Raw genomic sequence first — 88,839 nt, 5'->3', positions numbered from 1 at the left:
GATGCAAAATGCCTGGAACGCATCCTCTTGATAACACTTGTAACATATGGGTAAGCCGTATGCCTTAATAGGGCACGTACGGTTTGATAAGGGGGAAGCCATGATAGTGGTTTCCCTACTTTATTATCAAATAAAAAGGTAAATGAAATTATACTTATTCTTGCATTTAGGCTCGCCAATCGGCGAGTTTTTTTGTTGCAGAGTAAAGGGTACTTAACAGTGTATCTGAAAAAAACAGGTAATAAATCAAATATTTACAAATTAAGACTTGTTTTTTCAGAAAGTTCAAAATAGAATATAGTTATACATACCAACTGGTTGGTATGAAAATAGATGAACATGCATATGAATGAGTAACAAAATGTAGCAATTAATTAAGAATGGGGATGAAAGCAATGGAATTACGTCTTACAGATGAACAAAAAATGGTCCAACAAACGATTCGTAAGTTTGTAGAGAAAGAATTAATGCCATTAGAAAATGAGGTTTTAAGAAGGGAAAGAGAAAACCTACCAAGTCTACCAGCTGGAAAATTAGAAGAGCTGCGTCAGAAAGCTAAAGAAGCGGGTTTCTGGGGGATTAACACACCTGAAGAATATGGTGGTGCGAACCTAGGGCAAATGATGTTAGCACTTGTTTATATGGAAGTATCGAAAACATTCGTACCGTTTAGTTTCGGTGGTTCTGCTGATAATATCCTCTATTATGCAAATGAAGAGCAAAAGAAAAAGTATTTGATCCCAACCATTAATGGAGAGAAGAAGTCCTGCTTTGCTATGACAGAGCCTGGTGCTGGATCTGATACACAAAATATAAAAATGACCGCTGTAAAGGATGGAAATGAGTACGTATTAAACGGAGAAAAAACGTTTATTACAGGGGGAAATGAAGCCGATTTCGTAATGGCTATCGCGATTACAGATAAAGAAATGCATAAGGCAACAAAAGGTCGCGAAGGGGTAACTTGCTTTATCGTTGACCGTGATATGGGCTGGAAATCCGAATATATACATACAATGGGAGAATGGGGTCCAGCTGGATTGGTATTCGATAATGTCCGTGTGCCGGAAGAAAATATTCTAGGAGAATTGAATAAAGGTTACAATCTTGGTCTTGAGTGGATTGGTTTTGCTCGCTGGGTTGTTGGAGCTCGTGCAGTAGGAATGGCAGAGCGTGTTATGCAAATGTCAATTGATTATGCAAAAGAACGTGAAACATTTGGCAAGCCGATTGCCGATCGTCAAGCAATTCAATGGATGGTTGCTGATTCAGCTGTTGAAATTGAAGCGGCGCGCTGGCTTGTTTTAAATGCTGCGTATACATTGGATAGAGGAGAAGATAACCGCCACCTTGCATCGATGGCCAAGCTTTATGGAGCTAATATGGGAAATCGTGTGATTGACCGTGCAGTTCAAATTCATGGTGGAATGGGTTATACAAGAGAATTGCCTCTTGAGCGTTGGTATCGTGAAGCGAGACTATGGAGAATTTACGATGGCACCGATGAAATTCAAAAGCTAGTTATTTCACGTAACTTACTTAAAGGTCATGTAAAGTTGGGACAATTCATATAATATGCTTTGTAAGCGCTATCTAATAGTTGTGAGTTTACTAGATAGAAGGAGGAGTAAAAATGGCAGGAAGATTTGAAGGCAAAGTGGCGTTCGTAACCGGAGGTAGTAGGGGGATTGGGAAAGGAATCGTAGAATTATTTGCTTCGGAAGGGGCAAAGGTTGCTTTCATCGACTTGGATGAATCGGCTCTAGCACAGACAACAGCAGAACTTAAAGAAAAAGGGGTCGAAGTATATTCAAAGGTTGCGAGTGTAACCGATGCTGACCAAGTAGAAACCGCTGTAAAGGAAATAGTTGATGCCTTCGGTAAAGTAGATATTCTTGTTAATAATGCAGGGGTTATTCGGGACAACATGTTATTCAAAATGACAGAAAATGACTGGGATACAGTTATGAACGTGCATCTAAAAGGATCTTTCCTTGCAACAAAAGCCGTTCAACAATATATGGTTGAGAATAAATATGGCCGGATTATTAATATTTCCTCAACTTCTGCACTAGGGAACCGAGGGCAGGCAAACTATTCAACGGCAAAAGCTGGACTACAAGGGTTTACAAAAACGTTGGCTATTGAACTCGGAAAGTTTGGAATTACCGCGAACTCAATTGCACCCGGCTTTATTGAAACCGATATGACAAAAGCAACTGCAGATAGAATTGGTATTCCATTTGAAGAATTAATAAAAGCAAGTGTTGCAAATATTCCTGTGGCTCGTAGCGGTAAGCCAGAAGATATTGCGAACGCAGTAGCGTTCTTCGCAGATGAAAAATCAGGTTTTGTTAGTGGTCAGGTAATTTATGTTGCAGGTGGCCCTAAAAACTAAAATAAAGTTGTGAGGTGGTAGAAACATGAAAGAGATGATTGGCAAAGCCTCAAAAAAAGTGAAAAACACGGTTGAACGTGGTGCTGTAAAAAAGTTTGCTGAAGCGATTGGTGATGTGAATCCAATCTATTTGGATGAAGAGGTTGGAAAGAATTCTCGTTATGGTCAAAACATTGCTCCACCTACTTTCGCACGTGTGTTTGATTATGGAATAATTGAAGGTCTGAATTTGCCGAATAAGGGACTAATCCATGGCGAGCAAATATACCATTATGAAAGACCTCTTTTGGTTGGGGAAGATGTTTACTGTTATGCACAGGTATCCGACTATTATGAAAAGTCTGGAGCGATGGGGAATATGGGGTTCATCGTGTTAGAAAATAATGGCGAAGATAAGGATGGCAATACGATTTTTACTTCTAAATCTATTGTTATTCTTACTGAGGCTTATAGGAAGGTGCAGCAAGTATGACGAAGATTGCAGAGTTATATGTTGGTGATGCGTTGAATGATATTCAACTGAATCCAGTGTCTCGAATTGATTTGATCAAATATGCTGGTGCTTCCGGTGATTTTAATCCGATTCATACGATTGATGAGGAAGCTAAAAAAGCAGGATTACCAGGAATTATCGCCCATGGAATGTGGACGATGGGCAATTTGGCAAAGCTTTTTACCAATTATTATGAAGAAGGATTTATCCAAGATTATTCAATCCGCTTCCGGGGCATGGTTTTCTTAAATGACGTCATTACGTTAAAGGCCGAGCTAAAAGAACGAGATGAAAGTCTCTTAAAGTTTGATGTACTCGCCGTAAATCAAGAAAATAAACCAGTCTTGAAAGGAAATGTGGTTTATCGACTCTATTAATCTATATTGTCCTTTCCTGAGTGGGATACAAGGAATTGGGGGATTTTATGACTACAGATACGAAAGTGAGTTTTAAACCACCTGTATTTCAATCAATTGAAGAGGAACGACAGCATTTAAAGGAAAAATTGGCTGCTGCGTTCCGACTGTTTTCAAAGTTTGGCTTCGATGAAGGGGTAGCGGGACATATTACAGCGAGAGACCCGGAACACAAGGATCATTTTTGGGTGAATCCATTTGGTGTCCATTTTAGCTTAATAAAAGCATCTGACCTCATTCTATGTAACCATGATGGCGAAGTAGTAGAAGGGAGTCTTCCGGTCAATCGAGCAGCATTTGCGATTCATTCGCAGGTACATGCTGCTCGTCCAGATGTGATTGCGGCCGCTCACGCTCATTCTGTTTATGGGAAAACCTGGTCCTCTCTAGGTCGTTTGCTTGATCCAATCACACAAGACGCCTGTGCGTTTTATCAAGACCATTCCGTCTTCGACGATTATACAGGTGTAGTCCATGACCTTGAAGAAGGCCGTCGCATTGGGATCGCTTTAGGGGACAAGAAGGCATGTATTCTTCGTAATCATGGTCTGCTCACAGTAGGGAAGTCCGTTGACGAAGCTGCATGGTGGTTCATTACGATGGAAAGATCCTGCCAGGCGCAATTGATGGCTGAATCTGCAGGCACACCTATTATCATTGACCCAGCTACAGCACAAACCACTTATAATCAGGTGGGAACCACAAACGCAGGCTGGTTTCAATTTCAACCTTTATGGAACAGAATCGTCAAAGAACAGCCAGATTTACTAGGTTAACTAACGAACAAGGCGGAGGGCGCAAGGCGCAACTTCGCCTTTTCCGTAAAAATGATATTGCTAAAATAAAGGAAGGTTCTTAAATGAAAATTGGTGTAGTTGGTACTGGTGCAGTCGGAGGATATTTCGGGGCATGCTTAGGAAATACAGGTCATGAAGTTGTCTTTATTGCTAGAGGAGATAAACTAGTAAAGATGAAGGAAAAGGGTCTTACAGTTCAAGGCACAGAAGGTGAGTTTACAGTTTCAGGTGCTTTTACTGAAAGTTATGAGAGTTTATCAGATGTGGACCTCATTCTTTTCTGTGTAAAATCCACAGCCACTAAGATAGTAGCGGAAGCATTAGTTCCAATTATAAAAAAAGATACTCTGATTCTAACTTTGCAAAATGGTGTAGATAATGAGGAAACATTAGCTAGTCTTTTTGGCTCTGTTCGAGTCTTTTCAGCTGCATCTTATATACAAGCACAAATGACTGAGCCAGGACTCGTTAAACAGATTGGGAACTCTCCAAGACTTGTAATCGGTGCTCTTGATGAATCACAGAAAGAGGTTGCTCAACAATTAACCATAATGTTACAAAATGCAGGGATAGAGACCTATCTATCGAGTAATATCTTGAAAGTGAAATGGAGAAAGCTTTTATGGAATGTGACTTTTAATCCCCTATCTGCACTGATTGAGTCAAAAGTTGGAGTCATTCTTGATAACGATGACTTGAAAACAATAGCCATCAGGATCTGCCAGGAAGCGACTAAGGTTGCAAGAAAAGCAGGAATACCCGTTGAGGAAGACATTTGGGTAGATATCATGGAGAAGAGCCACGTGAGCCGAAATCATGAAACCTCAATGCTACAGGATAAACGCAATGGAAAACAAATGGAGCTTGAGAGCATTTGTGGTTATGTTGTCAAAAAAGGCAAAGAGGTCGACGTAGATACCCCGGTTTTAGAAACAATTTATGGCTTGTTGAAACTTGAAGATAATAATTTAACACTAGTCCACGTAAAGTAGGAAGGGAGGGTATAAATGGAAACGAATCATACGATATCCTCTTTTTATGATTATCTAGGTTTTATGGGGGAGGAAAGAGAAGATTCAACATACGAGCTGGAGCTGCCTATCAACCCGTTTTTACTTCAAGACGATGGAACAGTCCATCCTGGTGTGTTTGCGACCATGCTAGACATTATGATGGGGGCTACAATCTCCAGGCAAACCAACTCATTTGCAACAACCATTCATTTAAACTTAAGCTATTTTGATCTCGAGCCGCAAACAAAGTACACCGCGGATACAACAATTTTACATCGCGATGGGAAATATGTAACCGCAGATGGAGTGGTCTATGATCAGGATAAGAATTTAATTGCGAAAGCAACTGGTTCTTTCAAGTTAAACCCAGTAAAATCTTAGTCCAAACTGATGGTATCTACGAAAGGAGGTGATTTATGGTGACCGCTGTCGAAAAACCTCAAATATCCTGGTTAGAAAAGAACCCGTTTATCAAGCATCTAGGATTTGAGCCAGTTGTCGAGGAAAGAGAAAATGTTATAGCTGTAAAACTCTTTATCGATTCAAATCACTTAAACATCCAACAAAATCTTCATGGCGGAGTACATGCATCGATGCTAGATACGATACATACGGTTGTGTTACGGAATGTTTATCAAACGAGTGTTTCCGTTCAAAACTTAAATGTACATTATCTAGCGGGAACGAGCACTGGTGAGATTATCGCTCGCGCTAAAATTATACAACAAGGATATAAAATTGCAGCGGTGGACTCCGAAATTGTTGATGAACATGGAACGTTAATTGCAAAAGGCTCAGGGGTTTACAAGATTAAAAGGTAGTAAGTAATGATTAGAACGAATCTATTATTATAGAAGAATAAATTTCGTTCCAAATCGGGAAATAACAGAAGACTGGTGAGTGAAAAACTCGAAAAATAATGTTGTAGACGACAAATTTCGCTGTTGAATATTGCAAATTTTTTGTTTAATATTGTTGGTAGCTACATACCGACTAGTTAGTATATGAGAAAAAAGGAGTGGTTTGAGTGAACTTTACTTATACTGAAAAGGTCCAAGAGCTCCAAAAGAAACTAACTCAGTTTATGGAAGAGTATGTTTATCCTAATGAAAAAGTTTATTATGAGCAAATCGATCCTCAAGACCGTTTTGGAAAAGTTCCTCCAATTATGGAAGAACTTAAACAAAAAGCAAAAGATGCAGGACTATGGAATTTGTTCTTGCCTGAAAGCGATCACGGTGCTGGTCTGACCAATCTAGAGTATGCTCCATTGTGTGAAATCATGGGTCGTTCAAGCATTGCTCCTGAAGTCTTTAACTGCGCAGCACCAGACACAGGGAATATGGAAGTGCTTGTCCGTTATGGGAAAGAGGAACATAAAGAACAATGGCTAAAGCCATTGTTAGCTGGTGAAATTCGTTCATGTTTTTCAATGACAGAACCAGATGTTGCCTCCTCTGACGCAACAAATATTGAAGCTAGTATCATTCGTGATGGTGACGAATATGTCATCAATGGTACAAAATGGTGGTCCTCAGGTGCGGGAGACCCTCGATGCAAGATTGCGATTGTGATGGGGAAAAATGATCCAAATGCTCCGAGACATGAACAGCAATCTATGATTCTAGTGCCATTAGACACTCCTGGAGTAACGATTAAACGAGTTTTACCTGTTTTTGGTTATGATCATGCTCCACATGGCCATGCAGAGATTGAATATAAAAACGTGCGGGTTCCAGCTTCCAATATGCTATGGGCAGAAGGAAAAGGATTTGCAATCGCGCAAGGAAGATTAGGACCAGGAAGAATTCACCATTGTATGAGAACCATTGGTGCAGCTGAGCGGGCACTTGAATTGCTGTGTAAGCGCGTGCAAGAACGTGAAGCATTCGGGAAAAAGCTTGCCGACCAAGGTGTGATTCAAGAGTGGATTGCGGATTCCAGAATTGAAATCGAGCAAGCAAGACTTTTAACACTAAAAGCGGCCGATATGATGGATAAGGTTGGTAATAAAGAAGCGAAATCTGAAATTGCGATGATTAAAGTCGTTGCACCAAACATGGCTTTGAAAGTTATCGATCGCGCAATTCAAGCGTTCGGAGCAGCGGGAGTAAGCGAAGATACACCACTAGCAGCTAGTTGGGCAAATATCCGGACATTGCGCCTTGCAGATGGACCTGACGAAGTTCACCGCCGTGCAATTGCGAGACACGAGCTGAAAAAATACCGTTAAGTTAAGGAGAGGAACCCAAAACGTGCGAATACAGGAACTTTTTGATTTATCAGGGAAGACAGCTATCATCACAGGTGGAGGTAGAGGTCTTGGGGAGCAAATTGCTGAAGTTTATGCTGAGGCAGGAGCGAACCTTGTGCTTTGTTCCCGCAAAGAAGAAGCGTGTATAGAAGTAGCTAACAGATTAAAGAATGAATATGGTGTTGAGGCATTGGCTATCAAATGCGATGTTGCTAATCCAGATGATGTGAATAAAATCGTTAAGGCTGCACTTGAGCAATTTGGTCGCATCGACATTCTAGTAAATAATAGTGGTGCATCATGGGGCGCACCAGTTGAAGATATGCCGTTAGATGCATGGAATAAGGTCATGAATGTGAATGTTACTGGAACCTTCTTAATGTCTCAAGCGGTTGGAAAAGTCATGATTGAACAGCAATATGGTAAGATCATTAACATCGCTTCTGTGGCCGGTTTAAAAGGATCGGATCCAGAGTTAATGAATGCTATCGGCTATAACGCTAGTAAAGGAGCCGTTATTACTTTTACAAAAGATTTGGCAGTAAAATGGGGCCCTAAAGGTATTTATGTAAATGCGATTGCGCCCGGATGGTTCCCTACGAAAATGTCAAAAGGTCTATTGGAAAAAGCTAATGATGTCTTCTTGACAGGGACTCCGCTAAGAAAATTCGGTACGGAAAACGATTTAAAAGGTGTGGCATTATTATTAGCTTCTAAAGCTTCTGATTTTATTACTGGAGAAACGATTGTGGTTGATGGAGGTACCAACGCGAAGTAGCTTTGGACCCAAAACTAAGGGGGAATGTGGTAAATGAAAAGGGATGCGGTGATTGTCTCCGCGGTACGTACTGCCATTGGAAGACAAGGTAGCGCTCTTGCTTCTGTTCCTGCACATGTCTATGGAGCTGAGGTCATCAAGGAAGCGATTAAGCGAGCAAATGTTGACCCAGAACAGATTGATGATGTCATTTTTGGAAATGTCCTAAGTGCTGGTGGCAATATTGCCAGATTAACAGCCTTACAGACAGGGTTGTCGATCAATATACCTGGATTAACCATAGACCGCCAATGTGGTTCTGGAATCAATGCAATCAACCTTGCCGCACAGGCAATTAAAGCGGGCGATGGGGATATTTATGTCGCTGGTGGTACGGAAAGTATGAGTCGCGCGCCATACTTAATGGACCGTCCGGAAAAGCCATATCACGCAGAACCACCAAGGTTTAGGAAATCGCAGTTGTCTCCTGAAGAAATTGGGGATCCACCTATGGGGATTACAGCTGAAAACCTTGCAGAAAAGTACAATGTGACAAGGGAAGAACAAGATGAATTTGCTTTGATGAGCCAACAGCGAATGGCTCGGGCAATGGCCGAAGGACGATTTGATGAACAAATTGTACCGATTACAATCCCTGTACGAAAAGGTGAGCCGATTACCTTTAAAGTAGATGAACATCCAAGACCACAGACGACCATCGAAGCTCTGGCCAAATTACCTGCTGTTTTTAAAGAAAATGGTACGGTTACTGCTGGAAGCTCATCAGGTTTAAATGATGCAGCCTCTGCTGTAGTGGTAATGTCCCGCGAAAAAGCCGAAGAATTGGGAATTAAACCTCTAGCTACAGTCAGGGAGTACGCAGTATCTGGTGTCGATCCAAACATAATGGGAATAGGTCCTGTTCCAGCTACGAAGAAAGTGCTTGAGAAATCAGGATTATCTATAGATGATATGGACCTAATTGAAATTAACGAAGCGTTTGCTGCACAGGTACTAGCTTGTAACCGTGAGTTAAACATGAATATGGAAAAGGTTAATGTGAATGGTGGTGCGATTGCTCATGGTCACCCACTTGGTGCAACAGGAGCGATCTTAACTACCAAAGCCATTTATGAACTAAAACGCTCAGGTGGTCGTTACGCTCTCATTACGGCCTGCATTGGCGGAGGTCAAGGGATTGCAACTATCATCGAGAATGAAGAGTAGTGTGATTGTCAGAGGATGGAAGCCGTATGTTGGCTCCATTCTCTGAATCCAGTAAGCTATTTTTCATAGATGAACGGAGTGCGCTACCATGAAGGAGAGAATTGTAAATACAAGTATTCAATTATTTGATAAAAAGGGATTTACGGATACTTCGATTAAGGACATCGTCGAGGAACTCAATGTAACGAAGGGAACTTTTTATTATTATTTTAAAAGTAAAGAGGAGTTACTGAAGGATATTCATTTGTCATATATTGATGATTTAATCGAACAGCAAGAGATTATATTAATGAATTCAGAGTCTGATTGTACGGAAAAGTTATTTGCACTTATTTATATGGTTATTAATAATATTCGTACAAACCGTGAGAGTGCGAGGATTTTCACGCGAGAAACGAGACACTTAAGTGGGCAAAACGTGGAGGAAATTAAAGCAAAGCGGAATTTATTTAGGAAAAAATACCAGGCTTTAATTGAAAAAGGAATTGAAACAGGGGAATTTAAAAATTCCATCCCCCCAGATATGCTAACATTCGGTATTCTTGGGATAACGAATTGGACATATTATTGGTACAATCCAGAAGGTGAAGTGAGTGAAGAACAGCTAGCCCAACTATTTGCCTCACTTATTTTAGACGGAATCAAAAAATAATCCTAAACGATCCTTATCTCTCTATATACTATGATTATTCTACTCTATTATGTCTGAAAATTCTTAATAGGGTTGATTTAATAAAAATTATGATAAAAGGAGGGGGGACAATTGGGTTTGCATCCACAAGTTCAATCCTTACTTAAAATGTTGGAGTCGAGAGCTCTTCCACCAATGGAACAATTAGGAGTGGAGGAAGCAAGAAAAGCTTTTGAAACTTCCGCTAGGGTAATGAGCAAGACCGAGCACAAGGTAAAAACAGAGGATAAGAAGATTCAAGGGTATGAAAAGGAAATAGCGATTCGCATCTATACACCTGAAGGAGTCAAAGAGTCTGGGGTACTTGTCTATTATCACGGAGGTGGTTGGGTTATTGGGAACATTGAAACCCATGATGCGCTTTGTCATACAGTGGCTTATGAATCTGGTTGTATCGTCATTTCCGTTGATTATGGACTTGCCCCAGAAAGTAAATTTCCTGTTCCAGTTGAAGATGCGTACATAGCGGCAAAGTGGGTTTCCGATCACAGTGAAGAATTAGGAATTGACAAAAAACGCATCGCTGTGGGAGGAGATAGTGCAGGTGGGAATCTTGCTGCAGCGGTCTGTTACTTAGCACAGGAACGGAAAGAATTTGAAATAGCTTTTCAAATGTTGTTATATCCGTCCACTGGGTTTGAGTTCACAGAGTCTTATGAGAAATATGGAGAAGGATATTACTTAACAAAGGGAACAATGGCATGGTTTCGGGATCAATATTTAACTAATCCAGAGGATACCGAAAGTCCACTTGCGGCGCCATTGCTCATTCCGGAAAAAGCGACCAAACATTTACCACCAGCTTACATAATGACGGCTGAATTTGATCCTTTATGCGATGGTGGTGAACAATTTGCTAACAAATTAAAAGATGCAGGAGTAGAAGTTCATTATGTGTGCTACCCAGGAATGATCCACGGATTCCTAGGTATGACAGAGTTTGTTGCAGTTGGGAAAAAAGCCGTTAGTGAAATTGCTAGTGAATTAAAAGCAAAGTTTAACGCGGATGTTCGTCAATTAAATGAACGAGAAAATTCCTAGTCATATCCGCTATGGAAAGTAAAAAGGAGTGAAGTGAAATATGTTGACCTTACACCATGAGCATTGGCCAAACCTTACTACGTCTTTAAGTGTGCCACAAACTTCCCTTTATGAAAACTTACAAGTGAGTGCTAGACGATATCCAGATAATTTGGCCATTCAATACTATGGAAGTACCCTTACTTACAAGGAATTAGATGAGCAAGTAACAGCTCTTGCTGGATATCTACAACATAAGTTGGGTGTGAAAACAGGAGAGAAAGTACTTTTGTTTATGCAAAATTCTCCACAGTTTGTAATCGGCTTTTATGCCATTTTACGAGCGAATGCAGCTGTAGTTCCGATTAACCCGATGTTAACAGCAAATGAATTAACTTTCTATGTTAAAGACGCGGAGATTAAAACAGCTCTTGCTGGACAGGAACTTACTGAAAAAGTTCAACCGTTAATTGGGACCACAACCCTTGAAAATATCGTATTTGCTGCTTATTCCGATTATAAGGGTGAGTTTGAAGGAACCTTGCCGCCAGAGGTTGAGGCTAAACGAGAAGTATTTACAGAGCCTGGCCAACATCTGTGGTTAAACGCCATTGAAGCAAATCTTCAACCAAGTGAGCATACAGCTGGAGTAGACGATTTAGCTGTTCTTCCTTATACTTCTGGAACGACTGGTCTTCCTAAAGGTTGTATGCATACCAACCGTTCAGTACAAGCGAATACAGTTGGTGCCTTTCATTGGGCAAGTGTTACACCAAACTCTGTCCATCTTATGACATTGCCGTTGTTCCATGTAACGGGCATGATTCATAGCATGCATATGCCAATCTACAGTGGTGGATCAATGGTCATTATGACTAGATGGAATCGTGAAACAGCTGTCCAACTCATTAAAAAAGAGCTATGTACACATTGGTGTGCAATTGCAACCATGATTGTGGACTTTGTTTCCAACTCGAAACTTCAAAAAGAAGATATAGCATCATTATCCTACCTTTCAGGCGGCGGTGCAGCTCTTCCAGAAGCAGTTGGTCAAAAGTTATATGATTTGACGGGATTACGTTTTATCGAAGGGTATGGATTATCGGAAACGATTGCCCAAACACACTTTAATCCACCAAACCGTCCAAAGATGCAGTGCTTAGGCATTCCTTCTTTCGATGTGGATTCAAGAATTATTGATCCTGCCTCATGTAAGGAATTAGGTGTTGGTGAAGTTGGCGAGATTATTGTAAACGGTCCACAAGTAATGACTGGTTACTATAATCGCGATGATGAGAACCGGGATTCGTTTATGGAGTTAGATGGAAAAGTCTTTTTCCGGACAGGTGATATTGGTCGATATGATGAAGAAGGGTACTTCTTTATTGTTGACCGGGTGAAACGGATGATTAACGCATCTGGTTTCAAAGTTTGGCCGACTGAGGTTGAATCTTATCTCTATAAACACCCAGCTATCCAACAAGCTTGTGTTGTTGGTGTACCTGATCCTCGACGAGGTGAATCTGTAAAAGCTTTTGTTATTTTGAATGAGGGGTATGAAGGTAAGGTTACTGAAGAAGAAATCATTGAGTGGGCAAAAGAACATATGGCTGCTTATAAATATCCGCGTGAGGTTGAATTTAGGGATGAATTTCCAATGACAAGTAGCGGAAAAATCTTATGGCGTCAGCTTCAAGATGAAGAGAAAGAAAAAACTAAAACTGTGCAATAAGTAATTCATCACATAGAAGAATTTCTTGAAGGAAATTCTTGCGAACAGGGGGACAAAAATGGATGTTTTAATTCAACAGCTGTTTAATGGTTTGACACTAGGGAGTGTATACAGTCTTGTTGCACTAGGCTTAACACTTGTTTATGGAATCTTGCATATCCCAAACTTTGCCCATGGAGCTTTATACATGGTTGGGGGATATATTACGCTAACAATGATGACACAAGCCGGATTAAATTACTGGATAGCGATCGTAGTATCTTGTTTAGTGGTCGGGGGCTTAGCAGTTTTAATGGAGAGGTTAGTATTCCATCCACTCCGCCATGCTCCAGCGATTCACGATAAAATTGCTGCAATTGGAATCATGCTTTTCTTAGAGGCACTTGTTCAATTTATTTGGGGTGCTGAATATCAAACAATGGTTTCTCCATATGGACAAGTTGTCAATGTTGCAGGAGTTACCTTAACGATGCAACGTTTATTGATTATCGTTGCTACCGTTGTGGTTATGATTATTTTGTATATTTTCTTAAAGAAGACTTTTACTGGAGCAACTATCATTGCGATGTCTCAAAATCGTGACGGAGCAAATCTTGTGGGGATCAATACAAATCGTGTTGCGATGTTAACGTTTTTGGTTTCAGGTGCTCTGGCAGCCATTGCCGTTTCCTTGTCTGCACCTATTAATCTAGTATTCCCTGGGATGGGACACCTAGTTCTAACAAAGGCTTTTGTTATCATCATTCTGGGTGGTATGGGGAGTATACCAGGGGCAATTGTTGGGGGTTATATTCTAGGGTTCACGGAAGCTCTAGGTGCAACTTATATATCAAATGATTACAAAGACGTAATTGCTTTTGTGATTCTCGTACTTATCTTAACAATTAAACCGAATGGGCTATTCGCTGCTAAGGGGGGACATTAATGGCTGGTCTACTTAAACAAAGGAATATCATTGCTGTACTCATCGTTTTTGCAATCGTGTTCCCGTTCATTACCAATAATAATTATTTTATTCATATCATGACACTTGCATTTATCTGGATCATTGGGGTTTACGGCTTGAACCTGCTAGCTGGATACACAGGGTATTTGTCCCTTGCACATGCTGGATTCTTTGCTATAGGCGCCTATTCACTTGCATTGTTAACCACTAAGGCTCAAATGAACTATTGGTTAGCATTTGTATTAGCGCTAATCATTACGAGTGTTCTTGGCATGATAATTGGTTTGATTTCATTAAGAACAAAAGAGCATTTCTTCGCAATTTATACACTATGTGTTGGTTATATCATCTATCTTGTCATCGATAAATGGGATAGCTTAACTGGAGGGGTCAGAGGTCTAATCGGGATTCCAGCTCCAGGGAATATTGGGCCAATTGAATTTAATACACCGATTTCAAATTATTATTTAGTTTTATTTTTCTTACTCATTACTGTTCTAGTCGTTTATCGAATTGTGCATTCCTTAACGGGTAGAACGTATATCGCGATTCGTAACAGTGAGGATCTTGCGCAAACAATCGGGATTAATACGATGAAAAACAAACTTATGGTGTTTGTGATCTCTACATTCTTTGCAGGTTTAGCAGGCGCTTTATATGCATCGTTCATTCGCTTTATCGGTCCGGATATCGGGTACATTACGATTACGTTTGACTTATTAACCTATTTAATTGTTGGGGGCATTGGAACATTATCTGGTCCGGTGATTGGAACCATTCTTATTGTATGGGTTTCACAGCAACTACAATTTTTACAAGATTATCGAATGATGATTTTCGGTCCTATTTTAACATTATTGGTCATCTTCTACCCACGAGGTATCTCAGGTGGATTTATCGACTGGAGAGCAAAGCGTAAAGAAAAGAAACAGAATCAACTAAACCTAGAAAATCAACAGATGCTCTCAGCTCAGGAAACGTCTGCCGCTTCTAATAAAAATGGGTAAAGGAGGAAGATGAAATGGTATTCTTAGAAACAAAAAATTTAACAAAGAAATTCGGCGGGAATACAGCCGTTAATAATGTAGATTTCACGATTGAAAAAGGGAAAATCAATGCAATAATCGGTCCAAACGGGGCGGGTAAATCCACTTTCTTTAACCTAGTTAGTGGTTTCCATCCTCCGACATCAGGACAGGTGATTTTTAAAGGAAAAGATATTACTAAGCTACCATCTAATAAAATTGCTGAGTTAGGGGTAGCTAGAACCTTCCAGACAACGAATCTCTTTGATCAAGCGACAGTACTTGATAACGTCATTGTTGGACATCGTTTACGGACAAAATCGAACTTATTTGATGCGATTTTCAGAACAAAGCGGTTAAAACAAGAAGAAAAACAGTGTCGTGATAAGGCGATTGAAGTGTTAGACTTTGTTGGCTTGACAGATGTAGCTTATAAGCTTGCAGGAAGCTTATCGCAAGAAGAAAAAAAGCGGGTTGCCTTTGCACTAGGATTGGCAACCGATCCGGAGATTATATTCCTTGACGAGCCTGCTGCAGGTGTCAATCCAGATGAAACAGATGGTCTAGCAGAGCTAATGGAGAAAATGGTAGAAAGAGGAATTACCGTTTGTCTGATTGAACACAAAATGTCCATGATCATGAAGTTAGCCGATAAGATTATGGTGTTAAGTTACGGGGAAAAGATTGCAGAAGGAACACCAGAAGAAATACAAAATAATGAAGCCGTTATTAAGGCTTATTTAGGGGGTAGCGCGATTGCTTAAGGTCGATAATATTTCCGTAAAATATGGTAGCTTTGTGGCAATCCGCGATATCAATATCGAGGTGAACCAAGGAGAGATTGTTGTATTACTTGGGGCAAATGGTGCCGGAAAAAGTACAACGTTTAATACGATTAGCGGATTGAACAAGCCTTTTCAGGGAGAAGTGATTTTTGAAGGAAAGAAAATCGATAAGCTCTCTGCTGACAAAGTTGTAAAAGAAGGAATTGTTCAATGTGCCGAAGGTAGAAAGTTATTTCCTGCCATGAGTGTTTATGAAAATTTGAAAATGGGTGCTTATGTACATCGTAAAAACAAAGCGCAAATCAAAGAAACAATGGATCATGTCTTTGAGCTGTTTCCAATTCTTCAACAGAAAAAAGACGACCCAGCAGGTTCGCTTAGTGGAGGGCAACAGCAGATGGTAGCGATTGGACGTGCCCTAATGGCAAGACCAAAAGTGATGATGCTCGATGAGCCGTCTGTTGGATTAGCACCATTAATTGTTGAGCAGATGTTTGAGGTAATTCAGCAAATCAATCGAGAAGGTACTACTATTCTATTGGCGGAACAAAATGCGAATGCTGCACTAAAAATTGCGACGAAGGGATATGTATTCGAGAACGGAAATGTTGTTGTCGAAGGAACCTCCGAAGAACTGTTCTCAAATGATAGTGTTCGAAAAGCTTATATTGGTGCATAATCAATGAAATTTAACTTGAGAGATGAAGGGTGGTGAGGAACGGAAACCGTCTAATTTGTATTATAGATATCTTTTAAAATGAGAATGATGAACAGGGGGAAAACCAAGTGGGAAAGAAAAAGTTCCGTTTCTTATCAATGATATTAATCGCGTTTATGTTCCTATTAGCTGCATGTAGTGGTGGGGGATCTCAAACATCTGGTGGTGGATCAGGTGAATCTGGTGGCAAGAATGTTGTCAATATTGGATATTCTGGACCTCTTAGTGGCCCAGCTGCATTTTATGGCGAACGCACTTTAAATGGTGTAAAAATGGCCGCTGAGGAAATCAATGAAGCTGGTGGTATTGATATCGACGGTACGAAATTTGAAGTGAAAGTTGTTGCCCTAGATGACAAGTATTTACCAAACGAAGCAGGTTCCAACGCTAAGCGTCTAATTCAAGAAAACAAAACGCCAATTGTCTTTACTCCACATAGTGGTGGTATCTTTGCGCTTCAAGTGTTCAACCAAGTTGATAATTTCATCATCGGTGCTTATTCAAGTGAACCGGATATTGCAAAAGCTCAAAATCCATTAACAGTGATGATTCCTCCTCGTTATGATGGCTATCTTGCCCCATTTACAAAATACACAATGGAGCGTTTTGGGAAGAAGATTGCATTCTTACCAACTGCTTCCCAATATGGGAAAGATTGGGCGGAAGCGCTTCAGCCATACTGGGAGGAGAAGGGTGGAGAAGTTGTTTATAACTCTTCTATCGACTTCGCAAAGGACACTGATTTCTTTACAATTATCACAAATGCGTTAAAAGAAAACCCAGATGTAATGTTCATTGGAGGAGCTTCTGAACCAACAGCGAAGGTCGTAAAGCAAGCTCGTGAGCTTGGATTTGAAGGCGGATTTGTGATAATGGACCAAGCAAAGCTTGATGAAATGAAGCGTGTATTAGGAGATTCTTATGAATTGTTAGAAGGGTCAATTGGTGTATTACCACTTGTTGACTCTGATGAGCCAGCTGTTCCTGATTATGTGAAGAAGTACAATGAAAAATTTGGCGAGGATCCAGGTTCTGAAGCAGGTCTTAACTATATCGCGATGCATGTATTTGCGAAAGCAATGGAAGCAGCAGGTTCTGTTGATGATCCACAGAAGATTCGTAAACACATTCAAGATGGCCTAGATGCTCTTCCAGCTGAAGTAAAAATATACAGTATTCCATCCTTTAACGAAAAAGATGGCAACTTTGAGCATGATTTAATTGTCGGTGCAGTTGAAGATGGAAAGATTATTCATGTACCAGCTGAGTAAGAAGGCTGATAAAAAAACGCTTGTCCTAGAATTTTAGGGCAGGCGTTTTTTTATGAAAAACCAAAAAAATTCTTGTTGTTCTAAACTGCAGTGAACGGTAAACAGCGTATGTTGAATAATCGATTAACCTGAAATTTTTGATACCCAGGCCAATCGTTATAAAAGAGTTTCAAGTTAGAGAAAATTCTAAATTAATTTAGTTTTACAAATGTAAAATAAGGCTTTTACATTTTTGCGAAAAGGCGATAGACTAAGAAAGTGTTTCCAAAACCATTTTGGCTAAGGTGATTATATTGGAAAAAGGTGAGAAATTAGGCAAGGTCATTGAAGCAGCAAAGCTCTATTATTTACTGGATTATACCCAGAGCGACATTGCCAAAAAATTAGGTGTTTCACGGCCGACTGTATCTCGTTTATTGCAACAAGCAAAAAGCGAAGGGATTGTTCAGATTAAAATTCATGATCCTATGGTGGAAGTAGAAAGCTTAGCTTTTAAGCTTGAAGAAAAGTTTGGGTTAAAAAAAGCCATCGTTGTGTCTGTCCCTGAATATGAAGATCACCTAATTAAGAACTACCTTGGGGGTGCTGCAGCAGATTACTTAAATGAAATAGTGAAAGACGGTGACATTATTGGCGTTACATGGGGGACAACTCTCTACCATGTGGCGATTGGGCTTGCTCAGAAATTTGTACGAGATATTAAAGTGGTCCAGCTTAAAGGTGGAGTAAGTTATGCTGAAACAAATACATACGCCACTGAAATTTTAGATTTATTTGGGAAAGCGTTTAATTGTGCTCCTTATCACTTACCTCTCCCAGCAATTGTCGATCATGTCGTTGTAAAAGAGACATTGGAAAAGGATCGGCATATTCGGGCGATTTTAGATTTGGGGAAACAGGCCAATATTGCGGTTTATACAATGGGATCAGTAAAAGACGATTCCTTACTGTTTAAAATGGGTTATTTTACTAAGGAGGACCTTGCTACTCTTAAAAATAAAGCAGTTGGTGATATTTGTTCGCGGTTTTTTAATCAATTCGGAATGATTTGCAATGAAGACTTAAATGCCCGTACATTAGGGATTCAATTAGAGGATTTAAAAACGAAGGAACATTCGATCCTTGTTGGAGGTGGCCCCAATAAAATAAACGGGATATATGGGGCATTGCTAGGACAATATACGAATACGTTGATAACCGACCAATTTACGGCAAGATTTTTATTAGACAACCAAGGAAATTCATGAAGCCCGAGGTAAAAAAAAGGAATATTTTTTCTTATGAATCAACAAGATACTATAGAGGTGAGCAACTTGAACTACATATGGGGTTTGCTAGGAATTATTACAGTGTTCGTAATCGCGTTTTTACTTTCATCCAATCGGAAAGCGATTAATCTTCGCACAGTTCTTGGAGGATTGGCGATTCAATTTATTTTTGCATTTATAGTCTTAAAGTGGGAATTAGGTAGAAGTGCGTTACAGCAGATTTCGATGGGAGTTCAAAATGTCATCGATTATGCGAATGAAGGGGTGGCATTTCTCTTTGGTGGAGTGTTCCAAGCTGAAAACATTGGACATATCTTCGCATTTCAAGTATTGCCAATCGTTATCTTCTTTTCGTCATTAATTTCTGTATTGTACTATCTTGGCATCATGCAATGGGTCATTAAAATCATCGGTGGTGGACTATCCAAATTATTAGGTACAAGCAAAGCAGAGTCTCTATCGGCGGCAGCAAATATCTTTGTTGGACAAACAGAAGCACCGCTCGTTATTAAACCTTATATCAAAATTTTAACACAATCAGAATTATTCGCTGTTATGGTTGGTGGCCTGGCCTCCGTTGCGGGTTCTGTGTTAGTAGGCTATTCCCTATTAGGTGTCCCATTAGAATACCTGTTGGCGGCTAGTTTTATGGCAGCTCCGGCAGGGTTAGTTTTGGCGAAAATTATGATGCCTGAAACTGAAAAAGTGACCGATACAAGTAATATTGAGATGGAAGATGATAAAGAAAACGCTAATGTTATCGATGCTGCTGCAAATGGAGCAGCTGTAGGTTTGCAACTTGCATTAAATATTGGGGCTATGTTATTGGCGTTTATCGCTTTAGTTGCTCTAATCAATGGAATTTTAGGTGGAATTGCTGGATGGTTTGGTTTTGAAGGAGTTACGCTTCAAACGATACTAGGTTATGTGTTTGCACCGTTAGCCTTTGCGGTTGGAGTGCCATGGGAAGAAGCCGTCAAAGCAGGTGGATTTATTGGGCAAAAATTAGTTTTAAATGAATTCGTTGCATATGCTGACTTCGCTCCGCAGATTCCAGAGCTTTCTGAAAAGACAGTAGCGGTGGTAAGTTTTGCGCTATGTGGTTTTGCTAATTTATCTTCTCTAGGGATTCTCCTTGGTGGATTAGGAAACTTGGCGCCGGAACGTCGTAGCGACATTGCGCATATGGGCATGAAAGCAATTGCTGCGGGAATGTTGGCTTCTTTATTAAGTGCGGCAATCGCTGGAATGTTGTTCTAAAAAGTAAGTACAGCTAAGCCAAAAAAACAGCTAAAGCCTTAAGGCTTAACACATAAGTTAAGCTTTGAGGCTTTTTCTTTGATATCGAAAAATCGATTTATATATATAATGAGCGAGATTTAAGTCTTATATTAATTTGAGGGCAGTTGAAATAAAAAAGGTTGGTTGATTATTTTTTTCGCTGGAAGAATCGCATTTACTATTTGGGTAACTTGCAAGGTAAATTCAATTTCAATATTCATTTAACGAGTTTAGTTTAATTAATCAATTAACGATTGTTCTTTTTTTGCAGTAGCGGTGGGGGCGTATTTCAAGTTCTTGGCCCAAAGTTGGACAGTCCAAATAGTTAGTGAGGAATTTTTTCACGTTCTTTCATGTTTAAGCTGATAAGCCTCATTATTATGTTAATCGTGTAATTTAATGTAAGTATTTTCAATGAAAAACGCTTAGAGAGGCTCTCTAAGCGTTTTTATTTTAGTAGTTTTTTCAGGCTCAAAATGAAGTGAAGTTATTAAAGAGTTTTAGCTGCTGTTATAGCTTTAGTACTGTAAAGAAGTCCACCGCGATCAAAGGGGAGGACTCTTGATGAGTCGAACACTTCCTCCATACCATACAATTTACGGGCAGTTAATAATTTCAAGGGAGCAAGGTAGCTTATTAAAAAGATTTGTTTAAAGAAAAGCATTCCCATCGCTCTTTCTAATTAATAGATCATTTGTAACGTTCAGCAGGAGACTCGTCCTATTCCTTAATGAGATGACGCGATGCGAGTTCAAGTGCATTAGAAAAGTCATTGATAATGTCTTCCGGTGACTCTAGACCGACTGAGAGACGTAAAAGAGTATTGCTAATTCCACGCTTTTGACGTTCGCTCACTGGCATTGCAGCATGAGACATTTTTGCTGGATAAGAGAGAATAGATTCTACACCCCCAAGGCTAACCGCAAAAACAGGCAATTCCACATGGTTAACAAACTCTTTGAAAAAGTCTTCGTTTTCGATTTCAAACGATAACACAGCTCCAGGCCCATCTGCTTGCCGGCTATGAATCTCATATTGTGGGTGATTCTCCAAGCCAGGAAAATGAACATTTGTAATCAATGGATGATTTTCAAGGTAAGTCGCAATTTGCTTTGCACTTTCCTGAGATTGATTCATCCGCACCGAAAGGGTTTTGATACCTCTCATCACAAGCCATGCATCTTGGACCCCTAGGACGGCACCAAATGAATTTTGTAATGCATAGAGCTGTTTACCAAGTTCCTCATCTTTAACGACAGCGAGACCAGATAAAGTATCACTATGACCTCCTAAAAACTTAGTTGCACTGTGAAGAACAATATCTGCTCCTAAATCTAAAGGTCTTTGTAAATAAGGAGTCATAAAGGTGTTATCCACAAATGTCCAAGCACCAATTCCTTTTGCAATGGTAGAAATAGCTTCAATATCCGTTACTTTTAACAATGGATTCGAAGGGGTTTCAACATATAGAACTTTAGTATTTGGTTGAATTGCAGCTTTGACTTCTTCCAAGTTGGTCATATCGACAAATGTGTGTTCAATCCCAAATCGAGTTAAAACTTGAGTAACCATTCGGAACGTACCGCCATAAACATCCTCCGTCACGACGACATGGTCTCCTTGAGAGAGTAAGAGAAAAGCAGTTGAAATGGCAGCCATTCCGGAGGAAAAGGCGAGTCCTCTAGAACCACCTTCCATATCAGCTATAATATCTTCTAGCGCTTCACGCGTGGGGTTTAAGCTTCGACTGTAGTCAAATTTACCAAACTTATCGACAGAAGGTTGATGGAAAGTCGATGCATATTGAACGGGCACACTGACTGCCCCGGTATTCGGGTCAAACTTATGTTTATTATGGAGTAGTTGCGTTTCGAAAGAATATTCTTGTTTTGTCATGTTATCTTTCCTCCTGTGCGGCTTTTAATAATGCATGGTTCAAGTCTTCCATCAAATCTTCTACATCTTCTATTCCAACCGAGAATCGGAGAAGTCGATCGTCCACTCCATTTGCTTCGCGAACTTCTTTTGGGATATCCGCATGTGTTTGGGTAGCAGGGTAGGTAATAAAACTTTCAACACCGCCGAGACTTTCGGCAAACGTGATTAATTGCAAGTTTTGTAAAAATGGGTTCACCCATGTTTCATCTTTTATTCGGAAAGACAACATCCCACCGCGACCCGGATAAAGGACATCGGTAACAGCATCATGATTGTTTAAATAGTCCACTAAAGCGGAGGCATTACGTTCGTGTCTTTCCGTGCGCAAAGATAAAGTTTTCATCCCACGAATCAACAGCCATGAATCAAATGGGCTTAATACTGCACCAGCACCATTATGATGAAGGAATAAATCATTGCATAGTTCTTCACCCTTGGCCACGATTAATCCAGCTAATACATCGTTGTGACCACCGAGGTATTTAGTTGCACTATGAAGCACAATATCTGCTCCTAATGTAAGGGGCTTTTGAATAAGAGGGGTATAAAAAGTGTTATCAACAATGGTTAAAATGTCTTTTTCTTTTGCGATGTTGGCAATCGCCTCAATATCTGCCGTTTCCATTAATGGATTTGTTGGCGTTTCAATGAAAACCGCTTTCGTTTGTGGGCTGATTGCTGATTTTACTTCGTCTAAATTGCTCATATCTACATATTTTGAATGTAGGCCCCATTTTTTAAATGTTTGTTCGAGAATACGATATGTACCGCCATAAAGATCTTTCGAGACAATCCACTCATCACCAGATTTAAATAGGGAGAGGACCGTTAAAATTGCGGCCATTCCAGAGCTACAGGCAAATCCTCGGTCACCTTGTTCTAAATCAGCAATTGCTTTTTCAAGAACTTCACGGGTGGGGTTTCCTGTGCGGACATAATCATATCCACTCGATTGTCCAATTCCTTCATGACGATAAGCAGTAGATAAGTAGATTGGTGGATTCACAGTTCCAGTAGCGGTTTCGCTTCGATTTCCTATTTGTGCTAGTTTTGTATTGATCTTTACCAAATGTAACACTCCCTGTATTCGCATGATCGATTGTTGGTTGGCTTAAACCACAACAAAAAAGTCTTCTCACAAGAAGAAGACTTAAGTTTAGATGTACATAATCTTCTTCTTATCTGCCAAGTTTAACAACTTGCTGGACTTAGCACCTTTTCAACAATTGTTGAAGGTTGCTGAGGTATCATAGGGCCAGACCCTCAACCTCTCTTGATAAGAACTAAATTGTATTTATAATTTTCTCTACACTTTACTACATTAAATCAGTAAATGTCAATGTATTTTTAATAATATTCTTTTTAAAAAATTGTCTAGATTAAAATGTGAAAAAAGATTGATATTTTTGTGAACATTTTGTGTCAATTTTGTGTTTTTTTTGATAGAATATAGACACATCCAATTATTGGAGGATTTTAAATCCTTTGGTTTTAATTTATTTTACTTCTAAAAAAGGTAGTTGTAAGCGTATTCATTTTAAAGGGGATGAACAAAAATGAAGACTTATACAAAATTATTAAATGTTGTGAAGTATGTTGGAGGAAGTATCTTAGCTGTAGGTACAATGATGTTTTTGTACGGGTTTAGTGTGAGCAATTCACTTTTAACTGGACTTGGATTAGGTGCTGCGGTAGGAGCAATTTTCATCTTTATTATGGGATTGTTTTTCGTATTGACAGAAGAAATGATAGATAATACCGAAAAGGGGATTGTTGTTGTTCCAAAAGAGGCTAGAGCTAAAATCATCCCTTTTAAACTTAAATAAAGTCTACGTGTACCATTCTTTCCGAAAATGGGAGAGAGAAATAAAAATAAAAGAAGGAGCACCAAAGGTACTCCTTCTAAGAGATTATTTACATATCCCAAACCATTGTTAACAAAGTTCCCAAGACCGTAACAATAGCAATGATTACACCGTAATAAATATTTGTATAAATTGCTGGGCGATCTTCTGTTTCACCAGCATGCATAAATACGATTAACTGAACTCCAGCTTGAACGAAGGCAGTTACGAGCAGGATAAGCATACCCATTTGAAATGACATATCCAGGAAAATTACTGCAAGAGCAACCACGGTTAATAATATGGAAAAGGCGAATCCTAGGACTTGTTTTGCTGGAAATAATTCCTTCATATTACATCATTCCTTTCAAATAGATGAAGCTGAAGATGAAAATCCAAACAACATCTAGGAAATGCCAGTATAACGAGAAAATAAATGATTTATTTGCTGTTTGCGGAGTTAAACCGCGTTTTTTAATTTGAAGGATAATGAATAATCCCCAGAACAAACCTAGTGTTACGTGGGCTCCGTGTGTTCCTAATGTTGTTAATAGAATGGAAGTGAATGCACTTGTTTGCAGCCCAGCTCCAACATGAACATAGTGAACAAACTCGTAGATTTCAACGCCTAAGAATGCTAACCCAAGTAGCAATGTAACAGAGAAGAAAGTTAGCATCGCTTTTTGCTTGCCGAGACGCATTGCATGAATCCCTAAGCCAATGGTAAAACTACTTGTTAACAGTAAAAACGTTTCAATCAATACAGGTGTAATTTCGAAAATTTCTGCTCCAGTAGGACCATTACCCGTGCGGTTCGCAAGTGTAAAGTAGCTTGCAAATAGGGTAGCAAAGAGCATAATTTCGGCCCCAAGGAAAATCCAGAAACCTAAAATATTTAATTTATTCTGGTCAGTACTATATTCAAGTGGCAGCGAGTGATCCATTTTCATTATTTAGCACCTCGCATTTTAGTTTCTGTTTCTTCTATTTCTTTAACTGAAATATGATGTCCATGATCTTGTTCGAACGAACGGTGTGCCATGAAAGCAAAGATTCCGATAGTCGCAATTATTGCAGGAATCCATAAGCTGAAGATCATAGCAAATCCCCAGATGAAGAAGACTACACTCATTAGAAATGGTGCGCCACTATTGTTTGGCATATGAATTTCTTCATACTTTCCTTTAAACAGGTTGTGTCCTTCTTTCTTTGCATCCCATAAAGCTTGGCTTGATTTGACCTCTGGAACAATTGCAAAGTTGTATTCTGGAACTGGGTTATGTGTAGACCATTCAAGTGTTCGAGCATCCCATGGGTCAGAACTTATATCTCTTGATGCATAACGTGTACTGTAATAAACATTATAAACAATCAAGGCAAAGCCTACGGCCATAATAATCGCACCGACGAACGAGATCATGTTTAATGTTCCAAAACCAGTTGCTTCAGAGTACGTGTACATCCGACGTGCTTGACCGTCTAAACCAGTAATATACATAGGCATAAACGCCAATAGGAAACCAATTGAAAGCAACCATGCTGTCCATTTCCCGATTTTTTCATTTAGCATGAAGCCAAACATTTTTGGCCAATAGTAAGTGAGTCCCGCTAGCATCGCAAAGACAACACCAGGAATAATTACGTTGTGGAAGTGAGCCACTAAGAACATTGTATTATGGTATTGATAATCTGCTGCTGACATTGCAAGCATTACACCAGTTACTCCACCGAGTGTAAACAATGGGATAAAGAGTAATGAATAAAGCATTGGCGTTGTAATGGTGATTTTACCTTTATACATTGTAAGCAACCAGTTGAAAATTTTCACCCCGGTTGGTACGGCAATCGCCATTGTCGTAATCGAGAAGATGCTGTTAGTTAACGCACCTTGACCCATTGTGAAGAAATGGTGAACCCACACTAAGAATGACATGAGTGAGATAACAACCATTGATGCCACCATTGATTTATAACCATATAGATTCTTTCTAGAAAATGTTGAAATTACTTCACTATAGATACCGAATGCCGGTAAGATTAGGATGTAAACTTCCGGATGACCCCAAACCCAGAATAGGTTGGCCCAAAGCATATCCATACCGCCATTTTCCATTGTGAAGAATTGGGTTCCAAATAGACGGTCCATTGTTCCCATTGCTAGCGCAACCGTTAATACAGGGAAAGCGAAAACAATGATAACATTCGCGATGAAAGTTGACCATGTAAACATTGGCATCTTCATCAATGTCATACCAGGTGCTCTCATTCTAAGGATCGTTGTAATCATGTTAATCCCGGTCATTAGAGAACCGATACCTGAAATTTGGATCGCTAACATATAATAGTTCGTACCTACAGAGGTACTAAAGTCATTTCCTGCAAGTGGGAAGTAAGAAGTCCAACCTGCATCTGGTGATCCACCAACTACGAACGAAATGTTGAAAAGCATTGCTCCCATAAAGAACAACCAAAAGCTTAAAGCGTTTAGGCGTGGGAACGCAACGTCACGTGCTCCAATTTGTAATGGTACAACGATATTCATGAGAGCAAAGATAAATGGCATTGCCATAAAGATAATCATGACAACTCCGTGAGTTGTAAAGATTTCATTATAATGCTGTGCATCAAGTAATGTATTTTCTGGAGCTGATAGCTGAGCACGCATCATAACTGCATCAACACCACCGCGGAACAACATGATCAATGCGGAGATTAAATACATAATCCCGATTCGTTTATGATCAACTGTTGTTAACCACTCTCGCCATAAATAGCCCCATTTCTTAAAATATGTTAAACCGGCAATAATCGCAATGACTACAAGGCCAATCGCAACCATTGAGGCATAAATTGCAGGGCTTGGATGTGGTACAGCAAACCGTTCGAAAAATTCCATCCTGTTGTTTCTCCTTTCGGTAAAATCTTTATGATTCTAGTAAGCTAGCCATAGTTTTAGTGATTACTATGGTCTGAGTCCTTATCTTGTTCGCTATGATTTTGATGTTCATTTCCTTCTTCAGAATCAGAAGATCCATGATCATGATCTGGAGGTGGCATGAAATCTAAATGTGTTCCAGTGAACGTCATTCGACCTAGATGTCCAGGTTCTAATAGTTCATCAAACTTTTCCTCGGTTAATGGGTCAGCTGTATCTTTTACCTCATCTACCCAATCATCAAAATCTTTTTGAGACATAGCTGTTACATCAAAAGTATTTTCGGCAAATCCTTGACCACTAAAGTTGGCGTTTCGTCCTACAAACTCGCCAGGAACGTCAGCGGCTAAATGGAGCGTTGTAACCATGTCACTCATGGCATATTTCTGACCACCTAATTGTGGAATCCAGAAACTAGTTATCGGTCCATAAGAATAAAGTTTAAACTCAAGCGGACGATTTGTTGGAATATATAAGTAGTTGACTGTTTCAATTTCTTCTTCTGGGTAACTAAAATGCCATTTCCAGTTCGAAGATGAAGCGTAAACGACTAAAGGTTCTTGGTCCTCATACTTCTCAGGCGTTGCTTCTACAATATAGTTACTTTGAACAGAAACAAATGATAGGTAAGCAACAATTAAAACTGGGATACCCACACAAATTGCTTCTACCCAAATATTCCCTTCCATGTGTGGCGGTTCATAATCTGGACTTTGCTTAGATGCTCGATATTTTATTAGAACAAATATCAATAGTGCAAAGACTGCTAAAACAATAAATGACATGATTCCAATCGATAACATAATGTCTTGTGCTTGCCTTTCTGCCTGAGGTCCTTTTGGATCTAAGACCAGCAAAGGTTCACAGCCCGACAAAATGGCAGCGATGGTGATAAGTACGGATGAGAAAATCCATTTTCCTTTCATAAGAGGTCTCCTTTCTGAAATAAACAAACCCTGCACATTATACCACAATAATGTTCATTTTTTCACAATTTGCTCATGGTGTTTGCAGGAAAGTTGTGGAATGTGTGATTTATGTCACAGCAAAACCCGTTTAGATTGATTCTAACATGGAAGTCATTCCTACTTAGTCACCTAATTGTGACTAATTTATGAAAACATAAATTGTAAAAATATTGGGCACGTTAAAAAGGCTTAATTTATTGAAAGAATCAAGAAAAAACATTATTTTAAATAGGGAGTTAAAAAATTCTTATGAGATTTGGGAACTTTTTAGAGATTGAAACGTAAAAAAGGTTGTAGAAAAAAGGCACCAGAGGAGGAAGAAAATGGTCAAAAAAATATTAGCAGCAATGATTGCGATGACAATTGTGTTTTCGCCAGTAGGAAATTTCGTTTTTCAAGACATTCAACAAACGGAGGTTAGTGCCAAGAAATACCGTTCCGGGTCCAAGAGTTTTAATCCAACCAGTCCAAGCCAAAATAATAATGTAAACCGCCAAAATAACAATGTAACAAACCGAAACAATGCGACAACGACAAGAAATAATAATGGTGGCTTCATGCGTGGAATGATGTATGGAGGTTTAGCTGGTTTACTCTTTGGTGGTTTATTAGCAGGTATGGGTGGCTTAGGACCATTATTTGGCATGGCTATCAACATTATTGGAATTCTGCTACTGTTCATGGTTATTAGCAAAGTTATTTCAATGATTAAACAGCGAAATCGCACACGGGAGGAAGACCAGTGGCGCCGCTAAAAGTTAGTGAACAAGATATTGTTAACTCCATTTGTTTGTATCTCGCTGATAAAAAACAAGTGAAGCCTGAAGAGGTACAAGTGGAATTAATGTATGATGATGATTACGGTTTTTCCGCGGAAACCTATGTGAATGGACGACAACAAATACTAATAAAACAAAATATGATCGAGGCACTTCGAATGTGGGTTGATCAGTTTTTAGGTCGAGACCCTTTTTCTGGAATTGAATTAATTCTAGATGACGAAGAAGGAATTATTGCACTCATTCACGGAAATTGAATATAATATTGGTGACTTCGAAGGTGAGAAAAGCCGCATGACATTAAATATGTCATAGGAAACAGATACCGTTCTTCGGAGCCTAGACCCTAAGTTACAAAGCGTGAATTCCCATTGGGAATTTACGCTTTTTTATGGAGTTTTATGATATAACAAGTATCGGCAAACTTCTTTATAATAATTGAACAGATATTTTTTACATATAATAAATAGAAACGCAGAAAGGGGAATAAAGATGGGCAAATTAGAAGAAATATACCCAATTGCGATTGATCAAACAAAACAAAAATTAATGGAAGATATAAATGCATACTTAGGTAGAAATGAAATGTTCCGTTCTTATCAAGAATACTTAGAAGACAGGAAACATTTTATTGAACAAATATGGACAAATGTTTGGATTACGAAAGCGTCAAATGATGTACCAAAAAAAGAAAAGAAAAAATATCTAAAAATGAAAGGATATGAAACAGAAGGGGTCGACAAAAAAATTATAAACAAATTGTTCCGCAATGAGGTTAGAGATGTTGAACCTTTTGATGTTGTCAAATGGCTAGATGGACGTTTTGCCCACGAACCTGAACTATGGAAAGACAAATATGAATACGCTCGGGAATTGCACAAACAACGAATCTTGAAAGCTGAAGCAGAACAGAAACAGCAGGCATTCATATTCCAGCTTCAGAAATGGGTTGATGACTATTTAGAAAAAAATTTTCTGTTTATATTTTTAAAAGTGCGTCATTATGTTGCGAAGCAGTTAAAGAAAGATTTGCAGCAAAATCCAAAATATGGATATGTCGAGCCGTTTAGGTTAGAAGAACGACTAGTAGACACAGGTCAGTTGAACCCGAATGACTACAACAGGGTGGCAGAGTTCTTTGAAGAGTTAACAGGAGGCGTTCAATCTTCTTTTGATTGGGGAAAGCGGACTTTTGCTTATGAAACATATTTTGATTTTTATGAAAAAGTCCTTTTAGGGTATATTTATGATTTCGTTCCAAACTTAGTGGTCAAAGAGTTCCCAAATCAGTTGGAAGAAGAATATGCGAACTTTTTTCAAGGGAAGTTTACAGAGGCTAAATTTCTAGAATGGTTTGATCATGAATGTTTGGATATCACGGATGAGTGCATGCAAGAATTAGAGGAAGAATACCTTAGTGATCTATTAACCCTAGCTGATTTGCCTTTTGATGAAAAAGTGCATCAAGAACGGTTGGAATATGATCAGGCGGAAAGGGAGCGGAGAAAAGAAGAAGAACGGATTGAATTTGAACGGAAACAAGCTGAAGAAAAACGAATTATGGAAGACATTTTTGGTAGAGCTTATATTCCTTCTGTCGGAACAAATTTACGTTATGTATTACATATCGGTGAAACCAACACTGGAAAAACGCATCACGCACTATCAAAAATGAAAGCAGCGGAATCGGGTTTATATTTAGCTCCGTTAAGATTATTAGCACTTGAGGTTTACGACAAATTGAATGCGGATGGCGTTCCTTGCTCACTTAAGACCGGGGAAGAAGAGAAAATAGTGGCAGGAGCAACACATATTTCAAGCACAGTTGAGATGTTTCACGAGAAAGATTATTATGACGTGATTGTAATCGATGAAGCTCAAATGTTAGCTGACAAGGACCGAGGATTTTCTTGGTATCGGGCTATTACGAATGCAAAGGCGAAAGAAGTTCATATTATCGGTAGTTGGAATATTAAAGATATGCTCTTTAATCTCCTAGAAGGGGTTGAAATAGAGCTTCATGAATATACTCGCGATACACCGCTTGAAGTTGAGCAAAAGGAGTTCGAATTAAAACACACGAAAAAAGGAGATGCCCTCATATGTTTTTCCAGAAAGAGGGTATTGGAAACAGCAGCAAAATTAAAACGAAGTGGACATAGTGTTAGTATGATATACGGTAGTATGCCTCCGGAAACAAGGAAGAAGCAAATAGAATTGTTTAATTCTGGGGAGACAAAAGTTGTTGTTGCCACCGATGCAATTGGGATGGGATTAAATCTGCCCATCAGGAGAATTGTGTTTTTGGAAACAGAAAAGTTTGATGGCACGAGGCGCAGAAGGCTGACGTCTCAAGAGGTGAAACAAATTGCCGGCCGAGCTGGTCGAAAAGGAATTTATGATATTGGAAAAGTTGCTTTTACATCTGATATTAAGTATATGAACAAGCTGTTAGAACAAACAGATAAACCTGTTGAGACATTCGCGATTGCACCAACATCGACGGTTTTTGAACGCTTTCAAAAATATTTCCGTGATTTAGGAACATTTTTCGAATTGTGGGAGAAATTCGATCCTCCAAAAGGTACGAAAAAGGCCTCTCTTACTGAGGAACAGGATTTATACGAACTGATTAGTGGGACGCCAATCGAAACGCGGTTTTCGATGATGGAATTGTATGGATTCCTCCATTTACCATTTGCATCAAAAGAGCCTGCTTTGGTGCGCCAATGGCTAGATACGATGATTGCAATAGCAGATGACCAAGAATTACCTGAACCACGATTAAAACGTAAAGGATTGGAGGATTTTGAGCTAACCTATAAAGCGATTGGTTTACATCTTTTATTTTTATATCGGTTAGGACGAAGAACGGAAGCAGTCTATTGGGAAAGAGTTCGGGAAGAAATTAGCGATGAGGTCCATGTTTACTTGCGAGATGAGGTAGAAAACTTCCGTAAAAAATGCAAACGCTGTGGAAAACCACTTCCTGATGATTCGCCGTTTTCCATATGTGATGACTGTTTTCAGGGAAGATATCGACGTGGACACCGGAATTCAAAAAAGTGGGCATAAGGAAACATCTTAGACATTATGAATATTCGTTATGTTCGACCATAAACTGGTTATAAAGTAGGTAGAGAGGGGAATAACTTCTCTCTGGTTCTACGTTAATGACTGAAAAAGGTGTGGTTGAATGCCTGTCCATGTAGTACAAAGTGGTGAAACTCTATGGATGATTTCCAGGAAATACAAAATTTCCATTTCAAATATTATTTCTATCAATGGGCTGCCTGCAGGAAATCAACTTACTCCAGGGCTGGCGCTCTATTTACCGCAACCCATGTCTACACTTCGTCAAAGGCAATATCGAACTCAAACAGGTGATACATTTTGGAAAATCGCAATTCGATATAACACGACCATAGAGGCAATCCTTGATTTAAATCCGATGTTAGCATCTGAACCAAGTCTTAGGCCCGGAATGGTCATTTCAATACCGACCAATCAATTGATGGAACTTTCTACATTAGGGTTTAGTGTTCCATATTCAGAGACCGCTGCTATTCAGCAAGTGACTAATTTGGCAAAACAACTCACGTACTTAGCGGTTGCTGCCTATACTCTTACAGATGAAGGATATGCTTATGTGCAACTGGAAGATCGGAATTTAGTTTCACGTAGCCTTAGCCTTGGAGTTTTACCGCTATTAATGATACGAAACCAAGTGGATAGTGAGTTTAGTGCGGAATTAATTGGTAGAGTGCTTGGAAATTCAAGCTTCCGTGCGAACCTTGTACAAAGCCTTGTACAACTTGTTCGAGAACGAAGGTATAGGGGAGTTAGTATAGATTTTGAGTTTATCCCCCCAGGACGGAGAAATGATTTTCTCACATTTTTAAGGGAATTAAAAAATGCATTAGGTCCTCTTACCCTACATGTGAATGTTCATGCTAAAACAACTGACCTCCCAACGAATCCAATTGTTGGAGCATATGATTACCGTGAAATTGGGCGTATTGCAGATATCGTAGCAGTCATGACAATTGATTATGGATATCCGGGTGGTCCACCAGATCCGGTTTCACCAGCTTGGTGGGTAGAAGATGTTATTCTTTACGCAATTTCACAGATTATACCTAAAAAAGTGCAGATTGCGATGCCGCTATATGGATATGATAAAGTCTTACCTAGTAATACGACGATCGGACGTTCTGCTCTTGCTGCACAGAATATTGCGCTCGCCAACTGGCGCCCAATCCAATTTGATGAAAAAGCAAAGGCTCCTTTTTATTCCTATCGTCAAAACAATCAAGAGCATGTTGTTTGGTTTGAAGACATTCGAAGTTTTATTTCGAAATACAATTTGATTGATTTGTATCAACTTTTAGGGACGACATATTGGCAAATTGAATTAGCAGCCCCACAGAACTGGACTTATGTCCGGAATGAGCTGGTTGTGCAGAGGTAGAAGAGAGTTTGCTCATAAGTAATTTCACATATTTTTCTTCTTTTCGAACAATTCTCTTTTCAAATGTACTGTGTTATGCATATAATAATATTTAAACATCATATTATTTCCTTCGGGGTCGGGTGAAATTCCCAACCGGCGGTGATGAAGCTCTTTGCTTCTTAGTCCGTGACCCGGTTAACGCATGTTAAACGGTGGATCTGGTGAAACTCCAGAGCCGACAGTGAAAGTCTGGATGGGAGAAGGAAGATTTAAAAATCTTGGGTTAAGTTCTAGGGCAAAATTCTGCCTATGTCTAACCCTAATTTCCTATTGCCATTTTAAGGACCCTAAAGGATCAGACTGAACCTTTGGGGTCCTTTTTCGTTGCTCCGAGGGAGGGGCTCTTGTTGTTTTCCTAGAGACATCATAAATAACTTTGGAAAATGTTGAGGGCTGATAAAATGGGAAAGGAGATAAAGTAGATGTTTACAGGAATCATTGAAGAGATTGGAACTATTGCTGGTATACAGAAGGCAGGTCCAATGTTTGAGTTATCCATTAAAGCGAATAAAATACTTCAAGATGTTCACTTAGGTGATAGTATTTCGATTAATGGAGTTTGCTTAACCGTCACATCTTTTAAGACAACAGAATTTACAGTTGATGTGATGCCAGAAACAGTAAATGCCACCAATATCGGGTCTATGCAACCAGGTTCTAAAGTGAATCTTGAAAGAGCGATGGCAGCTGGTGGTCGATTTGGGGGCCATTTTGTTTCAGGTCATGTTGATGGAACAGGAAAGATCATCCGTAAAGAACGAGTCGAAAACGCCGTTTATTATGAAATTGAAGTAGATGAAGAGGTAGCAACCGGAATGGTATTGAAAGGTTCCGTAACCGTTGATGGGACAAGCCTAACCCTATTCGGTGTCACAGATCGTACGTTTACCATTTCATTAATTCCACACACGATGGAAGAAACTATTATTGGTCAAAAGCAAATTGGGGATATTGTCAATATTGAAACCGATATGATTGGTAAATATGTTGGTCATTATTTGAAAAATACTGGCGTAGCACAGAAGAAAACGTCGATTTCAATGAGCTTTTTAAAAGAAAATGGGTTTGTGTAGAAAGGAGGAAGAAAATATGTTCGATAAAATTGAAGAGGCAATTAAAGACTTAAAGGCTGGAAAAATCATTATCGTTTGCGATGATGAAGATCGGGAGAATGAAGGAGACTTTATCGCCTTAGCTGAAAAAACAACAGCGGAAACGATTAATTTTATGGTGACTCATGGACGTGGCTTAGTATGTGTCCCATTGGAAGAAGAGATTGCCGACAAACTTGAGCTAAAGCCAATGACAACGGATAATACAGATCCCCATGGGACTGCGTTTACAATTAGTGTCGATCATAAAAGCTCAACAACAGGAATCTCTGCATATGAACGGAGCAGAACGGTCCAAGAATTAATTCATACCGAGTCAAAGCCGGCCGATTTTAAAAGGCCAGGTCATGTTTTTCCACTCGTGGCAAAAAAAGGTGGAGTTTTAAGGCGAGCAGGTCATACGGAAGCAGCTGTAGACTTGGCAAAATTATCAGGATCAGCGCCAGCGGGTGTCATTTGTGAAATTATGAATGAGGATGGTTCGATGGCGCGTGTACCACAACTACGTGAAATTGCTGACCGTTTTGAACTAAAAATGATTACGATTAAAGATTTAATTCACTATCGAAATCAGCAAGAAAAATTAGTGATTCGTGAAGTGGAGATTGATCTACCTACTGAATTTGGAGATTTTAAAGCAATAGGTTATACAAATTCAATTGATGGTAAGGAGCATGTCGCGCTTGTTAAAGGAGATGTTTGTTCAAATGAACCGGTGCTAGTAAGAGTGCATTCAGAATGTTTAACTGGTGACGTGTTCGGCTCTTACCGTTGTGATTGTGGGCCACAACTTCATGCAGCATTGCGACAAATACAAGTGGAAGGAAGAGGCGTGCTGCTATATATGCGCCAAGAAGGACGCGGAATTGGACTGTTGAATAAATTGCGCGCTTATAAACTACAAGAGGAAGGTTTAGATACCGTTGAAGCCAATGAAAAACTAGGTTTTCCTGCTGATTTACGTGATTATGGCATTGGGGCACAAATTTTACGAGACCTAGGAGTTCAAAAAATGAAATTATTGACAAACAACCCACGAAAAATTAGTGGTCTTGGTGGTTATGGTCTTGAGGTTGTTGAGCGTGTACCAATCCAAATGGAAACTAATAAAGAAAATGAGCGTTATCTACAAACAAAAAGGACGAAGTTAGGACATTTACTTCATATTTAAAAATTAGGAGGAAAAGATAATGGGGAGAACATTTGAAGGGAATTTAATTGGTACAGGATTAAAAATTGGGATTGTTGTAGGAAGATTTAATGAATTTATTACAAGTAAACTGCTTAGTGGTGCTGAAGACGGATTAAGAAGACATGGAGTAAATGAAGCGGACGTTGATGTTGCATGGGTTCCAGGTGCATTTGAAATTCCACTTGTTGCACAAAAAATGGCTAACAGTGGTCGTTATGATGCAGTGATTACACTCGGTACCGTCATCCGTGGCTCTACGCCGCATTTTGACTATGTTTGCAACGAAGCGGCAAAAGGAGTGAATGCAGCTTCAATGAACAGTGGTGTTCCTGTTATTTTTGGGGTTATCACAACAGATTCTATCGAACAGGCAATTGAACGAGCTGGAACAAAAGCTGGGAATAAAGGATGGGAATCAGCGTCATCAGCGATAGAAATGGCTAACCTTCTTCGAGGCATCGAGTAGAAGAAATTGGTTGAGCAAGTGACTTACTAGTTTTGAACTTTTCGATTATAATTTTAAGGAATAGCCTTAATGGTTATTCCTATTTTTTTGTTAAATAATCATTAGGAGCATTGTGGATGCTCAGGATGTAAATAAAGGACGGACTTCGAAGAATCAAAGGGGAAGAGTAATGAAACTTGTATCATGGAATGTAAACGGACTAAGAGCTTGTCATAAAAAAGGATTTATGGATTATTTTTCTGAAATTGATGCAGATATCTTCTGTGTACAAGAAACGAAGTTACAAGAAGGGCAAATTCAGTTAGACCTCGATGGGTATCAAGATTTTTGGCATTATGCTGAGAAAAAAGGTTACTCCGGTACGGCGGTATTTTCAAAGGTTGAGCCAATATCCGTTCAGTATGGAATTGGGTTAGATGAATATGATCGTGAGGGGCGGGCTATTACGCTTGAGTTTGACGAATTCTTCCTTGTAAATGTCTATACACCTAATTCCCAACGAGATTTAGCACGGCTTTCCTTCCGTCTCGCTTGGGAAGACCAGCTTCGTGGCTTTTTAATTGAGCTTGATAAGAAAAAACCAGTCGTCCTATGTGGCGATTTAAATGTTGCTTTCAGTGAACTTGATTTAAAAAATGCGAAATCAAATAAAGGGAATTCAGGATTTACTGATGAGGAACGAGCGAAAATGAGCTTACTTTTGGAGAATGGATTTGTTGATTCTTTTAGGCATTTGCATCCAGACCAAGAAGGAGCTTACACTTGGTGGTCATACATGAACAAGGTGAGGGAACGAAATATTGGCTGGCGGATTGATTATTTTATTGTATCAGAAAGAATGGTTCCGTCAATTACAAAAGCGGACATAGATGCTCAAATAATGGGGAGCGATCATTGTCCAATCATTCTAGAAATAAATGAATAAAATGCTCATTTAAAAAAACTGCTCTATGCTAGAGCGGTTTTTTTGTTTACCTTTGTATACAAGCGCTATTGGGTTGAAATCTGTCATGATTTTCCTTAATTGGAGCTATTGCGTTCGGCGTTCTGGGACATTCATCGAATTTATTCAGAAATTTGTCAAATAATTAAATTTCTCTTGTACCTATCCGTAATTAAATGTAATATACTATATATGAAAAAGCATAACACATTAAACAAAGCGTTCTGGATAAATGTATCATAATAATGTGTCGTAGGAGGGGTGGTGATTTCAATTAAACTATCAAAACGGCAACAGGAAATTCTTCAAATTGTTAAGGAAGATGGTCCTATAACCGGGAAACAAATTGCGGAAAAGCTTTCTTTAACTCGTGCAACATTAAGACCGGACTTGGCTATTTTAACAATGGCTGGAAGCCTCGATGCAAAGCCCCGCGTCGGTTATTTTTACAACCCTCAGAGTGAAACAAAAAAGACAACCGCCAACTTATCAAAGCAACTTGTTAAACACTATAAGGCACACCCAATCGTGGTACAGAAGTCGGCATCTGTTTATGATGCAATTGTACAAATTTTCCTCGAAGATGTAGGTACATTGTATACAGTTGATGAAGAAGGATTACTTGCAGGTGTAATATCACGAAAAGATTTGTTAAGAGCAGCGATAGGTAATAACAATTTAGAGGAACTTCCGGTAAGTGTGATTATGACAAGAATGCCAAATATAGTAACCGTCCAACCTGATGAAACCCTCCTCGAAGCGGCACAGAAGCTCATACATAATCATATTGACTCTTTGCCAGTTGTTCGAGAAGTGGATAAGGAACAAAAAAAATATGAAGTCATTGGGAGAATCACGAAAACAACAATTACAAGAGCTTATATTGAAATGCTGGAAATTTAAATAGATTGGAAGTGAGAGACCTTTGGGAAAGAAGGAAATAGTTTATGTTGTTTCGGATTCTGTGGGGGAAACCGCCGAGTTTGTAGTCAAAGCTGTTGCCACTCAATTTAACGGAGGAAGTATCGACATTAGGAGAAATTCTTATGTAGAGGATGTAGAGGATATTGAGGATGTTCTCATTTTAGCTAGACAACACAATCATTCAATTGTCGCTTATACAATTGTTATCCCTCATTTAAAAGAATATATGGATCGACGGGCAGCTGAAGAAGGGATCGTCGCGGTGGATTTGTTAAATCCATTGATGAATGCATTTGAACAAAAATTTGAAAAGCCACCAAATCAACAGCCGGGACTAATGAGAAAACTAGATGACGATTATTTCCGGAAAATTGAAGCGATTGAGTTCGCAGTAAAATATGATGATGGTCGGGACCCGCGTGGAATTATCCGCTCTGATATTGTCCTGATTGGAGTTTCACGTACTTCAAAGACACCGCTTTCGATGTATTTGGCGCATAAAAGGTACAAGGTGGCAAACGTACCCTTAGTTCCGGAAGTAAAACCACCTGAAGAGCTATTTAATGTGCCAAGGAGCAAATGTGTCGGGTTAATTATTTCTCCTGATAAACTCAATGAAATTCGTAAAGAACGACTAAAAGCTCTTGGTCTAACTTCTCAAGCTAACTATGCTAGCTTTGAACGTATTTTAGAGGAACTGGACTATGCTGAAAAAATTATGAAGCGGGTAGGGTGTCCTGTTATTAATGTTTCGAATAAAGCGGTGGAAGAAACAGCAAGTCAAATTTTAGACATTCTGAAAAGTGAGAGGAGCTTTACATAATGAAAAAATTTGTATATTTGTTCAATGAAGGAAATAGTGAGATGCGGAATCTTCTTGGAGGGAAAGGTGCTAACTTAGCAGAAATGACTAAAATTGGATTGCCAGTACCTTTTGGTTTTACGATTTCTACAGAAGCGTGCAACGCTTACTATGAAAATAATCAAAGTATTTCATCGGAGATTCAGAATCAAGTTTTACAAGCTCTTTCCGAATTGGAAGCTGAAACGGGGAAAAAGCTAGGAAATCCAGCAAACCCGTTATTGGTTTCGGTCCGCTCAGGTGCCGTATTTTCAATGCCAGGGATGATGGATACCATTTTAAACTTAGGTATGAATGATGAAACAGTTGAAGGAATGGCAACACTGACAAACAACCCACGCTTTGCTTACGACTCTTATCGTCGGTTTATTCAAATGTTTTCCGATGTGGTTTTAGATGTGGATACATTCTTTTTTGAGAGATTACTAGAAGAAACAAGGGAGAATAAGGGTTACAGTTCGGATCCTGAATTAACAGCAGAAGATTGGAAAGAAGTGATTGTTGGGTACAAACAAATTGTAAAAAAGCATACTCGGAAATCGTTTCCGCAAGATCCTAAGGAACAATTATTCTTGTCCATAAATGCGGTATTTGATTCATGGAATAACCAACGAGCCATCGTGTACCGACGTTTAAATAAAATTCCTGGTCATCTTGGAACTGCTGTAAATATCCAAAGTATGGTATTTGGAAATATGGGAAATGATTGCGGAACAGGTGTTGCGTTTACAAGGGATCCATCCACTGGGGAGAACCGTTTGTATGGTGAGTATTTGATTAATGCCCAAGGGGAAGATGTGGTTGCTGGGATTCGGACACCACAGCCTATTCATACATTAAAACAAGAAATGCCAGAAGTATATCAACAATTTTCTGATACTTGTAAAGTGTTAGAGCAGCATTATCGTGATATGCAGGATATCGAATTCACGGTTGAACGTGGGCAACTGTTTATCCTCCAGACGCGAAACGGAAAACGGACTGCCCAGGCAGCAATACGTGTTGCGGTTGAAATGGTAAAAGAAGGAATTATTAACAAAGATGAAGCTTTGTTGCGTGTTGACCCAGATCAGTTGAACCAATTATTGCACCGCCGAATTGACGATAAATTCGAACGGACCCAGCTTGCCAAAGGACTTCCGGCATCTCCTGGCGCGGCGACAGGATCGGTCGTTTTTGATGCAGATGAGGCGGAAATTCTAGCGAAAGATGGAAAAAAAGTCATTCTTGTACGTCCGGAAACGACTCCTGATGATATTCACGGGATTGTAGCTTCTCAGGCGGTAATCACAAGTCGTGGCGGGATGACAAGTCACGCTGCGGTCGTTGCTCGTGGCATGGGGAAAGCATGTATTTGTGGCTGTGAAGCAATCAAGATTGATTTAGCTGCGAAGGAATTTTACGTTGGGGAAAGTGTTGTTAAGGAAGGGGATATTATTACGATTGATGGTGGCACTGGAGAAGTAATGTTGGGAGAAATTCCAATGATCGAACCGGAGCTATCTAATGAATTTCAACAGTTATTAGTTTGGGCAGATGAGGTTCGTCAACTTGGTGTTCGAACAAATGCAGATAATCCTGAAGACTCTCAGAAAGCACGGGAATTTGGTGCGGAAGGTATTGGGCTTTGCCGAACTGAGCATATGTTTATGGATCCAACACGGGTACCACTTGTTCAAGAAATGATTTTGGCGGAAAATTATGATGAGCGTCAAATTGCCCTTTCAAAGTTGCTACCATTGCAGCAAGGGGATTTTGAAGGGATTTTAGAAGCAATGCAAGGCTTTCCAGTTACGATTCGTTTACTTGATCCACCGCTTCATGAATTCCTTCCGGATAAAGAGGAATTGATTGTTGAGTGTACAAAGTTGCAGATAACAAACCCGAATTCTGAAGAGTTAAAAGCGAAAGAACTGTTATTGAAAAAGGTGCGCCAGTTAGATGAATTTAATCCAATGCTAGGGCACCGTGGTTGCCGCCTTGGAATGATCTATCCAGAGATTTATGAAATGCAAGCAAAAGCCATATTCTATGCTGTTGCAACATTAGCAGACAAGGGAGTCGAGGCAAAACCAGAAATCATGATTCCACTCGTTGGACATGTAAATGAGTTGAAGCAAATGCGCCAGCTTGTCATTGATGCAGCTAATTTAGTAAAAGAAGAAACTGGTAGAGAGTTCGTCTATACGGTTGGGACGATGGTTGAAGTTCCACGTGCGGCACTCACTGCAGACCAAATTGCTGAAGAAGCCGATTTCTTCTCATTTGGAACGAATGATTTAACGCAAACAACCTTTGGCTATAGCCGCGATGATGCGGAAGGGAAATTCCTTCAAGCGTATATTGAAAATAAAGTGTTACCTGATAATCCATTTGCGGTCCTTGATCGGGAAGGGGTTGGTAAGCTTGTTGAAACAGGAGTTAGGCTTGGACGCCAAACAAAACCTGAATTGAAAACAGGGATTTGTGGGGAACATGGTGGGGAAAAGAGTTCAATAGAATTCTGTTACCAAACTGGCTTAGATTATGTGAGCTGCTCACCTTATCGTGTTCCAATCGCGCGACTAGCAGCAGCACAAGCGACGATTCGGTTTAGTGAGAAAGATGTGGAGACTTTAGTGGTGAAATAAGAAACTATAGTTCTGTAATAAAGGTAACAACCCTATGTTTTAACAAGGGATGTTACCTTTTTTTTATAGTTTAATAGCTTTTACTAGATTGTATTTCTTTCGCAAGTATCCAAAGTATTCAGATATAGGTTGACCGTAAATGGCAGGCTAGCTGGATTTTTAACAAAGCTTCAGAATCTTGTAGTGATATGTCTAGGATATCTTCAATTCTTTTTAACCTTTGATAGAGCGTGTTGATATGGATATGCAATGTTTCCGCTGTTGTAGTTGCCGACCTATTGTTATTAATATAGGTGGTTAGAGTGAGTTCGAGCTCACTATGTTTAAACTTGGGTGCATTTAACGGCGAGAAGATCTCCTCAATAAACTGCTCTAGTTCTTCTTGTGAATGGTTAATGAATAATCGGTTTATTCCAATCTCGGCATAATCAATCATCCCTGGTGTTTTACAAGAGAGTAAATAGCTTAACGCTTTCGTCGCTTCATTGTGAGTGCGGTTAATAGACTTTTTTCCTTTATACAATCTCCCTACTCCAGCGTACAAATGAATACTTTCACTCTCCTGCCAATCGGTTAAAATGGATTTTAACAGTTTCATCACCTTAGGTTTATCTGAAGGGGTTTCGAGTGAAAAAAGAAGGAAGACCTTGTTGTGATTTCCAAATACGATTTTGCCTTTTTCAGAGACTTTTTGTTTAATTGTCCAAACAAAATGATGGACTTTTGTTTCTAATACTTGTAAATCATGAAACTTTGAAAATTCGATGATAAGTCGAATTTGCTCTGCATCAAGTGTTTCAACTTCAAGCAATGTTTTAGCAATAATATCAAGCTTATCGCGATTATCTGTAAGGATTTGTTTTGCACGAGCATAGCTTTCTTTAATAATGCGTTGAATTTCCAAATCTATTTCATCAAGAATCATATGGTCAAGTTGACTTAATGGAGGGTCCCCGGTTACTACTAAACAAGCTGAGCAGCCATTTCCGACTAGGATTGGATAAATATAAAAGGATTTTTTATCTGGTGCATATAGGTCAACATAAATGGGTTGCTTACGATCACTCAACATCTTGGATAATTCATCAAATGTGAAATATCGCTGGTCTCTTTTGGGATAAGATTCCTCTTCGAGTAAATCCACGAAAACTACGGTTGGTTTAATCATCCGGTTTAGCTCTTTCGCAATGCTGCCGACTTCTTTGTTTTGTAGTGAGAGCTTTGTTAAGGTGGCATGTACTTCATTTCGGCGTACAAGTACTTGATTCTTTCGCTTAATTTCAGAGAATAATTGTGCATTTTCATACGCAATAGCGATTTGAGCTGTTAGACCTTTCAAAAGCTTTAAATCCCAATCGGTTAGTTCACGAGCATGACCATTTTGATGAAAACTTAATACCCCACTAATTTCATTATGAAATTTTACTGGTACGGTTACTGATGCTTTTACCCAATCCTTATGAAAAAAAGCAGCTAAAAGTAGTTCTGAATTCCTTTTGCTCGTACCTTTCATTGCCTCATTAGCCTTTCGGAAGGAATGAAAAATTCTTGTTTTCCCATCCCGGAAGGTTTTTCCTGTCACAGATTCTCCGATTTTATATTGAACCTGCAGAATTTCACTTTTCCAACCACGATAAGCTTTGCATACCAAACGGTCTATAGCAGGGTCGTACACCCAAAAAGCAGATGTATTCGCTCCGGGTATAACTGCAGCTACGCTATCAAGTATGTTTCTTAGAAGTTCATCTATGTCGAGAAGAGAGGTAATATTTTGTGCCCCTTCTATTAACTTTTCCAATTCAACATTTTTACTGTTCATTGCTGCGTTGGTATAAAGCGGATACAAAAGGTGGTAAAGGAGATCAATCGTATCCTGAGTAAAAGGTTGGTTGCCATCTTGATAGACTATCCTTACTTTAAAATCGAGAGGATAGGTGAAGGTCAACTCTGATTGTTCAGAAATGGAGAATGATGGTGTAGATGGTTGACCAATATTGACAGGGATTCTAGGTTGGGAGCCCTTAACATAGACCAAACACCACTCATGATGTAGAGAATTGAAAAACCAGATTTGATAGCTAGACACTCCCATATTCTTTGTATGTTATAATAAGATAGATTTATATTGTCTGAATATTTAGTATTCATTGAGAGTATAGTAAACAGGTAAAATGAAGACAACGTAGTTTTCACTATTATTTTGATTGTCATTATGAAGTATTTTACATGGAGGTATACAAAAGTGATTAAAGATTCACTAGTCCATTCTTTCCTAGAGGTGTTGTTGAATGATGCAGTTATTGGCTTCAATGGCTGGGAATGTTTTTAAAGTACTAGTCAAAGCAGGTGACAGTGTAAGTAAAGGGGAGGATGTAGTCATTTTGGAATCAATGAAAATGGAGATTCCTATTAGACCTAACACATATATTAGAGGTCACTCCTCCAGATTGTCCTAATGTTGAAATCGAGATGGAAATGTAAGCCTAATTGTTTACACTTATGGATCTACAGGGTTGCCAAAAGGTGCAATGTTAACGTATCGTAATGCCTTATATAAAACACAATGGTCTCTGAAGTTCGAAAATTCAATAATTCGGCCGTATTGTCTTCGGTCATGCCAATTTGCCATATCGCTGGAATGCTTGGAATGAATGTCGGCATTTTTTCTGGGGGAGCGATTGTGCTACTTAATGTTTTTCTCCAGAAGCGACTATTGAGGTAATTCAACGTCATCATGTTACGGTCACAGACGGTCGTTCCAATGAATGTAGCAATCATGAATCATCCAGATGCTAGAAAGTATGATTTTCGATCCTTAAGAATGAACTCGTGCACGAGCTTTGGGATTCAATTAACGGAGGAAATTTCCGATAGGTGGAAGGGGTTAACTGGTGTTGGGTTATTTGAATTAGCTTATGGTCTAAGTGAAACACATACAGCGGATACAATGATAGATCCGAATGCTGTTAAATTTGGAACTATGAGAAAACCAATAAAAGGAACAGAAATAAAGAGATAGCTGAAAAAATACTAGATTTCTAGGAGGGAATGTCTACATGAGTTGGGAACCGGAAATAAAAGAACTGCGGTATCGTGAAGAATTAGCTCGTAAAATGGGTGGGGAGGAAAGAGTTAGTAAGCATAAGTCATTTGGCAAGCTTACGGTAAGAGAAAGAATTGATGGTTTGCTAGATGAAGGAACGTTTCATGAGACGGGCGCAATAGCGGGGAAAGCTAGATATGATGAGGATGGAAATTTGATCGATTTTACTCCTGCAAACTTTATTCTTGGGACTGGTCGAGTAAATGGTAGAAAGGTTGTAGTAGGCGGCGATGATTTTACGGTTCGCGGTGGAGCAGCAGATGGTGCCATACATGGGAAACAAGTGTATGCCGAACGTTTAGCTCATGACTTGCAACTACCAATTATTCGGCTCGTGGATGGAACTGGTGGTGGAGGGAGTGTGAAAACGCTGGATTCGAGTGGTCATACTTATATTCCTGTAAATCCTGCATGGGATTTGGTTGTTGCGAATATGGAGCGGGTCCCTGTAGTTGCTGCTTGTATGGGATCTGTTGCGGGGTTAGGTGCAGCCCGAGTGGCAGCATCTCATTTTTCAGTAATGGTAGAGGATACGTCACAATTATTTGTAGCAGGTCCACCTGTTGTCAAATATGGGATGGGGCAAGATTTGACGAAGGAGGAATTAGGGGGAATTCAAGTCCATCGTTCGAGTGGAGCAGTCGATAATGTTGCAAAATCAGAAGAGGATGCATTTGAACAAATTCGAGCGTTTTTATCCTATCTTCCATCGAATGTATGGCAGTTACCTTCGATTGCTCAAGTAGAGGATGACCCCAATCGTCGTGAGGAAAACTTGATTAATTTTATCCCGAGAAATCGTCGGTCTCCTTATAAAATTCGTGAGTTATTGCCGATGTTGTTTGACCATAATTCTATTTTTGAAATGGGCCGGTATTACGGTGGCGGTACGGTTACATGCTTGGCTCGTTTAAATGGTCACCCTGTTGGTGTATTGGCACCAGATCCATTTGTAAATGGGGGAGGACTAACTGCTGAGAGTTCTGAAAAGTTAGAATGTTTTGTGGATATGTGTCAAACGTTTCACCTTCCAATCGTTAATCTTGTAGACCAACCTGGAATGGTGATTGGGTTGCCTCATGAAAAGAAAGGAACAATTCGAAAAGGGGTGCGTGCTATTTCAGCAGTATACCAAGCAAAGATTCCAATGATTGAAATTATTATGAGGCGTGTATTTGGGGTTGGTGGTGCTGGGATGTCAAATGGTCATGGATTGAATCAACGATATGCTTGGCCATCAGGCGATTGGGGTTCTTTACCAGTCGAGGGTGGTGTTCATGTTGCTTATCGGAGGGAACTTGAAGCGAGTGAGGATCCTGAAGCACTATTAAAAGACCTACTAGAGCGAATGGAGTCAATTCGTTCGCCGTTCCGAACTGCTGAAGCTTTTGGTGTGGAGGAGATTATCGACCCAAGGGATTCAAGACCTCTCTTATGTGAATGGGTAAAGGATGCCTATGAGCTCCTTCCCCAGCAGTTAGGACCTTCTCTACATGGTATGCGTCCGTAACCTTAACCATTTGGAAAGGAATTGTAAGGAGGGGATAATTTGGCACAAATCAGTTTGATTAATGAAATGGTCGTAAAAGAAGAAGTAGTCACCAAATGTGTAGAGCATTGGGCAGAGGTACTAGGGGACAAAACGTTTTTATATTACGGGGAATGTGATAAGAAATTAACCTATCAACAATTCAATCAAATGACTAATAGTACTGCCCATTCTTTAAATAAAAGAGGGATTGAAAAAGGAGATCGTATTTCGGTTTTTCTGAAAAATCCATATGTCACGACTATTGTTATGTTTGCCATTTGGAAATGTGGTGCCGTGTTTAGCCCTATAAATTTTAATTATCGTGGAAGGTTCCGTAAATAACATTTTAGGTTGCGTATCATTTATTTGATAGCTCAATTCCCTCTGGGCAGGTAGGACAAATTGCATTCCGTCCTCGTTTGCCTCATTTGATTCTAACAGAATACTTTAATAAGCCTGAATCTACAACCAAGGCGTTTAAAAACTTATGGTTCCATTCAGGGGATGCAGGGTATCTCGGTGAGGATGGTTATTATTATTGCGTTGACCGGATGGGAGGCGTGATTCGGTGTCGAGGTGAAAAGATTTCTTCGTATCAGTTAGAAGATATCATTACGAGCCATCCGGAAATTGATTTTTGTGCCGCATTCCCAGTTCCAGCAGAAGTAGGTGTCGAAGACGATGTCGCTATCTATGTAGTGAAAAAAACGGAAGCTTCAATTGATGAAGAAGAGCTTAGAGAGTGGGCAAAAGATCAAATGCCAAAATACATGTGGCCTAAGCATATCCGCTTTACCACCGCTTTACCGCGGACCCCAACAAACAAGATTGAAAAATATAAACTACGCAAAGAATAAATGCAGGAACTTCAGAGTGAAGAAGTAATATAGAAAATTTCCAGTACCCAAACTGAGATAGTTTGGGTGCTTTTTGAAATTCATTGTGATTCACAACAATCCTCACTTAATATCGAAAATATATTTATATCCTGGTAACGGCCTTTTAAAAACTGGCTTTTTCTTAATGTTCCTTCAAAGGTCATCCCCACTTTTTCTAATACCTTTTGGGAAGCAATGTTTTCTTTAAAGGTTCGAGCTTCAATTCGTGTTAACTGTAGTGTTTGGAAGCCGAATTTAATTATTTCTGCTGCAGCCTCGGACATAATTCCTTTGCCCCAATAACAATCTGAAAGGAGGTAGGCGATTTCAGCTTTATTATGAATGAGATCCAATGAAACAAATTCAATGGTGCCAATGAGGGTTTGCGTTTCTTTTAATTCAACTCCCCAAAAAAGCTTTTTTTGAATGTGATATTGTTCTAATACGTAATCAATAAACTTTCGTGTATCTTCAATTGACTTGTGGGTAGGAAATGGTATATATTTGGTAACTTTTTTAGAAGTAGTATAAGCATGCATATCCGCTAAATCTTTAAACGAAATTTTCCTTAGCCGAAGGCGATCTGTTTCCAATTGAGGATGTAAAGCAAAAGCTTCTTTAATATCCAACCTTACCTACCTCCAATCAGTGGATGATCTCTAAAATAACTCACAACACGAATGTGTAATGCATTAAGTTTAGGATAAAGCAAAAATGATTTCAATACTACGCGATGTTTCCAAATTCCTGGATGGTGCCTGGCACCATCCAGGAATTTCCATTAACTGTTGGGTAATCTTTCCACGTGATCTTTTCTTTGATATGATGGACGAAGGTTGAATATCATAGTTTAAGAGAATGAGAATAATCCTAGCGGGTGAGGATATTGTCAATGTTAAGATTGTTTCAATAGGGGGATTATATTCTTCTAACAACTATTATCGAAGAAAAAAGTTGCGGTTGTTTTTTCAGGTTTGATGATAATGGGAGCCTTTGTTCTTTTAACTCAACCCTATTTTAGTTATGTAGAAGTAAACAAAATAGCAAAAAGAATGCTATGACCAGGGTGCCAACTATTGAAAAGTCCGGAGTGGAGATTGTTTACTTTCATTGTAATCTAGAGTGAACATAGAAGGAGTTCGTTTAGAAACTAAATTGGTAGGAATTCCTTAGCTGATATAAGTTATACGGAGGAATGGATGAAAAAATTTATCATTATAAGTAGTATTATTTTTTTATTTATTATAATAGGATATGGATTATTTCAGCTGTCAAAGTCCCGAACTTTTCAACTGTTTGGTGGGCTAGTTACTAACGTGGATACAACAGAAAAACTTGTAGCCCTAACCTTTGATGATGGACCTGGAATTAGAACGAATGAAATTTTAACAATATTAGAAGAGGAAGATGTAAAGGCTACGTTCTATTTAACAGGAAGTGAAATTGATGAACAGCCTGAAGCAGCAGCAAAGATTGCCCAAAAAGGTCATGAAATCGGCAACCATTCGTATTCACATCAACGAATGGTGTTAAAATCACCGACATTTATTAAAGAGGAAATTGAGAAAACAGATGAATTGATTCGACAGACAGGATATACTGGAGAAATTCACTTTCGACCACCTTTTGGGAAACGATTGCTCTTTCTTCCATATTATTTATCACAAAATGACCGGAAAACAATACTTTGGGATGTGGAACCTGAGACGTATCCAGACATAGCTGCTGATGCCAATAAGATTGCCGATCATGTCATCAATCATGTCAAACCAGGATCGATCGTATTGCTTCATGTGATGTATGAAAGTCGGCAGGAATCGATTGATGCGGTGAGAGAGATCATCATTGGTTTAAGAGCTGAAGGCTATAAAGTTACCACAATTTCAGAATTACTTGAATATAAGTCTTAAGAATGCTAAACCAATCTACCGACCTTTTTTTTTCGGAGGTCGGTAATTTTTTAAAATAAAAGCCAATCCCAGAAAAACATTGGAAACATAATGTCTGCACCTATTACTTAATTGGATCACAGAGAACATTTAACGTAAATATAACACGGTAAGATTCTATTAGAATGGGAAAGATTGAAACCTCTTTTGTACTTTTTCATAATCAAAGAAAAAGGAATTTGGGTAGTGAGGGGGATGAATATTGTCTGAAAAAACAAATGAACAAAAACCATCATTATGGGGAATAATTTGGAGTCCGTCTGTACAATTTGAACGGATCAAAGAGCATCCCAAGATTTGGGGACCGCTTGGAATTGTAACATTTTTATTTATAATAGGGATGTGGTTACAGTCGTTTGGTCTAGAATTGGAGCTTGAAGGATTATCGAAAGAAGAAAAGGTCATTGTCTCAGCAATTAGCACGGTCTCATTAATCCTTGCTGGGATCATATCTCCAATTTTTGGTGCGTTTATTTCAACACTCATATATCTATTAGTTGCAAAGATTGCTAATTCAAAGGTTAGCTTTAGGCAATTATTTTCAATGAATACGTATTTAATGATTATGTCTGCGCTTAGTTTAATTATAAATGGAGTAGGGTTTGCTTTGTTTGGAGGTTCAGGAGAAATCCTCTACACAAGTCTAGGCTCCATGATTTCCGCCGAAGGAGCAATGGCAGGTATTTTGAGTAGTATTGAATTGTTTAATATATGGGGAGTAATTCTGGCGGCGATCGGGTTGCATAAAGTTGCTGATTTTTCAAAGGGCCTTGCTTGGACAGTTTCCATTGTTCTTTACCTCATTGGAGTAATTATTGCAATGGTTGGTGCTGCCGCAAGTGGAGTGGTTGGTATTTAATTAAAGGTAAGAGTCGTATGGGGTTCACTTTATAAGAATTAGAGGAAGATTTCTACTTGCCATGTGCTCTGTTTACAGGTGCAGTCGAAAATTCGAGAATCAAAAAAATCACTTTGTATGTTATTAATGAGGATTTGACCATGAAGTGAGTCTTGTTGAGTCGAGGAATCCTCATTAAAGAGATATGGATAAATAAATCATTGCTATCACACTCAGTATGGTCTTAACTTTGCGGTCTTCCTGTAGGGATAACCATGATTTGTAAGGTGCCAGGCACCATCCATTTTTTTGGATGGTGCCTGGCACCTTACTTTTTATTCCAGTTCGGCTTGGGTGCTGTCTTTTAAATAATTGGAAGGTACTGCGACGCCGACTCTGTTTTTGCCATCTGGATTGCGAATAGTCGCAAAGAGGACCCCGATTACTTCCCCTGAAGAGTTGAGAACGGGGCTACCGCTATTGCCACGATAGACTGGTGCTTCGATCATCATTACAGGTGTTTCTCGATCGGATAGCGTAATTTGGCCAGTCACCCTCCCCTCGTTGGCAATTTGGGTAAAGGAAAGGGGATTGCCAATAAATAAAATCTTTTCTCCTTTTAATGTTTCCCAGTCAGCTTCAAATGACATAGGAAGAACAGGTAGGTTGCTAGATTCAATCTTGACAAGAGCATAATCCAATTCTTCATTTTTTGTTGTAACTTCTCCAAGATAACTTTCTCCTGAAGGAAAATAAACTTTCACTCGATTTGTATGGTCAACGACATGTGCATTGGTCACAATAAGACCATTTTTGCTGATATTAAATCCGGTTCCTTTAATACCATCCCACTCTATAGTAACAACTGCTTGTTTGTATTTTTTTACATTTGGATCTTTCGATAGATGATTCGAGACTTGTAAGAATTCAATTGCAGGGATATTGAATACGTTAAACCATACTTGTAACCCGCTTATGAGCATTGTGACAACTAGCAGTGAGCTTATGGTTTTAATAATGAAACTCCGACGCTTTTTGTTCCGCTCTTTTGTCCTTTCCCATTCCTCATCGTTTGCTTCGAAGCCGAGAACTTCCCATTCTTCTTCTTCAATCTGCTGCTTTGATTGGTTTTTAGGTCGTGAAGAGTTTTCGTAGTCCTTATCCATAGTTCCCCCATTATATGTTTAAGTGTCTTGTATTTAAGTATAACGTAGGCGAGTTGAAACGAACCACCTCCGGCTATGATTGCGTAGTAAATAAAAAACATCGCATTTCTCCTCTTAAAACTTTCTTTATATAGAGGCATTGTTTTACTTCAATGTGAGGTTTCTTAATAATTTTTCAATACAAAAGTTACTAAAAGAAGAAGTCAAAGCATGAATCATGGTAAAAGGCTGTTTTCGGAACGATTGTTGTTAAAACCTTAAAGCCGATTTTAACGCAGAAACCCATTTTTTGAGTTCGTACTAAGTTTGCTGGTCCTTTTCTCCCGATCTAAATAAAGTGATTTCTCATCATACTATCTTAAAAAACAACAAAGTTTGAGAAAAGAGACATATAAAAAATGCGGAATTGAACAAGAGTAGGGCATAAATCAGGGAGAAGTGAAGAGATACTCATTAAAGATGAGGATAGATGGAGAAAGCCCCGTTTAACTTTAGAAACGGGGCTTTCTTTAGATGAAATTTTTAATAAACCTTATCACCATTAAAAATGGAATTCTTTACAACAACATAATCCACATTTCGGATGGCATTTAATTTGTCTCCACCTGCATAGGAAATGGAAGACTGAAGATCTTGTTCCATTTCGGTTAAGGTCTCTTGTAATGGACCTTTGTACTCGACAAACATTTTTTTACCTTCGACGTTTTTCTTTTCACCTTTTTGGAATTCAGATGCTGATCCAAAGTATTCCTTGAAAAGCTTACCATCTTTTTCAACAGTCTCACCAGGCGATTCTTCATGACCGGCAAATAAAGAACCAATCATCACCATGGTCGCTCCAAAACGAACGGATTTTGCAATATCACCATGAGTACGAATACCACCATCAGCAATAACAGGTTTACTTGCTGCTTTAGCACACCATCTTAATGCTGCTAACTGCCAACCACCAGTTCCGAAACCAGTTTTGATTTTTGTAATACAAACCTTTCCAGGCCCAATCCCAACCTTTGTTGCGTCTGCTCCAGCATGTTCTAATTCTCTAACGGCCTCAGGAGTTCCAACATTCCCAGCAATGACAAAGCTATTAGGAAGATGTTTTTTAATATGTTTAATCATCTCGATAACTGCATTGGAGTGTCCATGCGCAATATCGATTGTAATGTATTCCGGTGTAATTTGTTCATCAGCGAGTTGCTGTACGAAGTCGTACTCTTCTGGTTTTACGCCGACACTGATAGACGCATATAAACCACGTGCATGCATGTCCTTAACAAAATCAAGGCGTTTCTCAGGTTCGAAACGATGCATGATATAAAAGTAACCATTTTCCGCTAAATAAAGAGCAATTTTTTCATCTATAATGGTTTGCATGTTTGCAGGCACAACTGGCAACTTGAAAGTGCGTCCACCTAAGGTAACGCTTGTATCACATTCAGAACGGCTATTAACCACACATTTTGCAGGAATTAATTGAATATCTTCATAATCAAATACGTTTTCCATAAATTACACCCCTAAATACGAATGTTATTTTAATGTTAAATAATTATTGTTCGGACATTACGTAATATACCTTATTTTTATCATCCTGTCAAAGTTTTTTAAAAAAAGCAGATACTAAATTGAATTTTTACCGATTGATGGAAAACATAGGACTTTGGGAAGGTAAGAAATGCATGAACGGAAAATAAATGAAATTTTTATAAAAATAACAAAAAAGGTACATAGAACTAGAAAATCATGGTATATTTGAACTATAAAAATAGTAATAACCATTTAAATAATTCGATATACCTATTGGGACTTTTTGAATAAGGGGGGATTAAAATGAAAGAGACTGAGCCAAATTATTATGATGGTCGTGACCTACAGAAATTACAAAGTTTAGCTAAAGAGAATGTGGTAAGAAAACAATATGTAAGCAAGCCAAAGGAAGTAAAAGGTGTGCTAAAATATCCGTATTTTCCTATAAAAAGTGAGTAGAATGGTAAATAAAAAAAACAGGGATAGGATCCCTGTTTTAAAAGTGATGTATTAAAACTCTTTAGCAACATTTGCTGCATCGTCAAGGCCTTTTTGGATAATCTCTTCTGCTTGATCTGGGTATTGGTTATGACCTTCAATAATAACGGAAGTGATGTCCTTAACACCCCAGAATCCAAGCATTGTATTGACATAGTTAACGGCCATTTCAGTAGCTTGGGCAGGACCTTCAGAATATACGCCGCCTCTAGCATTGAGAAGTGCTACCTTTTTATTTGGCAATAAGCCGACCGGACCTTCTGGTGTATACTTGAATGTTTTACCTGCTTGTGCAAGGTAATCCATGTAGGTGTGTAAAACAGCTGGGACAGTAAAGTTCCATAGTGGGAAAGCAAAGACCACTTTGTCAGCTTCTAGGAATTGATTTAGATATTTATTCACTAATGTAGTCGCTTCTTGCTCAGCTGAAGTTAACTCTAGTTCTCTAGCAAGTTTAAACATACCATTAATCATGTCAGTATTGTAGTATGGTAAGTTTTCTTCGAATAAATCCAGTTCTGTAATTTCGTCTTCTGGATGTGATTCTTTATAGTTTTCTAGGAATGAATAGTAAAGTTTAACACTTACTGCTTGTTCGATTGGTCTTGAATTTGCTTTAATAAATAATACTTTTGCCATGAAATAAACCTCCAAGAGTTATAGTTTTATAGTTGATATAGCACCAGTATAGGACGATGGTTATATTAGCAATTAAGGTTGTTGATTGGGCAGCATATATGGATCTTTTTTTGAAAGATTGAATCATAAATAATGAATAAAGATTTTTTCATCTGACTTTAGTTGTTGCAGCAACTTTAAATCAGAAAAAGATGAAGACGAATTTAGGTCGAATTTTCGATATTCGTCTTCATTTTTAAAAGTAATCTTTCTACCTGTAACAGTTCTTCCTTCGAAATCCCTTTGCAGACAATATCGTTGAATTCCTCAGTTATCGGGATAATTTTCCCTCCAAGTTCTTGGCCAAGAGAAGTGAGGTAAAGTCTCATTGACCGTCGATCTTCAGGGCAATGTCTTCGTTCGACAAATCCTTTCTTCTCAAGGTTTGCCGCCATTCGAGCGATATTGGTTTTATCTTTATCAAGCTTTTCACCAAGTTGATATTGTGTTAACCCATCTTGTTCCCATAGTAACATCATAATTAAATTTTGCTCAGGAGCAAGATTATAAGGTTCTAATTTTGCTTTTACATAACCAGAAAGAACTAAATCTGTTTTGTGAATTTTGATACTGATATAGTCCTGAAACGATAACTTCATTATTGTCCCTCTTAAATTAGTTGCTATACAAACTAAATTCAATTCGAATGCTAGTATAATGATTTGTCTAAACGATGTCAAATAGAAAGATTAAATAACAAGTTTAACCGTTCTATTGTTAATTGTTGAGTCGCTGAGTCAATGTCTCTTCAATGAATTTTGCCCAATAATTAATATAATATGTATGAAGTAAGTAAAAAATGGATGGTAGTACCATCCATTTTTTTACTTATATGAAACTTAATAGGTAGCCACCGATTGCTCCAGTTAATACGATAACCCATGGTGGTAATTTCCAGAATACAAGCATGCCAAATAGTATTGCTGCAAATGAAAAGTCTACTGGAGTCAGAATGGATGTTGTCCAAATAGGATGATAAAGTGCTGTAATTAAAATTCCGACAACAGCAGCATTCACTCCCATTAAGGCCGCCTTTATTTTCGGGTTTTGGCGCAAATAATTCCAAAATGGCAAAGTGCCAAGAATTAAAAGAAAAGCTGGTAAGAAAATGGCTACTGTTGCAAGGAGCCCACCTTGCCAACCATTAATTACACCCCCTATATATGCAGCGAAAGTGAATAACGGTCCTGGAACAGCCTGTGCCATTCCATAACCAGCCAAAAATTCTTCTTCACTTAACCAACCAGTTGGGACAAATTCACGCTCCAGTAAAGGGAGCACGACATGGCCGCCACCAAAAACAAGAGAACCTGAACGATAAAAACTGTCAAACATAGCAAGCCAATTAAGATTGGTTACTTCCCTCAGTAAAGGGAGGACAATTAATAAACCAAAAAAGAGGGTTAAACAGATTATTGCGAAACGCTTAGTGACGGGGAAGTGGACCTGATCTGTTTTTTCTTCTAGTGTTTGGTCACGGTAAAGGAAATATCCAACTAATCCAGCTAGTAGAATCACTCCAACTTGAGTAAATGCAGTTTGCCAAAGAAGCGTGACTACCACTGCCATTAAGGCCAAAGATTTACGTTGTAAGTCTGGAGTTAAATTTTTTGCCATTCCTAATATCGCATGAGCGACGACAACAACTGCGACAATTTTCAAGCCTTGTAACCAACCAGCATCTGTAATACCAAAATTATGGAGAAAGATTGCAAATAAGATTAAAACGATGACAGATGGAAGTGTAAATCCTATAAATGACACTATTCCACCTAAGACACCAGCTCGCATTACTCCGATGCCAATCCCAACTTGGCTACTTGCAGGTCCTGGGAGGAACTGGCAAAGCGCCACTAGATCGGCATAGCTTTTTTCATCCATCCATTTTCTGCGGCGGATATATTCTTCATGGAAATAGCCTAAATGGGCCACTGGACCACCAAATGAGGTTAGTCCTAATCTTGTTGAAACCATTAAGATTTCAAATAGTAATCTAAGTTTGCTTTGGTTCTGTGTTTGCATTTTTTCACCTTCTTTATTAATCTTTAATTTCTTTGAAAAGTTCATAGGCTTTTTTTCGAGCTTCTTCTAAAACCATTTCTCCCTTAGGAGTCGTTGAATAATACTTTCTGATCTTTCCGGCTACATTTTGTTCTTCTTTAACCAACAACCCATCGTGTTCCATGTTGTGTAAAATGGGATATAAAGTTCCAGAACTAATGTCATACCCATGTTCTTTTAGTTCATCATGCATCCATTGCCCAAAGATGGGGTGCTCTTTTGCATGGTGAAGAATATGGATTTGGATAAAACCTAAAAAAAGTTTACGCAATACACGCTCCTCCAAAAAACTACACCTCACTTGTTATCGATTGACGATAACGAAATTCGATATTGTGAGTTTAACAAAGGAGCTATCTATAGGCAACCCGTAAAAAGAAATCTTAACAATTCCTTTACAATGCAAGCTTATGAGAATAAAAAGCCCAACGGAAAGGTGATGATCCATTGGGTTTCACAAAATCTAAAATTTTTTAAACTGGCTATTTTTTCTTTTTTGGATCAATCACGCGGATTGGTCGCATCATATCGTAATCCTCGTGTTCTAATACATGGCAGTGCCAAACATAATTTCCTGGATAAGGGGCAAAACGGGCGATAATTCTTGTTACTTGATTTGGAGGACACCTCACCATATCTTTCCAACCACGTTCACTCGGCTTAGGTGGAGTTGCAGGTCCTGTAAAAAGAATCTGGCCATCTTGATTATAACGTTCTAGGTCAAATGGTTGCCGCTCAAGAATTTGAAATTGGATTAAGTGGATATGAATTGGATGAGTAACGTTTGTAACGTTAACCAATGACCACAACTCGGTTGATCCTAGTTTCGGATTTTCGGTCACTGGGTCACTCCATTTTTTACCATTCAATAATAATAGTGGACGACCAAATTCATCAGTGGAACCAACAAGTTTTAAATTACGGAGAGTAGAAATAGGATTCTTTTTTAGGGAAGGGATGGTGGTTATTACTTTTGGTATTCTGCTAGTATCCGGATTTTTAAGCGGAAGTTCAACTTTAAATTGCATTACATCGCCAGTTTGGTCTTCTGGGTCCGGGTCTTCTCCTAAATCGTTTTTCAAAGTAATCGTCTTCCCTTTAAAATGGGTGAAATCCAATATGAGATCAATTCTTTCACCAGGAGTCATTTCAATTTGATTTATTTTTACTGTTTTTGCTAAAAGCCCCCCATCCGTACCAATTTGGTAAAATGGCAAACCTGGGTCAAGGTAAAGAGTATAGCTACGTGTGTTTGAAGCATTTAATAATCGGAATCGATACTTTCTAGGTTCCACTTTTAAATATGGCCATACTTTTCCATTTACTAGGATTGTATCCCCAAGAAAAAATGGTCGAATGGATGGGTTTGGTAAACCATCAGAAGGGTTATCTGGCTGAGAAGGATAAAACAAAGAACCATCTGGTTGAAAAGATCGATCTGTGATGACAAGTGGTAGTTCATATTCATCTTTTGGTAATCTTAGTTTCTTTTCTTCTTCATCGCGGATAATGTACATTCCCGCGAGCCCCGAATAGACATTCAGTCTAGTTAGCCCCATGGCGTGGTCATGATACCATAAAGTGCATCCCCGTTGATGATTTGGGTACTCGTAGATTTCTTTCCTGAAAAAAGGACCTACTTGCTTAAAGTCTTTAGTATACCAAGCTTCAGGGAAACCATCACTTTCCCAAGGTGTCTCGCTACCGTGCAAATGAGTAACTGTTCGGACCTCGGGCATTGGCATGTCTCCATGACCGTGATGGATGCTCTGATCAATTGGAAGAAAATGTTTATCTGGTAATTTATTTTTCCATTTTACACGAGCTACCTCCCCACGATTAACATCAAAAGTGGGACCTGGAAATTGTCGATTGTAACCCCACAATGGTGTAGGTTGTAAATCTCGATGTAGCTTTTGAGTGAAGGGTTCCATGGATACTTCATAATAACTTGCACCATCACGATCTCTCCGAATTGGTTTTGCTTTTTTGATTATAGGGAGGGGATCAACAAATTTTTCGAGTATCGGACTCATTTTAGTCTCTCCTTTACAAATATTTCCTACAATAGACTATGAAGGAGCGAACAGTTCGGGATAGGCATTCTTGTTTTTCTGAGGTAAATTTATTTAGGTTACTGGGATGGAAACTGCATATCGTTGGGCTTAGGGAGAAAGCTAAGATAACAACTATATGGCAGGCTTAGTTCTTACAAGGAGTGGTCTATTTTGGTAACTTATCACGATATTGTTTCTGCTCATGAAAAAATGAAAGGAATTGTTCATCAAACACCATTGGATTATTCCAAAACATTTAGCAGTTATGCTGATAACGAGATTTATTTGAAGTTAGAAAACTTACAAAAAACAGGTTCCTTTAAGGTCAGAGGTGCCTTCAATAAAATGATGTCGTTGGATAAAGAAGAAATTAAATCAGGAGTGGTTGCAGCATCGGCCGGAAACCATGCACAAGGTGTTGCCTTTGCAAGCGATATGTTAGGGATTCCTTGTACAATTGTCATGCCTAAAGGTGCACCACTGAGCAAGGTACAAGCCACAAAGAGCTATGGAGCAAATGTTGAGTTAGAAGGTTCTGTTTTTGATGATGCCTTACAATATGCATTGGAGTTAAAAGAAAAAACAGCTGCAGCTTTTGTTCATGCTTTTGATGATGAAGCAATTATTGCTGGTCAAGGTACGGTGGGGTTAGAAATAATCGAGCAGCTTCCTGATGTAGATGCAATTGTTTGTCCAGTTGGTGGTGGTGGACTTATTGCAGGAATAGCTAGTGCAATAAAGGCAACGAAACCGAATGTCAAAATCTACGGGGTACAATCTTCTGCATGTACCAGTATGGAACAATCTTTAAAGGCAAAGAGACCGATTACAGTGGACTCCACGCCAACAATGGCCGATGGGATTGCGGTAAAAAGACCAGGGCAGCATCCATTCTCTATAGTTGAAAAGTATATTGACGGTATGGTTTCAGTCAATGAACAAGAAATTGCCAAAGCAATGTTAATGTTATTAGAGCGGAATAAACTCTTGGTTGAGGGGTCTGGTGCAGTTTCACTTGCTGCAATGTTATATCACAAGCTCCCGCTAAAAGGGAAAAAGGTTGTTTCGGTTATTAGCGGTGGAAATGTAGATGTTAGTTTTATATCGCGAATCATTGAAAGAGGAATGGTGGAAGCGGGACGATATGTCCAGTTCATTACAATATTAAATGATAAACCAGGTAACTTAGAGAAAGTCTTGCAAGTGGTAACCAGCCACCATGGAAATATCCTGGATATCTCTTTGGATCGCATCGGGGAAAGAATCCATCCAGGTTACGCACAACTAACATTGGCAATCGAAACAATAGACCGAGAGCATGTTGAGGAAATACTTGAAGCAATTAAATCAAATGGGTTTGTAATAGAATATGATTGATATTATAGCAGCTAAAATGTTTTTTTATGTCAGGTGCCAGGCACCTGACATTTTTTGGAGGAATTAATTAAGGGCTTGAATTAATTTTCATAGGCGTTTCCCCCGTTTTTGACGGCGCAGGTTGCCATTAACGTATGTTACTGAGATAGATTTATTGCCATACTATCTTCCATTGCCAGTTTCATATTATCTTTTACTATTAAAATGTTTAAGAAAATGTCCAGTTTGGACATTTTTTATTTATGGATTTGAATCTTCTAGGGACATAATAGGGGGAATTTTTCCCGAATTAAAAAACAACATACAAATTCATAAAGTGAAACTTCATTTAGTGGTTTTTTTCTTCATCCCACACTGAATGTTCGTCACGCGGGGACCCTTATGATAAGCTTCGTCATTTATTTTTAGTGAATTTAGGGTTCCTGGGGGTAGAATTTATTTCTTTTCTCGCCTGCTAGAAGAAGATAGTAGAGGTCTTTATCACTAGATCCCAGAAAAATGGATGGTGCCATCCATTTCTCTGGGATCTAATAGACGGTAGTGACTTTACTATGCTCACTACCCATTTTGTTCATTAGGACTGATTGTACTTCTCTCGGGTGGTTTCTGAGAAGTCAATTTTGATAATTTCTTCAGATTTATTGTCAAAAGTAATATCAATTAAGACACCGAATTCTTTTGTGTCTTCTTTTAACCATAATTTGAATTTCTCAATTGAGGTACTGGTTCCAGTTTCTCTTCCAATATGTTGGTAATCAACTATATCTGCCTGAGGGTATTTTTTTTTCGTTTCTTTCATCGCCACTTGACCCCATTTAGCGTATGGGGGGACTTGGGCATCAATCCCTGCTGCTAAAAATAAAACCTCCATCAGGAAAAGAATGAATATTGATTTCACAACTTTCATGGAAATTCACCTACTTTTTAGTGGATAGGTTCTACCAAAAGGAGCAAATTATCCGTCGTTTAATCTAATTTGATCTAGTTCAAATGTCTCAACTCTCTTTTTTAAGAGGAAATATACAAACATATGTTCTGTTTTGTGGTATAATAATGGCACAATAGACGAGAACAAGGGGGGAGGAGTTCCCTGAAAGGAAGGGGGTGTTGCGGTGACAGTATATGAGGCATTAATGTTTGCATGCGCTTTTACTAGCTTAATTTTAGCGGTATTGGCATTTAACCGAAAAAAATAACCCACCCTTTGCTTAAAAAATATGGTGAATGACTCACACATCTAGTTTTCTTTGATAAGGGGTGTGCTATTGTAACGACCATATGGTGGCAATGGCACACCAGTGGTCTTTTTAGGTAGGCACATTCCAACTTTGTTGAAGCATAAAGCTTTTACAATTATTAAAGACAACCTTATTCAAAAATTCCACCCTTAATTTAAGTATTAACTTTCCAAAAGTATAGATCGTTATCGTTATCCAGATTTAATAGAACAATTTATAGAGTTAAATTTTTTCCGTTTTTTGTTCAAAACAAAAACCGTAATATTATTGGTCTTAAAGCACATTAAAATAGGGGAATCTTCTAGAAATTCAATATAAATAAAGGATTTTGTTATTAATAGTCGAAAAAGAAATGGAACATGATGGAAAGGTGGGGGGGAGAATTTTGACTCAGTCAATTTTTAAGGGGATGGAAGGTGTTTTTATTCCTGTAAAAAATCCTGCAAAATCTGCAGAATGGTATGAAGAAAAGCTGGGCTTTTTACTTTTATATCAAGAAGCGGAAGCAGCAGTAATGAAAATTTCCGAGAGTTCGCAAACTGTTGTATGTTTAGTACGGACAGACAATCATCAACCGATGTGCTTTCCTGATAATCAATTTGGTGTTGGAAAATATTATAACTTTATACCCCAAGATTTTGAAGAAACTTATAGAGCTTTAGTGGAAAAAGATGTGACAGTTGGTCCTGTTGGAGGAGAAGGTGAGATGAAATATTTCACTTTTTATGACCTTGATGGTAATCCACTAGGGGTATGTAATTAATCTATTTGTAGTTAGTAAGCAAATTTCAACAAGTATCTCGTGTCAGAGTGAGTTAATGTGGCACTGTTTTCGTGTTGATATTTTACACCGACCGTGGCTTCTTCACCAAGGCGTAGCGGAAATTCAAGCGAATAAGTTGGTCTCCGCACTAGGAATACGTGTTTAATGGGAATAGTATGCAATATGCAATGAAAAGAGATGTTGAATTCTGGCCATTAGTAGCAGCTAAATAGGAAGGGGTATAAATAATAACCATAACGTCGAAGGAGGGAAAACATATGGATTTCAAAGAAATCAAAACAGACTATATGATAAGGACGAATAAAGGTGTTCCCATGTTTTATGGTGGTATTCTAATTTGGTTAATCCTTGGATTCTTGAGTTTTGTATTGCCAGAAGAAATTAATGCGTATATTTATTTGGCTTCTACTGGAGTTTTCTTTCCAGTTGGTATTTTTGTTTCTAAATTATTGGGGATTGATTTTTTTTCGAAAGACAACCCACTTTCCACTTTAGGTGGATTACTGGGTGCCTTACAATTATTATTTGCTCCCTTGCTCATAGCGGTGGGCTTTGAGCATTATGAATGGGTGCCATTTGTTGTAGGAGTATTAACAGGTGCTCATTTCCTACCATTTATGTGGTTATATGAGAGTAGAGCGATGTTATTCCAAACAATCGCTACTGTTTTAGTATCCACAATAGTAGGTTTAGTATTTATCGAAATGGCTTTAACACTTGTTCCTTTAGCGTTAAGCATTGTTTATTTTATCACCGCCATGTTAATTAGAAGAGAGGTAGCCGCATTAAAAGTACAAATTGATTCAACTGTTTCAATTTAATTTATTATGAAGATTCTTGGGAATTTGACCCGTTTTCATGGGAGACAACAGTTATATAAATTACATTTATTCCTGTATTTTTGAGGGTTCAAGTGCCTTTTCCTGACAAAGGATCTCCTAATTTATTCCGTCTGTTAGACGATTTCCTTATTCTGAATCTAATTTACATAATATAATTATGTTTCGATTGTTCATATGATTAATTTAATATGAAAGGAGAGGTAGAATGAACACATCTTTCATATTTTAAATAACTTTTTTAGTATCGAACAAGATTGTGATTGGTGGGGATTCGCTAATACCATTGTTGCTTGTTTGGGACGCTAGCTTTCATCATTAGCTATTCTATAATGAAAATAATGAAAAATGAAAAAAACTTAAAGGTTCATGAAGAATGTATGGCCATTCCATCTTTTGATTATTTTCTAAATTGGTAGTTAGGATAGTGAAAAAAGACTATACAAAATAGCAATAGCAGAAAATTGGGGGCACTACATGGGAATGTCAGATTATTATAAAAACATCCGCGAAAAAGTGGGCAATGAATTGATTTTTATGCCAAGTGTGGCTGGAATTGTTCGAAACGACCGGGATGAAATTTTATTTCAAAAGAAAGGGAATGGAGAGGGCTGGAGCCTTCCTGCAGGAGCGATTGAACCTGGTGAGACACCAGCTGAGGCTTTAGTTCGTGAAGTTCTGGAAGAAACAGGGTTAGTTGTTACTCCAACCAAGTTAGCAGGTGTATTTGGGGGAAGAAATTATCGATATACCTATCCCAATGGTCACAAAGTAGAATACAATGTTTTTTTATTTGAGTGTGAAGTTCAAAGCGGAAATTTAAATCCTATAGATTTAGAAACTGTGGAACTGCATTATTTTAAAGCGGAAAATATGCCTAAACTTGCACTGCCCTACCCTGAACAGTTATTTATTAAAAATAATGAGAATGCGTCTTATTTTGATGGGCAATTTTTTAGAAGTGAAAAAAATAATCGTAATGAATGAGCAAGGAGAATAAAATGGAACAAGAACAGTTAAAAATTTTCGATGAAAACCGAAATGTAATCGGAGTAGCAACACGGAAAGAAGTACATAAAGTGGGCCATTGGCACGAGGTATTTCATTGCTGGTTAGTAAGGAAAGATGGAGAAAAAGTCTATTTATATTTACAGTTACGGAGTGAGACGAAAAAAGATTATCCTAGTCTTTATGATATAACCGCAGCTGGTCATTTGTTAGCAGATGAATCAGTACAAGATGGAGTACGAGAGCTAAAAGAAGAGCTTGGTGTGGAGGTTTCTTTCGATGAATTAGTTTCATTAGGAATCATTGATTATTGTGTAAAGAAGGACGATTTCATTGACAAAGAAATTGCCAATATCTTCTTACTTCAAACGGATTTTGCTATCGAAGACTTTATATTGCAAAAAGAAGAAGTTGCTGGAATGGTAAAAGTTGAGTTCACTGACTTTATGGACTTGTGGTTAGGCAAATTATCAACAATAACCGTTAGTGGTTACAGAATCGACAGTGTGGGAGTTTGCTCTAAAATCCAAGAGCGAGTAGGAAAAGATCGATTTGTTCCCCATCAAACACACTTTTATCTTAATGTATTGGAAAAAATAAATACAGTGATTGAGAAAAGCAATAATGATTTGAACTACTAGGATGCATATTGTTGCCTTATTGAAAGTAGATAGAGACCGTGACGGCATTTTAGCCATCAAAATGTTAACGGAGATGTATAGAGGTACAAATACGATAGCCTTCCTTTCCAACAGGAACCCGTATGACAATACATCATATAGTAATTAGTCTAGTTTAATGGCAGTAGAAAAATTTTGATTCTTAGATAGGTGGAGATTACATGGTTAAAGCACTCCTTCATATAGAAGGATTATTTGTATTAATCTTGAGTCTTACTGTTTATGCTAATCAGGAATTTAGCTGGTTCCTATTTATAGTCTTATTGTTTTTACCTGACCTTTCAATGGTTGGTTACCTTTTCAGTAACAAAGTAGGTGCCTTTCTATATAATACCTTTCACACTTATAGTCTAGCAATTATCGTGTTGATCTTAGGGAGCATGTTACAAAATGAAACGATAATTGCGGTGGGGTTCATTCTTACTGCTCATATCGGAATGGATCGAATGTTGGGATATGGTCTCAAATACCCAACGGATTTTAAAGATACTCATTTGAATCGTATTTGATGTAGGAATTCACATAGTCTTTTAAAATATAATAATTTACGACTGTATCATGGTGTAGAGAGCTGGATTAGGGGATTGTTACTAGAGGAACTCAGGCAAGTATCCACGGATACACGCAAACAGAAAAACGACTTCGAGGTTCGAGTCGTTTTTCTATTTGTGAGTTTTCACTTTTTTCTTTTATTCATTTCCTCTGTCACAACAAATGCGAGGTCATCATTTCCAAATAGAGATAGCACACCAAGCAAAGTTTGGTCAGGAACTTCACCTGCTTCTTCTTTTGGGACGGTTAGCTGTATTGCTTCTTTGAGGGCAGGATTTTTGGCTTGATCGGGATAAGCTTTTAAATAGATTTCTTCTGGATCTAAATCGTGATTTACGCACCATTGCGCAAAAACAAGAATCATCATTTTTTCTTCACGTTGAAAGTTTTCAATAATCTTTTCTTGTAAATCCTTTTCGTACATAGCGAATTCTCCTTACTATAAGCAATCTATTCAAATTATACTCGGAAAAGGTTAATTTGAAAAAAGATTCTTTTGTTTATTTTTAGTAGGAACAGAAGATAATGAATACAGGATGTTATTAAAATTGAGAGGAGCTGTTCATAATGGGAAAAATTGAAATCGGTGAAGTTTTTACAATCAGTGATGAAAACAATGATGAACAAGAAGTTGAAGTTCTTGCGAGCATGACATTCGAAGATGTGGAATATGTGGCAGTAAGTTTTGTGGAAGATTTAAAACAAAAAAGTGATGAAGACATTGATGTCTTTTTTCTAAAGGTTGATACAGAAGGTGATTTTGCTGCAATTGAGAGTGATGATGAGTTTGAAAAAGTATCTTCGAAGTTTGATGAAATGATGGATGAAGAAGATGCGGCGGAAGAAAATTGAGAGCTTTGAATGCTCTCTTTTTTTATCCGCCATCGTTATTTCTTTGATGCAATATTTAAAAAGGCATTATTTTTCCCTTAAAATACGAAAGCCGTTATCAATTTTTTCAAAACCGATGCGAGGATAATAATCCATGGCTATTGGTGATGACAGCAATAATAACGTAACCTCATTGGTAAGTTTACTTTGCAACAATCGAACCAATTTTTTACCGATTCCCCGCTTCTGGTAAGCTTGATCGACTGCTAAGTCAGACAAATAGCAGCAATAGCTAAAATCAGTAATAGCTCTAGCCACTCCAACAAGCTTATTTTTCTCCCAAGCAGTAATTAATAGATCTCCATTTTCAAGCATCCGTTGTAAGCGTGGTAAGTCTTCAATTGGTCGACGAATCCCAGATTTTTCAAAAAGGATTGAAATTTGTTCGGCAGTAATCATCTCATTTACTTTATAAGTAATCTCACTTAACTCTTGCATTTTAGCTCCCCCTTATTATTGATAATTGAATTATAAAAAAACTCTGGCATCATTAAAAGGGTCAGATATAATATATTTAACCATGCCAGATAATGAAGGAGTAAGTTGAATGTTTGAAATCCCAATCGTTATTGATCAAGACGGTAATAACCCAATATATCTACAAGTGTATGAGGCTATTAAACTTGAAATCCAAGCAGGAAGGATGCCTCCGGGTACTAAGTTGCCATCAAAAAGAAAGCTTGCTCAGCATTTACAGATTAGCCAAACAACGGTAGAAACAGCGTATGAGCAATTAATGGCGGAAGGATATGTCGATAGTTTTCCAAGGAAAGGGATTTTTGTTAAAGAACTAAATAGCGATTTATTCTCAGTTACTAATAAAATTCCATTTAGGGAAAACGATACTGTACAACCCCAAAAGGAGAAAGTTCAGTACGATTTTAGTCATGGAGGGATTGCTTTAGAAGCATTTCCATATTCCATATGGAGAAAGCTAAGTGTTCAAAGCTTATATGAAGAGGAGAGTTCCTTATTTCTAAATGGTGAGCGCAATGGTGAAGCGGGGCTTAGAGAAGAATTGGCTTCTTATTTATACCAATCTAGAGGAGTGATTTGTACACCAAATCAAATCGTTCTTGGTGGAGGTACTCAATTTTTAATAGGTTTGTTGACGATGATGATTGGAAAAGATGCAATCTATTCAATGGAAGAACCAGGATTTCATCGAACTAGGCAGGTTTTTAAAGACCAAGGAGTGAAACTAATACCCATCCTGCTTGATCAAGATGGAATGGATATTAAAAAGTTATCCGAGAGCAAAGCAAAAGTAACCTATGTGACACCTTCTCATCAATTTCCAATTGGAATGGTCATGCCAATTAAGAGAAGGATGGAACTTATTCATTGGGCAGTTGAGAACAATGGCTTTATTATTGAAGACGACTATGATGGTGAATTTCGCTACAAAGGGAAACCCATTCCGTCTTTACAAGGATTGGATTCAAATGGAAAGGTTATCTATTTAGGAACTTTTTCGAAATCATTGATACCGTCAATAAGGATTAGCTATATGGTTCTGCCAGTTTCTTTATTAGAGGTTTATCACCGACATTTTACAATTTATAAGCAAACGGTTTCCCGAATTCACCAACATACCCTTTGGCATTTCATGAAAAACGGGCATTGGGAAAGGCACTTAAACAGAATGAGAACAGTTTATCGTAAAAAGCAGGAAGTGCTAGTATTGATGATTAAAAAGTTGCTGGGAAAACGAGTTAGTATGATCGGGGAGGAAGCGGGGTTACATGTCTTATTAAGGGTAAACAATCAAATGACTGAAACAGAACTAATTGAACGAGCAGCTAAGTTTGGGGTTAAGGTTTACCCTACTTCAATTTATTATGAAGAACAAAAGGCTGAAAAGGAGACGGTCATTTTGCTAGGTTTCGGTGGATTATCCGAAGCGGAGATTCAAGAAGGAATTCGATTGTTAGCGAAAGCTTGGTTTGATGATTAAAGGTAGTTGTGCTCGAAATAGGTTCAATTTTTCAGATAGATGTTTCTATTTATTCAGAAACTACTACCATCTATAGTAAAATATTCCTACTTTCTTTAGTGAAAACGACGAATATGACAAATCTACAGGTAAATTGTCATAATTCCTTATGAGTTGTAATCTTTCTCATAGAATAACAAGAAAATGTAACTGAATCGTTCTGTAACTATAGGACGAACCCGTGATAGAGTAACAACATACAAAAAAATAGGAGGTAGTACACATGAGAGCAATGTTCAAAAAAAAGTTTTTAATAGCTTGTGTGGCTACATTCACTTTGATCGGGTTAGAGAATGTTACAGTCGAGGCGGTTAGTGCTGATTCGATTGTGAAAGAGAATAGTAATAAAGAACTTGATAACCAAGTTGATATACAGGAAGACATTACAATTCTTGAAGAGTGGATGAGCCAAAATGAAAACTCTGAGGAACCGAAAGTTGTCGAAATGCAATCTTCTAGGGCAGAGACAGAGGTTTCTAGTAAAAAAACGGTACCAGAGGTTGAAAAGGATATTGAACCAAGACTGAATTTATCTAATGGAGAACGAGATTTACTGAATCGATTAGTAGAGGCAGAAGCAAAAGGGGAATCTTACGAGGGGAAAGTGGCTGTTGCGACCGTGGTCATAAATCGAGTAAAATCTTCACAATTTCCAGACACAGTTTCTGGCGTGATTAATGAGGTTGTAGGAAGTGCATATGCATTTTCTCCCGTTCAGAATGGTGAAATCAATAAACCAGCATCAGAAGAAGCAAAGCAAGCTGTAGAGGAAGCTTTAACAAGTGAAGACGTTTTAAATGGGTCGATTTATTTTTATAATCCTGACATTGCAACCGACGAATGGATTCGGACAAGAGAAATTGTAGCAACGATTGGGAATCATGTTTTTGCAATTTAGGATGTGATTAATAACGACTTTTTCGATTCGATGAATGGCTAGGAAAAATCAAAGATAGTGCAGGTACCTAACGTTAGGTAACCTGTTTTTTTTAGGTTGATTTATCTGTATTTTCTATAAATTAAATAGTTTTTATGATAAAATATCAGTCAATCTTTTATTAGAAGACTGGGAATGCAGTCAGTTTATGGGGAGGTTTATTTTAAGATGGCATATGAAAAAGGTTGTCCATTTTGTAACCCAAAAATAGATGAAGAACAGAACATTAGATTTGAAAATGTGTCATGTTATTTCTTACAACACAATAAGGAACAAGGGATTTTGGAAGGATCTGGGGTTATTGTTCCGAAAAAACACCATGCTAATGCTTTTGAATTAACACAAGAAGAATGGGTGGATACTTATGATTTACTACAAAAAGCGAAAGTGTACCTGGATGAAAATTTTCAACCAGATGGGTATACGCTTGGCTGGAATGTTGGAGAAGTATCAAATCAAACGATTTTACATAGTCATTTTCACGTAATTCCGAGATATAATGATGAGCCATTAGCTGGAAAAGGGATTCGCTATTGGTTGAAACAACAAGAAAATAAACGTGAAAAGTTGCGAAAATAACGCTGGTGGGTGGTATTAATTGGAAGGTGGCAGGCACCATCCAATTTTCTGGGAGGTGAAAGAGTGTTAAAGGTTATAAAGTTTATTATGGCTTGTGTTGTGGTTGTTTTGGGGATTTATAGTTTAATGACCAATAACAATTTTTTGTTACCATATATGATGTGGATTCTTGGAGTGTTTATCTTTATCAGTGGGATTATAGAGCTACAAGAAGGACGAAACACAATGGGGTATTTTAACTTTGCAGCAGCCGGGTTTATTTTGATTGTCTCATTGGTTTACTAAATTCTTCTGTAGTAATAGTTTGTTAAAAAGCCATTCTATTCTTGTAATAAAATCGTCAAAAGTAGATCACAACAAGACTCTAGCGTGTATTTCTATCTGAATTCACGCTTTTTCCGATGTATTGAGAAAAAACAAACTATAAAGGGCTTAGCTAACTATCGTATTCCTATTATTTACTCATATAATAATGATAGAGGGAGGCGGGGGAAAGTTGCTTAGTAATATGGATATCCAGTATAAAAATGATATTTTAGAGACTATTATTGATAGTGCGTATGAATGGATTGTGGTCGTTGATACGTACGGTGAAATTGTCTATATGAATAAGAATTATTGTCAGTTCCTTGAGATTGATCGAAATGATGCGATTGGCAAGCATGTAACTGAAGTCATTGAGAATTCACGTATGCATATAGTTGCTACTTCTGGAAAAGAAGAGATTGCTGATTTGCAGTATATTAAAGGAAATTACATGATTGCCAACCGGATACCAATTTTCTCGGAAGGGAAATTAATAGGTGCTTTAGGAACCGTTATTTTTCGAGATACGAAAGAATGGAATAAAATGAATTCTCATATTAAAAGTTTGATGCCTAAATTACAGACATACCTTCAAGATTGGGATGAAAACAGTGGAGCAAAATATACGCTACAAGACATAAAATCAGTTTCACAACCAATTACCGACTTAAAAGAGAAGGTAAAGAATATTGCTTCAGGAGATATTTCTGTCTTAATTCGCGGCGAGAGTGGGACTGGAAAAGAGCTTTTTGCTCACAGCATCCATCAGTTGAGCGCCCGAAGTCATCAACCGTTTATTAAGGTCAATTGCGGAGCGATTCCTGAGCATTTACTGGAATCGGAGTTATTTGGCTACGAAGAAGGGGCATTTACTGGAGCCAAAAAGGGTGGAAAGAAAGGGAAGTTTTTGCTTGCACATGGGGGGACGATTTTTCTAGATGAGATTGGAGACATGCCTTTAAACATGCAGGTTAAGCTTTTGCGTGTGTTACAAGAAAAGGAAGTTGAACCAGTGGGATCAGTCAAACCGCTTGCCGTAAATGTTCGGGTAATTGCAGCCACCAACCGCCCATTAGAAAAAATGATTGAAGAAAAGCGTTTCCGCGAAGACCTTTTTTATCGAATTAATGTAATTACCCTTAAAATTCCTCCATTACGAGACCGACCAGAGGATATTATCCATCTAACCGACTATTTTTTAGATAAAATTTCAATGCGTGCTGGTAAACGGATTACAATGATTGACGAGGAAGTACGAAACGTATTTTATCAGTACAACTGGCCTGGCAATTTACGCGAGTTAGAAAATGTGATTGAAGCGGCTGTCCATTTAGCAGAAGGAGACCGGATTACTCTTAGGGCGTTGCCAGATTCGCTTACTGGTGATCCGAAAATTTTAATAGGACAACTTTCATTAAAAGAAATTCTTGAAGAAACGGAGAAGCGTATTATCGTAACAACGTTGGAACAGGTAAATCAAGATAAACAAAAAGCAGCGAAAGCACTTGGAATTAGCAAGTCCAGTATGTATGAAAAAATAAAAAAGTACGCGCTAGAATAAAGTGTAACTTCATTCAGTAGGGGTTTTCTCCTTTTCACACTGAATGTTCGTCACGTATAGCCTGATTTATTTTACTAATAGTTAAAGCCCTAAGAAAATCTAATTTCACCCAATCGGCTTTTGGATATTCAAGTGATCCCCCACTTATCCTTTTTGCGTCTTACTCAAGACATGAAGTGGGGGGTTACAGCTTACTGCCAAGTTCTTAATAGGGGTTAAAATTTATAACTGTCAATGCAATACAAATTCCAGAAACTCGGAACGGATTCCGAATTTCTGGAATTTTTTATTTGATATGTGTAGGACTGGGGTTTATCCCATTCTTGTAAACTAGTATTCCAGTTTTCTGGAATAGATAGGACGCAGAATACATGGTTTCAATGACTTTTACAGTTTGGCACGGTGCTTGCATATATAAAAGTGAATAAAAATTTGCCTTGGTGAAGGGAGGTTTGCAAGCGGTTACAATTTGATGGGTGTTAGATCGTGATTAATTTGGTAAAGGGGGAAAAGCAATGTTAAGTATGATTGGCCTGATTGGTGGATTAATTCTTTTAATTTATTTGACGATGAAAGGCATGAATTTACTAGTTGCAGGTCCGTTGTGTGCTTTATTTGTCGCGGTTTTAAGTGGGCTTCCTTTATTCCCACAGCAAGTTGCCGATGGGGAAGCAAACTTAGTCGCTAATTACATGAGTGGATTTGCAGGGTTTGTGACCTCTTGGTACTTAATGTTCTTATTAGGTTCCATTTTTGGAAAGGTCATGGAAGACAGTGGTGCGGCAGACAGCGTATCGAAATGGGTTGTAGAAAAGTTGGGAATGAAACAAGCGGTTCTTGCTGTTGTGGCTGCTTGTGCAATTTTAACTTATGGTGGAGTAAGTTTATTCGTCGTAGCTTTTTCAGTTTATCCAATGGCACTGAGCCTTTTCAAACAGGCCGATTTGCCACGCCGATTTATTCCGGCGGCATTAGCACTCGGGTCTGTAACCTTTACGATGACTTCTGCAGGTTCACCAGAAATTCAAAACTGGATTCCGATTGAATATCTCGGAACCTCTCCGTATGCCGGATGGGAAGTGAGTTTAATTGTAGCTGTATTTATGGCTGTATTCGGCTACTGGTGGTTAAAACACATGATTAAGAAGGCGATTTCAAAAGGAGAAAGATTTGTAGGGCGTGAAAATGATCCTGTTGTGGAGAATAAAGAACTTCCAAATCCGTTAACAGGTCTAATTCCATTGATTGTTGTTTTAGTCATTTCCTTTGTCTTCCATGATAGCTTGGCACAATCAGCGCTCATTATCGCGCTCTTAGGAGGAGTCATTTCAACTTATTTGTTGAACAGAAAGTATTTTAAATCGTTTTGGAATGCAGTTTCAGATGGTACAATGGGGGCATTGGTTGCAATCGGTAACACTGCGGCGGTTGTCGGATTTGGCGGAGTTGCGAAAGCTGTTCCGGCATTCCAAACCGCAGTAGATGCCATGACCAATATTCCTGGTAGTCCTTTAATTGGTGGAGCGATTGCGGTAAGTGTGATTGCAGGTATGACAGGTTCTGCTTCTGGTGGGCAGGCGATTGCCTTACCATTACTTGCCCCGCATTACATGGACTTAGGTGTCAATCCGGAAGCTTTGCACCGTACTGTAGCGATTTCGTCTGGGGCACTAGATTCATTGCCGCATAACGGATATGTTGTTACGACTATTCGCTCGATTTGTGGAGAGTCTCACCAAGATGCTTACTGGGCGGTAGGGGCTTTAACGGTCATTATTCCACTTATTGGACTCGCAGCGGCAATTATTCTATTTTCATTTGGTTTTGGAATTTAACGTAGCAGGAAGGCGGTATGACGGTGGTTGAACAAAAAGTAGTTTTTATTACGGGAGCAGCAAGAGGAATTGGTTTTGAAATTGGTAAAACATTTGCCGAAAGTGGAGCGGCCGTTGTGCTGACGGACTTGGATGAAACAGGTGTGGCTGAAGCGGCCGAGAGCCTTAGACAGGATAATCTGGAGGCTTTGGGAATTAAGTGCGATGTCACTAATGAAGGCGAGCTTAAGGAGGCCTTGAACAAGGCGGTCGAAGCATATGGTAGGCTCGATGTTTTAATAAATAACGCTGGCCTTCAGCATGTGGCAGCAATCGAAGATTTTCCAAAGGAAAAATTTGAACTTTTGCTGTCGATTATGTTGACAGCTCCTTTCACTGCGATTAAGCATGTTTTTCCGATTATGAAAAAACAAGGGTATGGTCGAGTCATTAATATGGCATCAATTAATGGTTTAATTGGTTTTGCTGGGAAAGCGGCATATAATAGTGCGAAACACGGGGTAATTGGTTTAACAAAAGTTGCTGCCCTTGAGGGAGCTGAACATGGAATTACGGTCAACGCGGTTTGCCCTGGTTATGTTGATACGCCACTTGTTCGAAATCAAATGGAAGATCTAGCAAAGACAAGAAATGTCCCATTAGAACGAGTCCTTGAAGACGTTTTGTATCCTTTAGTACCACAAAAGAGATTACTAGATGTACAGGAAGTGGCCAACTATGTCATGTTCCTAGCAAGTGAGCATGCCAAAGGAATCACCGGTCAAGCTTGCGTAATAGATGGCGGATATACAGCACAATAAGCTAAAATTGGAAGATAACTGGATGGTGCCTGGCACCATCCAGTTATTGGAATGTGAGGTTTTGTCTAAGATGCTGGAAAACCCAAAGGATACGATTGTAAAAGGCTCTTATTGGGTTAAAATCGGTTTCTAGTTTTAACAATAATTTATTCAAAACAGCCTTTATTAAAAAATGAGGAATAGAAATGGGTATTAATTTTCATGATGGTAAAAACCGTCACACGTATACGACAAGGATTGCGAATGATTCCTGGATGGAAGCGGTTAAAAAAATAGTTTCAATTGAAAAGGTTACCAACGCAGCGGATATCGGATGTGGCGGTGGGATTTATGTCAGGCTTTAGCTGATATGGGCGTTCCATGTATTGTTGGCGTTGATTTTTCTCAATCAAATCTTGATGGTGCTGTAGAGAACTGTAAGGACTATAAAAATATTTATTTCAAACATGGGAATGCTTTTGATACTTTGTTAGAAGAGAATAGATATGATCTTGTTTTGGCAAGGGCGCTTATTCATCATCTCCGAAATATAGAATTCTGTTTTAAAGAAGCACATCGGATTTTAAAGCATGGAGGGGTCTACTTTGTGCAGGATCGGACACCTGAGGATTGTTCTTTACCTGGGGATCTAGAACATATAAGAGGATATATCTTTGAACGGTTTCCAAGTTTACTTGAAAAAGAGAAAGTTCGCCGACACAAGAGTGAGATTGTGAAGGAAAGCTTAATTTCAGTTGGCTTTACTGAGATAAAAGAAGTTCGGTTATGGGAAACCAGACAAGTTTATGAAACGAAAGACCAACTTTTACAGGACCTTCGGGAAAGAACAGGGAGAAGTATTTTACATGAATTAAGTGACCGGGAACTAAATGAACTTATTGATTTTATGGATCGGATCATTACAGTAGAAGGGCCAATTGTTGAAAAAGATAGATGGACAATTTGGAAGGCTGTAAAATAAGATGATTTTTCTTGAGTGAGATTTTTCATAATATAATTATGTAAACCAACATACTCTCAGTAATTCATAGAGTCCATCTGTTAACAGAACATAGTTACACGCTACAAAAAACAGGAGTAGACTACAATTTCCTTTGAGGTAGTCTACTCTAAGTAATCTTTACTTCCTAATAAGTAAGGATTTTTTTGTTTTGACCGATCTATGGATAGGAGGACCAATTTCAGGAGGTTAATCTTAAGAATCGTGAACTTGTTGATCTGTTTAAAAGGAATCAAAAACATAAGGAAGATTCATATTTTAGTTGATGTTTTTCTAGTGAATAAAATATATTTTTAAGCATTTGAATAGTAAGAAAAATGGTAGAATTAGTTAGAATCTGCACATAGATGTAGTTTAGAGTGCCACCCAAAGTTAAAACACAAGACTATTGGATGAATGGGGATGGAAAGATACAGCACCGATTTTAATATTAAATCCATGGAGATCAGTTTGAGCCATCGACTCGACTGGTGGAGGTGAGGAGGCCGCAGTCACTTTCCACTGCTTCTGGATCTTTTCCCTAAAAAGAAATCGAATTATGGAAAGGGAACGGGTATTACTTCACCTTGGATTAAACAAAGACTTAAGTAGTATAGGAGATAGTCAATATGTTAAACGATAAATATCCAACATTAGAAACAGAACGCTTACTGCTTAAATTATTAACACTTGAAGATGTGAATGAAGTATTCACTCATTTTTCAAACCCATTGGTAACAAGGTTTATGGATATTGAACCATGTAAAAGCATAGAAGAAGCTGAAGAAGTGATTCAATATCATCTTAAGGATGAGGGATGTAGGTGGGGAATTTTTAAAGAAGATTCTCAGTTTATCGGCACTGTGGGTTTTCATCATTTGCGGGCCAAGAAAGATGAGACAATTGCCGAAATTGGTTTTGATCTATCCAATCAGTATTGGGGGCAGGGTTTAATGGTTGAAGCATTAACAAAAGTTTTATCATTCGGGTTTAGCAAAATGAACTTAACTAAAATAGATGCGACCGTGGATCCTGCAAACGAAAGATGTATTCACCTATTAAATAAACTGGATTTTGCATGTGGGATTGAACTTCAAGAGGATCACTTACTCTATTATTACTTAAAAAATCCTTCCAGGAGGCAATTCAAACATGAAAGATATTTACTGTGATGAAATTTTGAGTGGCAAAAAAAAAGTAGAGGTTGTGCTTGAAACAGACAACGTTCTATCCTTTCATCATATTCGCCCCTACTACGAACATCATATTGTAGTGATACCAAAAAAACATCTAACATCCATTTATGGAGTGAAACGGGGTGACATGCTTATTATGGTAGAGATTTTTGAAGTATTGCAGCAAATCTCCGCAAAAATGAATGCTGAATTTGGAGCCTGTACAGTGTCAACCAACGTTGGTGACTACCAAACGACAAAACATATGCACTGGCATGTGCGCTACGGAGAAAAGATTAGGTAAGGGTCCCTATTGAATTTAGTAGAAATCAGTTTGGAAATTGTAGAGTAGAAACTAATTGCCTTCTATAAAGCTATTTTGAAATTTTACTATTATCAAGCTAAAATGAAACAAGGCTCAAGTTATCGGCTCTGAGCCTTGAGTGAATGCAGTTTTTCATTGACCTTCATGTAAAACATTTGTTGCACTTAGAAGGTTTCCATTGGGATCTTTAAACCCGAAGCCGCCGTACCCATTTTTAGGATGAATATTTAGGGGGCCGACTTCAATGTTTTTTTCTTTTAGCCATTGATAAAAATCTTGTAATCTGGGTGTGTAGAAATCAATAACGCTGTGAACGACACCAGTATTGGTATTTTTAAAAGAGGTGCCTTGTGTGGTTTCCGTTTCTACCAAAAAGAATGTTGGGACACCTTCCTTTTTAAACGTTAGCATCGCATTCTTTTCTCCCTTGAATTCGAGTTCAACTCCAAGCACGTCCATATAGAAGTTAACAGACTGCTCAAGATTGATCACGGGTATTTCAATGGTTGCAACATGTGAAATAAATGTAGAACTTGACATTTTTACCTCCTAAATTGAACTTTTAAAAGTATTCTACATAAAGATAGGAATATCCTTTGCAAGTCCAGGAATTAATCTAGTCGTGTATGGACCCTTTCGCCTTGTACCCAGACTTCACGAATGTTTTCAGGTGATGCTAGATACATAATTTTTTGGAACACATCTAAGAGATTTTCACTTTCATCAAATATCGGCAGTTTTGCAGACATCAAAAAAGGATCAATAATTTGGACATCCCAAGCATAGTTCTCCTCTATACGACCTATAGGCAGACTTAAACTTTCGCCACCGCCTGCTGTTGCTAGATAAAACGCTTCATTAATCGTAATACGAGAATTTTCTCGACCGCGCTTTTCTGGAGGGAGAGCTGTGTTGACACCATCTTCTAGCATTCGTGACGAAATTACTGTTTGGCGAGCATTGTCAAAGAGACTAGGTGAGAAGCCTCCCGAGATATCGGAACCCAAACCAATTTCTACTCCTTTTGACTGCAAATGAGCAAGTGGGAGCACACCATTTCCAAAGTATGCATTTGAAACAGGGCAATGGCTGATTGCAGTTCCTGTTCTTGCGAAAAGTTCAGCATCCTCTTCCTCTAAGAATATACAATGCGCCATAACCGATTTCTCCTGTAAGAGTCCAAAATCATGTAAAGCAAAGGCGTCGTTCTTATCGAAGCGTTCCTTTACAAATTGATGGGCCCAGTCGCTCTCGCTGCAGTGGGATTGAATATGTGTGTCATATTTCTTTGCGAGTTCCCCTAAACCTTTTAAGGCATCGTCCGTACAGCTTGGAATAAAACGTGGGGTGACAACTGGATATACTCCTTGCTTGGTGGAACTTGCTAGTTTTTTTACCGCTAAAATAAATTCTTCTGTATCAGCCAGAGCAGTTTTTGAATCATAGTCGCGATAGTAATCAGGGTTTTGTTTAGAATCATCCATTACAACTTTTCCTACTAATCCGCGTTGCCCCTTTCTAGCGCATATTTCTGCAAGGATTAAACTTGCTTCTTTATGGACAGTTGCAAAATAAAGTGCGGTTGTTGTGCCATTTGCTAATAGTGTATTTACGACTTCCTCGTAAACGGTTTGAGCAAAATTGGTATCGGAAAACTTTGCTTCAATAGGGAAAGTATATGTGTTTAACCATTCATAAAGGGGGAGATCAAGTGCAGTTCCAGATTGAGCCCATTGTGGTGCATGGACATGCAAGTCAACAAAGCCAGGGAAAAGAAATTGCCCTTCAGGGACTTTGTGGAAACTAGGATCATTTTGATAGGTTTCCAGTAAAGCTTGATAGTCCGGGGAGTCTGGGGAGACAATTTTTTCAATCAATCCATCATTCCCAATGAAAAATAAATGGTCTTTTAGTACTTTAACCACTTTTGGTGAAGCGCTAGTGAAAGCAGTGCCTAGAAAAATAATCGTACGATTGATCATGTTTAACACCTCAATGTTCGTTTTTGGTTAGTATGTTCCAATTGTATTGGAATTTTTTATGAAAGTCTATCGGATTTAACACTGATGCGTAATTATAGGAGGAGATTGAATGATTATCCGTGAAATTAATGAACAGGATGCACTTGCTCTTGGAAATTTAATAAGACAAGTCGAAAACGAATCTGAATTTATGCTGATGGAACCAGGTGAAAGAAAAATTGACGTGGAACAGCAAAAAAAGTGGATAAAGTCCATGCAAAATCAAGAAAATTCAACGATTATTGTTGCAGAAAAGGACAATCATTTACTTGGCTATCTCCTGGTGATTGGGGGGAGTGCTAAACGAAATCAGCATTCTGCTTATATTGTGATTGGTATATTAAAAAAATATCGGGGTCAAGGAAATGGAAAAAAACTATTTGCGTACTTAGACAAATGGGCGACTGAGCATAAAATTCACAGGTTGGAGCTAACGGTGGTTAAGGACAACGAAAGTGGAGTTAAACTTTATAAAAGGATGGGATTTAAGATAGAAGGCTTGAAAAAACATTCCCTCTTTATAGAAGGGCGCTTTCGAGATGAATATTACATGGCAAAGCTACTATAAAAGATTGAACGAGCGTTATGCGCTGTTTTGTTTTGTTCGGGAGCATCCATAAGTACCAATCAACATGAGAACGATCATCGTGAAACCAACGCTAAATACAGGGATTGGCAAATTATTGCTATAGATAATCCCCATCGTTCCTACTAATCCTGAGATAACAAACCAAAAAGCACCATTCTTATTCAAATCATTCTCAGCAAATAAAACAGCATCAAAGGTTGCCAGTGCAAAAAAACCTGGATAAAACAACGCATGGTCAAAATGGACCGTGCTTAAAGCCTCTCGAGCATGTCCATTTAAAGATAGCATTAAAGCCAAGTTGATATTGGCGAGCTTATTAATTATGTTTTCTATGACCAACAAGGTGATTCCTTTTGCGAATTGTTTATTGTAAATTTGCCCAAATCCAGGGATTACAAAGGATAACAAAGCTGCGATAAACCTATTTTTCAAAAGTGGTCCCCACCCTATTATTCCGTTTAATACAAGTATGCATAAACAAGGGAAGGTTTATGTCTGAGAAATAAATTATATGGATTTTACTTTTTATTAATTTCAAGGGAAATGAGAAGCAATCATTAATAAGCTAACAGGACTACTATTTTAAAAAATTGTGTTGTATAATATTCTGAATATTAACTAAACAATGCGGGGACTATGGAGAAGGAGTGAATTTTTCTTGTTAGAACAGTTCGAAGTGAATATCCCCTCGTTTAATCAGCAACGAGTGATTCGTGTGTATTTACCGCCTAATTACAAAACAACAAATAAACATTTTCCTGTCTTGTACATGCATGATGGACAGTATTTGTTTCGAGATGAAGATACGAAACAAGGAGTTAGTTGGCGAATTGCTGAATACTTGGATAAAAGTGGTTATGAGATCATCGTTGTAGGAATTGATTGCGCGAGGGGGTTGGGGCGTGTTGATGAATACGGACCTTGGGAGAATGATTTTATTCGTGAAAGAATCAATGGAGAAAAAGGTATTGTTGGGGGACTTGGGGACGTATATGTAGATTTTATTGTAAATGAGCTTAAACCATCCATCGATAAAAAGTATCGAACGGACACTGAAGATACTTCTATGGCTGGGAGTTCAATGGGTGGGTTAATTACACTTTATGCAGCATGCAAATATCCGACCATTTTCAAGAAGTTGGCTTGTTTGTCTTCGGCATTTTGGTTTAATGAAGAAAAATTGAAAAAGCGGATTGAAATGACCGATTTTGATTCTATCAAAAAACTTTATATTGATATCGGTACAAATGAAGATACAGGAAGAATGAGCAGTGAAGAATACCTTGCTTGCAATTTATGGGCTTATGGACTTTTAAAAGAGAGAGTGTCAAAACTTAAATTTACCATTGTCGAGAATGGAGTACATTCCGGTGAAGCATGGAGAGAACGTTTTCCAAGAGTGATTGAATTTCTTTATGGGGGTTGAGCACATTCAACTATAAATCTAAAAACACCTCTTGAGATTGGAATGCTTACTTATAATATGTAGCTCTTTTCGATAATTATGGGGAAATTAATCGCTTGAATTATCGCAAAGAGCCATTAAATTAAAATAAGACAAAAATGCAATGAAGGGATGAGTGAGAAGAAAAATGGATCCACTTTTTATAGACTTTCCTGAAGAGTTTACAACAGAGCGTTTGCTCATACGTATACCGCGTCCTGGAGATGGGCAGGCCGTTTATCAAGCTATTCGTTCTTCGATGAAGGATTTAAGACCTTGGATGCCGTTCGCCCGAAAGGAACAAACCGAAGAAGAGGTTGAATTGAATATTAGACAAGCTCATATAAATTTTTTAAAGCGTGACGATTTAAGATTGCTCGTTTTTCTAAAAGAAACAGGTGAGTTGGTTGCCTCATCTGGACTACATCGCATTAATTGGTCGGTCCCGAAGTTTGAAATCGGTTATTGGATTGACAGCCGTTTTAGTGGTCAAGGATTTATGTCGGAAGCTGTCGAGGGGATTACAGAGTTTGCCTTTCAAGAACTAAAAGCACGTCGGGTAGAAATTCGTTGTGATGCCAAAAACGTAAAAAGTCGAGCGATTCCAGAGAGGTTAGGTTTTACCTTAGAAGCTACTTTGATAAATGATGATGTCTCCGTGGATGGGAAGGAATTGAGAGACACATGCATTTATTCAAAGGTTAGATAAAGTGGACGTGAATTATTGAATTTCGATTCACTGTTAAGCATAGCAATAGTGCTATGCTTTTTTAGACGGAAAGGAAGTTGAGGGAGAAGGAGTGGAATTCGATTATGGAAAGATTGAACCCAGTTGATGCTGCAAGGCAGTTCGTTGCGACTTATTTTCCCACTTGTGCGGGTGCTATTTTAGCTGGAAGTGCTGTGCGAGGAGAAGCTACAGAAACGTCTGATCTTGATGTTGTGGTTTTTGATCCAAATTTAATGAATGCTTACCGTGAATCTTTAATCGCGTTTGAGTGGCCCATAGAGGTGTTCGTTCATAACTTCTCTTCTTATAAGGAATATTTTAAGAGTGATTGTAAGCGAGCGAGGCCGTCATTACCGAGAATGGTTTCAGAAGGACTCATTTTAATAGACAATGGAAAAATGGAAGGAATAAAACGAGAAGCTCAAACGCTTTTAAAACATGGGCCGGAAGAGTGGACACAAGAGGACATTCAACTAAAGCGTTATTTCATCACAGACGTTTTAGATGACTTTATTGGTAATCGAGATCGTGCTGAGGATTTGTTTATTGCGAACGCACTAGCTGAGTTAGTAAGTGAATTTGTTTTGCGCACAAATCGAAAGTGGGTGGGCACATCGAAATGGTTGCTACGTTCAATACGCCAGTTTGATGAAAATTGGACAAATGAATTTGTTGCTGTTTTTGACACTTTTTACCGTACTGGAGAAAAAGAACAAGTAGTTCATTTCGTAGAAAAAACTTTAGAACCTTATGGTGGCAGACTCTTCGAGGGATTTGCCCTCGGAAAAAGTGAGCAATAAATCTCCTGTAGAATAATTTTCCATTTATGGGTTTTATTTATAGGTGCCAGGCACCATCCAGAATTTGGGTGGTGCCTGGTTTTTGTTTTGTGATGTGTGTTATCAATGGAACTGAAATATTTTCCTTTTTATCAACTTTTTTAAGATTACATACTTATTCGTGATAATTTCAGCAAAACTTTTGCAAACTAAGTGCAGTATTTGTTAGGGTTATAAAGTCTGACTTCTGCTATCGTAAGCAGGGTGCCCCATACATATAGAACGTATAGAAAGGAACATTCGATGAAAAAGATATCAAACGTATTCTGGATCTCTGTAGCGATTGTCCTTGTTGCGGTGTTGTTTGGTGTACTCGCACCAGATACCTTTGAAACCATGACAGGTAACATTCAAGCGTTTCTGACCTCTGCTTTTGGTTGGTATTATTTAATTTTAGTGACTGTTATTACGATTTTTTGCTTGTTTCTCATTTTCAGTCCAGTTGGTGCGATTCGTTTAGGGAAATCTGATGAAAAACCTGAATTTACTCGTGCTTCCTGGTTTGCGATGTTATTTAGTGCTGGGATGGGAATTGGTCTAGTGTTCTGGGGCGCTGCTGAACCACTATCACACTTTTTGACACCTCCATTGGCGGAGGGTGGTTCGAATGCTGCCCATAAAGAGGCTTTAAGATACGCATTTTTCCATTGGGGGATCCATGCGTGGGCAATCTATGCACTTGTGGCATTGGCGCTTGCTTACTTCCAATTTCGAAAAGGTGAACCGGGGTTAATTTCAGCCACTCTAAAACCTGTCCTTGGAAAAAGTATGGATGGTTGGCTTGGTACGATTGTTGATGTACTGGCTGTTTTTGCAACTGTCGTTGGTGTGGCCACTACATTAGGGTTTGGGGCATCACAAATTAATGGTGGTTTATCTTATTTGATGGGAATTCCAAATAACTTCACGGTTCAATTAATTATCATTTCAGTTGTAACGGTCCTATTTATGATATCAGCTGCATCAGGGTTAGGAAAAGGAATTAAGATTTTAAGTAACGCAAATATGTTTTTAGCTGTTGCGCTTTTAATTTTAATGTTCATTGTAGGGCCAACGATTCTAACCTTAAATATGTTCACGGACTCTTTGGGAGGTTATATTCAAAACATCATCCAAATGAGTTTCCGCATAGCACCTTTAAATGAAGAGCAACGTGGGTGGATTAACTCTTGGACGATTTTTTATTGGGCATGGTGGATTTCATGGTCTCCATTTGTTGGTATTTTTATTGCCAGAGTATCAAGAGGTCGAACGATTCGAGAGTTTATGATTGTAGTACTTTTGCTTCCGTCTCTTGTTAGCTTTTTCTGGTTTGCGGTATTTGGAAATGCTGCGATTGAGGTTCAAAATGCTGGAGCAATTGATTTATCTCAATTCGCGACAGAGGAAGTCCTGTTTGCGGTATTTGGTGAATATCCGATGACGACACTCTTATCAATTGTAGCTGTAGTGCTTGTTAGTACTTTCTTTATTACTTCAGCCGATTCAGCAACATTTGTATTAGGAATGCAAACAACATACGGTTCGTTGACACCACCAAACAGAGTAAAATTCACATGGGGAATTGCGCAATCTATGGTTGCAATTATTTTGTTATATAGTGGTGGGTTACAAGCTTTACAAAATGCACTAATTGCTGCGGCATTTCCGTTTTCGTTCATTATGTTGTTAATGATGGTTTCACTATTCCGATCACTAACCCGAGAAAAGAAAGAACTGGGTTTATATCATAAGCCTAAGCCGCGTAAAAAACAAACGGAAGTAACTAGGAGCAATCCATAACTCCGGCAGAGACTGATTCTTTTGAATTGGTCTCTTTTTTTTGAGTGAAAAAGATTTTTTAGCTCCTATTTCAATCACAGGTAGATTTTGCTTATTTTTTAAAATCTGATTAAGTCTGCTTTTAATATTGATGCAGGCAATAAGCAAGCTTAAAATGAACGTTTTTCGAAAAATTGGAGAGTTATGAATGTAAATAAATTGTAAATTCATTGACTGTCACAATGTATTAGTGTACTATTCAATTAGTACACTAATACATTGTGAGGGGATAAAGGGATGAATCCAATAAAGGGTTTAATAAAAAAGGATTTTCGAATTACACGTAATTTGTTTTTTACATGGGCTGGAGCAATTATTTTGGCCATGGGCGCGGGGGTCGGACTGTCTGCATATACCTCACAGCCAGCTGGGACGTTGCCGGTCATTTTTTTACTAGGTCTAGTTCATATTGTGTTTGCACCGATCATGATGTTTGTCACCTTGAATCAAGAAGCGAAAACACAATTATGGCTATATACACCAAGACGTGCTGTGGATTTGATTGTATCAAAATTCACCGTGATTTTTTCCTACCAGCTGATTATGCAACTGTTATTGTCAATTTATACGGCCTTTAATCTTTTTTGGTTCGGGCGTGATGTATATGAACAGATTGGACCTCGTTTGTTTGGGGAAGCAGCTATTATTCTAAACATCGCCTTAATTGTGTTTGGATTTTATTTTACTTCTTGTTTAACGTTCCTTTGGACGGTTTATCATTCATTAAAAAAACGTGCCAAAGTCTTGCGCTGGGCAGCCGTCCTTTTGTTGGTGTTTGGCTATAACTTATTAGAAGGTCTCATTCTGTCTTATGATCCATTAAGTGAGTTGATTTTTAAATACAAAGTAAATGTTATTTCCAATGCTGCACTGAGGTACAGTGAGGAAAAGTGGAGTGTGATGCTTGAACCAGCTGGCATTCCAGTCATTCCGCTCCTGTTATATGGTTTATTAATTGCTGTGTTACTTGGATTGGCAGCAAAGCTATTGGATCGGAAAGTGGAGGTGTAGAAATGGGGGAAGAATTTCAGGCGTCCAAACCAATATACATGCAGATAGTCGATAAAATCATCAGTGAAATCGTTCAAGGAAAGCGGCGACCTGGCGATAAACTTCCATCGGTAAGGGAAATGGCTGTCAATATGGGAGTAAACCCAAACACTATTCAGAGGACTTATACAGAACTAGAACGATTGAAATTAGTAGAGTCACGGAGAGGGCAGGGAACGTTTGTTGCTGCGAATGAAGAAGTGATGGAGGAGTTGGGGACAGAAATGCAAGAAGAAATTATTGAATTATTTATACAGAAAATGGAGGAGATTGGTGTTTCTAAAGATCAACTAATAGGTATGCTCCAACGCTATTTAGGGGAGGGGAGATAAATGGTACTTGAGCTTAAAAATGTAAGCAAATTTTACGGGAAAACTGCAGCTTTGAATAAGGTCAGTCTCACTTTTGAAAAGGGAAAGATCTACGGTTTGCTAGGGCCTAATGGAAGTGGGAAATCGACAAGTTTAAAATTGATGACAGGTCTTGTGTTTCCTGATGAAGGAGCGGTGAAATTAAACGGAACACTCGTTACAAGAAAAACAAGTGAAAAAGTGGCTTATTTAACAGAGCTGGATATGTTCTATGATGTGTTTACTGTACAGGAGACGATTGATTATGTCGCCAGTCAATTCGCCGATTTTAATAAAGAAAAGGCATTACAATTATTGCAAGAATTAAAACTTGATCCTACGAAAAAGGTTCGCTCACTTTCGAAAGGGAATCGGGGGAGATTGAAGCTCGTTACAACTCTTTCACGAAACGCAGAGGCTATCCTGTTAGATGAGCCGTTTTCAGGGTTAGATCCAATGGTTCGCGATTCGATCGTGCAGAGCTTGCTAAAATATCTTGATTTTGATCATCAAGTACTAATTATCGCCACCCATGAGATTAATGAAATTGAGTCTTTATTAGATGAAGCAGTTGCCATTCAATATGGAAAAGTTATCGGTCAGGAAAAAGTAGAATCGTTGCGAGAAGAACGAGGGTTATCGGTATTGCAATGGTTTAAGCAATTATCAAGTAAATATGGGGAGGGAGAAATATGAAAGAAGTTCTACGGTTAGATCATGTAAAAAAAGTGATTAAAGGCAAGAAAATTATTGATGATCTGAGCTTCTCCGTTCGTGAAGGTGAGATATTCGGTTTCCTTGGTCCAAATGGAGCTGGAAAAACGACAACCATACGAATGATTGTGGGATTAATGAAGATCAGTGAAGGGGATATTGTAATTGCTGGGAAAAGCATTAAGAAGGATTTTACAAAAGCAATCGGCCAAGTTGGGGCAATTGTAGAGAACCCGGAAATGTACAAATTTTTAACAGGGTATCAAAATTTGCTGCAGTATGCCCGAATGCATGAGGGGATTACAAAAGAGAAAATCGCTGAAATCGTGGAATTAGTTGGATTGACAGATCGGATTCATGAAAAAGTAAAAAGTTATTCACTTGGAATGCGCCAACGACTCGGTCTAGCTCAATGTCTGTTACATGATCCAAAGCTATTGATACTTGATGAACCAACGAATGGTCTTGATCCAGCAGGGATCCGTGAAATAAGAGATCATTTGAGATTATTGACGAGGGAACGAGGCATGAGTGTGATTGTATCTAGCCACTTATTGTCTGAAATGGAATTAATGTGTGATCGTATCGCGATTATTCAAAATGGAAAGTTAATTGATGTTCAGACAGTGAATGAATTCGTACAGAATCGGACCGCGACATATCAGATTGAAACTGGCTCACTTGGAGATGCAGCCTTTTGGCTGAAAAGTGAATGGAATATAGTCATGAGTAAGGAAGGGTTTACAGTAGAAACCGAACGAGAAAACATTCCATTGTTAATTCGAAATCTAGCTGCAGCTGGGGTTGATGTGTTTGGAGTGAAAACGATTTCGAAAACACTGGAAGATCGATTCCTTGAAGTCACAAATAAATAGGAGGAACAAGATGGGGAAATTAATTCTGAATGAATGGACAAAATTGTTCCGTAGAATTGGGACATGGGTAATGTTTGGAATAGTCATACTAATGGTTATCGGAATGGGTACCTATCTAAAATATGATGAAAGCAATCATCCACCTCAGGAAAACCTAAATTGGAAACAAGACTTAACTGTGCAACTTGAAAATGACCGAACATCATTAGAAGAAGTAGGACAGAATAATGCAAATTTAAGAACGTTTTATGAGCGACAAATTGCGATAAAGGAATACCAAATTGAAAACGAGTTATCTCCGGAAACTGGTCAGAATGTTTGGTCGTTTATTGGTGAAGCAATGGGGGCAATTGGTTTCATTGGAGTATTTACGATTATTATTGCAGCGGGTATTGTCTCAAACGAGTTTTCATGGGGGACAGTAAAGTTGCTGCTCATCAGACCGATGAAGCGAACGAGAATTTTACTGGCCAAATATTTAACAGTTTTATTATTTGGAATTTCGATGCTTTCCGCGACTTTTCTAATAGCGGCTGTGATCGGTTTTGCTTTGTTTGGTTTGCCAGAACAAGCCATTCCACATTTGGCATATGTTGATGGGCAAGTCGTGGAAAGAAGTTTGTTCATGCAATTAATCGGGGAATATTTACTTGGTTCAATTGATGTATTAATGCTTGCAACAATGGCCTTCATGATTTCAGCTGTCTTCCGCAATAGTTCTTTGGCAATTGGCTTGTCCTTGTTCTTGATGTTTATGGGAGGTACTGTGACGATGATCGTTGCATCGAAATATGAATGGGCTAAATACATCCTATTTGCGAACACCGATTTGTCCGTTTATTTCGATGGGGTACCTCTCGTGGATGGCATGACACTTGGCTTTTCCATTTTCATTCTGTTCCTGTACTTTGCTTTGTTCCAGTTTCTCGCATTTTTCGTTTTTGCAAAGAGGGATGTCACAGCTTAACAGTAAATTTCCTTTTAGGCATTGTCCGTTTGTGGGCATGCCTTTTTTTGTGGTTTATAAAAACATGAGAAAATGAAACAATTATCGAAGTAGTTTGCATTTCTCTCGTAGATTCCAATTATAATATCGTCTAAACTTAAGAATAACAATACTAGTTAGTGAGGTGCGAAGAATGGAGTTTTTTATTTTTTTCATTTTAGTTATCTTCATGTTTGATTTTACAAAGTTACGGAAGCAAAACCAGAAAATCATTGAACAGAATGACCGAATGATTTCGTTACTAGAGGAGATTATTAAGAAGTAAATAGGAAAGCTGAAAAAAGAAAAAAGTTAATAACTTGTGTTTTGATAAAAGGTCAACCTAAAGAGAGTTTTTAATAATTTATCTCGCATACTGGGTGTAGGATCCCGACTTCAAGACTTAAGGAAGACAGAAAAAGGATAAGCGGGGGAGCAACTGAAACTTAATAGCCCGATTGGTGAAAAATCAATCAGGCTATACGTGACCAACATTTAGTGGAGGATGGAGAAAAACCCCACTGAAAAAGTTTCACTTTATCAAGTTATTTTAGACTATTCACAAAAAAACGAGGTAGTAGGTTAGGTTCCGCCGGTTGGTTTTATTATGGTATAAAAATTCCCCTTAGCCTCTTTTGCGATTGAATTTACGATTATAGTAAATAGACATACCGATAATCACCGGCGTCAACAGAATGGTCGGTAAAAACCATAATAAGATATTTATAGATTCAATGTTTAATAAGCGCGGAGCACCAAAGACGGTAAATGCCGTAATGGTTGCAATCGAACACCCAAGCATTCCGCTTAAATGCTCAAACCACCAATGAAGTTTTTTCGTTGGTTTTCTCAACCAGTAGTTTAATTGGGTAATGCTTAAAAAAATGCCGACTAAAGGAAACCATGCTAGAAGTGGAAAATCAACAGTAACCCCATAGACACATATTGTCACCGCAGAAAACAATAATAATAGTGAAAATCCTAAGTCCCAAACATTTTTATGTGTGGTTTTTCTTGATTTATTTTTTAACACCCTAAGACCATAGTAAGCAGTGGAGCCACTTAAAATGGAAATAAAGATTAAAAAAAGCGAAAATGAAATAAGTTCGGAAGAAGAAGCGGGATCAAGAATTCGGTATATCCCCATATATAAGGCCGAAAATGAAACAATAATCATGCCGGATACATATATCCAGCCAGAGACAAGATGAGCCTTTCCTCCTTTTTTTGTGACGACTGGGATCCAAAAGGTAAAAAGAGAAGTAAATCCACCAATTATATGTAAGATCCGGAGAATGCTGAATAATGTCATAAATTTCAGCTCCCTATTATTGAGATTAACTATGATCCGAGACCACCGAGCTGTAAGAAGTTAGTAGAGTCGTTTTATAGCTATTTAAAAGAGCTTAGAATAGGTCAACATACGTTAAACAGTATATCCAAGCATAAAAAATGTAAAAAATATAACTCATTCTGCTTAGTGCATTCCGATGAGATTCTTGGTGAAGTCGCCGGAGTTTGTCTAGAGAACGTACCAGAAATATCCAATCGCCCTAATTTTAAGCATATGTATGAAAGAAAAGAAATATTAACTTATTTTCTCTTTGATTGTGCGTTTTTAGCTTAAGAAAGAGGCAAGCCAAATTTGGCTTGCCTAATCTATTTTGTAAAGCATATGAGATCACAGGTTACCCGCGTCTGCCACCTCTACCGCCTCGTTTTGTTTCTGTGTTTCGCTTTAAAGAAGAAAGGTTTTCTTCACTCGCCTTTAGGAATTTTGCCATTTTGTCTTCAAAGCTTTCTTTTGGCTTAAAGTTGCCTTTTGAGCGGAAGTCTTTAGAGCGATTATCGTTTCTGCCTTGGCGTGGCGGGCGTTGGGAGTAGGATGATTGTCCTTCAGGACGGTCAATCGCTTTTTTGATTGATAGAGAAATTTTCCCATCTTTTTCGCTAAGAACTTTCACTTCAACTTCTTGACCGACTGTTAAATGTTCGTTAACGTCTTTTACATAGCTATCGGCTACTTCACTGATATGAACAAGACCTGTTTTTCCTCCCTCTAGCTCAACGAAAGC

General features: G+C 38.5%; 91 protein-coding genes, 2 pseudogenes and 2 riboswitches (1 of these 95 only partly in view). Of the genes and pseudogenes, 70 read left to right on the top strand and 23 right to left on the bottom strand.

Going from position 1 to position 88,839, the window contains the following annotated elements; genetic code table 11:
• Positions 1–395: 395 nt before the first annotated feature.
• From M3182_RS13745 to M3182_RS13645, 21 genes are all read left to right on the top strand, one after another.
• The gene (locus M3182_RS13745) at positions 396–1,574 is read left to right on the top strand and encodes an acyl-CoA dehydrogenase family protein (protein ID WP_251426911.1); all 1,179 of its coding nucleotides are present in this window, start codon (positions 396–398) and stop codon (positions 1,572–1,574) included.
• 59 nt (positions 1,575–1,633) lie between these two features.
• The gene (fabG, locus tag M3182_RS13740; protein WP_251426914.1) at positions 1,634–2,398 is read left to right on the top strand and encodes a 3-oxoacyl-ACP reductase FabG; all 765 of its coding nucleotides are present in this window, start codon (positions 1,634–1,636) and stop codon (positions 2,396–2,398) included.
• 25 nt (positions 2,399–2,423) lie between these two features.
• Complete coding sequence (locus M3182_RS13735; protein ID WP_251426918.1) at positions 2,424–2,870, top strand: MaoC family dehydratase N-terminal domain-containing protein; 447 nt, start codon at positions 2,424–2,426, stop codon at positions 2,868–2,870.
• Positions 2,867–3,268 (top strand): MaoC/PaaZ C-terminal domain-containing protein, encoded by a 402-nt coding sequence (locus M3182_RS13730; RefSeq protein ID WP_251426922.1) that lies wholly within the window; start codon positions 2,867–2,869, stop codon positions 3,266–3,268. The genes M3182_RS13735 and M3182_RS13730 overlap by 4 nt, the downstream gene beginning before the upstream one ends.
• 47 nt (positions 3,269–3,315) lie before the next feature.
• On the top strand, positions 3,316–4,083 hold the full coding sequence (locus tag M3182_RS13725) for a class II aldolase/adducin family protein (RefSeq protein WP_251426925.1): 768 nt from the start codon (positions 3,316–3,318) through the stop codon (positions 4,081–4,083).
• 83 nt (positions 4,084–4,166) lie between these two features.
• Positions 4,167–5,096 carry a ketopantoate reductase family protein gene (locus tag M3182_RS13720; protein ID WP_251558482.1) on the top strand — a complete coding sequence of 310 codons (930 nt, stop codon included), beginning with the start codon at positions 4,167–4,169 and terminating at the stop codon, positions 5,094–5,096.
• A gap of 15 nt (positions 5,097–5,111) precedes the next feature.
• Positions 5,112–5,498: a PaaI family thioesterase gene (locus M3182_RS13715; RefSeq protein ID WP_251426931.1), complete on the top strand. Its 387-nt coding sequence runs from the start codon at positions 5,112–5,114 to the stop codon at positions 5,496–5,498.
• A gap of 35 nt (positions 5,499–5,533) precedes the next feature.
• On the top strand, positions 5,534–5,938 hold the full coding sequence (locus tag M3182_RS13710; RefSeq protein ID WP_251558480.1) for a PaaI family thioesterase: 405 nt from the start codon (positions 5,534–5,536) through the stop codon (positions 5,936–5,938).
• A 206-nt stretch (positions 5,939–6,144) separates the two neighbouring features.
• The gene (locus M3182_RS13705; RefSeq protein WP_251426937.1) at positions 6,145–7,350 is read left to right on the top strand and encodes an acyl-CoA dehydrogenase; all 1,206 of its coding nucleotides are present in this window, start codon (positions 6,145–6,147) and stop codon (positions 7,348–7,350) included.
• A 22-nt stretch (positions 7,351–7,372) separates the two neighbouring features.
• Positions 7,373–8,149 (top strand): SDR family oxidoreductase, encoded by a 777-nt coding sequence (locus tag M3182_RS13700; protein ID WP_251426940.1) that lies wholly within the window; start codon positions 7,373–7,375, stop codon positions 8,147–8,149.
• Positions 8,150–8,182: 33 nt separating this feature from the next.
• On the top strand, positions 8,183–9,355 hold the full coding sequence (locus M3182_RS13695; protein WP_251426944.1) for a thiolase family protein: 1,173 nt from the start codon (positions 8,183–8,185) through the stop codon (positions 9,353–9,355).
• A gap of 88 nt (positions 9,356–9,443) precedes the next feature.
• Positions 9,444–10,007, top strand: coding sequence for a TetR/AcrR family transcriptional regulator (locus M3182_RS13690; protein ID WP_251426948.1), 564 nt, complete (start codon positions 9,444–9,446; stop codon positions 10,005–10,007).
• A gap of 111 nt (positions 10,008–10,118) precedes the next feature.
• The gene (locus tag M3182_RS13685; protein WP_251558478.1) at positions 10,119–11,087 is read left to right on the top strand and encodes an alpha/beta hydrolase; all 969 of its coding nucleotides are present in this window, start codon (positions 10,119–10,121) and stop codon (positions 11,085–11,087) included.
• A 40-nt stretch (positions 11,088–11,127) separates the two neighbouring features.
• Positions 11,128–12,798, top strand: coding sequence for a long-chain fatty acid--CoA ligase (locus tag M3182_RS13680; protein WP_251426956.1), 1,671 nt, complete (start codon positions 11,128–11,130; stop codon positions 12,796–12,798).
• A gap of 58 nt (positions 12,799–12,856) precedes the next feature.
• Positions 12,857–13,723, top strand: a complete 867-nt coding sequence (locus M3182_RS13675) for a branched-chain amino acid ABC transporter permease (RefSeq protein WP_251426959.1) — start codon at positions 12,857–12,859, stop codon at positions 13,721–13,723.
• Positions 13,723–14,751 carry a branched-chain amino acid ABC transporter permease gene (locus M3182_RS13670; RefSeq protein ID WP_251426962.1) on the top strand — a complete coding sequence of 343 codons (1,029 nt, stop codon included), beginning with the start codon at positions 13,723–13,725 and terminating at the stop codon, positions 14,749–14,751. The genes M3182_RS13675 and M3182_RS13670 overlap by 1 nt, the downstream gene beginning before the upstream one ends.
• A gap of 14 nt (positions 14,752–14,765) precedes the next feature.
• Complete coding sequence (locus tag M3182_RS13665) at positions 14,766–15,533, top strand: ABC transporter ATP-binding protein (protein ID WP_251426965.1); 768 nt, start codon at positions 14,766–14,768, stop codon at positions 15,531–15,533.
• On the top strand, positions 15,526–16,233 hold the full coding sequence (locus M3182_RS13660; protein ID WP_251426970.1) for an ABC transporter ATP-binding protein: 708 nt from the start codon (positions 15,526–15,528) through the stop codon (positions 16,231–16,233). The genes M3182_RS13665 and M3182_RS13660 overlap by 8 nt, the downstream gene beginning before the upstream one ends.
• Positions 16,234–16,340: 107 nt before the next feature.
• Positions 16,341–17,543 carry an ABC transporter substrate-binding protein gene (locus M3182_RS13655; RefSeq protein WP_251426973.1) on the top strand — a complete coding sequence of 401 codons (1,203 nt, stop codon included), beginning with the start codon at positions 16,341–16,343 and terminating at the stop codon, positions 17,541–17,543.
• 290 nt (positions 17,544–17,833) lie between these two features.
• A complete protein-coding gene (deoR, locus tag M3182_RS13650) occupies positions 17,834–18,790 on the top strand; it encodes a DNA-binding transcriptional repressor DeoR (protein ID WP_251427655.1) in 957 nt (318 codons plus the stop codon).
• A gap of 66 nt (positions 18,791–18,856) precedes the next feature.
• The gene (locus tag M3182_RS13645) at positions 18,857–20,071 is read left to right on the top strand and encodes a NupC/NupG family nucleoside CNT transporter (protein ID WP_251426977.1); all 1,215 of its coding nucleotides are present in this window, start codon (positions 18,857–18,859) and stop codon (positions 20,069–20,071) included.
• Positions 20,072–20,812: 741 nt separating this feature from the next.
• Here M3182_RS13645 and metC read toward each other — a convergent pair.
• Together metC and M3182_RS13635 are read right to left on the bottom strand one after the other, a co-directional pair.
• On the bottom strand, positions 20,813–21,988 hold the full coding sequence (metC, locus tag M3182_RS13640; RefSeq protein WP_251558476.1) for a cystathionine beta-lyase: 1,176 nt from the start codon (positions 21,986–21,988) through the stop codon (positions 20,813–20,815).
• Between the two features lies 1 nt (position 21,989).
• Entirely contained in the window at positions 21,990–23,099 is a 1,110-nt protein-coding gene (locus M3182_RS13635; protein ID WP_251558475.1) for a methionine biosynthesis PLP-dependent protein, read from the bottom strand.
• A 106-nt stretch (positions 23,100–23,205) separates the two neighbouring features.
• A riboswitch (SAM riboswitch) is annotated at positions 23,206–23,313 on the bottom strand.
• Between the two features lie 273 nt (positions 23,314–23,586).
• Here M3182_RS13635 and M3182_RS13630 point away from each other — a divergent pair.
• On the top strand, positions 23,587–23,856 hold the full coding sequence (locus tag M3182_RS13630; RefSeq protein WP_251426987.1) for a hypothetical protein: 270 nt from the start codon (positions 23,587–23,589) through the stop codon (positions 23,854–23,856).
• Between the two features lie 88 nt (positions 23,857–23,944).
• Here M3182_RS13630 and qoxD read toward each other — a convergent pair whose 3' ends face one another.
• Genes qoxD through qoxA form a run of 4 tightly spaced genes read right to left on the bottom strand, consistent with a single transcriptional unit; the run spans position 23,945 to position 27,735 of the window.
• Positions 23,945–24,226 carry a cytochrome aa3 quinol oxidase subunit IV gene (gene qoxD / locus M3182_RS13625; protein WP_251426991.1) on the bottom strand — a complete coding sequence of 94 codons (282 nt, stop codon included), beginning with the start codon at positions 24,224–24,226 and terminating at the stop codon, positions 23,945–23,947.
• Position 24,227: 1 nt separating this feature from the next.
• Positions 24,228–24,824, bottom strand: coding sequence for a cytochrome aa3 quinol oxidase subunit III (qoxC, locus tag M3182_RS13620; RefSeq protein WP_251426994.1), 597 nt, complete (start codon positions 24,822–24,824; stop codon positions 24,228–24,230).
• A complete protein-coding gene (gene qoxB / locus M3182_RS13615) occupies positions 24,824–26,770 on the bottom strand; it encodes a cytochrome aa3 quinol oxidase subunit I (protein WP_251426999.1) in 1,947 nt (648 codons plus the stop codon). Before qoxB ends, qoxC begins: the two co-directional genes overlap by 1 nt.
• Before the next feature lie 56 nt (positions 26,771–26,826).
• Positions 26,827–27,735 carry a cytochrome aa3 quinol oxidase subunit II gene (qoxA, locus tag M3182_RS13610; protein WP_251427001.1) on the bottom strand — a complete coding sequence of 303 codons (909 nt, stop codon included), beginning with the start codon at positions 27,733–27,735 and terminating at the stop codon, positions 26,827–26,829.
• Between the two features lie 365 nt (positions 27,736–28,100).
• Here qoxA and M3182_RS13605 point away from each other — a divergent pair, with 365 nt between their 5' ends.
• The 11 genes from M3182_RS13605 (at position 28,101) to ppdK (ending at position 41,198) form a co-directional block, all read left to right on the top strand.
• Complete coding sequence (locus M3182_RS13605) at positions 28,101–28,532, top strand: hypothetical protein (protein WP_251427004.1); 432 nt, start codon at positions 28,101–28,103, stop codon at positions 28,530–28,532.
• Positions 28,520–28,813 carry a YxcD family protein gene (locus tag M3182_RS13600; RefSeq protein WP_251427007.1) on the top strand — a complete coding sequence of 98 codons (294 nt, stop codon included), beginning with the start codon at positions 28,520–28,522 and terminating at the stop codon, positions 28,811–28,813. The genes M3182_RS13605 and M3182_RS13600 overlap by 13 nt, the downstream gene beginning before the upstream one ends.
• A gap of 235 nt (positions 28,814–29,048) precedes the next feature.
• Positions 29,049–31,631 carry a helicase-related protein gene (locus tag M3182_RS13595; RefSeq protein ID WP_251558473.1) on the top strand — a complete coding sequence of 861 codons (2,583 nt, stop codon included), beginning with the start codon at positions 29,049–29,051 and terminating at the stop codon, positions 31,629–31,631.
• A gap of 121 nt (positions 31,632–31,752) precedes the next feature.
• Complete coding sequence (locus M3182_RS13590) at positions 31,753–33,027, top strand: LysM peptidoglycan-binding domain-containing protein (RefSeq protein WP_251558471.1); 1,275 nt, start codon at positions 31,753–31,755, stop codon at positions 33,025–33,027.
• 104 nt (positions 33,028–33,131) lie between these two features.
• Positions 33,132–33,278: riboswitch (FMN riboswitch) on the top strand.
• 213 nt (positions 33,279–33,491) lie between these two features.
• A complete protein-coding gene (ribE, locus tag M3182_RS13585; RefSeq protein WP_251427017.1) occupies positions 33,492–34,142 on the top strand; it encodes a riboflavin synthase in 651 nt (216 codons plus the stop codon).
• Between the two features lie 16 nt (positions 34,143–34,158).
• Positions 34,159–35,352: a bifunctional 3,4-dihydroxy-2-butanone-4-phosphate synthase/GTP cyclohydrolase II gene (locus tag M3182_RS13580; RefSeq protein WP_251558469.1), complete on the top strand. Its 1,194-nt coding sequence runs from the start codon at positions 34,159–34,161 to the stop codon at positions 35,350–35,352.
• A gap of 19 nt (positions 35,353–35,371) precedes the next feature.
• Positions 35,372–35,839 (top strand): 6,7-dimethyl-8-ribityllumazine synthase, encoded by a 468-nt coding sequence (ribH, locus tag M3182_RS13575; RefSeq protein WP_251427023.1) that lies wholly within the window; start codon positions 35,372–35,374, stop codon positions 35,837–35,839.
• A gap of 169 nt (positions 35,840–36,008) precedes the next feature.
• Positions 36,009–36,764: an exodeoxyribonuclease III gene (locus M3182_RS13570; RefSeq protein ID WP_251427026.1), complete on the top strand. Its 756-nt coding sequence runs from the start codon at positions 36,009–36,011 to the stop codon at positions 36,762–36,764.
• 285 nt (positions 36,765–37,049) lie between these two features.
• Positions 37,050–37,685, top strand: a complete 636-nt coding sequence (gene ccpN, locus M3182_RS13565) for a transcriptional regulator CcpN (protein ID WP_349775454.1) — start codon at positions 37,050–37,052, stop codon at positions 37,683–37,685.
• Positions 37,686–37,707: 22 nt separating this feature from the next.
• Positions 37,708–38,529, top strand: a complete 822-nt coding sequence (locus M3182_RS13560) for a pyruvate, water dikinase regulatory protein (protein ID WP_251427031.1) — start codon at positions 37,708–37,710, stop codon at positions 38,527–38,529.
• The gene (gene ppdK, locus M3182_RS13555; RefSeq protein WP_251558464.1) at positions 38,529–41,198 is read left to right on the top strand and encodes a pyruvate, phosphate dikinase; all 2,670 of its coding nucleotides are present in this window, start codon (positions 38,529–38,531) and stop codon (positions 41,196–41,198) included. The genes M3182_RS13560 and ppdK overlap by 1 nt, the downstream gene beginning before the upstream one ends.
• A gap of 118 nt (positions 41,199–41,316) precedes the next feature.
• Here ppdK and M3182_RS26190 read toward each other — a convergent pair whose 3' ends face one another.
• The gene (locus M3182_RS26190; protein WP_285868084.1) at positions 41,317–43,233 is read right to left on the bottom strand and encodes a helix-turn-helix domain-containing protein; all 1,917 of its coding nucleotides are present in this window, start codon (positions 43,231–43,233) and stop codon (positions 41,317–41,319) included.
• Between the two features lie 253 nt (positions 43,234–43,486).
• On the opposite strand from M3182_RS26190, the pseudogene M3182_RS13535 reads away from it, so the two are divergent.
• From M3182_RS13535 to M3182_RS13510, 6 genes and pseudogenes are all read left to right on the top strand, one after another.
• A pseudogene (locus M3182_RS13535) lies at positions 43,487–43,609 on the top strand (biotin/lipoyl-containing protein); the annotation flags it as partial.
• A 102-nt stretch (positions 43,610–43,711) separates the two neighbouring features.
• On the top strand, positions 43,712–43,849 hold the full coding sequence (locus M3182_RS26510) for a hypothetical protein (protein WP_432806583.1): 138 nt from the start codon (positions 43,712–43,714) through the stop codon (positions 43,847–43,849).
• A gap of 83 nt (positions 43,850–43,932) precedes the next feature.
• Positions 43,933–44,217, top strand: a complete 285-nt coding sequence (locus M3182_RS13525; protein ID WP_432806706.1) for a hypothetical protein — start codon at positions 43,933–43,935, stop codon at positions 44,215–44,217.
• Positions 44,218–44,254: 37 nt separating this feature from the next.
• The gene (locus M3182_RS13520) at positions 44,255–45,811 is read left to right on the top strand and encodes an acyl-CoA carboxylase subunit beta (protein WP_251558462.1); all 1,557 of its coding nucleotides are present in this window, start codon (positions 44,255–44,257) and stop codon (positions 45,809–45,811) included.
• 39 nt (positions 45,812–45,850) lie between these two features.
• Positions 45,851–46,174, top strand: a complete 324-nt coding sequence (locus tag M3182_RS13515) for an AMP-binding protein (RefSeq protein ID WP_251427046.1) — start codon at positions 45,851–45,853, stop codon at positions 46,172–46,174.
• A gap of 77 nt (positions 46,175–46,251) precedes the next feature.
• On the top strand, positions 46,252–46,689 hold the full coding sequence (locus tag M3182_RS13510; protein WP_251427048.1) for an AMP-binding enzyme: 438 nt from the start codon (positions 46,252–46,254) through the stop codon (positions 46,687–46,689).
• Positions 46,690–46,769: 80 nt separating this feature from the next.
• Here M3182_RS13510 and M3182_RS13505 read toward each other — a convergent pair whose 3' ends face one another.
• A complete protein-coding gene (locus M3182_RS13505; protein ID WP_251558459.1) occupies positions 46,770–47,339 on the bottom strand; it encodes a GNAT family N-acetyltransferase in 570 nt (189 codons plus the stop codon).
• Positions 47,340–47,909: 570 nt separating this feature from the next.
• Here M3182_RS13505 and M3182_RS13500 point away from each other — a divergent pair.
• Together M3182_RS13500 and yknW are read left to right on the top strand one after the other, a co-directional pair.
• Positions 47,910–48,620 (top strand): polysaccharide deacetylase family protein, encoded by a 711-nt coding sequence (locus M3182_RS13500; protein ID WP_251427055.1) that lies wholly within the window; start codon positions 47,910–47,912, stop codon positions 48,618–48,620.
• A 241-nt stretch (positions 48,621–48,861) separates the two neighbouring features.
• On the top strand, positions 48,862–49,518 hold the full coding sequence (gene yknW, locus M3182_RS13495) for a YknW family membrane protein (protein WP_251558457.1): 657 nt from the start codon (positions 48,862–48,864) through the stop codon (positions 49,516–49,518).
• A 314-nt stretch (positions 49,519–49,832) separates the two neighbouring features.
• On the opposite strand, the gene M3182_RS13490 is transcribed toward yknW, so the two are convergent.
• The gene (locus tag M3182_RS13490) at positions 49,833–50,663 is read right to left on the bottom strand and encodes a S1C family serine protease (protein ID WP_251558456.1); all 831 of its coding nucleotides are present in this window, start codon (positions 50,661–50,663) and stop codon (positions 49,833–49,835) included.
• Between the two features lie 522 nt (positions 50,664–51,185).
• Positions 51,186–52,169 (bottom strand): GMP reductase, encoded by a 984-nt coding sequence (guaC, locus tag M3182_RS13485; RefSeq protein ID WP_251427063.1) that lies wholly within the window; start codon positions 52,167–52,169, stop codon positions 51,186–51,188.
• A gap of 324 nt (positions 52,170–52,493) precedes the next feature.
• Here guaC and M3182_RS13480 point away from each other — a divergent pair, with 324 nt between their 5' ends.
• A complete protein-coding gene (locus M3182_RS13480) occupies positions 52,494–52,649 on the top strand; it encodes a hypothetical protein (RefSeq protein ID WP_251427066.1) in 156 nt (51 codons plus the stop codon).
• 51 nt (positions 52,650–52,700) lie between these two features.
• Here the strand turns inward: M3182_RS13480 and M3182_RS13475 are convergent, their stop codons facing one another.
• From M3182_RS13475 to M3182_RS13455, 5 genes are all read right to left on the bottom strand, one after another.
• Positions 52,701–53,327 carry an FMN-dependent NADH-azoreductase gene (locus M3182_RS13475; RefSeq protein WP_251427069.1) on the bottom strand — a complete coding sequence of 209 codons (627 nt, stop codon included), beginning with the start codon at positions 53,325–53,327 and terminating at the stop codon, positions 52,701–52,703.
• A 203-nt stretch (positions 53,328–53,530) separates the two neighbouring features.
• The gene (locus M3182_RS13470; protein ID WP_251427072.1) at positions 53,531–53,965 is read right to left on the bottom strand and encodes a MarR family winged helix-turn-helix transcriptional regulator; all 435 of its coding nucleotides are present in this window, start codon (positions 53,963–53,965) and stop codon (positions 53,531–53,533) included.
• A gap of 229 nt (positions 53,966–54,194) precedes the next feature.
• On the bottom strand, positions 54,195–55,388 hold the full coding sequence (locus M3182_RS13465; RefSeq protein ID WP_251558454.1) for a chromate transporter: 1,194 nt from the start codon (positions 55,386–55,388) through the stop codon (positions 54,195–54,197).
• Between the two features lie 16 nt (positions 55,389–55,404).
• On the bottom strand, positions 55,405–55,713 hold the full coding sequence (locus M3182_RS13460; protein ID WP_251427078.1) for a PadR family transcriptional regulator: 309 nt from the start codon (positions 55,711–55,713) through the stop codon (positions 55,405–55,407).
• A gap of 196 nt (positions 55,714–55,909) precedes the next feature.
• Positions 55,910–57,463 carry a multicopper oxidase family protein gene (locus tag M3182_RS13455; RefSeq protein WP_251427080.1) on the bottom strand — a complete coding sequence of 518 codons (1,554 nt, stop codon included), beginning with the start codon at positions 57,461–57,463 and terminating at the stop codon, positions 55,910–55,912.
• Between the two features lie 192 nt (positions 57,464–57,655).
• Here M3182_RS13455 and ilvA point away from each other — a divergent pair, with 192 nt between their 5' ends.
• Positions 57,656–58,861 carry a threonine ammonia-lyase gene (gene ilvA / locus M3182_RS13450; RefSeq protein WP_251427083.1) on the top strand — a complete coding sequence of 402 codons (1,206 nt, stop codon included), beginning with the start codon at positions 57,656–57,658 and terminating at the stop codon, positions 58,859–58,861.
• Positions 58,862–59,435: 574 nt separating this feature from the next.
• On the opposite strand, the gene M3182_RS13445 is transcribed toward ilvA, so the two are convergent.
• Positions 59,436–59,768: a YqzG/YhdC family protein gene (locus M3182_RS13445; protein ID WP_251427085.1), complete on the bottom strand. Its 333-nt coding sequence runs from the start codon at positions 59,766–59,768 to the stop codon at positions 59,436–59,438.
• Between the two features lie 740 nt (positions 59,769–60,508).
• On the opposite strand from M3182_RS13445, the gene M3182_RS13440 reads away from it, so the two are divergent.
• The 5 genes from M3182_RS13440 (at position 60,509) to M3182_RS13420 (ending at position 63,919) form a co-directional block, all read left to right on the top strand.
• Positions 60,509–60,862, top strand: a complete 354-nt coding sequence (locus M3182_RS13440; protein ID WP_432806709.1) for a VOC family protein — start codon at positions 60,509–60,511, stop codon at positions 60,860–60,862.
• A 278-nt stretch (positions 60,863–61,140) separates the two neighbouring features.
• The gene (locus M3182_RS13435) at positions 61,141–61,704 is read left to right on the top strand and encodes a DUF7010 family protein (protein WP_251558450.1); all 564 of its coding nucleotides are present in this window, start codon (positions 61,141–61,143) and stop codon (positions 61,702–61,704) included.
• 495 nt (positions 61,705–62,199) lie between these two features.
• A complete protein-coding gene (locus M3182_RS13430) occupies positions 62,200–62,709 on the top strand; it encodes an NUDIX hydrolase (protein ID WP_251558447.1) in 510 nt (169 codons plus the stop codon).
• A gap of 14 nt (positions 62,710–62,723) precedes the next feature.
• Positions 62,724–63,371, top strand: a complete 648-nt coding sequence (locus M3182_RS13425) for an NUDIX hydrolase (protein ID WP_251558445.1) — start codon at positions 62,724–62,726, stop codon at positions 63,369–63,371.
• 200 nt (positions 63,372–63,571) lie between these two features.
• On the top strand, positions 63,572–63,919 hold the full coding sequence (locus M3182_RS13420; RefSeq protein ID WP_251427100.1) for a DUF4260 domain-containing protein: 348 nt from the start codon (positions 63,572–63,574) through the stop codon (positions 63,917–63,919).
• A gap of 167 nt (positions 63,920–64,086) precedes the next feature.
• Here the strand turns inward: M3182_RS13420 and yxiS are convergent, their stop codons facing one another.
• A complete protein-coding gene (gene yxiS, locus M3182_RS13415; RefSeq protein WP_251427103.1) occupies positions 64,087–64,386 on the bottom strand; it encodes a protein YxiS in 300 nt (99 codons plus the stop codon).
• 143 nt (positions 64,387–64,529) lie between these two features.
• Between yxiS and M3182_RS13410 the strand changes: the two genes are divergently transcribed.
• Entirely contained in the window at positions 64,530–64,814 is a 285-nt protein-coding gene (locus tag M3182_RS13410) for a DUF1292 domain-containing protein (protein ID WP_251427106.1), read from the top strand.
• A 66-nt stretch (positions 64,815–64,880) separates the two neighbouring features.
• Here the strand turns inward: M3182_RS13410 and M3182_RS13405 are convergent, their stop codons facing one another.
• Complete coding sequence (locus M3182_RS13405) at positions 64,881–65,291, bottom strand: GNAT family N-acetyltransferase (protein ID WP_251427109.1); 411 nt, start codon at positions 65,289–65,291, stop codon at positions 64,881–64,883.
• A gap of 109 nt (positions 65,292–65,400) precedes the next feature.
• On the opposite strand from M3182_RS13405, the gene pdxR reads away from it, so the two are divergent.
• The 10 genes and pseudogenes from pdxR to M3182_RS13355 all read left to right on the top strand — a co-directional run bounded on the left by pdxR (position 65,401) and on the right by M3182_RS13355 (position 75,325).
• The gene (gene pdxR / locus M3182_RS13400; protein ID WP_251558443.1) at positions 65,401–66,810 is read left to right on the top strand and encodes a MocR-like pyridoxine biosynthesis transcription factor PdxR; all 1,410 of its coding nucleotides are present in this window, start codon (positions 65,401–65,403) and stop codon (positions 66,808–66,810) included.
• 262 nt (positions 66,811–67,072) lie between these two features.
• Positions 67,073–67,747 carry a cell wall hydrolase gene (locus tag M3182_RS13395; RefSeq protein ID WP_251427115.1) on the top strand — a complete coding sequence of 225 codons (675 nt, stop codon included), beginning with the start codon at positions 67,073–67,075 and terminating at the stop codon, positions 67,745–67,747.
• Between the two features lie 207 nt (positions 67,748–67,954).
• On the top strand, positions 67,955–68,365 hold the full coding sequence (locus M3182_RS13390) for an HIT family protein (RefSeq protein ID WP_251427118.1): 411 nt from the start codon (positions 67,955–67,957) through the stop codon (positions 68,363–68,365).
• A 63-nt stretch (positions 68,366–68,428) separates the two neighbouring features.
• On the top strand, positions 68,429–68,650 hold the full coding sequence (locus tag M3182_RS26400) for a DUF3953 domain-containing protein (RefSeq protein WP_251427121.1): 222 nt from the start codon (positions 68,429–68,431) through the stop codon (positions 68,648–68,650).
• A 223-nt stretch (positions 68,651–68,873) separates the two neighbouring features.
• Complete coding sequence (locus M3182_RS13380) at positions 68,874–70,232, top strand: sigma-54 interaction domain-containing protein (RefSeq protein ID WP_251427662.1); 1,359 nt, start codon at positions 68,874–68,876, stop codon at positions 70,230–70,232.
• A gap of 515 nt (positions 70,233–70,747) precedes the next feature.
• Complete coding sequence (locus M3182_RS13375; RefSeq protein ID WP_251427124.1) at positions 70,748–72,067, top strand: GntP family permease; 1,320 nt, start codon at positions 70,748–70,750, stop codon at positions 72,065–72,067.
• Between the two features lie 23 nt (positions 72,068–72,090).
• Complete coding sequence (locus M3182_RS13370) at positions 72,091–72,867, top strand: 3-hydroxybutyrate dehydrogenase (RefSeq protein WP_251558490.1); 777 nt, start codon at positions 72,091–72,093, stop codon at positions 72,865–72,867.
• A gap of 185 nt (positions 72,868–73,052) precedes the next feature.
• A pseudogene (locus M3182_RS13365) lies at positions 73,053–73,828 on the top strand (class I SAM-dependent methyltransferase).
• 647 nt (positions 73,829–74,475) lie between these two features.
• Positions 74,476–75,018, top strand: a complete 543-nt coding sequence (locus M3182_RS13360; protein WP_251558440.1) for a GNAT family N-acetyltransferase — start codon at positions 74,476–74,478, stop codon at positions 75,016–75,018.
• Positions 74,999–75,325 (top strand): HIT family protein, encoded by a 327-nt coding sequence (locus M3182_RS13355; protein WP_251558439.1) that lies wholly within the window; start codon positions 74,999–75,001, stop codon positions 75,323–75,325. The genes M3182_RS13360 and M3182_RS13355 overlap by 20 nt, the downstream gene beginning before the upstream one ends.
• A 153-nt stretch (positions 75,326–75,478) precedes the next feature.
• On the opposite strand, the gene M3182_RS13350 is transcribed toward M3182_RS13355, so the two are convergent.
• Positions 75,479–75,886, bottom strand: a complete 408-nt coding sequence (locus tag M3182_RS13350; RefSeq protein ID WP_251427140.1) for a VOC family protein — start codon at positions 75,884–75,886, stop codon at positions 75,479–75,481.
• Positions 75,887–75,957: 71 nt separating this feature from the next.
• Complete coding sequence (gene guaD / locus M3182_RS13345; RefSeq protein WP_251558437.1) at positions 75,958–77,328, bottom strand: guanine deaminase; 1,371 nt, start codon at positions 77,326–77,328, stop codon at positions 75,958–75,960.
• A gap of 109 nt (positions 77,329–77,437) precedes the next feature.
• Between guaD and M3182_RS13340 the strand changes: the two genes are divergently transcribed.
• Positions 77,438–77,935 carry a GNAT family N-acetyltransferase gene (locus tag M3182_RS13340; RefSeq protein ID WP_251427143.1) on the top strand — a complete coding sequence of 166 codons (498 nt, stop codon included), beginning with the start codon at positions 77,438–77,440 and terminating at the stop codon, positions 77,933–77,935.
• A gap of 15 nt (positions 77,936–77,950) precedes the next feature.
• Here M3182_RS13340 and M3182_RS13335 read toward each other — a convergent pair whose 3' ends face one another.
• Positions 77,951–78,388, bottom strand: a complete 438-nt coding sequence (locus tag M3182_RS13335) for a hypothetical protein (protein WP_251427146.1) — start codon at positions 78,386–78,388, stop codon at positions 77,951–77,953.
• A gap of 226 nt (positions 78,389–78,614) precedes the next feature.
• On the opposite strand from M3182_RS13335, the gene M3182_RS13330 reads away from it, so the two are divergent.
• The 10 genes from M3182_RS13330 (at position 78,615) to M3182_RS26180 (ending at position 87,050) form a co-directional block, all read left to right on the top strand.
• Entirely contained in the window at positions 78,615–79,382 is a 768-nt protein-coding gene (locus M3182_RS13330; RefSeq protein ID WP_251427150.1) for an alpha/beta hydrolase, read from the top strand.
• A gap of 166 nt (positions 79,383–79,548) precedes the next feature.
• On the top strand, positions 79,549–80,109 hold the full coding sequence (locus M3182_RS13325; protein WP_251427669.1) for a GNAT family N-acetyltransferase: 561 nt from the start codon (positions 79,549–79,551) through the stop codon (positions 80,107–80,109).
• A gap of 104 nt (positions 80,110–80,213) precedes the next feature.
• Positions 80,214–80,930 carry a nucleotidyltransferase domain-containing protein gene (locus M3182_RS13320; protein WP_251558435.1) on the top strand — a complete coding sequence of 239 codons (717 nt, stop codon included), beginning with the start codon at positions 80,214–80,216 and terminating at the stop codon, positions 80,928–80,930.
• 282 nt (positions 80,931–81,212) lie between these two features.
• Positions 81,213–82,751, top strand: a complete 1,539-nt coding sequence (locus M3182_RS13315) for a glycine betaine uptake BCCT transporter (RefSeq protein WP_251558433.1) — start codon at positions 81,213–81,215, stop codon at positions 82,749–82,751.
• A gap of 276 nt (positions 82,752–83,027) precedes the next feature.
• Positions 83,028–83,801 carry a hypothetical protein gene (locus M3182_RS13310; protein ID WP_251558431.1) on the top strand — a complete coding sequence of 258 codons (774 nt, stop codon included), beginning with the start codon at positions 83,028–83,030 and terminating at the stop codon, positions 83,799–83,801.
• A gap of 2 nt (positions 83,802–83,803) precedes the next feature.
• A complete protein-coding gene (locus M3182_RS13305; protein WP_251427161.1) occupies positions 83,804–84,172 on the top strand; it encodes a GntR family transcriptional regulator in 369 nt (122 codons plus the stop codon).
• Positions 84,173–84,886 (top strand): ABC transporter ATP-binding protein, encoded by a 714-nt coding sequence (locus M3182_RS13300; protein WP_251427164.1) that lies wholly within the window; start codon positions 84,173–84,175, stop codon positions 84,884–84,886.
• Positions 84,883–85,779 carry an ABC transporter ATP-binding protein gene (locus M3182_RS13295; RefSeq protein WP_251427167.1) on the top strand — a complete coding sequence of 299 codons (897 nt, stop codon included), beginning with the start codon at positions 84,883–84,885 and terminating at the stop codon, positions 85,777–85,779. Before M3182_RS13300 ends, M3182_RS13295 begins: the two co-directional genes overlap by 4 nt.
• Positions 85,780–85,789: 10 nt before the next feature.
• Positions 85,790–86,746 (top strand): ABC transporter permease, encoded by a 957-nt coding sequence (locus M3182_RS13290; RefSeq protein ID WP_251558429.1) that lies wholly within the window; start codon positions 85,790–85,792, stop codon positions 86,744–86,746.
• A 172-nt stretch (positions 86,747–86,918) separates the two neighbouring features.
• Positions 86,919–87,050 carry a hypothetical protein gene (locus M3182_RS26180; protein ID WP_285868043.1) on the top strand — a complete coding sequence of 44 codons (132 nt, stop codon included), beginning with the start codon at positions 86,919–86,921 and terminating at the stop codon, positions 87,048–87,050.
• Positions 87,051–87,389: 339 nt separating this feature from the next.
• On the opposite strand, the gene M3182_RS13285 is transcribed toward M3182_RS26180, so the two are convergent.
• Together M3182_RS13285 and M3182_RS13280 are read right to left on the bottom strand one after the other, a co-directional pair.
• A complete protein-coding gene (locus M3182_RS13285) occupies positions 87,390–88,076 on the bottom strand; it encodes a DUF2306 domain-containing protein (protein WP_251558428.1) in 687 nt (228 codons plus the stop codon).
• Between the two features lie 376 nt (positions 88,077–88,452).
• A protein-coding gene (locus M3182_RS13280; protein WP_251427176.1) for a S1 domain-containing RNA-binding protein crosses the window boundary here: on the bottom strand, positions 88,453–88,839 show its 3' portion. It continues 60 nt past the right edge of the window; 387 of the gene's 447 nt are visible here — the last part of the coding sequence; its start codon lies off the right edge, out of view; the stop codon is at positions 88,453–88,455.

Source organism: Mesobacillus maritimus (assembly GCF_023715205.1).
Lineage (GTDB): Bacteria > Bacillota > Bacilli > Bacillales > Cytobacillaceae > Mesobacillus_B > Mesobacillus_B maritimus_C.
Note: the sequence above shows the minus strand (reverse complement) of the source record. Positions and strands in the feature narration are given on the sequence as shown.

What these genes read in the sequence shown, in the direction of transcription:
- M3182_RS13745 (WP_251426911.1), top strand. Translation starts at nt 396, where the DNA reads ATGGAATTACGTCTTACAGATGAACAAAAAATGGTCCAACAAACGATT.
- fabG (WP_251426914.1), top strand. Translation starts at nt 1,634, where the DNA reads ATGGCAGGAAGATTTGAAGGCAAAGTGGCGTTCGTAACCGGAGGTAGT.
- M3182_RS13735 (WP_251426918.1), top strand. Translation starts at nt 2,424, where the DNA reads ATGAAAGAGATGATTGGCAAAGCCTCAAAAAAAGTGAAAAACACGGTT.
- M3182_RS13730 (WP_251426922.1), top strand. Translation starts at nt 2,867, where the DNA reads ATGACGAAGATTGCAGAGTTATATGTTGGTGATGCGTTGAATGATATT.
- M3182_RS13725 (WP_251426925.1), top strand. Translation starts at nt 3,316, where the DNA reads ATGACTACAGATACGAAAGTGAGTTTTAAACCACCTGTATTTCAATCA.
- M3182_RS13720 (WP_251558482.1), top strand. Translation starts at nt 4,167, where the DNA reads ATGAAAATTGGTGTAGTTGGTACTGGTGCAGTCGGAGGATATTTCGGG.
- M3182_RS13715 (WP_251426931.1), top strand. Translation starts at nt 5,112, where the DNA reads ATGGAAACGAATCATACGATATCCTCTTTTTATGATTATCTAGGTTTT.
- M3182_RS13710 (WP_251558480.1), top strand. Translation starts at nt 5,534, where the DNA reads ATGGTGACCGCTGTCGAAAAACCTCAAATATCCTGGTTAGAAAAGAAC.
- M3182_RS13695 (WP_251426944.1), top strand. Translation starts at nt 8,183, where the DNA reads ATGAAAAGGGATGCGGTGATTGTCTCCGCGGTACGTACTGCCATTGGA.
- M3182_RS13690 (WP_251426948.1), top strand. Translation starts at nt 9,444, where the DNA reads ATGAAGGAGAGAATTGTAAATACAAGTATTCAATTATTTGATAAAAAG.
- M3182_RS13680 (WP_251426956.1), top strand. Translation starts at nt 11,128, where the DNA reads ATGTTGACCTTACACCATGAGCATTGGCCAAACCTTACTACGTCTTTA.
- M3182_RS13675 (WP_251426959.1), top strand. Translation starts at nt 12,857, where the DNA reads ATGGATGTTTTAATTCAACAGCTGTTTAATGGTTTGACACTAGGGAGT.
- M3182_RS13670 (WP_251426962.1), top strand. Translation starts at nt 13,723, where the DNA reads ATGGCTGGTCTACTTAAACAAAGGAATATCATTGCTGTACTCATCGTT.
- M3182_RS13665 (WP_251426965.1), top strand. Translation starts at nt 14,766, where the DNA reads ATGGTATTCTTAGAAACAAAAAATTTAACAAAGAAATTCGGCGGGAAT.
- metC (WP_251558476.1), bottom strand. Translation starts at nt 21,988, where the DNA reads ATGACAAAACAAGAATATTCTTTCGAAACGCAACTACTCCATAATAAA.
- M3182_RS13630 (WP_251426987.1), top strand. Translation starts at nt 23,587, where the DNA reads ATGAAGACTTATACAAAATTATTAAATGTTGTGAAGTATGTTGGAGGA.
- qoxD (WP_251426991.1), bottom strand. Translation starts at nt 24,226, where the DNA reads ATGAAGGAATTATTTCCAGCAAAACAAGTCCTAGGATTCGCCTTTTCC.
- qoxC (WP_251426994.1), bottom strand. Translation starts at nt 24,824, where the DNA reads ATGAAAATGGATCACTCGCTGCCACTTGAATATAGTACTGACCAGAAT.
- qoxB (WP_251426999.1), bottom strand. Translation starts at nt 26,770, where the DNA reads ATGGAATTTTTCGAACGGTTTGCTGTACCACATCCAAGCCCTGCAATT.
- qoxA (WP_251427001.1), bottom strand. Translation starts at nt 27,735, where the DNA reads ATGAAAGGAAAATGGATTTTCTCATCCGTACTTATCACCATCGCTGCC.
- M3182_RS13605 (WP_251427004.1), top strand. Translation starts at nt 28,101, where the DNA reads ATGGTCAAAAAAATATTAGCAGCAATGATTGCGATGACAATTGTGTTT.
- M3182_RS13595 (WP_251558473.1), top strand. Translation starts at nt 29,049, where the DNA reads ATGGGCAAATTAGAAGAAATATACCCAATTGCGATTGATCAAACAAAA.
- M3182_RS13590 (WP_251558471.1), top strand. Translation starts at nt 31,753, where the DNA reads ATGCCTGTCCATGTAGTACAAAGTGGTGAAACTCTATGGATGATTTCC.
- ribE (WP_251427017.1), top strand. Translation starts at nt 33,492, where the DNA reads ATGTTTACAGGAATCATTGAAGAGATTGGAACTATTGCTGGTATACAG.
- M3182_RS13580 (WP_251558469.1), top strand. Translation starts at nt 34,159, where the DNA reads ATGTTCGATAAAATTGAAGAGGCAATTAAAGACTTAAAGGCTGGAAAA.
- ribH (WP_251427023.1), top strand. Translation starts at nt 35,372, where the DNA reads ATGGGGAGAACATTTGAAGGGAATTTAATTGGTACAGGATTAAAAATT.
- M3182_RS13570 (WP_251427026.1), top strand. Translation starts at nt 36,009, where the DNA reads ATGAAACTTGTATCATGGAATGTAAACGGACTAAGAGCTTGTCATAAA.
- ppdK (WP_251558464.1), top strand. Translation starts at nt 38,529, where the DNA reads ATGAAAAAATTTGTATATTTGTTCAATGAAGGAAATAGTGAGATGCGG.
- M3182_RS13525 (WP_432806706.1), top strand. Translation starts at nt 43,933, where the DNA reads ATGTTACGGTCACAGACGGTCGTTCCAATGAATGTAGCAATCATGAAT.
- M3182_RS13520 (WP_251558462.1), top strand. Translation starts at nt 44,255, where the DNA reads ATGAGTTGGGAACCGGAAATAAAAGAACTGCGGTATCGTGAAGAATTA.
- M3182_RS13500 (WP_251427055.1), top strand. Translation starts at nt 47,910, where the DNA reads ATGAAAAAATTTATCATTATAAGTAGTATTATTTTTTTATTTATTATA.
- M3182_RS13490 (WP_251558456.1), bottom strand. Translation starts at nt 50,663, where the DNA reads ATGGATAAGGACTACGAAAACTCTTCACGACCTAAAAACCAATCAAAG.
- guaC (WP_251427063.1), bottom strand. Translation starts at nt 52,169, where the DNA reads ATGGAAAACGTATTTGATTATGAAGATATTCAATTAATTCCTGCAAAA.
- M3182_RS13480 (WP_251427066.1), top strand. Translation starts at nt 52,494, where the DNA reads ATGAAAGAGACTGAGCCAAATTATTATGATGGTCGTGACCTACAGAAA.
- M3182_RS13475 (WP_251427069.1), bottom strand. Translation starts at nt 53,327, where the DNA reads ATGGCAAAAGTATTATTTATTAAAGCAAATTCAAGACCAATCGAACAA.
- M3182_RS13470 (WP_251427072.1), bottom strand. Translation starts at nt 53,965, where the DNA reads ATGAAGTTATCGTTTCAGGACTATATCAGTATCAAAATTCACAAAACA.
- M3182_RS13465 (WP_251558454.1), bottom strand. Translation starts at nt 55,388, where the DNA reads ATGCAAACACAGAACCAAAGCAAACTTAGATTACTATTTGAAATCTTA.
- M3182_RS13455 (WP_251427080.1), bottom strand. Translation starts at nt 57,463, where the DNA reads ATGAGTCCGATACTCGAAAAATTTGTTGATCCCCTCCCTATAATCAAA.
- M3182_RS13445 (WP_251427085.1), bottom strand. Translation starts at nt 59,768, where the DNA reads ATGAAAGTTGTGAAATCAATATTCATTCTTTTCCTGATGGAGGTTTTA.
- M3182_RS13440 (WP_432806709.1), top strand. Translation starts at nt 60,509, where the DNA reads ATGGAAGGTGTTTTTATTCCTGTAAAAAATCCTGCAAAATCTGCAGAA.
- M3182_RS13435 (WP_251558450.1), top strand. Translation starts at nt 61,141, where the DNA reads ATGGATTTCAAAGAAATCAAAACAGACTATATGATAAGGACGAATAAA.
- M3182_RS13430 (WP_251558447.1), top strand. Translation starts at nt 62,200, where the DNA reads ATGGGAATGTCAGATTATTATAAAAACATCCGCGAAAAAGTGGGCAAT.
- M3182_RS13425 (WP_251558445.1), top strand. Translation starts at nt 62,724, where the DNA reads ATGGAACAAGAACAGTTAAAAATTTTCGATGAAAACCGAAATGTAATC.
- M3182_RS13420 (WP_251427100.1), top strand. Translation starts at nt 63,572, where the DNA reads ATGGTTAAAGCACTCCTTCATATAGAAGGATTATTTGTATTAATCTTG.
- yxiS (WP_251427103.1), bottom strand. Translation starts at nt 64,386, where the DNA reads ATGTACGAAAAGGATTTACAAGAAAAGATTATTGAAAACTTTCAACGT.
- M3182_RS13410 (WP_251427106.1), top strand. Translation starts at nt 64,530, where the DNA reads ATGGGAAAAATTGAAATCGGTGAAGTTTTTACAATCAGTGATGAAAAC.
- M3182_RS13405 (WP_251427109.1), bottom strand. Translation starts at nt 65,291, where the DNA reads ATGCAAGAGTTAAGTGAGATTACTTATAAAGTAAATGAGATGATTACT.
- pdxR (WP_251558443.1), top strand. Translation starts at nt 65,401, where the DNA reads ATGTTTGAAATCCCAATCGTTATTGATCAAGACGGTAATAACCCAATA.
- M3182_RS13395 (WP_251427115.1), top strand. Translation starts at nt 67,073, where the DNA reads ATGAGAGCAATGTTCAAAAAAAAGTTTTTAATAGCTTGTGTGGCTACA.
- M3182_RS13390 (WP_251427118.1), top strand. Translation starts at nt 67,955, where the DNA reads ATGGCATATGAAAAAGGTTGTCCATTTTGTAACCCAAAAATAGATGAA.
- M3182_RS13380 (WP_251427662.1), top strand. Translation starts at nt 68,874, where the DNA reads ATGGATATCCAGTATAAAAATGATATTTTAGAGACTATTATTGATAGT.
- M3182_RS13375 (WP_251427124.1), top strand. Translation starts at nt 70,748, where the DNA reads ATGTTAAGTATGATTGGCCTGATTGGTGGATTAATTCTTTTAATTTAT.
- M3182_RS13360 (WP_251558440.1), top strand. Translation starts at nt 74,476, where the DNA reads ATGTTAAACGATAAATATCCAACATTAGAAACAGAACGCTTACTGCTT.
- M3182_RS13355 (WP_251558439.1), top strand. Translation starts at nt 74,999, where the DNA reads ATGAAAGATATTTACTGTGATGAAATTTTGAGTGGCAAAAAAAAAGTA.
- M3182_RS13350 (WP_251427140.1), bottom strand. Translation starts at nt 75,886, where the DNA reads ATGTCAAGTTCTACATTTATTTCACATGTTGCAACCATTGAAATACCC.
- guaD (WP_251558437.1), bottom strand. Translation starts at nt 77,328, where the DNA reads ATGATCAATCGTACGATTATTTTTCTAGGCACTGCTTTCACTAGCGCT.
- M3182_RS13340 (WP_251427143.1), top strand. Translation starts at nt 77,438, where the DNA reads ATGATTATCCGTGAAATTAATGAACAGGATGCACTTGCTCTTGGAAAT.
- M3182_RS13325 (WP_251427669.1), top strand. Translation starts at nt 79,549, where the DNA reads ATGGATCCACTTTTTATAGACTTTCCTGAAGAGTTTACAACAGAGCGT.
- M3182_RS13320 (WP_251558435.1), top strand. Translation starts at nt 80,214, where the DNA reads ATGGAAAGATTGAACCCAGTTGATGCTGCAAGGCAGTTCGTTGCGACT.
- M3182_RS13315 (WP_251558433.1), top strand. Translation starts at nt 81,213, where the DNA reads ATGAAAAAGATATCAAACGTATTCTGGATCTCTGTAGCGATTGTCCTT.
- M3182_RS13310 (WP_251558431.1), top strand. Translation starts at nt 83,028, where the DNA reads ATGAATCCAATAAAGGGTTTAATAAAAAAGGATTTTCGAATTACACGT.
- M3182_RS13305 (WP_251427161.1), top strand. Translation starts at nt 83,804, where the DNA reads ATGGGGGAAGAATTTCAGGCGTCCAAACCAATATACATGCAGATAGTC.
- M3182_RS13300 (WP_251427164.1), top strand. Translation starts at nt 84,173, where the DNA reads ATGGTACTTGAGCTTAAAAATGTAAGCAAATTTTACGGGAAAACTGCA.
- M3182_RS13295 (WP_251427167.1), top strand. Translation starts at nt 84,883, where the DNA reads ATGAAAGAAGTTCTACGGTTAGATCATGTAAAAAAAGTGATTAAAGGC.
- M3182_RS13290 (WP_251558429.1), top strand. Translation starts at nt 85,790, where the DNA reads ATGGGGAAATTAATTCTGAATGAATGGACAAAATTGTTCCGTAGAATT.
- M3182_RS26180 (WP_285868043.1), top strand. Translation starts at nt 86,919, where the DNA reads ATGGAGTTTTTTATTTTTTTCATTTTAGTTATCTTCATGTTTGATTTT.
- M3182_RS13285 (WP_251558428.1), bottom strand. Translation starts at nt 88,076, where the DNA reads ATGACATTATTCAGCATTCTCCGGATCTTACATATAATTGGTGGATTT.